The sequence below is a fragment of the Streptomyces tropicalis genome, assembly GCF_029269835.1.
In the GTDB taxonomy this organism is placed as follows: Bacteria; Actinomycetota; Actinomycetes; order Streptomycetales; family Streptomycetaceae; genus Streptomyces; species Streptomyces tropicalis.
This window is the reverse complement of the sequence record NZ_JARJBB010000020.1, coordinates 1-102,730: the sequence shown is the minus strand read 5'-3', so window position 1 is coordinate 102,730 and position 102,730 is coordinate 1. Positions and strand designations below refer to the sequence as shown.

Annotated in this window: 87 protein-coding genes, 11 tRNA genes, 1 other RNA gene and 1 riboswitch; of the genes, 49 read left to right on the top strand and 50 right to left on the bottom strand. The window is 74.1% G+C overall.

From position 1 onward, the window contains the following. Positions 1-459: 459 nt before the first annotated feature. A complete protein-coding gene (locus P3H78_RS27605; RefSeq protein WP_276111880.1) occupies positions 460-1,011 on the bottom strand; it encodes a MarR family winged helix-turn-helix transcriptional regulator in 552 nt (183 codons plus the stop codon). A 177-nt stretch (positions 1,012-1,188) separates the two neighbouring features. Here P3H78_RS27605 and P3H78_RS27600 point away from each other — a divergent pair, with 177 nt between their 5' ends. Next, on the top strand, positions 1,189-2,451 hold the full coding sequence (locus P3H78_RS27600) for an MFS transporter (protein WP_276111888.1): 1,263 nt from the start codon (positions 1,189-1,191) through the stop codon (positions 2,449-2,451). A 79-nt stretch (positions 2,452-2,530) separates the two neighbouring features. On the opposite strand, the gene P3H78_RS27595 is transcribed toward P3H78_RS27600, so the two are convergent. The 3 genes from P3H78_RS27595 to P3H78_RS27585 all read right to left on the bottom strand — a co-directional run bounded on the left by P3H78_RS27595 (position 2,531) and on the right by P3H78_RS27585 (position 6,720). Continuing rightward, entirely contained in the window at positions 2,531-3,346 is an 816-nt protein-coding gene (locus tag P3H78_RS27595) for a class I SAM-dependent methyltransferase (protein WP_276111879.1), read from the bottom strand. Positions 3,347-3,410: 64 nt separating this feature from the next. After that, positions 3,411-5,108 carry an ATP-binding SpoIIE family protein phosphatase gene (locus tag P3H78_RS27590; RefSeq protein WP_276111878.1) on the bottom strand — a complete coding sequence of 566 codons (1,698 nt, stop codon included), beginning with the start codon at positions 5,106-5,108 and terminating at the stop codon, positions 3,411-3,413. 235 nt (positions 5,109-5,343) lie between these two features. Beyond that, positions 5,344-6,720 (bottom strand): NAD(P)/FAD-dependent oxidoreductase, encoded by a 1,377-nt coding sequence (locus P3H78_RS27585; RefSeq protein WP_276111877.1) that lies wholly within the window; start codon positions 6,718-6,720, stop codon positions 5,344-5,346. Positions 6,721-7,113: 393 nt separating this feature from the next. Here P3H78_RS27585 and P3H78_RS27580 point away from each other — a divergent pair, with 393 nt between their 5' ends. Together P3H78_RS27580 and P3H78_RS27575 are read left to right on the top strand one after the other, a co-directional pair. After that, on the top strand, positions 7,114-7,875 hold the full coding sequence (locus P3H78_RS27580) for a TetR/AcrR family transcriptional regulator (RefSeq protein ID WP_276111876.1): 762 nt from the start codon (positions 7,114-7,116) through the stop codon (positions 7,873-7,875). A gap of 199 nt (positions 7,876-8,074) precedes the next feature. After that, positions 8,075-10,123: a sigma-70 family RNA polymerase sigma factor gene (locus tag P3H78_RS27575; RefSeq protein WP_276111875.1), complete on the top strand. Its 2,049-nt coding sequence runs from the start codon at positions 8,075-8,077 to the stop codon at positions 10,121-10,123. Positions 10,124-10,218: 95 nt separating this feature from the next. Here the strand turns inward: P3H78_RS27575 and P3H78_RS27570 are convergent, their stop codons facing one another. Further along, positions 10,219-12,297 (bottom strand): asparagine synthase-related protein, encoded by a 2,079-nt coding sequence (locus P3H78_RS27570; protein WP_276111874.1) that lies wholly within the window; start codon positions 12,295-12,297, stop codon positions 10,219-10,221. Between the two features lie 681 nt (positions 12,298-12,978). Between P3H78_RS27570 and P3H78_RS27565 the strand changes: the two genes are divergently transcribed. The 4 genes from P3H78_RS27565 (at position 12,979) to P3H78_RS27550 (ending at position 18,199) form a co-directional block, all read left to right on the top strand. Then, positions 12,979-14,403, top strand: a complete 1,425-nt coding sequence (locus P3H78_RS27565; RefSeq protein WP_276111873.1) for an NsdA family TPR-like regulatory protein — start codon at positions 12,979-12,981, stop codon at positions 14,401-14,403. Positions 14,404-14,518: 115 nt separating this feature from the next. Continuing rightward, positions 14,519-15,730 (top strand): L-2-hydroxyglutarate dehydrogenase, encoded by a 1,212-nt coding sequence (gene lhgD / locus P3H78_RS27560; RefSeq protein WP_276111872.1) that lies wholly within the window; start codon positions 14,519-14,521, stop codon positions 15,728-15,730. A 54-nt stretch (positions 15,731-15,784) separates the two neighbouring features. Beyond that, a complete protein-coding gene (trmB, locus tag P3H78_RS27555; RefSeq protein WP_276111871.1) occupies positions 15,785-16,678 on the top strand; it encodes a tRNA (guanosine(46)-N7)-methyltransferase TrmB in 894 nt (297 codons plus the stop codon). Between the two features lie 60 nt (positions 16,679-16,738). After that, positions 16,739-18,199 carry a PrsW family intramembrane metalloprotease gene (locus P3H78_RS27550; protein ID WP_276111870.1) on the top strand — a complete coding sequence of 487 codons (1,461 nt, stop codon included), beginning with the start codon at positions 16,739-16,741 and terminating at the stop codon, positions 18,197-18,199. Positions 18,200-18,685: 486 nt separating this feature from the next. Here P3H78_RS27550 and P3H78_RS27545 read toward each other — a convergent pair whose 3' ends face one another. The 6 genes from P3H78_RS27545 to P3H78_RS27520 form a co-directional block, all read right to left on the bottom strand. Continuing rightward, positions 18,686-19,630, bottom strand: coding sequence for an aldo/keto reductase (locus tag P3H78_RS27545; RefSeq protein ID WP_276111869.1), 945 nt, complete (start codon positions 19,628-19,630; stop codon positions 18,686-18,688). Positions 19,631-19,687: 57 nt separating this feature from the next. Further along, the gene (locus P3H78_RS27540; protein WP_276111887.1) at positions 19,688-20,719 is read right to left on the bottom strand and encodes a M23 family metallopeptidase; all 1,032 of its coding nucleotides are present in this window, start codon (positions 20,717-20,719) and stop codon (positions 19,688-19,690) included. 11 nt (positions 20,720-20,730) lie between these two features. Further along, a riboswitch (cyclic di-AMP (ydaO/yuaA leader) is annotated at positions 20,731-20,887 on the bottom strand. 236 nt (positions 20,888-21,123) lie between these two features. After that, positions 21,124-22,359 carry a PP2C family protein-serine/threonine phosphatase gene (locus P3H78_RS27535; protein WP_438828049.1) on the bottom strand — a complete coding sequence of 412 codons (1,236 nt, stop codon included), beginning with the start codon at positions 22,357-22,359 and terminating at the stop codon, positions 21,124-21,126. 207 nt (positions 22,360-22,566) lie between these two features. Further along, positions 22,567-22,640, bottom strand: a tRNA-Met gene (locus tag P3H78_RS27530). A gap of 110 nt (positions 22,641-22,750) precedes the next feature. After that, a complete protein-coding gene (locus P3H78_RS27525; protein WP_276111868.1) occupies positions 22,751-23,881 on the bottom strand; it encodes a dihydrofolate reductase family protein in 1,131 nt (376 codons plus the stop codon). Between the two features lie 172 nt (positions 23,882-24,053). Then, positions 24,054-24,743, bottom strand: coding sequence for a DUF4232 domain-containing protein (locus tag P3H78_RS27520; RefSeq protein ID WP_276111867.1), 690 nt, complete (start codon positions 24,741-24,743; stop codon positions 24,054-24,056). A gap of 705 nt (positions 24,744-25,448) precedes the next feature. Here P3H78_RS27520 and P3H78_RS27515 point away from each other — a divergent pair. Next, the gene (locus P3H78_RS27515; protein ID WP_276111866.1) at positions 25,449-27,377 is read left to right on the top strand and encodes a trypsin-like serine peptidase; all 1,929 of its coding nucleotides are present in this window, start codon (positions 25,449-25,451) and stop codon (positions 27,375-27,377) included. 132 nt (positions 27,378-27,509) lie between these two features. Here the strand turns inward: P3H78_RS27515 and P3H78_RS27510 are convergent. From P3H78_RS27510 to P3H78_RS27500, 3 genes are all read right to left on the bottom strand, one after another. Beyond that, a tRNA-Lys gene (locus P3H78_RS27510) sits at positions 27,510-27,582 on the bottom strand. Between the two features lie 88 nt (positions 27,583-27,670). Next, positions 27,671-29,206, bottom strand: a complete 1,536-nt coding sequence (locus P3H78_RS27505) for an amino acid permease (protein WP_276111865.1) — start codon at positions 29,204-29,206, stop codon at positions 27,671-27,673. 197 nt (positions 29,207-29,403) lie between these two features. Beyond that, positions 29,404-31,620 (bottom strand): DEAD/DEAH box helicase, encoded by a 2,217-nt coding sequence (locus P3H78_RS27500; RefSeq protein WP_276111864.1) that lies wholly within the window; start codon positions 31,618-31,620, stop codon positions 29,404-29,406. A gap of 192 nt (positions 31,621-31,812) precedes the next feature. Here P3H78_RS27500 and P3H78_RS33340 point away from each other — a divergent pair, with 192 nt between their 5' ends. After that, positions 31,813-32,475, top strand: coding sequence for a hypothetical protein (locus P3H78_RS33340; protein ID WP_313884429.1), 663 nt, complete (start codon positions 31,813-31,815; stop codon positions 32,473-32,475). A 1-nt stretch (position 32,476) separates the two neighbouring features. On the opposite strand, the gene P3H78_RS27490 is transcribed toward P3H78_RS33340, so the two are convergent. Further along, entirely contained in the window at positions 32,477-32,827 is a 351-nt protein-coding gene (locus P3H78_RS27490; protein WP_276111862.1) for a metallopeptidase family protein, read from the bottom strand. A gap of 253 nt (positions 32,828-33,080) precedes the next feature. On the opposite strand from P3H78_RS27490, the gene P3H78_RS27485 reads away from it, so the two are divergent. The 8 genes from P3H78_RS27485 (at position 33,081) to P3H78_RS27450 (ending at position 40,413) form a co-directional block, all read left to right on the top strand. Then, the gene (locus tag P3H78_RS27485; protein WP_276111861.1) at positions 33,081-34,700 is read left to right on the top strand and encodes a metallophosphoesterase family protein; all 1,620 of its coding nucleotides are present in this window, start codon (positions 33,081-33,083) and stop codon (positions 34,698-34,700) included. Between the two features lie 81 nt (positions 34,701-34,781). Beyond that, positions 34,782-34,854, top strand: a tRNA-Glu gene (locus tag P3H78_RS27480). A gap of 49 nt (positions 34,855-34,903) precedes the next feature. Beyond that, positions 34,904-34,978: transfer RNA gene (locus tag P3H78_RS27475), tRNA-Asp, on the top strand. 24 nt (positions 34,979-35,002) lie between these two features. Then, positions 35,003-35,076 (top strand) — tRNA-Phe (locus P3H78_RS27470). Positions 35,077-35,254: 178 nt separating this feature from the next. Next, a complete protein-coding gene (locus tag P3H78_RS27465; RefSeq protein ID WP_276111860.1) occupies positions 35,255-35,590 on the top strand; it encodes a hypothetical protein in 336 nt (111 codons plus the stop codon). 118 nt (positions 35,591-35,708) lie between these two features. Then, a complete protein-coding gene (gene hrpA, locus P3H78_RS27460) occupies positions 35,709-39,686 on the top strand; it encodes an ATP-dependent RNA helicase HrpA (RefSeq protein WP_276111859.1) in 3,978 nt (1,325 codons plus the stop codon). 92 nt (positions 39,687-39,778) lie between these two features. After that, positions 39,779-39,853: transfer RNA gene (locus P3H78_RS27455), tRNA-Asp, on the top strand. Positions 39,854-40,209: 356 nt separating this feature from the next. Next, entirely contained in the window at positions 40,210-40,413 is a 204-nt protein-coding gene (locus P3H78_RS27450) for a DUF6274 family protein (protein ID WP_276111858.1), read from the top strand. Between the two features lie 473 nt (positions 40,414-40,886). Here P3H78_RS27450 and bldC read toward each other — a convergent pair whose 3' ends face one another. Then, positions 40,887-41,093, bottom strand: coding sequence for a developmental transcriptional regulator BldC (bldC, locus tag P3H78_RS27445; RefSeq protein WP_003949541.1), 207 nt, complete (start codon positions 41,091-41,093; stop codon positions 40,887-40,889). Between the two features lie 535 nt (positions 41,094-41,628). After that, a complete protein-coding gene (locus P3H78_RS27440; RefSeq protein WP_276111857.1) occupies positions 41,629-42,480 on the bottom strand; it encodes a DUF8083 family protein in 852 nt (283 codons plus the stop codon). 232 nt (positions 42,481-42,712) lie between these two features. On the opposite strand from P3H78_RS27440, the gene P3H78_RS27435 reads away from it, so the two are divergent. Then, complete coding sequence (locus P3H78_RS27435; protein WP_276111856.1) at positions 42,713-43,822, top strand: Leu/Phe/Val dehydrogenase; 1,110 nt, start codon at positions 42,713-42,715, stop codon at positions 43,820-43,822. Between the two features lie 358 nt (positions 43,823-44,180). Beyond that, positions 44,181-44,435 carry a DUF3073 domain-containing protein gene (locus P3H78_RS27430; RefSeq protein ID WP_276111855.1) on the top strand — a complete coding sequence of 85 codons (255 nt, stop codon included), beginning with the start codon at positions 44,181-44,183 and terminating at the stop codon, positions 44,433-44,435. A gap of 65 nt (positions 44,436-44,500) precedes the next feature. Here P3H78_RS27430 and purM read toward each other — a convergent pair whose 3' ends face one another. The 7 genes from purM to purS form a co-directional block, all read right to left on the bottom strand. Then, complete coding sequence (gene purM / locus P3H78_RS27425; RefSeq protein WP_276111854.1) at positions 44,501-45,580, bottom strand: phosphoribosylformylglycinamidine cyclo-ligase; 1,080 nt, start codon at positions 45,578-45,580, stop codon at positions 44,501-44,503. 43 nt (positions 45,581-45,623) lie between these two features. Then, a complete protein-coding gene (gene purF, locus P3H78_RS27420; protein WP_276111853.1) occupies positions 45,624-47,153 on the bottom strand; it encodes an amidophosphoribosyltransferase in 1,530 nt (509 codons plus the stop codon). A 61-nt stretch (positions 47,154-47,214) separates the two neighbouring features. Continuing rightward, positions 47,215-47,733, bottom strand: a complete 519-nt coding sequence (locus tag P3H78_RS27415; RefSeq protein ID WP_276111852.1) for an META domain-containing protein — start codon at positions 47,731-47,733, stop codon at positions 47,215-47,217. 67 nt (positions 47,734-47,800) lie between these two features. Further along, positions 47,801-48,595 (bottom strand): sterol carrier family protein, encoded by a 795-nt coding sequence (locus tag P3H78_RS27410; RefSeq protein WP_276111851.1) that lies wholly within the window; start codon positions 48,593-48,595, stop codon positions 47,801-47,803. A gap of 220 nt (positions 48,596-48,815) precedes the next feature. Further along, positions 48,816-51,074 (bottom strand): phosphoribosylformylglycinamidine synthase subunit PurL, encoded by a 2,259-nt coding sequence (purL, locus tag P3H78_RS27405; RefSeq protein ID WP_276111850.1) that lies wholly within the window; start codon positions 51,072-51,074, stop codon positions 48,816-48,818. Further along, positions 51,071-51,751, bottom strand: a complete 681-nt coding sequence (gene purQ, locus P3H78_RS27400; protein WP_276111849.1) for a phosphoribosylformylglycinamidine synthase subunit PurQ — start codon at positions 51,749-51,751, stop codon at positions 51,071-51,073. Before purQ ends, purL begins: the two co-directional genes overlap by 4 nt. Then, on the bottom strand, positions 51,748-52,011 hold the full coding sequence (gene purS, locus P3H78_RS27395; RefSeq protein WP_276111848.1) for a phosphoribosylformylglycinamidine synthase subunit PurS: 264 nt from the start codon (positions 52,009-52,011) through the stop codon (positions 51,748-51,750). The genes purQ and purS overlap by 4 nt, the downstream gene beginning before the upstream one ends. Positions 52,012-52,364: 353 nt before the next feature. On the opposite strand from purS, the gene P3H78_RS27390 reads away from it, so the two are divergent. From P3H78_RS27390 to P3H78_RS27355, 8 genes are all read left to right on the top strand, one after another. Next, on the top strand, positions 52,365-52,682 hold the full coding sequence (locus tag P3H78_RS27390) for a histone-like nucleoid-structuring protein Lsr2 (RefSeq protein ID WP_276111847.1): 318 nt from the start codon (positions 52,365-52,367) through the stop codon (positions 52,680-52,682). Positions 52,683-52,848: 166 nt separating this feature from the next. Next, positions 52,849-52,920, top strand: a tRNA-Gly gene (locus tag P3H78_RS27385). An 81-nt stretch (positions 52,921-53,001) separates the two neighbouring features. After that, positions 53,002-53,074 (top strand) — tRNA-Gly (locus tag P3H78_RS27380). Positions 53,075-53,223: 149 nt separating this feature from the next. Next, positions 53,224-54,156 (top strand): ABC transporter ATP-binding protein, encoded by a 933-nt coding sequence (locus P3H78_RS27375; RefSeq protein ID WP_276111846.1) that lies wholly within the window; start codon positions 53,224-53,226, stop codon positions 54,154-54,156. Beyond that, the gene (locus tag P3H78_RS27370; RefSeq protein WP_276111845.1) at positions 54,153-54,932 is read left to right on the top strand and encodes an ABC transporter permease; all 780 of its coding nucleotides are present in this window, start codon (positions 54,153-54,155) and stop codon (positions 54,930-54,932) included. Before P3H78_RS27375 ends, P3H78_RS27370 begins: the two co-directional genes overlap by 4 nt. A 14-nt stretch (positions 54,933-54,946) precedes the next feature. Further along, positions 54,947-56,239, top strand: a complete 1,293-nt coding sequence (locus tag P3H78_RS27365; RefSeq protein WP_276111885.1) for a sensor histidine kinase — start codon at positions 54,947-54,949, stop codon at positions 56,237-56,239. Beyond that, complete coding sequence (locus P3H78_RS27360; protein ID WP_276111844.1) at positions 56,236-56,859, top strand: response regulator transcription factor; 624 nt, start codon at positions 56,236-56,238, stop codon at positions 56,857-56,859. Before P3H78_RS27365 ends, P3H78_RS27360 begins: the two co-directional genes overlap by 4 nt. A gap of 23 nt (positions 56,860-56,882) precedes the next feature. After that, positions 56,883-56,958 (top strand) — tRNA-Gly (locus P3H78_RS27355). A gap of 90 nt (positions 56,959-57,048) precedes the next feature. Here the strand turns inward: P3H78_RS27355 and P3H78_RS27350 are convergent. The 6 genes from P3H78_RS27350 to ffs all read right to left on the bottom strand — a co-directional run bounded on the left by P3H78_RS27350 (position 57,049) and on the right by ffs (position 66,182). After that, positions 57,049-57,951, bottom strand: a complete 903-nt coding sequence (locus P3H78_RS27350; protein WP_276111843.1) for a phosphoribosylaminoimidazolesuccinocarboxamide synthase — start codon at positions 57,949-57,951, stop codon at positions 57,049-57,051. Between the two features lie 114 nt (positions 57,952-58,065). Further along, positions 58,066-59,556: a N,N-dimethylformamidase beta subunit family domain-containing protein gene (locus P3H78_RS27345; RefSeq protein ID WP_276111842.1), complete on the bottom strand. Its 1,491-nt coding sequence runs from the start codon at positions 59,554-59,556 to the stop codon at positions 58,066-58,068. 419 nt (positions 59,557-59,975) lie between these two features. Next, positions 59,976-61,910, bottom strand: a complete 1,935-nt coding sequence (locus tag P3H78_RS27340; protein WP_276111841.1) for a hypothetical protein — start codon at positions 61,908-61,910, stop codon at positions 59,976-59,978. 384 nt (positions 61,911-62,294) lie between these two features. Further along, positions 62,295-63,548, bottom strand: coding sequence for a phosphoribosylamine--glycine ligase (gene purD / locus P3H78_RS27335; protein ID WP_276111840.1), 1,254 nt, complete (start codon positions 63,546-63,548; stop codon positions 62,295-62,297). A 141-nt stretch (positions 63,549-63,689) separates the two neighbouring features. Then, complete coding sequence (locus P3H78_RS27330) at positions 63,690-66,038, bottom strand: DNA polymerase III subunit gamma and tau (RefSeq protein ID WP_276111839.1); 2,349 nt, start codon at positions 66,036-66,038, stop codon at positions 63,690-63,692. Positions 66,039-66,087: 49 nt separating this feature from the next. Continuing rightward, positions 66,088-66,182, bottom strand: an RNA gene (ffs, locus tag P3H78_RS27325) — signal recognition particle sRNA small type. Between the two features lie 72 nt (positions 66,183-66,254). Between ffs and P3H78_RS27320 the strand changes: the two genes are divergently transcribed. Next, a tRNA-Ser gene (locus P3H78_RS27320) sits at positions 66,255-66,342 on the top strand. A gap of 351 nt (positions 66,343-66,693) precedes the next feature. Here P3H78_RS27320 and P3H78_RS27315 read toward each other — a convergent pair. Then, positions 66,694-67,710 (bottom strand): DNA-directed RNA polymerase subunit alpha, encoded by a 1,017-nt coding sequence (locus P3H78_RS27315; protein WP_276111838.1) that lies wholly within the window; start codon positions 67,708-67,710, stop codon positions 66,694-66,696. Positions 67,711-67,928: 218 nt separating this feature from the next. On the opposite strand from P3H78_RS27315, the gene P3H78_RS27310 reads away from it, so the two are divergent. Then, complete coding sequence (locus tag P3H78_RS27310; protein ID WP_276111837.1) at positions 67,929-68,150, top strand: hypothetical protein; 222 nt, start codon at positions 67,929-67,931, stop codon at positions 68,148-68,150. 48 nt (positions 68,151-68,198) lie between these two features. Then, on the top strand, positions 68,199-68,366 hold the full coding sequence (locus tag P3H78_RS27305) for a hypothetical protein (RefSeq protein WP_276111836.1): 168 nt from the start codon (positions 68,199-68,201) through the stop codon (positions 68,364-68,366). 169 nt (positions 68,367-68,535) lie between these two features. Here P3H78_RS27305 and P3H78_RS27300 read toward each other — a convergent pair whose 3' ends face one another. The 6 genes from P3H78_RS27300 to P3H78_RS27275 form a co-directional block, all read right to left on the bottom strand. Then, positions 68,536-68,766 carry a hypothetical protein gene (locus P3H78_RS27300; protein ID WP_276111835.1) on the bottom strand — a complete coding sequence of 77 codons (231 nt, stop codon included), beginning with the start codon at positions 68,764-68,766 and terminating at the stop codon, positions 68,536-68,538. Positions 68,767-68,980: 214 nt separating this feature from the next. Continuing rightward, positions 68,981-70,006, bottom strand: a complete 1,026-nt coding sequence (locus P3H78_RS27295) for a DUF2637 domain-containing protein (protein WP_276111834.1) — start codon at positions 70,004-70,006, stop codon at positions 68,981-68,983. Between the two features lie 13 nt (positions 70,007-70,019). Then, positions 70,020-70,373 (bottom strand): hypothetical protein, encoded by a 354-nt coding sequence (locus tag P3H78_RS27290; RefSeq protein ID WP_276111833.1) that lies wholly within the window; start codon positions 70,371-70,373, stop codon positions 70,020-70,022. 109 nt (positions 70,374-70,482) lie between these two features. After that, entirely contained in the window at positions 70,483-72,426 is a 1,944-nt protein-coding gene (locus tag P3H78_RS27285; RefSeq protein ID WP_438828050.1) for a copper resistance CopC family protein, read from the bottom strand. Between the two features lie 284 nt (positions 72,427-72,710). After that, entirely contained in the window at positions 72,711-73,487 is a 777-nt protein-coding gene (locus P3H78_RS27280; protein WP_438828048.1) for an SDR family NAD(P)-dependent oxidoreductase, read from the bottom strand. Then, entirely contained in the window at positions 73,484-73,963 is a 480-nt protein-coding gene (locus tag P3H78_RS27275) for a cupin domain-containing protein (protein WP_276111831.1), read from the bottom strand. The genes P3H78_RS27280 and P3H78_RS27275 overlap by 4 nt, the downstream gene beginning before the upstream one ends. Positions 73,964-74,117: 154 nt before the next feature. Between P3H78_RS27275 and P3H78_RS27270 the strand changes: the two genes are divergently transcribed. The 4 genes from P3H78_RS27270 to P3H78_RS27255 all read left to right on the top strand — a co-directional run bounded on the left by P3H78_RS27270 (position 74,118) and on the right by P3H78_RS27255 (position 76,168). Beyond that, entirely contained in the window at positions 74,118-74,720 is a 603-nt protein-coding gene (locus P3H78_RS27270; RefSeq protein WP_276111830.1) for an HhH-GPD-type base excision DNA repair protein, read from the top strand. A gap of 67 nt (positions 74,721-74,787) precedes the next feature. Next, complete coding sequence (locus tag P3H78_RS27265) at positions 74,788-75,456, top strand: HdeD family acid-resistance protein (RefSeq protein ID WP_276111829.1); 669 nt, start codon at positions 74,788-74,790, stop codon at positions 75,454-75,456. A 152-nt stretch (positions 75,457-75,608) separates the two neighbouring features. Then, positions 75,609-75,950: a hypothetical protein gene (locus tag P3H78_RS27260; protein ID WP_276111828.1), complete on the top strand. Its 342-nt coding sequence runs from the start codon at positions 75,609-75,611 to the stop codon at positions 75,948-75,950. A gap of 53 nt (positions 75,951-76,003) precedes the next feature. Then, on the top strand, positions 76,004-76,168 hold the full coding sequence (locus tag P3H78_RS27255) for a hypothetical protein (RefSeq protein WP_276111827.1): 165 nt from the start codon (positions 76,004-76,006) through the stop codon (positions 76,166-76,168). A gap of 31 nt (positions 76,169-76,199) precedes the next feature. Here the strand turns inward: P3H78_RS27255 and P3H78_RS27250 are convergent, their stop codons facing one another. Continuing rightward, on the bottom strand, positions 76,200-77,828 hold the full coding sequence (locus P3H78_RS27250; protein ID WP_276111826.1) for a helicase HerA-like domain-containing protein: 1,629 nt from the start codon (positions 77,826-77,828) through the stop codon (positions 76,200-76,202). 105 nt (positions 77,829-77,933) lie between these two features. Between P3H78_RS27250 and P3H78_RS27245 the strand changes: the two genes are divergently transcribed. Continuing rightward, a complete protein-coding gene (locus P3H78_RS27245; RefSeq protein WP_004943146.1) occupies positions 77,934-78,230 on the top strand; it encodes a type II toxin-antitoxin system VapB family antitoxin in 297 nt (98 codons plus the stop codon). 111 nt (positions 78,231-78,341) lie between these two features. Next, positions 78,342-78,983 (top strand): LytR C-terminal domain-containing protein, encoded by a 642-nt coding sequence (locus tag P3H78_RS27240; RefSeq protein WP_276111825.1) that lies wholly within the window; start codon positions 78,342-78,344, stop codon positions 78,981-78,983. A 93-nt stretch (positions 78,984-79,076) separates the two neighbouring features. Here the strand turns inward: P3H78_RS27240 and upp are convergent, their stop codons facing one another. Next, positions 79,077-79,712: a uracil phosphoribosyltransferase gene (gene upp / locus P3H78_RS27235; RefSeq protein WP_276111824.1), complete on the bottom strand. Its 636-nt coding sequence runs from the start codon at positions 79,710-79,712 to the stop codon at positions 79,077-79,079. Between the two features lie 139 nt (positions 79,713-79,851). Between upp and P3H78_RS27230 the strand changes: the two genes are divergently transcribed. The 8 genes from P3H78_RS27230 to P3H78_RS27195 all read left to right on the top strand — a co-directional run bounded on the left by P3H78_RS27230 (position 79,852) and on the right by P3H78_RS27195 (position 84,416). Beyond that, positions 79,852-80,064, top strand: coding sequence for a hypothetical protein (locus P3H78_RS27230; protein ID WP_276111823.1), 213 nt, complete (start codon positions 79,852-79,854; stop codon positions 80,062-80,064). 303 nt (positions 80,065-80,367) lie between these two features. After that, positions 80,368-80,901 (top strand): tRNA adenosine deaminase-associated protein, encoded by a 534-nt coding sequence (locus P3H78_RS27225; RefSeq protein ID WP_276111883.1) that lies wholly within the window; start codon positions 80,368-80,370, stop codon positions 80,899-80,901. 56 nt (positions 80,902-80,957) lie between these two features. Continuing rightward, a complete protein-coding gene (gene tadA / locus P3H78_RS27220; RefSeq protein ID WP_276111882.1) occupies positions 80,958-81,389 on the top strand; it encodes a tRNA adenosine(34) deaminase TadA in 432 nt (143 codons plus the stop codon). Between the two features lie 78 nt (positions 81,390-81,467). Continuing rightward, positions 81,468-81,552: transfer RNA gene (locus P3H78_RS27215), tRNA-Ser, on the top strand. A gap of 192 nt (positions 81,553-81,744) precedes the next feature. Continuing rightward, complete coding sequence (locus P3H78_RS27210) at positions 81,745-81,921, top strand: hypothetical protein (RefSeq protein ID WP_276111822.1); 177 nt, start codon at positions 81,745-81,747, stop codon at positions 81,919-81,921. Continuing rightward, positions 81,921-82,214, top strand: coding sequence for a Dabb family protein (locus tag P3H78_RS27205; RefSeq protein WP_276111821.1), 294 nt, complete (start codon positions 81,921-81,923; stop codon positions 82,212-82,214). Before P3H78_RS27210 ends, P3H78_RS27205 begins: the two co-directional genes overlap by 1 nt. A 144-nt stretch (positions 82,215-82,358) precedes the next feature. Beyond that, positions 82,359-83,243: an RNA polymerase sigma factor SigF gene (locus P3H78_RS27200; RefSeq protein ID WP_276111820.1), complete on the top strand. Its 885-nt coding sequence runs from the start codon at positions 82,359-82,361 to the stop codon at positions 83,241-83,243. Between the two features lie 246 nt (positions 83,244-83,489). Then, positions 83,490-84,416 carry an RNA polymerase sigma factor SigF gene (locus P3H78_RS27195; protein ID WP_276111819.1) on the top strand — a complete coding sequence of 309 codons (927 nt, stop codon included), beginning with the start codon at positions 83,490-83,492 and terminating at the stop codon, positions 84,414-84,416. A gap of 359 nt (positions 84,417-84,775) precedes the next feature. On the opposite strand, the gene P3H78_RS27190 is transcribed toward P3H78_RS27195, so the two are convergent. Beyond that, positions 84,776-84,967: a hypothetical protein gene (locus P3H78_RS27190; RefSeq protein WP_276111818.1), complete on the bottom strand. Its 192-nt coding sequence runs from the start codon at positions 84,965-84,967 to the stop codon at positions 84,776-84,778. 303 nt (positions 84,968-85,270) lie between these two features. Here P3H78_RS27190 and P3H78_RS27185 point away from each other — a divergent pair, with 303 nt between their 5' ends. The 4 genes from P3H78_RS27185 to P3H78_RS27170 all read left to right on the top strand — a co-directional run bounded on the left by P3H78_RS27185 (position 85,271) and on the right by P3H78_RS27170 (position 89,932). After that, positions 85,271-85,765, top strand: a complete 495-nt coding sequence (locus P3H78_RS27185; RefSeq protein WP_276111817.1) for a MarR family winged helix-turn-helix transcriptional regulator — start codon at positions 85,271-85,273, stop codon at positions 85,763-85,765. An 85-nt stretch (positions 85,766-85,850) separates the two neighbouring features. Next, on the top strand, positions 85,851-88,337 hold the full coding sequence (locus tag P3H78_RS27180; protein ID WP_498073053.1) for an MFS transporter: 2,487 nt from the start codon (positions 85,851-85,853) through the stop codon (positions 88,335-88,337). A gap of 100 nt (positions 88,338-88,437) precedes the next feature. Then, positions 88,438-89,259, top strand: a complete 822-nt coding sequence (locus P3H78_RS27175) for a YceI family protein (protein WP_276111815.1) — start codon at positions 88,438-88,440, stop codon at positions 89,257-89,259. Positions 89,260-89,446: 187 nt separating this feature from the next. Next, positions 89,447-89,932 (top strand): PPOX class F420-dependent oxidoreductase, encoded by a 486-nt coding sequence (locus P3H78_RS27170; protein WP_276111814.1) that lies wholly within the window; start codon positions 89,447-89,449, stop codon positions 89,930-89,932. On the opposite strand, the gene P3H78_RS27165 is transcribed toward P3H78_RS27170, so the two are convergent. The 9 genes from P3H78_RS27165 to arsM all read right to left on the bottom strand — a co-directional run bounded on the left by P3H78_RS27165 (position 89,905) and on the right by arsM (position 100,699). Next, entirely contained in the window at positions 89,905-90,705 is an 801-nt protein-coding gene (locus tag P3H78_RS27165) for a TetR/AcrR family transcriptional regulator (RefSeq protein ID WP_276111813.1), read from the bottom strand. The genes P3H78_RS27170 and P3H78_RS27165 overlap by 28 nt on opposite strands. Positions 90,706-90,891: 186 nt before the next feature. Beyond that, positions 90,892-93,234, bottom strand: a complete 2,343-nt coding sequence (locus tag P3H78_RS27160) for a glycosyltransferase family 39 protein (protein ID WP_276111812.1) — start codon at positions 93,232-93,234, stop codon at positions 90,892-90,894. Continuing rightward, a complete protein-coding gene (locus tag P3H78_RS27155) occupies positions 93,224-94,537 on the bottom strand; it encodes a bifunctional glycosyltransferase family 2/GtrA family protein (protein ID WP_276111811.1) in 1,314 nt (437 codons plus the stop codon). Before P3H78_RS27155 ends, P3H78_RS27160 begins: the two co-directional genes overlap by 11 nt. A 14-nt stretch (positions 94,538-94,551) precedes the next feature. Then, on the bottom strand, positions 94,552-96,195 hold the full coding sequence (locus P3H78_RS27150) for a sensor histidine kinase (RefSeq protein ID WP_276111810.1): 1,644 nt from the start codon (positions 96,193-96,195) through the stop codon (positions 94,552-94,554). Continuing rightward, a complete protein-coding gene (locus P3H78_RS27145; protein WP_276111809.1) occupies positions 96,192-96,935 on the bottom strand; it encodes a response regulator transcription factor in 744 nt (247 codons plus the stop codon). Before P3H78_RS27145 ends, P3H78_RS27150 begins: the two co-directional genes overlap by 4 nt. Before the next feature lie 84 nt (positions 96,936-97,019). Beyond that, positions 97,020-97,928 (bottom strand): amidohydrolase family protein, encoded by a 909-nt coding sequence (locus P3H78_RS27140; RefSeq protein WP_276111808.1) that lies wholly within the window; start codon positions 97,926-97,928, stop codon positions 97,020-97,022. A gap of 101 nt (positions 97,929-98,029) precedes the next feature. Then, positions 98,030-98,902: a DUF2797 domain-containing protein gene (locus P3H78_RS27135; protein WP_276111881.1), complete on the bottom strand. Its 873-nt coding sequence runs from the start codon at positions 98,900-98,902 to the stop codon at positions 98,030-98,032. Positions 98,903-99,367: 465 nt separating this feature from the next. Then, positions 99,368-99,685 (bottom strand): hypothetical protein, encoded by a 318-nt coding sequence (locus tag P3H78_RS27130; RefSeq protein ID WP_276111807.1) that lies wholly within the window; start codon positions 99,683-99,685, stop codon positions 99,368-99,370. Positions 99,686-99,814: 129 nt separating this feature from the next. Beyond that, on the bottom strand, positions 99,815-100,699 hold the full coding sequence (arsM, locus tag P3H78_RS27125; protein WP_276111806.1) for an arsenite methyltransferase: 885 nt from the start codon (positions 100,697-100,699) through the stop codon (positions 99,815-99,817). Between the two features lie 104 nt (positions 100,700-100,803). Here arsM and P3H78_RS27120 point away from each other — a divergent pair, with 104 nt between their 5' ends. Next, positions 100,804-101,175 (top strand): ArsR/SmtB family transcription factor, encoded by a 372-nt coding sequence (locus P3H78_RS27120; RefSeq protein ID WP_276111805.1) that lies wholly within the window; start codon positions 100,804-100,806, stop codon positions 101,173-101,175. A gap of 666 nt (positions 101,176-101,841) precedes the next feature. Here the strand turns inward: P3H78_RS27120 and P3H78_RS27115 are convergent. Further along, positions 101,842-102,730: COG1361 family protein (locus P3H78_RS27115; RefSeq protein ID WP_498073052.1), on the bottom strand; the 889-nt coding region annotated here is incomplete at its 5' end.

Here is a 102,730-nt window from a genome sequence, read left to right as displayed (position 1 = left end):
TTGTACTCACCCTCTCGGGCTTTCCTCCGGGCGCTTCCCTTCGGTCTTGCGTTTCCGACTCTATCAGATCTTTCCGATCCGATTTCCTCGGTGCTTTCCAGGTTCCCGCTTCCGCGTTTCCCTTTCCAGCGGTTCCGACTCTATCAGATCTTTTCTCGACCTGACCCCCGGTCAGCGGGGTCCGTCTTCCCGGCTGTTGGGCCGTTCCGACGTCTCAAACCTTAGCGGATCCTCGCGGCGATTCCCAATCGGCCCTTGCGGATCCGGACCGGGATCGACGAGTCCTATTCGAATTGAATTCGGGCACGCCGAATTCGACCCGAGGAGGGTGATCGTGCGGATGGTGTGAGTGCCGCTGGTGCGGCGGGAGTGCTGACGGAGAACATGTCGTCCTCGCGGCAACCCGGAGGACTCTACGGATCCGGGAGAGTGGTGTCAAGCGCCTGCTGTCAAGATCTTTTAGTCGAGATCGCTGAGCCGCCCGCCGGCGTCCGGCTGTGCGTGCTCCACGCGGCGCAGCAGCCGGGTCAGGACCTCCCCCAGCACGGAGCGCTCGTCCGGGGACAGGTCCTGGAGGAGGTCCTCCTCGAAGACCGAGGCCAGGCGCATGGCCTCCAGCCACTTCTCGCGGCCCTCCGGCGTCAGCTCCACGATCACGCGCACCCGGTTGGACTCGTCCCGCTCCCGGGTGACCAGGCCCTCCGCGACCATGCGGTCGATGCGGTGGGTCATGGCGGCCGGAGTGAGGCCGAGGCGCTTGGCTAGATCGCTCGGTCCCAGGCGGTAGGGGGCGCCGGAGAGGACGAGGGCCTTGAGGACCTCCCACTCCGCGTTGCTGATCCCGAGCTCGGCCGTCTGGCGGCCGTAGGCGACGTTCATCCGCCGGTTCAGGCGGGACAGCGCCGAGACGATCTTCTCGACCTGGGGATCGAGTCCCTGGAACTCGCGCTGGTAGGCGGCGATCTGCTCTTCGAGTGTCGGCTCGCCGAGGCCGCCGGAGGTGTCGCCCATGCCCCGCAGTATGGCACGGGGTCGCTTGGCGTTGAAGTCCTTCGCCGTGTACTCTTTAGCTTCGAAGTTTAGATTCGAAGTCTTCAGTCCTAACGACTGGAGCGCTCCAGACGGACTCCCGCGACTCCTCGCGGCGACTCGAGAGAGGTGAACGTGACCAGGGCGATGGGCGCAGCGATGCGCCGGATCCACGTGGGCAACGCACTCAGCGCGTTCGGGCTCGGCTTCACCGTCCCCTACCTGTACGTCTATGTGGCGCAGGTGCGGGGACTGGGGGCCATGACGGCGGGGCTGGTCCTCGCCGTGTTCGCCGTGGCCGCGCTGATCGTGCTGCCGTTCGCCGGCCGGGCGATCGTGCGGCGCGGCCCCCTGCCGGTCCTGCTCGCCGCCCTGGTCACCGCCGCCCTGGGTGCCCTGAGCCTCGGCCTCGCGAGCGGCGCGGCGAGCGTGCTGCTGTCGGCGGCGGCGCTGGGCGCGGGGCAGGCCGTGATGCAGCCGGCGCTGGCCACGGTGATCGTGGACTGCTCCGCGTCGGAGACCCGCTCCCGGGCCTTCGCGATGCAGTTCTTCCTGCAGAACCTCGGTCTCGGCGTGGGCGGGCTCATCGGGGGTCACCTCGTCGACACCACGCGGGTCTCCTCGTTCACCCTGCTGTTCGCGATCGAGGCGGCGGTGTTCCTGCTGCTGGTGGTCGTGATGGCCACGGTGCGGACGCCGCACGCGCCGCGCATCGAGGAGACCCCGGGCGGTGGCGCGCGGGGCGCCTGGCGGCAGCTGGCGGGCAACCGGGCCATGGTGCAGCTGTGCGTGCTGGGGTTCGTGCTCTTCTTCGCCTGCTACGGGCAGTTCGAGTCGGGGCTGAGCGCCTACGGCGTGGAGGCCGCCGGGATCTCCACGTCCGCACTGGGGACCGCGCTGGCCGCGAACACGCTGATGATCGTGGTCGCCCAGTTCGCGGTGCTGCGGTTCGTCGAGCGGCGCCGGCGGACCCGGGTGATCGCGGCCGTGGGCCTGGTCTGGGCGGTGGCGTGGGCCGCGGCGGCCTACGCGGGCCTCGGGCACGGCAGCCGGACCATGGCGACGGCCGCGTTCGTCTCCACCTACGCCCTGTTCGGCCTGGGGGAGGCGATGCTGTCGCCGACGGTCGCGCCGCTGGTCGCGGACCTGGCTCCGACCGGGCTGGCCGGGCAGTACAACTCCGCCTTCGCGCTGGTGAAGCAGCTCGCGCTGGCGATCGGACCTGCGGTGGGCGGCCCGATGGGTGCCGCGCTGCACGGCCCGTACGTCATGACGTTCCTGCTGTTCTCGCTGGGGATCTCGGTGCTCGCGCTGCGGCTCGGGCGGCGGCTGACCGCGGAGCAGGACCATCCGTGGGCCGCGCGGAGCCGGGTGGTCGCCCGGGGCGGGGCGGCCACGGAGCCGGTGTCCGCACAGGCCTGAGGGGGCCGGGTCCGGGGCGGCCGTCACCTGCGGGTGGCGGCCGCCCCGGCCCGTTCCGGGACGGCCGGTGCCCGGTCCGTCAGCGGACGGCCGTGGTGAGGATCGCGCTGAAGGGCAGGGTCGCCGTGCCGTCCGGGGCGGTGCGGTCGGCGAGCCGGGCGGCGAGGGCGCGGCCCGCCTCGGCCAAGGCCTCCTCGCCCCGGGTCTCGACGATCCCCTGGCCCCAGGGCACCACCGACAGCCGGCCGCGGGAGAACCCCTCCAGCGGGGGAAGCGTGATGCCGAAGGTGATCTCGCGGCTCACGGTGTCGTGGAAGCCGGCGGCGGTGAGGGCACCGGTGAGGTGTTCCGCGGTGCGGGCCAGGGTCCGCGCGAAGTCCTCGGCGACGTCCGGGCCGCCGTACTCCCGGAGCACCTCGTACTGCGCCTCGAAGTAGGGGGACCTCGAGCGGTCGGCCCAGACCGTGGCGGCGAAGCGGCCGCCGGGGCGGGTGACCCGGGCGGCCTCCGCGAGGGCCGCGTCGAGGCCGGGGAACAGCTGGGCGCCCTGCAGGCAGAGCACCGCGTCGAATCCGGCGTCCGGGTAGGGCAGGCCGTCCGCGGGGGCGACGGTGAACTCGATGTCGGGGTACAGGCGAGGGTGGAGGGCCTCGGCCACCTTGAGCCTGCCCGCGTCGGGGTCCGTGCCGAAGACCCGGCCGGAGGGGCCGACCCGGGCGGCGGCCGCGCGGGCGGCGAAGCCGGTGCCGCAGGCGAGGTCGAGCACCGCGGCACCGGGGTAGAGGTCGACGGCGTCCACGAGTGCGGTGACGAAGGGCGCCACGATCGGCGCGACGTACTGCTCGTAGCGCTCGGGGGCGCTGCCCCCGAGAGGGAATCCGGATGCGTCAGCCATGCTGAGCTACTAGCACCGCCGGGCCGCTTCGCCTAGCCGCCGCGCTGCCCGCCGCGGCGGAGCGTCACCCCGTGGCGCGGGGCAGGGCGAACTCGCACCAGACCGCCTTTCCGCCGCCCGGGGTGCGGCGCGAGCCCCAGTTCGACGCGATGGAGGCGATGATCGCGATGCCGCGGCCGGACTCGTCGCCCGGTTCCGCGCGGCGGCGGCGCGGGAGGTGGTCGTCGCCGTCGGTGACCTCCACGATCAGACGGCGGTCGGTGCGCCGCAGGCGCAGGCGCATCGGCGGGGTGCCGTGCTGCAGGGAGTTGGCGACGAGCTCGCTCGCCGCGAGGACGCCCAGGTCGTGCAGGTCGGGGGCGAAGCGCCAGCTGGTGAGGACGCCGGAGGCGAAGGCCCGCGCGCGGGGGGCCGCCTCGACTCCGCCGAGCAGTTCGAGGGCGGCGTTGCGGAACAGCTCGCCGTCCTGGCCGGTGCGGGCCGGGTGCTGGAGGACGAGGACCGCCACGTCGTCGTCGTGGTCCGCCTGGACCCCGGCCGAGCGGACCAGGCGGTCGCACACCACCTGGGGGGTGCCGGTGGCGCCGGCGAGGGCGCGCTCCAGGGCGGCGATGCCCTCGTCGAGGTCCTCGTCGCGGCGCTCCACCAGGCCGTCGGTGTAGAGGACGGCGGTGGAACCGGGGCCGAGCGGGACCGAGCCGGAGGTGTGGATCCAGCCGCCGGTGCCGAGCGGCGGGCCGGTGGGCTCGTCGGTGCGCAGCACGGCGCCGGCGGCGTCGCGGACCAGGATCGGCAGGTGCCCGGCGGAGGCGTACACCAGCCGCCCCTCGTTCGGGTCGTGGATGGCGTAGACGCAGGTGGCGATCTGGTTGGCGTCGATCTCGGTGGCGAGGCCGTCGAGGAGCTGGAGGACCTCGTGCGGGGGCAGGTCGAGGCGGGCGTAGGCGCGGACGGCGGTGCGCAGCTGGCCCATGACGGCGGCCGCGCGGACCCCGCGGCCCATCACGTCGCCGATGACGAGGGCCGTGCGGCCGCCGCCGAGTGTGATCACGTCGTACCAGTCGCCGCCGACCGCGGCCTCGGTGCCGCCGGGCTGGTAGGTCGCGGCGATGCGCAGGTCGTCCGGCTGCTCCAGGACCTGCGGCAGCAGCGAGCGCTGGAGGGTGACGGCGGTCTCGCGCTGCCGCCGCTCGCTGGCGCGCAGCCGCTCGGCGGCCTCGGCGTGGTCGGTGACGTCGGTGGCGAAGACCAGCACGCCGGAGCCCTCGCGGCCGTCCGGGGCGGGGGTGCCGTCGGGCGGCGGGGCACCGTGGTGGCCGGAGCCGGCGACGGGGGTGCAGGTGAAGGTGTACGAGCGGCCGTCCGGTGCGCGGCGGGACTTCAGGGTGCGGGGCCGGCCGCTGCGCAGGACCTGGTCGAGCAGCGGGAGCAGGCCCAGCTCGCGCAGCTCGGGCAGGGCGTCGCGGGCCGGTTCGCCGACGGGGCGGGCGCCGAACGCCGTCGCGTAGGCGTCGTTGACGTAGGCGATGCGGTGGTCGGTGCCGTGGACGAGGGCGACGAGGGCGGGGACGCGGTCGAGCACCTCCCGCGCGGGGAGTCCGTCGACGGCGGGAGCGCATCCCGGAGTGCCGGAGGGCGCTTCGGCGCGCGCCGCGGGGACGGCGCCGTCCACGCGCCGGTCCGGGGGGACCGCGAGATCGGTCCGCGCCGCGGCGCGGCGCTGCGTTCCGGGGAGCCGGGCGCTCCAGCGCGTGAAGTTCACGAATCCTTGCCTCGTGTCGTCGTGTCGGGCCGGCTCCGGCCCGGCCGGGGGGTGCCGGGGCCGCGCGGACGGTGGCCGTGCGGTCTTGCTGTCGCGGGGTGCAGCACAGGGGAGAGCGCCGGGTGCTCCAGGACGGATGGTCGACCGCCCACGGTGGTGGACCAGTCTGGCAGTGTGGCGGACCGCACCGACATCCGTCAGACGCCGGGGCGTCCCCAGGAGTTCCTCGGTCCGGTCAGGACGACCCCTTCGGGTTGATGCGGGGGTCGAGAGGATGCTTTCCACCGGCCGCCAGTTCGAACTCCGCGCGGGGATGTTCCAGCGATCCGAGGGAGACGATCTCCCGCTTGAAGAGTCCTGCCAGCGTCCATTCGGCCAGGACCCGGGCCTTCCGGTTGAAGGTCGGCACCCGGCTGAGGTGGTAGGCCCGGTGCATGAACCACGCAGGGTACCCCTTGAGTTTGCGGCCGTAGACCTGCGCGACGCCCTTGTGCAGCCCCAGGGAGGCGACCGAGCCGACGTACCGGTGCGCGTACGTGTCGAGGGGCTCGCCGCGCAGGGCGTGGGCGATGTTGTCGCCGAGCACCTTGGCCTGGCGGACCGCGTGCTGGGCGTTGGGGGCGGTCTCGGTGCCGGGCTCGGCGGCGGTGACGTCGGGGACGGCGGCCGCGTCGCCCGCGGCCCAGGCGTGCTCCACGCCGTCGACGCGCAGTTGGGCGGTGCAGGAGAGCCGGCCCCGCCCGTTGCGCGGGAGGTCGGTGGCGGCGAGCAGCGGGTGCGGCTTGACGCCGGCGGTCCACACCAGGGTGCGGGTGGGGAACCGCTGGCCGTCGCTGAGCACGGCGACGCGGTCGGCGCAGGTGGTGAGGCGGGTGTCGAGGAGGACCTGGATGTTGCGGCGGCGCAGCTCGGTGACCGTGTAGCGGCCCATCTCCTCGCCGACCTCGGGCAGGATGCGGTCCGACGCCTCGACGAGGATCCACTTCATGTCCTCGGGCCGGACGTTGTGGTAGTACCGCGCGGCGTAGCGGGCCATGTCCTCCAGTTCGCCGAGGGCCTCCACCCCCGCGTAGCCGCCGCCGACGAAGACGAAGGTGAGGGCGGCGTCGCGGATCGCGGGGTCGCGGGTGGAGGAGGCGATGTCCATCTGCTCCAGGACGTGGTTGCGCAGGCCGATGGCCTCCTCGACGGTCTTGAAGCCGATGCCGTAGTCGACGAGGCCGGGGATGGGCAGGGTGCGCGAGACCGAACCGGGCGCGAGGACGAGTTCGTCGTAGGCCAGGGTCTCGGTGCCGCCGCCCTCCTCGGTGGCGAGGGTGGTCACGGTCGCGGTGCGGCGCGCGTGGTCGACGGACGTCGCCTCGCCGACGACGATGCGGCAGCGGTCCAGCACCCGGCGCAGCGGGACGACGACGTGGCGCGGCGAGATGGCGCCGGCCGCGGCCTCGGGCAGGAAGGGCTGGTACGTCATGTAGGGGTCGGGCGTGACGACGGTGATCTCGGCCTCGCCCCGCCGCAGCTCCTGCCTCATCCGCTGCTGGAGTCGCAGCGCCGTGAACATCCCGACGTAGCCGCCGCCGACAACGAGAATGCGCGCACGTTCCTTCACCACCCCATGACGCACCCGGCGCAGTCGTTTGTCCACAGGCCCGGCGAATTGTGTGACCGGGAGGGCGGGCCGGGCGGGGTTGGCCGAATCGTCGGGGCGCGGGACAGGCGCGCAGGTCAGCCGGTGTGAGCCGGGGTGCGGAAGGGGGCGCAATCCGGACGTATGCGGCCCGTACTCCGATCGGGGGGCGCTCTGTGCGGAACCTCCCCCTTCTGAATTGACTCCCTCTCAACTATGTTCGTGTGTCGACGGGGTGTAGGGGATGTGGCCGACGGAGCCCGCGGGATGGAACCGGATCTCGTGAGCGGGCTCGGCCGGGCACGGACCCGCTTGGCGCACCCCGGATTCAGTGACGGGGAGTCTCCGGGGGGAGACGTCATGACCGGGGGAAGTTCTATGCATGTTCAGGACACTCAGTGGTCCACCGCGGCCACCGTCGCGCCCATCGGCGGGGCGATGGGCATGACCGCGGGCGGCGGGCGCGGCGAGGGGCCGCGGACGACGCCGCTGCGCGTGGACGCGCAGCGCAACCTCGAGCACGTGCTCCGGGCCGCGCGCGAGGTCTTCGGGGAACTCGGGTACGGGGCCCCGATGGAGGACGTGGCCCGCCGCGCGCGGGTCGGCGTCGGCACGGTGTACCGGCGCTTCCCGAGCAAGGACGTGCTGGTGCGGCGGATCGCCGAGGAGGAGACGGCCCGGCTGACCGACCAGGCGCGGGCCGCGCTCGGCCAGGAGGACGAGCCGTGGTCGGCGCTGTCCCGCTTCCTGCGGACGTCGGTGGCGTCCGGCGCGGGCCGGCTGCTGCCGCCGCAGGTGCTGCGGGTGGGCGTGGCGGACGAGGCCGCGCCCGGGACCGAGCCGCGGGTGCCGCAGCAGCGCACCCAGTCGGCCTCGGCCGAGCTGCGGCTGGTGCCCGACGGGCCCGCGGTGGGCGGGGCCGAGGAGCACGCCGGGGCGGCGGAGCTGCTGGAGGTCGTGGGCCGGCTCGTGGAGCGGGCCCGTGCGGCGGGTGAGCTGCGCCCGGACGTGTCCGTGTCGGACGTGCTGCTGGTGATCGCGACGGCGGCGCCCTCGCTGCCGGACCCGGCGCAGCAGGCGGCGGCGTCGGCGCGGCTGCTGGACATCCTGCTGGAGGGGCTGCGGTCGCGGCCGATGTGATCCGGGGCGGCCGGGGGGTGCCCCGGCCGCCGGGACCGGCCCCTGCCGGCATTCCCCGATCGGGTGAACTCCGGTATCGGGACGCGACAACTCCCCACGGACGAGTGGACGATCCGTACAACCACGTCCCGGCCCGTACCCGTGTGGCACGCTGACCCGATGATCGGGACGGCTGGGCCGGCAGCGGAGGCTTTCCGCGATGGGCGTTGACGGACGCGACGCGTCACGCGGCGACGGCGGGGCGGGCGCGGACGGACTCCGCGCCCCGAAGGTGCCGGAGCAGGGCGGGTCCTCGAAGGTGCCGGAGCAGGGCGGGTCCTCGAAGGTGCCGGAGCAGGGCGGCCCGGCCGCGGTCCCCCGCGACACGGCTCCGGCTCCGGCTCCGGCTCCGGCTCCGGCTCCGGCTCCGGCTCCGAATGAGGGTGAGGTTCCGGTGCGGGGTGGGATTCCCCCGCAGCGCGACCGGTACGAGGAGGGGGTGCCGCCCCCGCCGGCCGGTCTGCCGCCCTCCGACGCCGACCTGATCGCGCGGATGCGTGCGGGCGACGGCACGGCGTACGAGGAGCTGTACCGCCGGCACGCCGCCGCCGTGCGCCGGTACGCCCGTACCTGCTGCCGCGACACGCACACCGCCGACGACCTCACCGCCGAGGTCTTCGCCCGCATGCTCCAGGCGGTGCGCGGCGGGGCCGGCCCCGACCACGCCGTCCGCGCGTACCTCCTCACCACCGTCCGGCGCGTCGCCGCGCACTGGACGGCGACCGCGCGGCGCGAGCATCTGGTGGAGGACTTCGCCGTGTTCGCCGCGCAGGCGGTCCGCGGCTCCGAGGGGCCCGCCGACGCCACGCTCGAACTGGGCGCCGACGTCCGGGCGATGCACGAGGCCGACCAGTCGCTCGCCATGCGGGCCTTCCGTTCGCTGCCCGAGCGGTGGCAGGCGGTGCTGTGGCACACCGAGGTCGAGGACGAGTCCCCGAGCGAGGTCGCCACCCTCTTCGGCCTGGACGCCAACGGCACCCGTGTCCTCGCCAGCCGCGCCCGCGAGGGCCTTAGGCAGGCGTACCTCCAGGCCCACGTCAGTGCCGCCCTCACCGGCGACGAGTCCTGCGCCCGTTACGCCGACCAGCTCGGCGGCTACGCCCGGCGCCGGCTGCGCACCCGTGCCGAGCGGGGACTGCGCAAGCACCTGGAGGAGTGCGCCCGGTGCCGGCTGGCGGCCGGCCAGATCGAGGAGGTCGCCGGCGGCATCCCCGCGGTCGTGCCGGTCGCGGTCATCGGCTGGTTCGGCGCCGCCGGATACGCCAAGGCCGTCGGCCTCGTCGCCGGTGGAGCGGGCGCGGCGGGCGCCGCGGGCGCGGCCGCCGCAGCCGGGGGCGGTTCCTCCGGCGGAGCGGGCGCGGGCGGCGGCGCGGCGGCCGCCGAGGGGCTCGGTGCTCCGGTGAAGGCCGGCATCGCGGCGGGGGTCGTCACCACGGCGGCCGCAGCCGTCGCCCTCGCCCTGGCCGGCCAGGGCGGTCCCGTCCGGACGCCGGCGGCGGTCCCGCCGCCCGCCTCCGCCCCGGTGGTGCGGCCCCAGCCGTCCACGTCCCTGCCGCCGCACCCGCATCCCGCGCCCCGCCCGCCGTCCCGGCCCGCACCGACGCCCTCCCCGGCCCCGGCCCACCGCCCGGCGCCGCCCCGGCCCGCACCGCGGCCCAGCCCGACCCGGACCCCGCCGGCGCCTCGTCCGTCGCCCCCGCCCACCCCCGGCCCCTCACCGACGCCGCCGCCCCCGCCGACGCCCGCGCCGGTGGTGTACGAGTGGAGCGGCCTGCGCTACGACCTCACCGGCGACGGCAGCGCGCCCGAGATGCGGCTCGCCGGAAGCAGCTGGGTGTGGCAGCGGCACGGCCTGTCGGCGGGCGGGAAGCGGTACGCGCACGGGGTCACCGTCCGCGGCGGTTCCTCGGTGACCGTCGACCTCAACCGCCCGTGCACCTCCTACGACGCACGAGCGGGCGTCGACGGCCTGACCCGCGGTCTCGGCCGGGTGGTCTTCTCCGTGTACGCCGACGGCCTCCGGCTGTGGAGCTCGGACACGGTCGCGGGCCGCGACGCCGCCGTCCCCGTCCATGTGGACCTCACCGGCCGCCGTACGGTCCGCCTGGTCGTCGCGCCGCGCAGCGTCTTCGACACGGTCGCCCTCGCCGACTGGGCGGAGTCCACGTTCACCTGCGACGGGGATCCCGTGCCGGGCGACGCGGGCTGAGGCCTGTCCCCCCGGGCGTGCCGCGGAGGTCCCGGGCGCGCCGGACGCTGCGGACGCGGTGCGGGCGGCCTCCCCCGCCGCCCGGCACCGGTTCTCTACCTCCCCGGGGCCAGCGCCCCCCGTTGCGGTGCGATGCCGGCCGGGACCGCGCGGGCCCGGGCGGGGGTGCCGGTCCAGCAGGTGCCGCGGCGGGACAGGAGCCGGCGCAGCCACAGTTCGAGCGACACCAGGTCGGCCAGGCCGTCCAGCGGGAGCGGCTCGCCCGCCACCGCCGCGCGCAGCGCCTTGCGCACCACGCGCGCCTCCACCAGCCCCGCCTCCGCGAGCAGCGGTGTCGCGAACAGGTCCATCAGGGGGTCCACGGCCACCCGCAGACCGGCCCGCGCGGCCACCGCGGCCGGCGCGTGCGAGGGGGCGCCCCAGCCGGGCGGCAGCTCGCCGACCCCGGCGCCCTCCAGGACGGTGCGCAGGATCGCGGCCCGTGCGCCGGGCTGCACCCGCAGCGCCTCCGGCAGGGCCCGGCAGGCGCGCACGACCTGGTTGTCCAGGAAGGGGGTGTGCAGGCGCTGGGAGCGGATCTCGGCGGCCTGCTCGAGGACGCGCAGGTCGGCTGCGTGCCGGGTGAGCGCGGCCCGTGCGCGGTAGTCGCCGGGGCGCTGTCCCGGCCCGCTCCCGGAGCGGTGCGTCGCCCCCTGCAGCCGAACCGATACTTCGGCCAGCGCCTCCCCGGTCAGCCAGCGCGCCGCCGGCCCGGGTCTCCCCCAGGCGAGCGCCGCCAGCGACGCGCCCACCGCACCTCCGGGCTCGTCGAAGTGCCGTTGCAGCAGCCGGTCGGCGAGGGCCTCCAGGCCGGCCCGGTACGGCGTCCGGGCCAGCCGCCGGGCCGCCCCGTAGACGCGCGCGGGGACCATCACCGACCCGTCGGCCCGGGCGAGCGCGGCGACGGGCCGGACCAGGTGGCGCCGCTTGCGGTCCATCAGCAGGTCGGCGAGCCGGGCCGGGTGGGCGTCCAGGACCTGCCGGGCGCCGTGGCCGGTGAAGTGGTCCGCGCTGCCGGAGGCCAGCCGGGCGCGGTGCCGGGCGGCCGCCACCAGCGAGGGTCCCGGCTCGTCGGTGAGCGGGCCCTCCAGGTCGGCGTACGGCAGCACCTCCTCGCCGCCGGTGACCACGACGTGGTGCAGACGGGGGTTGGCCGCGAGGGTCCCGGCGCGCTCCAGTTCGGCGTCGCGTCCGCCCACGGCGAGGTCGTTGAAGGTGACGGCGAGCAGACGTTCGCCGGCTCCGGTGCCGTGGCCCAGGAGAGTGCCCGGCATCCCGGGCAGCCCGGCCGCCAGCAGCGCGAGCGTGCCGGAGGCCGGGCCGCCGGACAGGTCGGCGCCGATCCCCGGCACGGGCATCCCGCGGGCCGCGCGGCGCTCGGCGGGCCCCATGCCGGGCACCGGTCCGGGGTCGATGTCGGGCACGTGGCGGGGCGCCGAGAGCCGGGCCCGGACCGCGTCGACCAGGGCGTCCCGCAGGGCGCCGACGGCGCTGTCCGGGTCGGCGGGCGGAGCCGCGACGGCGAGCGAGGCGACCGGCTCGTACCCGGCGATCTCGCGGGCCCCGGCGCGCAGGATCAGCGCGTGCCCGGGCGGGACGCGGCGGACGCCCTCGTAGGGCGTGGAGTCGTGCAGGGCGGCGGGCACCTCGGGGGCGGCGAGCAGGGCGGCGAGGTGGCCGAAGTCGAGGTTGGCCTCGGTGAGGTCGGCGAGCGGCAGGGCGGCGGTGGCGTAGGCGGTCCCGCCGGCCCACGGGGTGTGGAAGACGGGGCGGGCGCCGGCGAGGTCGCCGCAGACGGTGACGCGGCGGCCGACCTGGACGACGGCCGTGTAGCTGCCGGGCCAGGCGGTGAGGTGGCGCAGCGCTCCGCCGCGCGCGGCGAACAGACCGACCCGCAGCTGCTCGTCGGTGGCGCCGCAGGTGCCGAGGACCGCGAGCCGCGTCTGCGCGTCGGCGCGGATCGTGCGGACCTCGTCGGGCCGCCAGTCGCCGACCGCCCACAGCGGGTCGGGGTCGCCCCACAGCAGCTGGGAGCCGACCGGGTGCACGGTCTCGCCGTCCTGGCCGGTGGCGCCCGCGGAACCGGTCCCGGCGGCGCCCGTGGCGGTGCTGCTCCATCCCACCAACCACCGCATCGACGCCTCCACGGGCTGTGGACACCAGTGCACCCTACGAACCGGGTCACCATGCTGCCACGAAGGAAGCGCGCCGGAGGGGAGGCGGAGCATGCTTCGGCCCGCCGGGTGCGCTCTCGCGCGCCTGCCCGGGTCCGCTCGAACACCGGCACCGGGAGCGGCGGTTACGACGTGAATGCGCCCCCCGGTGCGCTCCCCCCGACCCCCTGAGCGCCGTCAACTCCCGTGGTGGGGACGGGAATCGGCGCCGAAAGACGGGGGGTTGTTTCCAGCCAAATCGAATCGGGTCGGTCGGGCGTGCCCACGCTCCGTACATGTCCGGCACCCGGGATGGGCAACCTGCAGTCCGGGAGGCGGAGTTCGCCTCCCGGACCGTTCCGCCGCCCGCGGGGATGGAGGCGGCGGTATCCCCCAGCCCACTGGATCCAGTCCAGCGGGCCGACCCACGACGACCATGGAACCGCTCCCCCGATGGCCGGAGAAGAGCGCACGGCCGGGCGCACGGCCACACAGCGGGAGCGCGCCGCAACCCTGCGTGCAGGGCCCGTACTTCCGTACGGGCCACAATCCCGCCATCCGGAACAATGCCCCTTAACGCTTGGGATCCGGCGAACTACGCTGGGTTTACGAATGCCGCGCGGTTATGCCAGCACGGCAGCCGTCTGTGTCGAGGGGTGGCGCATGTCCAGGGAGCAACGCGGGCCGAACGAAAAACTCGGCGCCGTTCTCGCCCTCGCGGGAATCAGCAACGCAGGACTCGCCCGCCGGGTCAACGACCTCGGTGCGCAGCGCGGGTTGACCCTTCGCTACGACAAGACGTCGGTGGCGCGCTGGGTGTCGAAGGGGATGGTCCCGCAGGGTGCGGCGCCGCACCTCATCGCGGCCGCGATCGGCCAGAAGCTCGGCCGCCCGGTGCCGCTTCACGAGATCGGCCTGGCGGACGCGGACCCCGCGCCCGAGGTCGGCCTCGCCTTCCCGCGGGACGTCGGGCAGGCGGTCCGGTCGGCGACCGAGCTGTACCGGCTCGACCTCGCCGGGCGGCGGGCCGGCACCGGCGGCATCTGGCAGTCGCTGGCCGGATCGTTCGCGGTGAGCGCCTACGCGACGCCCGCCTCACGCTGGCTGATAACCCCGGCCGACAGCTCGGTGGCGCGCGAGGCCCCCTCCGCGGAGGACTCGGGCGCACCGGTCAAAGTCGGCCACAGCGACGTGCAGAAACTGCGGGAGGCCGCGGAGGACGCCAGGCGCTGGGACTCCAAGTACGGAGGCGGCGACTGGCGTTCGTCGATGGTGCCGGAGTGCCTGCGGGTCGAGGCGGCGCCCCTGCTGCTCGCCTCCTACTCCGACGAGGTCGGCCGGGCCCTGTTCGGCGCCTCCGCGGAGCTGACCCGCCTGGCGGGCTGGATGGCCTTCGACACCGGCCAGCAGGAGGCCGCCCAGCGCTACTACATCCAGGCGCTGCGCCTGGCCCGCGCGGCCGCCGACGTCCCGCTCGGCGGCTACGTCCTGGCGTCGATGTCCCTGCAGGCGACCTACCGCGGCTTCGGCGACGAGGGCGTCGACCTCGCGCAGGCCGCGCTGGAGCGCAACCGCGGCCTGGCCACCGCCCGCACCATGAGCTTCTTCCGGCTCGTCGAGGCCCGCGCGCACGCCCGCGCGGGGGACGCCCAGGCGGCCGGCGCCGCGCTCAAGGCGGCCGAGGGCTGGCTGGAGCGCTCCCGCGAGGGCGACCAGGACCCGTCCTGGCTCGGCTTCTACGGCTACGACCGGTTCGCCGCCGACGCCGCCGAGTGCTACCGCGACCTGAAGGCGCCCCGCCAGGTCCGCCGCTTCACCGAGCAGGCGCTGTCGAAGCCGACGGAGGAGTTCGTGCGCTCGCACGGCCTGCGCCTGGTGGTGTCGGCGGTCGCCGAGCTGGAGTCGGGGAACCTGGACGCCGCCTGCGAGCAGGGCGTCCGGGCCGTGGAGGTCGCCGGGCGGATCTCGTCCGCGCGGACCACGGAGTACGTCAAGGACCTCCTGCACCGGCTGGAGCCGTACGGCGACGAGCCGCGCGTGGTGGAGCTGCGCGAACGCGCCCGGCCGCTGCTGATGACCCCCGCCTGACCCGGCCGCGGCACGGCGGACGGCCCGGCGCGAGGTGCGACGGGCCTCACGTCCCGGGTTTGCGGGCATTGTCAGTGGCGCAGTGCACTATCGAAGCCGGGAGGTGGTGAGGCGGATGCGGCCGGACATCGCGTACGACTGCGACGTGCTGGTGGTCGGGGGCGGGATCGTCGGCCTGTCCACGGCGTTCGCGATCTCGCGCGCCGCGCCGGGCACCCGCGTGACCGTCCTGGAGAAGGAACCCGGCCCCGCCCGGCACCAGACGGGGCGCAACAGCGGCGTGATCCACAGCGGGATCTACTACCGGCCCGGCTCCCTCAAGGCGCGCTTCGCGGTGCGCGGCGCCGCCGAGATGGTCAAGTTCTGCGCCGAGTACGGCATCGCGCACGCCGTCACCGGCAAGCTGATCGTCGCCACCGGCCGGCAGGAGCTGCCCCGCCTGCACGCCCTCGTCCAGCGCGGCCGGGAGAACGGCATTCCCGTCCGCGAGCTCGGCGCCGCCCAGATCGCGGAGTACGAGCCGGAGGTCCGCGGCCTCGCGGCGATCCGGGTGGGCACGACCGGGATCTGCGACTTCGTGGGCGTCGCCCGGCAGCTTGCCGAGGCCTCCGGTGCGGAGATCCGGTACGGGGCGCGGGTCGTCCGCGTGGACCGGCGGCCCGAGCGCGGGGTCGCCGTCGCGACCGCCCGCGGCGACGTCGTCCGCGCCCGCGTCCTGGTGAACTGCGCGGGGCTGTACTGCGACGAGGTGGCCCGCCTCACCGGCGACGACCCCGGGGTCCGGATCGTGCCGTTCCGGGGCGAGTACTACGAGCTGGCCCGTCCCGAGCTGGTGCGCGGCCTGGTCTACCCGGTGCCGGACCCCGCGTTCCCCTTCCTCGGGGTGCACCTGACCCGGGGCGTCGCCGGCGACGTCCACGTCGGGCCGAACGCGGTCCCCGCCCTCGCCCGCGAGGGGTACGGCTGGGGCGTGGTGCGGCCCCGGGAGCTGGCGGGGACGCTGAGCTGGCCCGGCGCCTGGCGGATAGCCCGCCGGCACTGGCGGTACGGTGCGGGCGAGCTGCGGCGGTCGGTGTCGAGGACGGCCTTCACCGAGGCGGTACGCCGGCTGCTGCCCGCGGTCGGCGAGGAGGACCTGGTGCCCACCGCTGCCGGGGTGCGGGCCCAGGCCGTCCTGCGGGACGGCACGCTCCTCGACGACTTCCTGATCCGTGAGAGCGCCCGCGCGGTCCACGTGCTGAACGCACCGAGCCCCGCCGCCACGGCGTCCCTCCCGATCGGGCGGGAGGTGGCACGCCGGGCGCTGACCGCGCTGGCGTCGGCGTGAGCCGTGCCACGGGACGCCCGGCCGCACGCCCGGCCCCGTAAAATCGACTTCACTGTGTCGAACTCCCTGAACACCCCCGAAGCCTCCCGTCCCGCCCCCGGCGAGCAGCACGAGCACGTCGCCGGCGTGTCCGTGCGGCACACCCGGGCCAAGGGGGAGCCGCGCTTCCCCGACGGGCCGCGGGCCGACCCGGCGGGATCGCACTTCGAGCGGCGGATCCGCAGCTTCCAGCCCCGCCGCAGCCGGGTGACCGCGGGGCAGGCGGACGCGCTCCAGCGGCTGTGGCCGCAGTGGGGGCTGGACATCGACGGGCAGCGGGTGATCGACCTGGCCGAGCTGTTCGGGAACCGGCGCCCGGTGGTGCTGGAGATCGGCTTCGGGATGGGCGAGGCCACCGCGCAGATGGCGGCGGCCGACCCGGACACCAACATCCTCGCCGTCGACGTGCACACCCCGGGCCAGGGCAACCTGCTGAACCTGGCGGAACGGCACGGCCTGACCAACGTCCGGGTCGGCAACGGCGACGCGATCATCCTGCTCCGCGAGATGCTCCGCCCCGACGCGCTCGACGGGCTGCGGGTGTACTTCCCCGACCCCTGGCCGAAGAAGCGGCACCACAAGCGGCGGCTGATCCAGCCGGAGTTCCTGACGCTGGCCGCGACCCGGCTCGGGCCCGGCGCGCTCGTGCACTGTGCGACCGACTGGGAGCCGTACGCCGAGCAGATGCTGGAGGTGCTCACCGCGCACCCGGCCTTCGAGAACACCGAGGCCGCCGGCGGTTTCGCCCCCCGGCCCGTCTTCCGGCCGCTGACCCGCTTCGAGGAGCAGGGGCTGGACAAGGGCCACGTGGTGAACGATCTCCTCTTCCGCCGCGTACCGCACGGGGACCGGCGGACGGTCCAGGATCTGCCGGAGCAGCCGCCCGCCGAGCGCCGCGACCGCGACTGACCGCCCTCGGGACCCGAGGCACCGTCGCGTGCGGCGCCCTCCCTCGTTAGGGTCAATGCCGTGGCCATCTGTCCCCCGTATCCGACGTCGTACCCGAGCGGTCCCGCCGGCGGCCGGCCCCGGCACGCGCACTGGTGGCAGAGGCGGTGGGTGCGGTACGGCGCCGCGGCCACGCTGCTCGCGCTGTCCGGTCTGGTCATCCTGGCCCTGGTCCGTCAGCAGACCGGCACCGAGGGCTTCCTGGTCGGGCTCGGGCTCGCGGTGCTTCCTGTGCCGCTGCTCACCGCCGCCTTCCGCTGGCTCGACCGGGTCGAGCCGGCGCCCTGGCGCAACCTGGTGTTCGCGTTCGCCTGGGGGGCGTGCGCGGCGGCGCTGATCGCCATCGTCGCGAACAGTTTCGCGACCCGGTGGATAGCGACGGCGACCGCCGACCCCTCCGGCGCGGACACCCTCGGCGCGACCGTGATAGCGCCGATCGTGGAGGAGTCCGCGAAGGCGACCGCGATCCTGCTGGTCTTCCTCTTCCGCAGACGCGACTTCACCGGCGTCGTGGACGGGGTCGTCATCGCCGGGGTGACCGCGACCGGCTTCGCGTTCACCGAGAACATCCTCTACCTCGGCACCGCTTTCGGCGCCGACCAGCTGAGCGGCGGCCGGGGCATCGCCTCCGTCACCGCGGCGACGTTCTTCGTGCGTATCGTCATGTCGCCGTTCGCGCACCCGCTGTTCACGGTGTTCTCCGGCATCGGCTTCGGCGCCGCCGCCGGCAGCGCGGACCGCCAGCGGCTGCGGCGGATGCTGCTGCCGCCGGCCGGGCTGCTGCTCGCGATGACCATGCACGCCTTGTGGAACGGCTCCTCGACCTTCGGCGCGTTCGGCTTCTTCGCCGTGTACGCGGCGTTCATGCTGCCCGCGTTCGCGCTGCTGACCTGGCTGGTCGTCTGGACCCGGCAGCGGGAGCTGCGGACGGTGCGCGAGGAGCTGCCCGCGTACACCGCGGCCGGGTGGCTGACGCCCGCCGAGCCCTTCGCCCTGGGGTCCATGCGGGCCCGGCGGCTGGCCCGCGACCAGGCCCGGCGGCAGGCGGGGAAGGCCGCGGGACGGGCGGTCGCCCAGTACGAGGCCTACGCGACCTCGCTCGCGTTCCTGCGGCACCGGGCCCGCCGGGGACGCGCGGGGGCGGACTTCGCCGCCCGGGAGCGGGAGCTGCTGGGACAGATGTGGCTGCGCCGGGAGGTGGCCCAGCCCGCGCTGGACCACGCGGCCCGGATGACGGCACGGCCGGTCGCGGTCACCGTGCCGCCCTGGCCGCCCTACGGGTCGCCCGGCCGGCCGACGGGCTGGCTCCACGGCCCGCACGGGCAGCAGGCGGGCTGGGCGTACGGCACGCCGGGTCCGCCCACGGGCTGGGCCCCGGCCGCACCGGCACAGCCGCACGGCCGGGGGTACGGCTTCCCGACGCCCCCCGGCCCGCACGGTCCGGCGACTGCGCACCCGGCCCACAACCCGTACCGGACCTGACCGGGCCGGGCCGGGCCGGGCGGCTCCTGCCCGGCCCCCTGCGTCCGCGGCGCGGGGCCCGGGGCGCACCCGCCCGCGCAGCCCGGTGACGCACCCGCCTGCGCAGTCCGGGGACGCACCGGGCCACGCAGCCCGGGGACGCGTCGGCCCGGCGGCGAGAGCCCGGTGCGGGTCGGCCCGGTGTGCGTGAGCCCGGCGCGGGTCAGCGCAGTGCGGGTCAGCCCGGCGGACGTCAGCCCGGCGCGGGTCAGCGCGGTGCGTGTCAGCCCGGCGCACGTCAGCGCAGTGCGCGTCAGCCCGGTGCGGGTCAGCGCAGTGCGGGTCAGCCCGGCACGGGTCAGCGCGGTGCACGTCAGCCCGGCGCGCGTCGGGCCGGTGCGCGTCAGCGCGGTGCGCGTCAGCCCGGCGCGCGTCGGGCCGGTGCGCGTCAGCGCGGTGCGCGTCAGCCCGGCGCGCGCCGGGCCGTTGGGCGTCAGCGCGGGGAGGTCAGGCGGACGCCTCGGTCAGCCGGGCGAGCTCCTCCGGGGTGAGTTCCAGGTCCGCCACGCCCAGCAGGGCCGGGAGCTGCTCGACGGTCCGGGCGGAGGCGATCGGGGCGGTCACCGTGGGCCGGGCGGCGAGCCAGGCGAGGGCGACCGTGGCGACCGGCGCGCCGTGGGCCCGGGCTACCTCGTCGAGCGCGGTGAGCACCTTCTGCCCGCGCTCGGTCGCCAGGTGCGCCGCGGCGCCCTGCGCCCGCGCGCTGTCCACCTCGGCACCGGGCCGGTACTTGCCGGTCAGGAAGCCCGAGGCCAGCGCGTAGTAGGGGACGGCCGCCAGGCCGGAGCGCTCGGCGAGGTCCTGGAGCCCGCCCTCGTAGGTGTCGCGGGAGACCAGGTTGTAGTGCGGCTGGAGCGCGACGTACCGGGCCAGGCCCTCCTTCTCGGAGAACTCCAGGGAGGCGCGCAGCCGCTCGGCGGAGATGTTGGACGCGGCGATGTGCCGCACCTTGCCCGCCCGCACCAGCTCGTCGAGCGCGCCGATGATCTCCTCGACCGGCACGTCCGGCTGGTCGAAGTGGGTGTAGTAGAGGTCGATGTAGTCGGTGCCCAGGCGGGTGAGCGAGGCGTCGGCCGCGGCCTTGATGGTGGCGGCGTTCAGGCCCCGGAACTCGGGGTGCTGGCTGACCTTGGTGGCGATGACGACGTCGGAGCGGTTGCCCCGCTTGCCGAGCCACCTGCCGAGGATCGTCTCGGACTCGCCGCCCCGGTTGCCCTCGGCCCACGCCGAGTAGGCGTCGGCGGTGTCGACGAAGTTGCCCCCGGCGGCCGTGTAGGCGTCCAGGACGGCGAAGGACTGCGCCTCGTCGGCGGTCCAGCCGAAGACGTTGCCGCCGAGGGCGAGCGGGAAGACCTCGAGGTCGGACGGGCCCAGCTTGCGTAGAGAAGTCATGTACGACATCAACAACCGCAGCGGATCAACGCATTCCGCAGCGCGGGCCCGTACGGGTCAGGGGGTGAGGCCCTTGCTCCGCAGCCAGGGCATCGGGTCGATGCCGGTGGCCTGGCCGTCGGGGTGGACCTCCAGGTGGACGTGCGGTCCGGTGACGTTGCCGGTGGCGCCCACGCGGCCGATGACGTCGCCCGTGGCGACCTTCTGGCCGACCGTGACGCCGATCGAGGACTGGTGGCAGAACCACAGCTCGGTGCCGTCGTCCAGGGTGAGCACGGTGCGGTAGCCGTAGGCACCGGCCCAGCCGGCCTGGGTGATCGTGCCGCTGTGGATGGCCTTGATCAGGGTGCCGGTCGGGGCGGCGAAGTCGAGGCCCGTGTGGTAGCCGGAGGACCACATGGAGCCGGGCTGCCCGAAGGTGCCGGTGATCGTGTACGAGGACGTCGGCAGGGTGTACTGCTTGGCCAGCTCGGCCAGGTGGGCGGCTGCGGCCTTCTGCCTGGCCGCCTCCTCCGCCTTCCGCTTCACGGCGGCCGCCTGGGCCGCGGCCTCCTTCTTCGCCCTGGCGGCCGCCTCGTCGGCCTTCCGCACCGCGGCCTCCTCCGCGGCCGCCTGGGCCTTGGTGTCGACCTGGGCCTGCTGCTGCTCGGCCTGCGCCATGATGCGGCTGCGCAGGGACTCGCCCGCGCCGGTGTCCTGCTGCGCGGTGTCCGCGGTGTCGGTGGCGAGGCTGCTGAGCGCGGTCGCCGAACCCTGGGGCGCTTCGGGGGCGTCGTCGAAGAGGGCGCCCACGGAGGGCAGGTCGGGCATGGAGATCGAGACCGGCGGCTTGCCGGTGTTGGCGCTGGCCATGCCGCCCGCGCCGACGGCGGCGATGACGCCGACGCCGAGGACCGTGGAGCTGCGGGCGAGTCCGCCGCCGCGCTGCTTGGCGACACGGTGCCGGCCGCGTACGGGGCGGAGGGACTCCTCGGTCGGGTTCCACTCCTCCCACGGGCCCTCGTCGGTACGGTGTTCGCCGTAGCCGAAGGTCTCGGTGCGCTGACTCGGCACGAACGGGGCTTCAGAGGCAGGCCGGTTGGACGCCACGCGGGCGCGCTCCTTTCCTTCCGTCACGCCTACCGGGTTAGCTGACGGGTTCGGAGCGGGAAGGTCTCCTACGCGCGTAAACCTCCGTGCGGACACGGCAGTCGACGCCCGATTCACCCCACTGGGTTGGTTCCCCGGTTCCCTCGCGGGATTCGGCGGGCGCGCACGGAGCCGTCGCGGGTGACGGCTGGGACGACCGCGCTGCGTTATCGAACGTTAATAGACCCGGGCCTCCGATTCCAAGCCGTTCGGCTTGATCGTTAAACCTTTCCAGCGGGGACCTAGGGTCCACCGGAGGCGAAAACCGGGCGAGTCGACCGGCCCAGCGCGCCCGGGAGCCGCTGACGGCGCGTCAATCGCGTCATTGCGCTCCAGGCGCACGCTCGGCGCGTGTGGTGGCACTTTCACGGACGCCGGACGGCCAGCAGCGCCATGTCGTCCGTCATGCCGCCTCCGGAGTGACGGCGCACCTCCGCCGCCACTCCGGCGACCAGGGCGGCCGGGTCGCGGAAGGTCCGGCCGGCCAGCCGCCGTTCGGGGTCGTAGAAGGCGCCCCGCTCGTCCCGCGCCTCGGACAGGCCGTCGGTGTGCAGGAGGAGGGTGGCCCCGGAGGGGAAGCGCGTCTCCTCCGCGTGGTCGGGCCAGATCCCCAGGTCGCCCATCCCGAGCGGCAGCGCCGGGTCGCTCGCGAGCAGGGTGCGCAGGGTTCCGTCCGCGTACAGCAGCACCGGCGGGGGATGGCCGCGGTTGACCAGGCGCACCACCGGGGCGTCGTGCGGGACCTCGGCGAGCACGGCGGTGGTGAAGCCCTCGAAGGCGTCGATGCCCTCGCGGCGGGTGCCCTCACGCGCCAGCGCCCGCTCCAGCCGCTGCGCCACCGCCTCCAGCGTCTCCTCCTGTTCGGCGGCCTCGCGGAAGGCCCCGATGACCACGGCCACGGCGGCGACCGCCCCCATGCCCTTGCCCCGCACGTCGCCGACGACGAGGCGGACGCCGTACGGGCTGTCCTGCACCGCGTAGAGGTCCCCGCCGATGAACGCACCGGCCTGCGCCGCCTCGTAGCGGGCGGCGACCTGCAGCCCCCCGATCCGGCCGGAGGGCTCGGGCAGCACGGCGCGCTGGGCGGCCTCGGCGATCTCCCGGGCGGTGGCCAGCCGCTCGTCGCTGCGCCGCACCAGGATGTTGATGAGCACCGCGAGCACGGCGACGGTCGTCACGGTGACCAGTTCGGCGACCCCGCCGACGTGCAGCCCGGCGCCCACCCTGAGGTGCAGGCCGAGCGCCAGCGCGACGGCCGCCGCGCCGGTGAGGACGGTGGCCCGGCGCGACAGCAGCGGCGCGGCGACCAGGGGCGCGGCCGTGAAGAGGGGGGCGGCGGTGAAACGGGTCGGGGCGAAGCGGTCGTAGCAGGCGCCCGCGGCGAGCAGCAGCGCCGGGAGCGTCCGGACGAGGGCGCGGGCGCGGGAGATCCGCCGCTCCTCGCCCTCGTCGTCCGGACCCCGGCCGGTGCCGCCGCCGAGGCCGGGGTCGGGCACGGGGTCGCCGGGCGGCCGCCCGCCCGCCCGGGCGTACGGGTCGAGGTCGTCCTCGAGGGCCTTGAGGTCGTACGGCCCCTCGTCCTCCACCTCACCAGGCCGCACCTGTCGTCTCCCGCCGCGCATGTTCATGCCGATGTGCTCCGCGCGTCCAGGTTTCCCTCAGCGGGTGCGGGGAGCGAGCCGGTGTGCGCCGTCCGGAGGACAGGATGTGACGTGAAACACGTACGGACGGGTGGGGTGACGACGCAGGCCGGCCCCGGAAAACACTCAGGGCCGGAATCCTTGTGGATTCCGGCCCTGAGCCTTCAGTAGCGGGGACAGGATTTGAACCTGCGACCTCTGGGTTATGAGCCCAGCGAGCTACCGAGCTGCTCCACCCCGCGTCGTTGTGTCTCTACTGTACGACATCCGCGGGGCGGAATGCACATCCGTTGACGTCGGCTCCCGTTCACCCGCCGTCCGCGCGGCCGGCGGCGCGGTGCCGGAGCCTGTTTCAGGGCGTCAGATGACGGTTCGGCGCCTTGGCCCGCTCGGCCCACTCCGGCATCAGCACGACCTCGGTCCCGCCCGCCGCGAGCACCCCGGTCCCGTCGGCCTCCACGACGAACGTGTCCGGCTCCCGCCAGGCCGTGACGACCCGCCGCACCCCCGCGTCGAGGATCAGCCGGGCGCACGGGCGCGGCCGGGAGGCGCGGCGCGCGCACGGCTCCAGGCTGCTGTAGACCGTGGCGCCGGCCAGCCGCGGGTCCGTCGGGTCGATCTTCGCCAGGGCCGCCTCCTCGGCGTGCACGGCCGGGTCACCGCCCTCGCGGGAGTGGCCCCGGGCCAGTTCGGTGCCGTCGGCGGCCACCACCACCGCGCCCACGCTGAACGCGGTCCGCGAGGGCGGGCACTGGGCCGCCAGGTCGCAGGCCAGCCGCAGCCAGTGCCGGTCCGCGGGGACGGTGCGGCCGCCGGTGCCGGGGGCCGTCGGCTCGTAGCGCATGAGGACGACGTCCTCGACGGCCCTGCTCTCCACCAGCCGCAGCCGGCCGCCCTGGTAGGTGCCCGGCCCGAACAGGCGCGGCGCGTCCGGGTCCCCCACGAACAGCGGGGCGAGCACGAGCTGCACCTCGTCCGCGAGTTCCTGCTGGAGCAGCTGGGTGTGCACGGTGCCGCCGCCCTCGACCATCAGCCGCCGCACACCGCGCACGTCGTGCAGGTGCTCCAGCAGCAGCCGCCAGTCCAGCTCGGCACCCAGCGGCACCACGTCCGCGGCGACACCGCTCCCGCGCAGCCGCTCGGCGCCCCGGTCGGTGGTGTAGACGACCTTGTCGCCGCCCGTGTGCCAGAACCGCGCCGCGGGATCCAGCTCGCCCCCGGCGCTGACCGTGACCTTCAGGGGGTACTCCGGCTCGCCCGCGGCGACCCTGGCGGCGCGCCGCTCGGGCGAGTTGACCAGCAGGCGCGGGTTGTCGGCGCGCAGGGTCCCGGCGCCGACGAGGATCGCGTCGACGGAGGCCCGCACCTCGTCCACGCGGTCGAAGTCGGCGGGGCCGGACAGCAGGAGGCGCTCGGGACCGGTGTCGTCCAGATAGCCGTCGAGGGAGACGGCGGCGGACAGCAGAACGTACGGACGGGGCATCGCCGCACTTTACTCCCGGCACGGGTGCCGCGACCTCCGGCGGGGGCGTGGCCGCTCCCGGCACGGGCGTCGCGGCACGGCCGCGGCCTGCGCGGCGGAGGAGCCGGGGCCCGTCCGGGCGGGTGTCAGGGCCCCGTCCCGGCGGGGGGTTGCCCTGTCGTGCCGGGGCGTACTACCGGGGCCGGGGTGCGCCGATCGTGATGCCGAACCCGCACACCGCCGCGCGCAGCCTCCTGCCGTGCCCGTCGGTCAGGCGCAGCGGGGCGCCGTAGTCGCCGCGGCCGGGATGCGGCGGCCGCACCTCGATGCGCGGGTTCTCCCGGGCCGGGATGAAGCAGCTCCCGTCGCGGGAGGCGGTCGCCTGGTAGTAGAGGGGGAAGTCCAGGCCCCGGCCGGGGTTCAGCACCTGCCGGACCCGGGCCGCCGTCCGCGGCTTCGACGACACCTGCGGCCCCTTGCCCAGGTGGACGTCGAAGCCCGGGTAGCCGTCGAAGGCGCAGGGGACGGCGCCGCCGTTGGTCGCGCCGAGCACGGCCGCCGGAGCGTTCCCCGTCCGGTCGGCGACGCGGGTCAGCCTCCACCGCAGGCGGCGGGTGCCGCACGCGGCGGGGTGCCGGGACCCGGGCGGGACCGGGACGGAGGTCCTCCGGGGCGGGGCGGACGTCCGCGGGGTGCCGGACGCGGGCGGGGCGGACGCGGGCGGGGCGGACGTCCGCGGAGTGTGCGGGGCGGTCGCCGTCGCGGTCGCACGGGACGGTGCGGTCGCCGGGGGCGCGGCCGCGCGGTCGGACGGACCGCAGGCAGCAACGGTCAGGATCACGGTCAGGCCGAGCGCCGAGAGTGCCGCCGTCCGCTGCGTCATCAGAACATCCCCTGTCGAAGCCGTCCCGTCGAAAGCCCGGGCGTGTCCACTCGCGTGTTCCGGACTGGAAGATGCGGGAATCCGGGGAAAGGTTCTCCGCCCGCCCCCACATTGCCGCCAAATGCCGGGATCGCCGCCTGCTGCCGCATTTCGGTGTACATGCCGACCGTATACATGCGATCATGGCGGCCGCGACCGCCGACCACGGTCGCGGCGGTGCTGCGCACGGCGGCACAAAGGACGCATCGGGGGGTGCGCTGTCATGCGTGAGGGGATGCTCGCCGCGTCCACCGACGCCCACCGGGGGAGAGGCCCGCGCGGTGCCGACCGCGCCGCCGCTCGCCCCACGGCTGCTCCCGGCGCCGGCCGCGCGACGGCCCCGCCCCGGCCGAGGACGGACATCGCCGGCGACGGCACCACGTCGTCCTCGCCGCAGGGCACTTCGCACACCCGTCCCCCGCGGCGCACGGCGCCGCACGCCACCGGGAGCACGGCCCGCCGCCGCTGCGGCGCGCGGCCCGGCTGACACCACACCGACGACCCGTCCGACGGCCCCCGGCGGGGCGCCCCTTCACGGGACGACGCCCCACCGGAGGAAACGTCACCGGCCGGAGCCCGCGTCCGCGCGGGCCCCACCGGTCCACCCACTCCGCACGCCCCGGCGGTCCGCCGCCGTCCGGCGTGCCCGATCCGGAGCAGATCCTCGTGCCCCACAGACGAATACGCCTGGGCCCCGCGGCCGCACTGTGCGCCGCGCTGGTCCTGGGCGACGCGGCCGCGGCCCGGGCCGCCGCACCCGCCCCGGCCCCCGCGGAACGCACCGCCGGGACGACGACCGGCGCCCACACCCCCGGCGGGACCGCCGGAGAGGGCGCCCCGATGCCCACGGCGAAGCCCACGACGAGGGCCTCCACGAAAAGCTCCGCGCAGGGCTCCGCGAGGACTTCCGACGACACATGGTCGGCGCAGGACGCGATCCGGTTCTGGACCCGCGAGCGCATGGCCATGGCGACCGACCCCTCGGGCCGCACCGCCCCGCCCCCCGGCGCGGCGGCACCGCACGCGCAGCGGCGCTCCGGCGCGGCGCAGGCCGGCGGCGCCTTCTTCGGCGGCATGAAGTCCGTCGGCGTCCTCTTCGCCACGGACAAGGGCATGAAGGCCCACTACTGCACGGCGAGCGTGGTGAGCAGCCCGGGACGCGACCTCGTCCTCACCGCCGGTCACTGCCGCGGCGACAGGGCGGCGTTCGTCCCGATGTACGACGCCACCAAGCCGGCGGGGGCGCAGCCGTACGGCATCTGGCCGGTCAAGGAGTGGTTCCGCGACACCCGGTACGCCTCGGACCGCAGCCCCGCCTCCGACCTGGACTTCGCCTTCGCGAGCCTCCAGCCGGGCGGCGGCCGTGAGGTCCAGGACGTGGTCGGCGCCAACACCATCGCCCGCACCCCGGACTTCGTCAACAAGGTCACGGTCGTCGGCTACCCGACGATCGCCCACAACAAGAACGACCAGGCCTTCCGCTGCCGCGACGTCACCACGGCCGCGCTGCCCGCGTACAACCAGATGCGGATCGACTGCGCCGGCATGTGGGGCGGCGTCTCCGGCGGTCCGTGGTTCTCGAAGGTCGACGCCTCGGGGAGCACCGGCGAGATCATCGGCAACGTGGGCGGCTTCCTGGCGGGCGGCCCCGACGTCCCGAGCACGGACCCGCTGTACAACCGGATCACCTACAGCCCGCTGTACGGGGACCGCTTCCTCCAGCTCTACGCCGACGCCCGGCAGGGCCTCCACACCGACCACGGCCCCTACCGGCAACCGCCCCTGCCCTACTCCATGGGCGACGGCACGACCTGGAAGCACGCCCGGCTCCTGGCCTCGGGCGACTTCGGCGGCACCGGGCACAGCGACATGGTCGTGGTGTGGACCGACGGCGAGACCACCCTCTACACGAGTGACGGCGCGGGCCGCTTCGTCTCCGAGCGCCGCCTGCTGGCCGCCAACTCGGCCTGGACGCAGGCGTCGGCCGTCACCGCGGGCAACTTCACCGGCTCGGACCGCTTCGACCTGATGGTCCGCTGGTCCGACGGCAGGGTCACCCTCCACCCGGACGTCGCCGCCCAGGGCCTGAAGGGGCCCGGCACGCGGATGATCGGCCCCAACAAGACCTGGCAGCACGCCACCCAGCTCTCCGCCGGCCGCTTCGACGCGGACCCGGGCGTCGACGACCTGGTGGTCCGCTGGTCCGACGGCGAGCTGTCCCTCTACACCGGCGTGCGTGCGGGCGCCTTCGGCACGGAGCACATGCTCACGGCCCCCAACCCCACCTGGAGCAGGGCCGCCCTGCTGACCGCGGGCGAGTTCTCCGGAAAGGGCACGTGGGACCTCATGGCCCAGTGGCCGAACGGTGAACTCGACACGTACGCCGGCACCTCGACCGCGGGCCTCGGCGCGCGGTCCCGCGTCCGCAACGGCGGACCGTGGACCCGCAACACCGTGATGACCACCGGCAACTTCACCGGCGACCACCGCACCGACGACCTCGTCGTCCGCGCCCCCGACGGCAGCACCACCCTGTACCCCGACACGGCCGGGGACCACCTGGGCCCGGCCAGGACCCTGGTCCCCCACGCCTGACCGACCTTGCCGCCCCGCTCCCACGGAGGGGCGGGGCGACGGGGACGGGAAACACCGCGGCACCCGGCCCGGCCGAAGCCGGATCGGGTGCCGCGCAGCGGGTCGGAGGGGGTGAGACCTCTCCCGCAGCCGTAGGCCCTGTGGGACTCGAACCCACAACCAATGGATTAAAAGTCCACTGCTCTGCCAATTGAGCTAAGGGCCCAGGCGATGTTGCCTACCCGAGCATAGCCGGAGGAAGCCCTGTCGCCGATCGGGTATCGGGGCGGCGGGCCGTGCGGGTGCCGGTCGGGTTACGGATCGACGGGCTCGGGAGCCCCGGCGCGGGCCGCCTCGCGGGCGCGGGTGCGGGCGTGGTCCGGGTTCAGGAACCAGTGGCGGGCCGAGGCGAGCCACCAGGTCGCGGCGAAGCCGAGGACCACCAGCACGGCGACCGGGGCGTAGTTGAACGTCTCCCAGGTGACCGGGGCGACCTGCGGGAGCATGAAGAGGACGGTGATCACGCCGACCCAGGTCACCGACACCACGCCGACCGCCCGCGACCAGCGGCCCAGGTGCCAGGGCCCGCGCTCGAAGTCCTCGCCCCTGCGCAGCCGCAGCAGGGTCGGGACGACGTAGGCGATGTAGAGGCCGATCACCGCGATGGAGGTGACGGCCGCGTACGCCGTGACGTTGATCAGGTACGGCAGTCCCAGGGCCAGGGCGCCGCACGCGGCGAGCCAGACCGCGGCGACCGGGGTGCGGGTGCGCGGGCTGACCGTGTGCCACACGTGCGACAGGGGCAGCGCGCCGTCCCGGGAGAAGGCGTAGATCATGCGGCTGTTGGCCGTCACCGACGCCATCCCGCAGAACAGCTGAGCCCCGATCACCACGAGCAGCAGCAGCTTGCCCGCCGTCGCGCCGAGCGCGTCGAGGAGGATCTGCGCGGGCGGGGCACCGGTCGGCGAGGCCAGCTCCTTGCCGTAGTCCTGGATGGCGAAGGTGAAGCCCAGCAGGAGGACGAAGCCGGCGATCCACGAGGTCCAGATGGAGCGGACGATGCCCCGCGGGCCGGCCGTGGAGGCGTCGTGGGTCTCCTCCGTCATGTGCGCCGAGGCGTCGTAGCCGGTGAAGGTGTACTGCGCCATGAGCAGGCCGAGCAGGACGACGTAGACGCCGCTGCCCCAGCCGGTGTTGTCGACGAAGTGGGTGAACACGTAGGTCGCGGAGCGGTGCTGGTCGGGGACGAGTGCCAGGGCGCCCACGATGACCGCCACGCCCAGCACGTGCCACCACACGCTGACGCTGTTGAGGAAGGCGACGATGCGGACGCCGAAGGTGTTGAGCAGGCCGTGCACCAGCAGGATCGCCGCGAAGAGCAGGATCGTGCGGCCGGGCGTCACATGGAAGCCGAACTGGAGGTTGAGGTAGGCGCCCAGGAAGGACGCGGCACCGAAGTCGACACCCGCGGTCACCGCGACCTGGCCGAGCACGTTGAACCAGCCCGTGAACCAGGCCCAGGCGGCGGCCGACCGCGGCGGCGCCAGCCGGTGGGCCCAGAAGTACAGGCCCGCGGAGGTCGGGTAGGCCGAGCAGATCTCCGCCATGGACAGCCCGACGAACAGGGTCATCAGTCCCACGGCCACCCAGCCCCAGGTGATCACGGCGGGACCGCCGGTGTTCATGCCGAAGAGGTAGAGGGTCAGGCAGCCGGAGAGCACCGAGATGATCGTGAAGGAGACCGCGTAGTTGGAGAACGCCGACATGCGCCGGGCGAGGACCTGGGTGTAGCCGAGTTGGGCCAGCCGCTCTTCGTCGGAGGACCCGCTCGTGCTGACGTGATCTGTCATGCCCCCAGCGATTCCCTCGCCGACGCGATCACATGCGGCGCACGGCAGGTGCTGTGGCCAAGAGTTGCCGGCGGGTGCGGTGTCCCGTGGGGCGCCGCGTGCGGGATCGTGCGGGCCCGTGCCCGGACATGCGGAGGGCCCGCACGACGGGAGTCGTACGGGCCCTCGGAGCGGTGCGCCGGGCGGGCGCCTCCGCGTCAGCCGTTGCGCTTCCAGCGCGGCTTGTCGTCGCGGCGGCCGAAGGAGCCGCCACCGCGGTGGTCGTCACGACGGCCGTACGGGCGGTCGTGGCCGCCGGAGCGGAAGCCGGGGCGGTCGCCCTGGCGGTCGCGGTTGAACGGGCGGTCGCTGCCGCGGTGACCACCGCGCTCGTCGCGCCGGGCGGGACGGTCGTCGCGGCGGAAGCCACCGCGGTCGTCACGGCGCTCGAAGGAGCGGGGCGCACGGTCGCGGTCGAAGGAGCGGCCGCCCCGGTCACCGCGGTCAGCACGGTCACCGCGGTCGTCGCGGCGGAAACCGCCACGGTCACCCCGGTCGCCCCGGTCGTCACGGCGGAAGCCACCGCGGTCGTCACGACGCTCGAAACCCCGCTCACCACGGTCACGGTCGAACGAACGCCCACCGCGGTCAGCACGGTCACCGCGGTCGTCGCGGCGGAAACCGCCACGGTCGCCCCGGTCGTCACGGCGGAAGCCACCGCGGTCGTCACGACGCTCGAAACCCCGCTCACCACGGTCACGGTCGAACGAACGCCCACCGCGGTCAGCACGGTCACCGCGGTCGTCGCGACGGAAACCGCCACGGTCACCCCGGTCGTCACGGCGGAAACCGCCGCGGTCGTCACGACGCTCGTACGACGGCGCCGGGCGCTCCTCGCGGTCCGCGCGCTCGGCGCGGTCGACGTCCTGGGCCGCCGGCTGCTCCGGCACCGACACCTCGGCCGCCTGGACGGCCGCCTGCGCCTCGGCCACCGCGGCCTCGGGGTCCTCGCCGCGCTCGCGGGCGACCCGGGAGACCAGCCGGTCGGCCTCCTCGCGCAGCTCGGTCGCGCGGCGCTGCGCGCGCTCCAGCTGCTTGGTGAGATGGGAGACATCGCGCTCGGCCTGCTGCGCCGCGTTGCCCGCGGACTCGGCCTGCACCTCGGTCATCGAGCGGGCGCCGGTGATGTCGGCGACCTCCGGGTCGAAGGCCGCCCCGCCCTGGATGATGTGGCGCGAGGCGTCGACGCCCGCGTCCTCCATCAGCCGGAAGATCTGGCGCCGCTGGTGCGGCAGGGAGAGGGACACGACCGTGCCGGTGCGGCCGGCCCGGGCGGTGCGGCCGGCCCGGTGCAGGTAGTCCTTGTGGTCGCCGGCCGGGTCGACGTTGAGCACCAGGTCGATGCCGTCGACGTGGATGCCGCGGGCGGCGACGTCGGTGGCGACCAGGACGTTGACGTACCCGTCCTTGAAGTCGGCCAGCGTCCGGGTGCGGGCGCCCTGGGTCATGCCGCCGTGCAGCGCGTCGGCCTTGGCGCCGGCGTCGCGCAGCTGCTCGGCGACGCGGTCGGCGCCGAGCTGGGTGCGCACGAAGATGATGGTGCGGCCCTTGCGGGAGGCGATGGCCGCGGTGACCGGCGCCTTGTCCTTGGGCTTCACGATCAGGATGTGGTGCGACATGGTCGTCACCGCGCCCTGCGCCGCGTCGACCTCGTGGGAGACCGGGTCCTTGAGGTAGCGGTCGACCAGGGTCTGGATCTCGTTCTCCATCGTGGCGGAGAACAGCATCCGCTGACCGCCCGGCGGGACCTGGTCGAGCAGCTCGGTGACCTCGGGCAGGAAGCCCAGGTCGGACATCTGGTCGGCCTCGTCGAGGACGGCGATCTGCACGTCCTCCAGGGAGCAGGCGCCACGGTTGATGATGTCGCGCAGACGGCCCGGGGTGGCGACGAGGATGTCGACGCCCTTCTCCAGGGCGTAGATCTGGTTGCCCATCGAGGTGCCGCCGCAGACGACCTTCATCCGCAGGCCGACCACGTCGCCGTAGGGCTGCAGCGCGTCGGCGACCTGCATCGCCAGTTCACGCGTGGGGGTGAGGATGACGGCGCGCGGCCGCTTCTTCTGGGTGTGGCCGCCGGCCAGCGTGGCCAGGGTCGGCAGACCGAAGGAGAGGGTCTTGCCGGAGCCGGTGCGGCCGCGGCCGAGGATGTCCTTGCCGGCCAGGGCGTCCGGGATGGTCGCGGCCTGGATCGGGAAGGGGGTGGTCACGCCGTTCTGCGCGAGCTTGCGGACGAGGCCCTCGGGCAGGCCGAGGTCGGCGAAGGTGGCCTCGGGGGCCTCCTGCTGCGTCTCGGCGGTGCCGTCCACGAGGGCTGTTTCGTCCGCGCCGTCGGCGTTCTCGGGCACGACGGCGTGATCAGTACTGGCAAGGGACATACGAATGCGAAACCTTCCGGAGTCTCTTCGGCACGCGCCCGTCAACTCCGTGTTTCGCTCACGACCGCCTCGATGCGGTCCGCCACGGCAAGGGAGAGTACGCGCCACACGGCGCGCTCTGTGGGGGCGCCGGGCAAATGGGATCAAACGATCTACCACCATACGCACTCCCTATGCCCGAACGCAAACCGCGTGCATACGAGGCGTGGGGCGCCGCCCGCGCGGGGCGTCCGGCGCTACACCGGCGCGCCCGCCGCCGGCGCCGGCTCCCGGCGCACCAGCTGGGTGCCGGTGCCCTCGTGGGCCGACGACGACGGTTCGGCCGAGGGCTGGGACGTGTCCGGCGGCGGGGGCGGGGACACGGGCGGCGGATCCGATGCCGGAGGGGTGTGGGTGGGCACCGGCTGGCCCTGGGTCGGCGTGGGCTGCCCCGGCGCCGGCGGCTGCCCCGGTTTCGCGGGCGTCCCCGGCTTCCCCGGCGGCACCGCGGACGCGCTGCCGGCGGCCGACGGCGAGGCGGACGACGACGGGCTGCCGTCCTTCCGGCTGCCGCCGTGCCCGTGCGTGCCGTCGCCGGTGTTCGCGTCGCGGCCCCGGCCGCCGCCGGATCCGGCCCGGCCGCCGTCCGGCGCCCCACCGGCCCGCCGGTCCGCGGAGTGCGACGGCCTGGCCCCGCCGCCGGTGTCCTCGCCCACGCTCATGCAGCCGGCGGTGGCCGCGACGGCGGCCACCGCGACGGCGAGACGGACGGGTACGTTCATGGGGCGCACGGGAGCCACCTCCGGGGCGGATGCAGTCGTCGCCGTGCCCAACTCCCCGCCCCCGCGCAAGGACACGCCACTGCCGCCGGTGTGACTCAGCCGTATCCGAGGGCGTGCAGGCGGGCGTCGTCGATCCCGAAGTGGTGGGCGATCTCGTGCACCACCGTGACCTCGGTCTCCGCGACGACGTCGTCCCGGGTCGCGCACATGCGCAGCGTCGGCCCGCGGTAGACGGTGATGCGGTCGGGCAGCACACCGGCGTACCACTCGCCGCGGTCCGTCAGCGGGGTCCCCTCGTACAGCCCGAGCAGCCCGGGCTCCTCGGCGGGCGGCTCGTCCTCGACGAACACCGCCACGTTGTCCATCAGCCGCGTCAGCTCCGGTGGGATCCGGTCGAGGGCCTCGGCCACCAGTTCCTCGAACTCCTCGCGCGTCATCTCCAGCACAGGGCCATTGTCCGGCACGGGGCCCGCCGAGGAGTGGCGCGAACCGTCCGGTGCGCCCCGCGCCTCCACGCGCCCTCGGCGGATACACGTCCCGCCCGTCCCGCGCGCCCCTCGTGCGATGGAGCGGCCCCGGCGCCCGGCGCATCCGGAGTCCCCCGGCGGATGCCCGGGCCGGGGCATCCGCGCCGCGCGGGGTGCCGGTCGCCCGCCGCGGCCGCGCATATCCCGCTGCCCGCTTGGGCATACGCGCCCAATGGGCCGCGTCCCCGTCGCAGACCTGAACCGCGCCGACCGCCCGCGCGGCGTCCGGGCCCGGACGGCGCGCCTGCTCTCCCTCTGCCGCCGAGGCCTCCCCCGGCTCCCCGTCCGTCACCGGGCCCGCCGCGCGGGAGCGACGGGAGCGGTGGAACCCTCGGGCACCGGTCCGGGCACCGGCCCCTGGACCCGCGCCCTCGCCCTGCTCGCGGTGGTGCTCCTGGGCGCCTGGCTGGGCCTGCTGATCGTGGGCAACGTGCGGGTGCCGGTGGGGCCCATGGACACCACGATGACCCTGCGCCCCTCCCTGACCGGCGGCACGAAGATCAACGTCTCTCCGCTGGGCGCGCTGGAGCTGGACAGCCACGTCGCCCCGATCCGCCTGGACGTCAACGTGGACCAGCTCGACCCGGTCCGCTCCCAGGCGCTGGTCGACCATCCCGAGCGCATCTCGGGCCTGCAGGACGAGATCGTGCGGGACCTGGAGCACGGCACTCTCGACCTGGCCGTGCGCTCGTGCGTCGCCGTCGTCTCCGGCGCGACGGCGCTCGGACTCGTCGTGTACCGGCGCCCCCGGCCCGCCCTGGCCGCCGGCGGTCTGGCGCTCACCCTGCTCGCGGCCTGCGGAGCGACCGCCTTCGCCACCTGGAACCCGAAGTCGGTCCTCGAACCGAGGTTCTCGGGGCTGCTGTCCTCCGCACCCTCGGTGGTCGGCAACGCCCGCAACATCGTGACCGAGTTCGACGTGTACCAGAAGGAACTGGCCCGCCTGGTGACGAACGTGACCAAGCTCTACGACGTCACGTCCACGCTGCCCGCCTACGCGCCGGACCCGACGACGATCCGGGTGCTGCACGTCTCGGACATCCACCTCAACCCGGCGAGCTGGAAGATCATCGCCTCGCTGGTGGAGCAGTACAAGGTCGACGTGATCGTCGACTCCGGCGACACCATGGACCACGGCACGGCCGCCGAGAACGGCTTCCTGGACCCGGTGGCGGATCTCGGCGCCCCCTACGTCTGGGTCCGCGGCAACCACGACTCGATGCTCACCCAGCGCCGACTGGAGCACATGAAGAACGTGCACGTGCTGGACGGCGGCCGCGCGGAGACGGTGGCCGGGCTGCGCTTCGCCGGAACCGGGGACCCGCAGTTCACCCCCGACCGCTCCGCCGTACCGGGCGGGGACGCGGCCGAGCGGCTGGCGGGCGACCGCCTGGCGTCGGCGCTGCGCGACCAGCGGACCAGGGGCACCCCCGTGGACATCGCGGTCGCCCACGAGCCGGTGGCCGCGCGGGAGACCGACGGCACCGTGCCGCTGGTGCTGGCCGGGCACCTGCACCACGAGGGCACCGAGGTGCTGGAGTACGGCACACGCCTGCGCATCGAGGGCTCGACGGGCGGCAGCGGACTGCGGGCCGTCGAGGGCAGGTATCCGGACCCGATCGAGGCCTCGATCCTCTACGTCGACCGGGACACCCACCGCCTCCAGGCATGGGACGCGATCAGGCTGGGCGGCCTCGGGCAGACGACCGCCGAGGTCAGCCGCCACCTGCCCGAGGAGAACCAGCCGGGCGCCCGGCACGCCCCGCCGGCGCCCTCCTCCCCGGGCCCCTGAAACCGTTTTGGCGATACCCCGCGCCATCCCATATGCTTCTCACGTCCCCGACGCGCCGAAAGGCGCTCAGGCGGGCCGATAGCCCTCATCGTCTAGCGGCCTAGGACGCCGCCCTTTCAAGGCGGTAGCACGGGTTCGAATCCCGTTGGGGGCACGCAGTACGGTGTGCGAGACTTGCCTCGCTGGTTCGCACACAACCACGAGGTCCTGTGGAGCAGTTTGGAGTGCTCGCCACCCTGTCAAGGTGGAGGCCGCGGGTTCAAATCCCGTCAGGACCGCTGAGGTTTCACGTGAAACCTCGTGGCTGGGTAGCTCAGTTGGTACGAGCGATCGCCTGAAAAGCGATAGGTCGCCGGTTCGACCCCGGCCCCAGCCACCGCCGGAAGGCCCCGTTCGAGAGAACGGGGCCTTCGTCGTGTGCGGGGACGGCAGGCTCCGGAGGGCCGGGCGCCGGGCACCCCTTCCCGGCCATCGGCCGCCGGCCGTCTTGGCAGGCGCCCCGAGCGGCGCTACGTTCTGCCTGGCCGGCGACGTGCCGCAGGATCCGGGGGGCCATGAGCAGGGACGAGGCGCGAGCCGTCCGGGACAGCGAACTGGAGAAGGACCGGGCCCGGTACGGGCTGCTCGCCGTGATCGTCAGCAATCTCGCGATCGCCGGTGTCGCCGTCTTCGGGGTCTGGCGGCTCGACGCGGACCGGGCGGTGATCGTCGGCGTCCTCACGGCGGCGTTCACCGCGGTGAGCGGCACGACCACGGCGTATCTCGGGATCAAGGCCGTCTCCAACACCGCCCGTGCCATCGCCCTGGGCGACGGCACGACCGCGCGCCGCGAACAGGCCCCGCCGGCCCCGGACGCCCCCGCGGCCCCACCGCCTCGGCGCGGCCAGTGACACCCGGCGCGACGACCCGCCGGGAGCACCCCGCTCCCCCAGGCAGGGACGCCCCGCCGCGGCACCCGCGTCAAATGGTTCGCATGTCATTTCCCCGAGGTGAGATCCTGGACCGCGTATGTCTACGCATCCCGCCCCCGCCCTCGGCGCCCTCGCCCCCCGCCTGACCGAGCTGTCGCTGCGCGACGCGCACCGGCTCGGCCGCAGGCTCGACGGCGCGCGCAAGATCCGCAAGCCGGACGCCCTGGCCGCCGTCCTCGCCGAGATCGACGCCGAGATCGGCACGGCGGAGGCCCGGATGCAGGAGCGGCGCGCCCGCGTCCCCGCGGTCGGCTACCCCGAACAGCTCCCGGTCAGCCAGAAGAAGGACGAGATCGCCGCGGCGATCCGCGACCACCAGGTCGTGATCGTGGCCGGTGAGACCGGGTCCGGCAAGACCACGCAGATCCCCAAGATCTGCCTGGAACTCGGCCGCGGCGTGCGCGGCATGATCGGGCACACCCAGCCGCGCCGGATCGCGGCCCGCACCGTCGCCGAACGTGTCGCGGAGGAGCTGGACACCCCGCTCGGCGGGGCCGTCGGCTGGAAGGTCCGCTTCACCGACCAGGTGGACCCGGGCGGCACCTTCGTCAAGCTGATGACGGACGGCATCCTGCTCGCCGAGATCCAGACCGACCGCGAGCTGCGCGCCTACGACACGATCATCATCGACGAGGCCCACGAGCGCTCGCTCAACATCGACTTCCTGCTCGGCTACCTCGCCCAGCTGCTGCCCCGGCGCCCCGATCTCAAGGTCGTCATCACCTCCGCCACCATCGACCCCGAGCGCTTCTCCCGGCACTTCGGGGACGCCCCGATCGTCGAGGTCAGCGGGCGCACGTACCCGGTGGAGGTGCGCTACCGGCCGCTCCTGGAGGAGGACTCCGAGGACGCCGACCGCGACCAGATCACCGCGATCACCGACGCCGTCGAGGAACTGATGGCCGAGGGCAAGGGCGACATCCTGGTCTTCCTGTCCGGCGAGCGGGAGATCCGCGACACCGCGGACGCGCTGACCAGGAAGCAGTACCGCTTCACCGAGGTGCTGCCGCTGTACGCCCGGCTCTCGCACGCCGAGCAGCACCGCGTCTTCCAGCCGCACACCGGCCGCCGGATCGTGCTGGCCACGAACGTCGCCGAGACCTCCCTGACGGTCCCCGGCATCAAGTACGTCATCGACCCGGGCTTCGCGCGCATCTCCCGCTACAGCCACCGCACCAAGGTCCAGCGGCTGCCCATCGAGCCCGTCTCGCAGGCCAGCGCCAACCAGCGCAAGGGCCGCTGCGGCCGTACCAGCGACGGCATCTGCATCCGCCTGTACGCCGAGGACGACTTCGACGCCCGCCCGGAGTTCACCGACGCGGAGATCCTGCGCACCAACCTGGCCTCCGTCATCCTCCAGATGACCGCGGCCGGGCTCGGCGACATCGAGAAGTTCCCCTTCATCGACCCGCCGGACCACCGCAACATCCGCGACGGCGTGCAGCTGCTGCAGGAGCTGGGCGCCCTCGACCCGGCCCAGAAGGACCCCCGCAAGCGGCTGACCGAGACCGGGCGCAAGCTCGCCCAGCTGCCCGTGGACCCCCGGCTGGCCCGCATGGTCCTGGAGGCCGACACCAACGGCTGTGTGCGCGAGGTCATGGTCATCGCCGCCGCGCTGTCCATCCAGGACCCCCGCGAGCGGCCCGCCGACAAGCAGAGCCAGGCCGACCAGCACCACGCCCGCTTCCGCGACGAGACCAGCGACTTCCTCGCCTACCTCAACCTCTGGCGGTACGTGCGCGAGCAGCAGAAGGAGCGCGGCTCGTCCTCGTTCCGCCGGATGTGCAAGCAGGAGTACCTCAACTTCCTGCGCATCCGCGAGTGGCAGGACATCTACACGCAGCTGCGCACGGTCGCCAAGCAGATGGGCATCCACCTCGCCGAGGAGGACGCCGGCGCCGACCGCATCCACGTCTCCCTGCTGGCCGGCCTGCTCTCGCACGTCGGCATGAAGGACGTGAAGGAGTCCAAGGACTCCGGCCCGGGCGCCCGCAAGGACGGCGGCCGCAACGAGTACCTCGGCGCCCGCAACGCCAAGTTCGCGATCTTCCCGGGGTCGGCCCTGTTCAAGAAGCCGCCGCGGTTCGTGATGTCCGCCGAACTCGTGGAGACCTCCCGCCTGTGGGCGCGGGTCAACGCCCGCATCGAGCCCGAGTGGGTCGAGCCGCTCGCCGGGCACCTCCTCAAGCGCACGTACAGCGAGCCGCACTGGGAGAAGGACCAGGCGGCCGTGATGGCCTACGAGAAGGTCACCCTGTACGGCGTCCCGATCGTCGCCCAGCGCAAGGTCAACTACGGCCGCGTCGACGCCGAGGCCAGCCGGGAGCTGTTCCTGCGCCACGCCCTGGTGGAGGGCGACTGGCGCACCCACCACAAGTTCTTCGCCGACAACCGCCGGCTGCTGACCGAGGTCGAGGAGCTGGAGCACCGCGCCCGGCGCCGGAACATCCTGGTCGACGACGAGACCCTCTTCGACTTCTACGACCAGCGGGTGCCCGAACACGTCGTGTCCGGCGCGCACTTCGACTCCTGGTGGAAGCACAAGCGGCAGGAGCAGCCCGACCACCTGGACTTCGAGCGGGAGATGCTCATCCGGGAGTCCGCGGAGGCCGTCACCAAGGCCGACTACCCGGACTCCTGGCGCCAGGGCGGCCTCACGTTCCGGGTGACGTACCAGTTCGAGCCGGGCGCCGACGCGGACGGCGTGACCGTCCACATCCCGCTCCAGGTGCTCAACCAGGTCACCGACGAGGGCTTCGACTGGCAGATCCCCGGCCTGCGCGAGGAGGTCGTCACGGAGCTGATCCGCTCGCTGCCCAAGCCGATCCGCCGGAACTACGTGCCCGCGCCGAACTACGCGAAGGCCTTCCTGGAGCGGGCGGTCCCGCTCCAGGAGCCGCTCACCACGACCATGGCCCGCGAACTGAAGCGGATGGTCGGCGTGCCCTTCGAGGCGGGCGACTTCGACTGGTCAAGGATCCCGGACCACCTGAAGATCACCTTCAGGATCGTCGACGAGCGGCGCCGCAAGCTCGCCGAGGCCAAGGACCTCGAGGCGCTGCGGCTCCAGCTGAAGCCGAAGGCCCGCATGGCCCTCTCCCAGGCCGCGGCCGCCAGCGCGGTGCGGCAGGGCGGCGAGTCCCTGGAGCGGTCCGGACTGACCGACTGGACCATCGGCCCGCTGCCGCGCGTCTTCGAGACCCGCCGGGCCGGCCAGCCGGTGAAGGCGTACCCGGCGCTGGTCGACGACGGCGACACGGTCTCCGTACGCCTCTTCGACACCGAGGCCGAGCAGGCCGAGGCGATGTGGCGGGGCACCCGCCGGCTGATCCTGCGCAACATCCCGGTCAACCCGGCGAAGTTCGCATCCCAGAAGCTCACCAACCAGCAGAAGCTGGCCCTGTCGGCGAACCCGCACGGGTCGATGCAGGCGCTGTTCGACGACTGCGCCACGGCCGCGGCGGACCGGCTGATAGCGGACCTGGGGGGCCCGGTCTGGGACGAGGCGTCGTACCGCACGCTGTACGACAAGGTGCGCGCGGAGATCGTCGACGTGACCGTGCGGACCGTCGGGCAGGTGCAGCAGGTGCTGGCCGCCTGGCAGGCATGCGAGCGCCGTCTGAAGGGCGTGCGCAGCACCGTGCTGCTGCGCAACCTGGCGGACGTACGGGCGCAGCTGGACGCGCTCGTGAAGCCGGGTTTCGTGACGGCGACGGGCCTGCGCCGGCTGCCGGACCTGATGCGCTACCTGATCGCCGCGGACCGCCGGCTCCAGCAGATGCCGACGAACGTGCAGCGGGACACCACGCGGATGGAGAAGGTCCGCGAGATGCAGGACGAGTACGCCTGGCTGCTCGAACAGCTCCCCCAGGGCCGTCCGGTGCCGGCCCCGGTGCGGGACATCCGCTGGATGATCGAGGAGCTCCGGGTGAGCTACTTCGCCCACGCGCTCGGCACGGCGTACCCGGTCTCCGACAAGCGGATCGTGAAGGCGATCGACGCCGCCGCACCGTGACGCCGCCGGCACCCTGAGTGAGTTCGACCAGGCGGCTCGCCGTCCTGTACAGTCCTTCTCGCAGCGCAACGCAGAGAAGCGCAGCGAAACCTGGTCCTGTGGAGCAGTTTGGAGTGCTCGCCACCCTGTCAAGGTGGAGGCCGCGGGTTCAAATCCCGTCAGGACCGCATCGGAAGAAGGCCCGCATCCGGAAACGGACGCGGGCCTTCTTCATGCCCGGGCGACGCCGCCCGCCCGACTCCCGTACCCCGACCGGCCGATCGGCCGGCGCCCCGTGTCCGCGGCGGACCCCGCCCGGGCGCCCGACGGCTCCGCGGAGCCCGGGACGGACCCGCAGGGCCGCCCGGAAGCCCGGACGGCCCGACGCGGCCGCCCAGGGCCCCGACGCGGCCCCGACGGCCCGCCGGCCGGTGCGGAGCGGGCCGCTCCGCACCCGCGGCCCTCGCGCCGTCTTGACGAGGGCACCCTCCGCCGGTACCCAGGGACCAGGGCCTGCTCGCGTACGGCCCGCCGGAGGGGGCGTATGGGGGGACCGGCCACGCACAAGACACGGGCACTGCTCAGGGCGCACCTCGCGGCCGCCTCGTCGTACCGCCACGTCACCCGCCACTGCCCGGTCTGCCACCGCCTGCTGCGCCTGGCGATGGACGGCGCCCCGTCGGAGACGGACTGGGAGACGGAGGCGCCGGAGCTGCCGGCCGAGGACGAGACGCCGTCCCCGGCATGACCTCCACGACCCGAACTCCCGCTGCGCCGTGGGGCGGTGGAACGCGCGCTTCCATTAGCGCACGCGCGCCGGGCGCAACAAGGAGAACAGCATGTGACGGGTGTCACCGCATGACTTTTTGAAACTGCGGTACTTACTCCCGCCCTACAACGGGTCAATTTAATATGTGCAATTGCACTGGCATCCGAGCGCCTCCGCAACGGATCCGACAGCCCTCCCCAGACTCCGACAAGCCCGCTCACCGCGCCGCCGCCCGCCGCCCGCCGCCCGCCGCCACCCTGCGCACAAAAAGATCGCGCTGGACCCGGCGGAGTCCAGCGCGATCGACGACGCACCCTTGTTCACTTGCCTGCGGAGCTCTGATCGGCGTGGGCGTGGGGCCTGTTGGGGCAGGACCCGCGTCGCTTGGAGCTGAGGGTCGGGGCGCTTCGGCGGGTTTGGGGGACCAGCCGGGCGACCCGGTTATGGAGTTGTCAGGCCTCGCTGCGCTGCTGCGGGATGCCCGCGAGCAGTGCGCGGACCTCGGCCTCGCGGTAGCGGCGGTGCCCGCCGAGCGTGCGGATCGACGTGAGCTTGCCGGCCTTCGCCCAGCGCGTGACCGTCTTGGGGTCGACGCGGAACATGGTGGCGACCTCAGCCGGGGTCAGCAGCGGCTCGGCATCAGGGGTGCGAGCGGTCATGAGCGGCCTCCTCGGGAGAACCGAACCTTCTCGGTTCTTTCCTCTAAATTCTGCACCTTGACCCGCGTTGCCCGAAATGGCGGACGCGAGTCGAGTCGGTTATAGGACGAACGGCTTGTCCTCGGCACTACAACTACACCATCTGTCCAGCCGCGTCGGCCAAACCGATGGAATTGCCCTCCCAGGTGTTCATCAGCGACGGAAGCCGATGGACCATGCCATAGCGGACAGTCACGTCACTGTGACGATCAGTCACAGGACGATCAGGAGTCACCAGACCCCCCAAAGCGTGCAATGCTGAGATTTCCGCCCACGAGGGAGCATATGTGGACGAGCAGAGCCCTCCCCGGGCTCCTTGTCCTATTTTGGCATGAGGAGGGGCAAGCGGCGCAAGGGCCGGGTAAGTGCCGTCCGTCACCCTTGGGGGACATAAGCCCGGATCGGGACCTACGTCCCGTCAACTTCCCGAAATGCCCCTGACCGTACGCTGTGCGGGGCCACTTGGTCCGTGACGCAGGTCACGTCGCCCGGGTCGTCAGTTGGCCGCCCGGCGGTCGCCCACCGACCGCCACCGCTCCACCAGCCGGGCGTAGGCCTCGCCCGCGGCGGCGCCGTCGCCCCGCCGCAGCGCCTCGATCCCCTCGGCCACGTCCGCCGCCGAGTGATCGCCCTCCAGCTCCCCCGCCGGCAGCACGTGCACCAGGCCGCCGTAGTCGAGTTCGACCAGCGAGCGGGGATGGAATTCCTCCAGCCATCGCCCGACGTCCACCAGTCCGTCGATCAGCGGCCCCTCGTCCACGGTGTCCTTGAGCGTCCGAAGCGCCCGCGCCACCCGCCGCCGGGCCTGCACCATCGGCGTCCGGTACCGCAGGACCGGCGTCTCGTCCCCGGAGTCCCCGCTGCCCTTCACGTACTCCCGCTCCTCGTCGGAGACCAGCACGAACCAGTTCAGCGGGACCTGCCAGGTCGCGGTGCGGATCCAGGGCCGGGCGTCCGGGTTCCCGGCCAGCCAGCGCTCGTAGTCCTGGGCGGCCTGGCGGCGCACCACCGGCGGCAGCACCGCGTCCAGGACCACCGGGGGAAGCTCCCCGGTCGGCTCGTCCAGCGCCTGCCAGCCGCGCAGCCGGGTGCGCCACGGACAGACGCAGACCACGCCGTCGACGTCGAGGACGAAGGCGTCCGGGCTCTCGTGCACCGGCACCGGCACCGGCGGGGTGGGCAGCAGATCGGCCAGCGAGCGGCGCAGCTCGTCCTGGTAGGAGGGGCGCTCGGGGCGGCGCGCGTAGCGGGCCCAGTGACTGCGCTCCGGCTCGGGGAAGGCGGCCAGCGGCTCGTACACGCGCAGGTACGTCGCGTAGGGGACGACCACCGAGGACACCTTGGGCACGCCTGCTCCCTCCCCATCGGACCAGACCCGAAACCCGCCGCGGCCCCCGCCGGACCGGACGGCGAAACACTGCAAATCGTCCCACGTCCGAGCGGGAACATACTCAGAGGGAGGGTGATCCCGACCACCTCACCCACCGTGGCCGGATCAGGCTCTACCCTCATGCCACGACCCCCGCCACCCGCACGGGGGCCCCGCCCCACCCGCCGCTACTTACCCAGGAGTCACCACCGTGACCGACGTAACCGGCGCACCTGCTGATGTACTGCACACCCTGTTCCACTCGGAGCAGGGCGGCCATGAGCAAGTCGTGCTCTGCCAGGACCGCGCCACCGGCCTCAGGGCCGTGATCGCGCTCCACTCCACCGCCCTCGGCCCCGCGCTCGGCGGCACCCGCTTCTACCCGTACGCGACCGAGGCGGAGGCCGTCGCCGACGCGCTGAACCTCGCGCGCGGCATGTCCTACAAGAACGCCATGGCCGGACTCGACCACGGCGGCGGCAAGGCCGTGATCATCGGGGACCCGGAGCGGGACAAGACCGAGGAACTGCTGCTCGCCTACGGGCGGATGGTCGCCTCCCTCGGCGGCCGGTACGTGACCGCGTGCGACGTCGGCACCTACGTGGCCGACATGGACGTGGTGGCCCGCACCTGCCGCTGGACCACCGGGCGCTCCCCCGAGAACGGCGGCGCGGGCGACTCCTCCGTGCTCACCGCCTTCGGCGTCTACCAGGGCATGCGCGCCTCGGCCCAGCACCTGTGGGGCGACCCCGCGCTGCGCGGCCGCACGGTCGGCGTCGCCGGCGTCGGCAAGGTCGGGCACCACCTCGTGCGGCACCTGCTGGACGAGGGCGCCCGGGTCGTGGTCACGGACGTGCGCGAGGAGGCCGTGGCGCGCATCGTGGCCGAGCACCCGTCCGTCGCGGTGGCCGCCGACACCGAGACGCTGATCCGGACCGAGGGGCTCGACATCTACGCCCCCTGCGCGCTCGGCGGCGCCCTGAACGACGACAGCGTGCCGGTGCTGACCGCCACGGTGGTCTGCGGCGCGGCCAACAACCAGCTCGCCCACCCGGGCGTGGAGAAGGACCTCGCCGACCGCGGGATCCTCTACGCGCCGGACTACGTGGTGAACGCCGGCGGAGTCATCCAGGTCGCCGACGAGCTGCACGGCTTCGACTTCGACCGGTGCCGGGCGAAGGCCGCGAAGATCTTCGACACCACGCTGGCCATCTTCGCGCGTGCGAAGGAGGACGGGATTCCGCCGGCCGCGGCGGCCGACCGGATCGCCGAGCAGCGGATGGCGGAGGCGCGCGGGGCGGGCACCCCGGTGTCCGCGTGACCGTGCGGTGACCCTCCGGGCCGTCCCGTGACCCCCCGGAGACGGACGGGGACGCACCGAAGCGGTCGGGTGTTTCGTGTTTGAGCGGTACCTGTCGGTGGGCAGTTGGAGAGAACTCTCACTTCCACCGGCGGGTCGCCCGTCAACACGTGGTTAAAATTGCCACTGACCAGCGAGGACGGGGCGCCTCGAAGGTTCTGTGCACACGCGCGTCCTACGGGCGACGTACCGTATGGCCGCGGGCTCAGGTACCGTGGGAGCCCTACGGACCGGTCTCTCTGCGGAGAGTCCGTTCCGGATCATGAACGCGTGTCAAGACTCTGGGGCCGTCGAGCCCCGTCGTTGAGGGGGTCGAGCCATGGGGCGCGGCCGGGCCAAGGCCAAGCAGACGAAGGTCGCCCGCCAGCTGAAGTACAACAGCGGTGGGACAGACCTCTCACGCCTGGCCGAGGAGCTGGGCGCATCGACATCGAACGCATCGCCGAACGGCGAACCGTTCGAGGACGATGAGCAGGAGGACGACGAGCTGTACAGCCGGTACGCCGACCTGTACGACGACGACGATGAGGACGAGGACGGCAACTCCTCGCACCAACGTCGTCGCGGCGCTTGACCTTGTACTGATCACGACCCGGTCCGTGGCCTCCACGGACCGGGTTCTGTGCTGTCCGCGCCGGGTCAGCCCGCGTAGTCCCCGACCAGGGCCGCGCCCGTCGGGTGCGCCCCGCGGTCCGTGATCTCGCCGGCCACCCAGGCCTCGACCCCGCGGTCGGCCAAGGTGGTGAGGGCCACGTCCACCGACCCGCCCGGCACGATCGCCATCATGCCAACGCCCATGTTGAGGGTCTTCTCCAGCTCCAGCCGCTCGACGTCGCCGGTCCGGCCGACGAGGTCGAACACCGGGCCCGGCGTCCAGGTGGAGCGGTCGACCACGGCGTGCAGTCCGTCCGGGATCACCCGGGCCAGGTTGGCGGCGAGCCCGCCGCCGGTGATGTGGCTGAAGGCGTGCACCTCGGTGGTGCGGGTCAGCGCCAGGCAGTCCAGCGAGTAGATCTTCGTCGGCTCCAGCAGCTCCTCGCCGAGGGTGCGGCCGAAGTCCTCGATCTGCGCGTCGAGCGACAGCCCCGCCCGCTCCAGCAGCACGTGGCGGACGAGGGAGTACCCGTTGGAGTGAAGGCCGGAGGCGGCCATCGCGATCACCGCGTCACCCGTACGGATGTGATCGGCGCCGAGCAGCCGGTCGGCCTCCACGACGCCGGTGCCGGCGCCGGCGACGTCGAAGTCGTCCTCACCGAGCAGGCCCGGGTGTTCGGCCGTCTCACCGCCGACCAGGGCGCAGCCGGCCAGCACGCAGCCCTCGGCGATGCCCTTCACGATCGCGGCGACCCGCTCGGGGTGGACCTTGCCGACGCAGATGTAGTCGGTCATGAACAGCGGCTCGGCGCCGCACACCACGATGTCGTCCATGACCATGGCGACCAGGTCGTGGCCGATGCTGTCGTAGACGCCCATCCGGCGGGCGATGTCGACCTTGGTGCCGACGCCGTCGGTGGCGGAGGCCAGGAGGGGACGCTCGTAGCGCTTGAGGGCGGAGGCGTCGAAGAGGCCGGCGAAACCGCCGAGGCCGCCGAGGACCTCGGGGCGCTGCGTCTTCTTCACCCACTCCTTCATGAGTTCGACGGCGCGGTCGCCCGCTTCGATGTCGACGCCGGCAGCCGCGTAGGAGGCACCGGCCGCACCGGTGGTGGTCTCAGACATTGCCTGGGATCTTTCGGGTCGGGATTACGGGGCTGACGGGTGCCTACGGGCGACGGATCGCGTCGGCCGCGGCAGTGGCGGCGGGACCCGCGGCCAGCTCGGTCTCCAGCAGCTGCTTGCCGAGGAGCTCCGGGTCCGGCAGCTCCATCGGGTACTCGCCGTCGAAGCAGGCGCGGCACAGGTCCGGCTTGGCGATCGTGGTGGCCTCGATCATGCCGTCGATGGAGATGTACGCCAGCGAGTCGGCGCCGAGGGAGGTGCCGATCTCCTCGATGGTCATGCCGTTGGCGATCAGCTCGGCGCGGGTGGCGAAGTCGATGCCGAAGAAGCAGGGCCACTTCACGGGCGGCGAGGAGATCCGGATGTGGACCTCGGCGGCGCCCGCCTCGCGCAGCATCCGCACCAGGGCCCGCTGGGTGTTGCCGCGGACGATCGAGTCGTCCACGACCACCAGGCGCTTTCCCTTGATGACTTCCTTCAGCGGGTTCAGCTTGAGCCGGATGCCGAGCTGGCGGATGGTCTGCGAGGGCTGGATGAAGGTCCGGCCCACATAGGCGTTCTTGACCAGACCGTTGCCGAAGGGGATGCCGGAGGCCTCGGCGTAACCGACGGCGGCCGGGGTGCCGGACTCCGGGGTCGCTATCACCAGGTCGGCCTCGACGGGGGCCTCCTTGGCGAGACGGCGGCCCATCTCGACGCGGGAGAGGTACACGTTCCGGCCGGCGATGTCGGTGTCCGGGCGGGCCAGGTACACGTACTCGAAGACGCAGCCCTTGGGCTTCGCTTCCGCGAACCGCGAGGTGCGCAGGCCGTTCTCGTCGATCGCCACGAACTCGCCCGGCTCGATCTCGCGGACGAAGCTGGCGCCCGTGATGTCGAGGGCGGCGGTCTCGGAGGCAACCACCCAGCCGCGCTCCAGCCGGCCGAGGACCAGCGGGCGGATGCCCTGCGGGTCACGGGCGGCGTAGAGGGTGTGCTCGTCCATGAAGACGAGCGAGAAGGCGCCCTTGACCTGGGGCAGGACGGTGTGGGCCGCTTCCTCGATGGTCAGCGGCTTGCCGTCGGGGTCGACCTGGGCGGCCAGCAGGGCCGTCAGCAGGTCGGTGTCGTTGGTCGCCGCGACCCGGGCCGTACGGCCGCCCGCGTCCTTCGGCAGCGCGGCGACCATCTCGGCGAGCTGGGCGGTGTTCACCAGGTTGCCGTTGTGGCCGAGCGCGATGGAGCCGTGCGCGGTGGCACGGAACGTCGGCTGGGCGTTCTCCCACACGGAGGCGCCGGTGGTCGAGTAGCGGGCGTGTCCGACCGCGATGTGACCCTGGAGAGAACCGAGCGAGGTCTCGTCGAAGACCTGGGAGACGAGGCCCATGTCCTTGAAGACGAGGATCTGGGAGCCGTTGCTGACCGCGATTCCCGCGGATTCCTGACCCCGATGCTGGAGGGCGTAGAGCCCGAAGTACGTGAGCTTTGCGACCTCTTCGCCCGGAGCCCAGACACCGAAGACGCCACACGCGTCCTGGGGGCCTTTCTCGCCGGGGAGCAGATCGTGATTGAGTCGACCGTCACCACGTGGCACGGCACCGAGTGTAGGCGAGGTCGACCACTGGTCCGAATTGGGGAGGGTCGCCCACGGTGCGTCACCGCGCCGCCCCTGCCGTCACCGTCCCGCCGTTTTCGCTGGTCAGCGTGAGGGTGCGCTGATCGATGCGGTAACTCACCGTGGTGCCGAAGAGGCGCAGGAGGTCCTTCTCCACGGTCATGAGTGAGGCGTCGCACATCATGCGGGTGGTCGCGGCCGGGCCCAGCGCGATACGTCCGTCGCGGACGGTGGCCGCGGCGCTGAAGCCGTTGCAGCCGAGGCTGCCGGTGACCCGGCCCGCGTCGAACACGAGGTGAGCACGGGCCTTCCCCGGCACGGGGACGGCCGTGCCGCCGGCGCCGGTCGCCGTGACGTCCCAGCGGGTGCCCTGCAGCGGCACGTCCGCCTCCGCGGTGGCGTCCGCGGCGCGGTGGTGGGCGCCGGCCGGGGCCGCCGCGGGCACCGGGGCGGCGCTGCCGTCTCCCACGCCCGCGGCCCCGCCCGCGACACCGCTTCCGCAGGCCAGCGTGAGGGGCAGCACGGCCAGGACGGCGAGGGTGAGTCGCTGTGTGTCCATGCCGGTGGGACGGGCGGGCGGGGCGGCCGGTTCCCCTCGGCCGCCCCGCCCGGTCCCGGGGCGCGGATCAGGCCATCAGCGGCAGCAGGGGCCCGAGGTCGGCCCGCTCCCCGCTCGCGCGGACGGCCGTCCCGACGGCCTCCGCCCACTGCGTCCGTCCGGTGGCGAGCCGGATCCAGGTGAGCGGGTCGGTCTCGACCACGTTGGGCGGGGTGCCGCGGGTGTGCCGGGGCCCCTCGACGCACTGCACGACGGCGAACGGCGGGATGCGCACCTCGGTGGACCCGCCGGGCGCCCGCACGGCGAGGGCGTCGGCGAGCAGCCGGGTGGCGGCGGCCAGCGCCTGGCGGTCGTGGGGCACGTCGAGACCGGGCACGGCGGCGTTGAGGTCGTCGGTGTGCACGACGAGCTCGACGGCACGGGTCACCAGGTAGTCGTCGAGCGGCAGCGCGCCCGCGTCGGTCTCCAGGAGCCGGCCGCCGGGCGTGGCGCCGAGCAGGGCGCGCAGGCTCTGCTCGACCTCGGCGAGGTAGGCGTCGAGGTCGGGGTGCTCGGCCGCGAGGTCCCGGGTGAAGGCGGCGATCGCGGCGGAGCTCCCGGAGGTGGCGAAGGGCCAGTCGGTCACCCGGGCGTCCTGCCGCGGCGGGGCCGGCCGGTCCAGGGCCCGGTGCACGGCCGTGACCGCCATCCCGATGTGGGCGACCAGCTCGCGCACCGTCCAGTCCCCGAGCCGGGTGGGCAACGCCCCCTGCTCCGCGGTGAGCCCGCGCACGCCCTCCCGCACACTCCCGAACTGGGCGAGAACCGCCGCCCGGGTCCGGACGGGATCGTAGCTGCGGGCACGCTTCTTGGCCGGGGGCATGGGAGTGACCCTATGCCGCCGGGGGGATCGAGAGGGCCGGGCCCGCGGGCCGACGGAGCTGAGCCCGGTGGCCGACGGGGCCGGGCACGGGGGCCGACGGCCGGGCACGGCGAGGGGCGGGCCGGGACCCGGCGCAGGGCGCGCGCGAGCCGCCCCGTCCCACGCCCCCGCCCCCACCCGCAGGCGGCGGGTGGGGGCGGGGGACGGGGTGGCCGGTGGGTTACGCCAGCAGCGACGGGATCGTCTGCTCGTGGGTCTCGCGGAGTTCGGCCAGGGAGAGGGTGAACTCGCCCTGGACCTCCACCGCGTCGCCGTCCACGACGCCGATGCGGGTGGCGGGCAGGCCCCGGGCACCGCACATGTCGTTGAAGCGCACCTCCTCCGAGCGCGGCACGGCGACGACGGCGCGGCCGGCCGACTCGGAGAGCAGGAAGGTGAACGCGTCGAGACCGTCCGGCACGACCAGGCGGGCGCCCTTGCCGCCGAGGAGCGCCGACTCCACGACCGCCTGGACCAGGCCGCCGTCGGACAGGTCGTGCGCGGAGTCGATCATGCCGTCGCGGGAGGCGGAGATCAGGATCTCGGCCAGCAGCCGCTCGCGCTCCAGGTCGACCTTCGGGGGCATGCCGCCGAGGTGGTCGTGGACCACCTGGGACCAGGCCGAACCGCCGAACTCCTCCCGGGTGTCGCCCAGCAGGTAGAGGAGCTGGCCCTCCTCCTGGAAGGCGACCGGGGTACGGCGGGCCACGTCGTCGATGACGCCGAGGACCGCGACCACCGGGGTCGGGTGGATGGCGGCCTCGCCGGTCTGGTTGTAGAGCGAGACGTTGCCGCCGGTCACCGGGGTGCCGAGCTGCCGGCAGCCGTCCGCCAGGCCGCGCACGGCCTCCGCGAACTGCCACATCACCGCCGAGTCCTCGGGCGAGCCGAAGTTCAGGCAGTCGGAGACGGCGAGCGGCCTGGCGCCGGTCGTCGCCACGTTCCGGTAGGCCTCCGCCAGGGCCAGCTGCGCGCCCGTGTACGGGTCCAGCTTGGCGTACCGGCCGTTGCCGTCCGTCGCGATGGCGACGCCGAGGCCGGACTCCTCGTCGATGCGGATCATGCCCGAGTCCTCGGGCTGCGCGAGGACGGTGTTGCCCTGCACGAAGTGGTCGTACTGCGAGGTGATCCACTTCTTGGAGGCCTGGTTGGGGGAGCCCACCAGCCGCAGGACCTGGTCCTTCAGCTCCTCGCCGGTCGCCGGGCGGGGGAGCTTCCCGGCGTCGTCGGCCTGGAGGACGTCCTGCCAGTCCGGGCGGGCGTAGGGGCGCTCGTAGACCGGGCCGTCGTGGGCGACGGTGCGCGGGTCGACGTCGACGATCTTGCCGCCGTGCCAGAAGATCTCCAGGCGGTCGCCGTCGGTGACCTCGCCGATCACCGTGGCGATGACGTCCCACTTGGCGCAGATCTCCAGGAACCGGTCGACCTTCCCCGGCTCGACCACGGCGCACATGCGTTCCTGCGACTCGCTCATGAGGATCTCCTCGGGCGAGAGCGTGGAGTCGCGCAGCGGCACGTCGTCCAGGGTGACGCGCATGCCGCCGGAGCCGTTGGAGGCAAGCTCCGAGGTGGCGCAGGACAGGCCCGCCGCGCCGAGGTCCTGGATGCCGACGACGAGCTTCTCCCGGAAGGCCTCCAGCGTGCACTCGATGAGGAGCTTCTCCTGGAAGGGGTCGCCGACCTGGACCGCCGGGCGCTTCGACGGCTTGGCGTCGTCGAAGGTCTCGGAGGCGAGGATGGAGGCGCCGCCGATGCCGTCGCCGCCGGTCCGGGCGCCGTAGAGGATGACCTGGTTGCCGGCGCCGGAGGCCTTGGCGAGGTGGATGTCCTCGTGCCGCATCACACCGATGGCACCGGCGTTGACCAGCGGGTTGCCCTGGTAGCAGGCGTCGAAGACGACCTCGCCGCCGATGTTGGGCAGGCCCAGGCAGTTGCCGTAGCCGCCGATGCCGGCGACCACTCCGGGCAGGACGCGCTTGGTGTCGGGGTGGTCGGCCGCGCCGAAGCGCAGCGGGTCGACCACGGCGACCGGGCGGGCGCCCATCGCGATGATGTCGCGGACGATGCCGCCGACGCCCGTGGCCGCGCCCTGGTAGGGCTCGACGTAGGACGGGTGGTTGTGCGACTCGACCTTGAAGGTGACCGCGTAGCCCTGGCCGACGTCGACGACGCCGGCGTTCTCGCCGATGCCGACGAGGAGGGCGTCGCTCTCGGGGGCCTTCTCGCCGAACTGGCGGAGGTGGACCTTGGAGGACTTGTACGAGCAGTGCTCGGACCACATCACCGAGTACATGGCGAGCTCGGCGCCGGTCGGGCGGCGGCCGAGGATCTCCACGACCCGCTCGTACTCGTCCTTCTTCAGGCCGAGTTCGGCCCAGGGCAGCTCGACGTCGGGGGTCGCGGCCGCGTGCTCGACCGTGTCCAGAGGCGTCCTGCTCATGCGGTGACCAGCTTCTTGAGGATCGAGGTGAAGAAGGGCAGGCCGTCGGTGCGGCCGGAGCCGATCAGCGGCTCGACGGCGTGCTCGGGGTGCGGCATGAGACCGACGACGTTCCCGGCCTCGTTGGTGATGCCGGCGATGTCGCGGAGCGAGCCGTTGGGGTTGACGTCGAGGTACCGGAAGACCACGCGGCCCTCCGCCTCCAGCTCGTCGAGCGTGTACGTGTCCGCGACGAACCGGCCGTCCATGTTCTTCAGCGGGATGTGGATCTCCTGCCCGGCGGTGTAGTCGCCGGTCCAGGCGGTCCCCGCGTTCTCCACCCGCAGCTTCTGGTCGCGGCAGATGAAGTGGAGGTGGTCGTTGCCGAGCATGGCGCCCGGGAGGAGGTGGGCCTCGGTCAGGACCTGGAAGCCGTTGCAGATGCCGAGCACCGGCAGCCCGGCCCGCGCCTGCTCGACGACGCTCTCCATCACCGGCGAGAAGCGGGAGATGGCACCGGCGCGCAGGTAGTCGCCGTAGGAGAAACCGCCGGGCAGGACCACGGCGTCGACCTGCTTGAGGTCCTTGTCCTTGTGCCAGAGGGCGACCGGTTCGGCACCCGCCAGGCGGATCGCGCGCTGGGTGTCCCGGTCGTCGAGGCTGCCCGGGAAAGTGACGACGCCAATACGAGCGGTCACTTCGCGGCCTCCGCGACTTCCTCCACCTTGACGGTGAAGTCCTCGATCACGGTGTTGGCGAGGAAGGATTCGGCAAGATCGTGAATGCGGGCGAGCGCGGCCTCGTCGACCGGGCCCTCCACTTCCAGTTCGAATCGCTTTCCCTGACGTACGTCGGAGATGCCGTCGAAACCCAGGCGCGGCAGTGCGCGCTGCACCGCCTGGCCCTGGGGGTCGAGGATCTCCGGCTTGAGCATGACGTCGACTACGACGCGTGCCACTGGCACTCCCGGTGTGTGGTGCTGAGCAGGTCCCTTCAGACTACCCGCACAAAATTTCTACGCGGGTAGAGTCGTAGGAATCTACGTGACGGGCGTCACGATCCGGTATCGGGCGGGGGCGTTCGTGAAGAGTTCTGGGAAAGTTCGCCGTTCAGGACCGGATCCCGTTTTGTGCGGGGACACGCGGGCGGATTTAGCCGGGCTTCCCTTTGCAATGCCCGGCACTGTACAAATGAATTGGCGACAGCCGATACTTTTCCCGATAACAGGCGGACAGTCGACATCTCCGAACGTCTTCGCACGTCACCGCGGAGCACGTGGCAGCAGGTGTCGCACGAAGGGACCGATTATTCGTGGCGCAGCGTGTCGTGGTCACTCTCTTTGACGACATGGACGGCTCGGAAGCGGCGGAGACGGTCGCCTTCGGACTCGACGGCAAGTCCTACGAGATCGACCTGAACCAAACCAATGCCAAGGAACTGCGCAAGGCGCTCGCGCCGTACCTGGAGGCAGGCCGGAAGCGGTCGAAGTCGGGCAGGGCCTACCGGCAGACGGAGGTCGCCCCGGACCCCGCCGCCGTCCGGGCCTGGGCGCAGGCCAACAAGCTGGAGGTGCCGGCCCGCGGGCGGATCCCCAAGCGGGTCTACGAGGCCTTCGCCTCGGCACAGTGACACGGCGGGCCGCGGCCTCCGGCTCCGCCGGGGGCCGCTCCGCCCGGCTCAGCGCCCGTCAGCGGGCCCTGCGGCCAACCGACTTGCGCTACCCCCCTGCTGATCAGCTAATGTCTGGAGCACGCCGAGGGGCGAGGCCGAGACGCCGAAGTCCCGAGGACTACATGCGGGTGTAGTTCAGTAGTAGAACATCCCCCTTCCAGGGGGAAGGCGCAGTGTGCGATTCCTGTCACCCGCTCTGCACCGCCGGTCCGGACCACACATGTGGATCAGGTAGGCTGGTGCTCGCGCCGATCGGTGGGAGCCGGTCGGAGGCAATGCGGACGTAGCTCAGTTGGTAGAGCGCAACCTTGCCAAGGTTGAGGTCGCGAGTTCGAGCCTCGTCGTCCGCTCGGAAAAAAGACCCCGGTCCTGAGATCGGGGTCTTTTCGTTCTCTGTCTCCCGGTCCTCCTTTCGCGTCCCTCCGCACCTGACATGTGTCATGCCGAGCGATGACACCGCGCACTGCTCCCGGCCCTCCGCCGGCAGGACGCTGAAGCCATGGACGCGAACGAACACGTGATGGAGATCACCGACCTGCGCCGGGTCTACGCGGGCGGGTTCGAGGCGGTGCGCGGGATCACGTTCCACGTGAAACGCGGCGAGGTCTTCGCCCTGCTGGGCACCAACGGCGCGGGCAAGACATCGACGGTCGAGGTGATCGAGGGCCTCTCCCCACCGGCCTCGGGACGCGTCCGGGTGCTGGGCCGCGATCCGTACACCGAACGCGCCGCCGTCCGGCCGCGCACCGGCGTCATGCTCCAGGAGGGCGGCTTCCCGGCCGAGCTGACCGTCGCCGAGACCGTGCGGATGTGGGCGGGCTGCGTCAGCGGGGCCCGCCCGGAGGGGGAGGTGCTGCACCTGGTCGGGCTCGGCGGGCGGGCCGGCGTACGGGTCAAACAGCTCTCCGGCGGCGAACGGCGGCGGCTGGACCTGGCCCTCGCCCTGCTCGGCGACCCCGAGGTGCTGTTCCTGGACGAGCCGACGACCGGACTGGACGCCGAAGGCCGCCGGGACACCTGGGACTTGGTGCGCGCCCTGCGCGACGGCGGGACGACCGTGCTGCTCACCACCCACTACCTGGACGAGGCCGAGGGCCTCGCCGACCGGCTCGCGATCCTGCACGACGGACGCATCGCCACCACCGGCACCCCGGCCGAGGTGACCGCCGCCCAGCCCGCCCGGATCTCCTTCCGGCTGCCGGACGGGTACTTCCTGGGGGACCTGCCTCCGCTCGCCGAACTCGGCGTCTGCGGGCACGAGGTCGACGGCGGCGTCGTACGGCTGCGGACCCGGGAGCTGCAGCGCACCGCCACCGGCGTGCTGACGTGGGCCGAGCGGTCCGGGGTCGTGCTCAGTGGTCTCGACGCGCGCTCGGCCTCCCTGGAGGAGGCGTTCCTAGGGATCGCCCGCGAGCAGGAGGTCATGGCATGAGCAGCATCGCCTTGGCACCGGCGGGCCGCCGGATGCGGGCACTGGCCCGGGCCGAACTGGCCCTGCTCGGCCGCAACCGCGGGGTCGTGTTCACCGCGCTGGCCGTCCCCCTGGTCCTGCCCTTCACCGTCCGCCCCGCCCTCGACCGGATGGAGCCGGCGAAGAGCGGCCTGCCGGTCGGCGGGGCGATGGCGACGGCCGCGATCGGCTTCTCCTTCCTCTTCGCCGTGTACACCTCCCTGGTGAACACCTACGTCGCCCGCCGCGAGGAACTCGTCCTCAAACGGCTGCGCACCGGCGAGCTCTCCGACACCGAGATCCTCACCGGCACGGCCCTGCCGGCCGTCGCACTCGGCCTGGCCCAGGCCCTGCTGCTGAGCGTGGCCTGCGGGGTGCTGCTGCACACCGGAGCGCCCCGAGCCCCGTACCTGACCGTGCTCGGGCTGGTGTCGGGGCTCGTCCTGAGCCCCGCGCTGGCCGCGCTCACCGCGGCCGTCACCCGGAGCGTGGAGAGCGGCCAGGTCACGGCGCTGCCGCTGGTGTTCGTCTCCATGGTGGGCTCCGGCATCGCCGTCCCGGCCGGCCTCCTTCCCGACCGGATCGCCTCCGTCTGTGCCCTCCTGCCGCTGTCCGGGCCGATGCGGCTGGTCGGCGCGGGCTGGACCGGCCGGCTGGACTCGTACGAGCTGCTGGGCGCTCTGGTGTCGGCACTGGCCTGGTGCCTCGTCGCCGTGTTTGCTGTACGGCGGTGGTTCCGGTGGGAACCGCGTAGGTGACGGGGGGCGCGGCGATGGGGCGGATCCGGCGGTGGCATCAACGGCACTGGCGTGCCCTCAGCAAGGCCGAGCGGGTCGAGCTGCAGAGCGTGGTCACCTGGCACGCCAGCATCTGGGTGTTCCCGCTCAGCTGGCTGCTGCTGCCCATGGTGGGCGGCCTCGACCGCAGGCCGCTGCCGTTGACGCTCGGCGGGCTCCTCGTCGTGGTGACCGTCCTGCAGTGCGCTGCGGCCGGCCGTGGGCTCCGGCACGCGCTCGACCACTACCTCGGGCGCCGCGCGCTGCCGCCGCGCGCGATGGTCCCTCCCGCCGCCCTGCTCGGCCTGGCGCTCGCCCTGATCGTGGTGCTCGCCTCGGTGCACGGGACGGATCCCGTCACGACCCGGCTCTCGATCGGTGCGGCACTCATGCCGTTCGGCCTGCCGTACGCGCTCGCCGTGCCGGTCCACGTCTTCCTGCGCCGGAGCGCGGCCCTCGCCGTGGCGCTCGTGGCCGCCCTCGCTGTCGTGCGGCCCCTCGGTCCCGGTCTCGTGGCCACGGTGGTGGTGATCGCCTTCGCCGCGGGCTTCTCCCTGTCCGCCGCGCGCTGCGGGGCCTGGACGCTGTCCGTGCTGTGGGAGGCGGAACGGGCCCGCGAGATCGAGGCCCGGCTCGCCGTGGCCGAGGAGCGCCTGCGGTTCGGGCGGGACCTGCACGACGTGTTGGGGCGCAACCTGGCGGTCATCGCGCTGAAGGCCGAGCTGGCCGTGCAGCTCGCGCAGCGGGGACGGCCGGAGGCCGTGGCGCAGATGACCGAGGTGCAGCGGCTGGCCCAGGAGTCGCAGCGCGAGGTGCGCGCCGTCGTCCGCGGCTACCGCGAGGCGGACCTGGGAGCCGAACTGACCGGTGCCCAGGGGGTGCTGGCGGCCGCGGGCATCGCCTGCACGGTGACCGGATCGGCCGCCGGGCTGCCCGCGTCCGTGCAGTCCGCGCTCGGCTGGGTGGTTCGCGAGGCCGCCACCAACGTCCTCCGGCACGGCGCGCCCCGGACGTGCGCCGTCACCCTGCGGGTGGCGGACGGCGGCGCCGAGCTGACCGTGGAGAACGACGGGGTGCCGGAGCGGTGTCCCGGCCCCGAGGCCGGTCGCGGGTCCGGCCTCGCGGGACTGCGGGAGCGCCTGGCCCAGCTCGACGGCACCCTGTGCGCCGGGCCGGCCGGGCCCGGCCGGTTCCGGCTCACCGCCGCGGTGCCCCTGCCGCCGCCCGCGGACGGCGCACCCCCTGTCCCGCCGCCCGCGTCCGCCCCGCTGAGCGAGGTCACCCCATGACTCCGTCCCCCCGCCCGGTCCGGCTGCTGCTCGCCGACGACGAGCACCTCATCCGCGGGGCCCTGGCAGCGCTGCTCGCCCTGGAGGACGACCTCCTCGTCGTCGCGGAGGCGGCGAGCGGGCCCGAGGCGCTGGCGATGGCGATGGCGCACGCACCCGACGTCGCCGTGCTGGACCTCCAGATGCCCGGCGCGGACGGTGTGAAGGTCGCCACATCCCTGCGGACGGACCTGCCGGACTGCCGGGTCCTGATCGTCACCGGGCACGGACGGCCCGGGCACCTGAAGCGGGCGCTGGCGGCCGGGGTGCGAGGATTCGTCCCGAAGACCGTCAGCGCGCAGCGGCTCGCCGAGGTCATCCGGACCGTCCACGCGGGAAACCGCTACGTCGACCCGGAGTTGGCGGCCGACGCGATCTCCGCCGGGGACTCCCCGCTGACCGCGCGCGAGGCGGAGGTGCTGGAACTGGCCGCCGACGGGGCGCCCGTCGCGGAGATCGCCGCACGGGCGGCGCTGTCGCCGGGCACCGTGCGGAACTACCTCTCCTCGGCGGTGACCAAGCTCGGGGCGGAGAACCGCCACGCGGCAGTGCGCCTCGCACGCGGGCGAGGTTGGGTATAGTTGCTCTCGCGCCACGGCGCACTGCGGACGTAGCTCAGTTGGTAGAGCGCAACCTTGCCAAGGTTGAGGTCGCGAGTTCGAGCCTCGTCGTCCGCTCCATGAAGAAGCCCCCGGTTCCACCGGGGGCTTCTCACGTGTGCGGCCCGGGGAGCGCGGGCGGCGCCTCGGAGCGGTCCGGGGCGCGGTGCCTCAGCTCCAGCTCATCCCCGTCAGACGCTCGTACGCCTCCAGGTACTTCGCCCGGGTCGCCTCGACCACCTGCGGCGGCAGCGGCGGCGGGGGCTGCTCGCCGCGGCGGTCCCAGCCGGACTCCGCGGAGGTCAGCCAGTCCCGGACGAACTGCTTGTCGTAGGACGGCTGCGCGCGGCCCGGCTGCCACTGGTCGGCCGGCCAGAAGCGGGAGGAGTCCGGGGTGAGGACCTCGTCGGCGAGGACGAGGCGGTCCTCGGCGTCGAAGCCGAACTCGAACTTGGTGTCCGCGAGGACGATGCCGCGGTCGCGGGCGATGTCCCGGGCGCGTCCGTAGACGTCGAGGGTCGTGCGGCGCAGCCGGGCGGCGGTGTCGGCGCCGACCTGCCGGGCCACCTCCTCGTAGGAGACGTTCTCGTCGTGCTCGCCGACCTCCGCCTTGGTGGCCGGGGTGAAGATCGGGGCGGGCAGCTCGGAGCCGTCCACCAGGCCCTCGGGCAGGGCGAGGCCGCAGACCGTGCGGGTCTGCTCGTACTCCGCCAGGCCGGAGCCGGTGAGGTAGCCGCGGGCCACGCACTCCACCGGGACCATCCGCAGCGAGGAGCAGACCAGGGTGCGGCCGGCCCAGTCGGCGGGGGCGCCCTCGGGCAGGTCGGTGCTCAGGACGTGGTGGGGGACGAGGTCGGCGAGGCGGTCGAACCACCACAGGGAGAGCCGGGTGAGGACGCGGCCCTTGTCGGGGATCTCGGTCGGCAGGACCCAGTCGTAGGCGGACATGCGGTCGCTGGCGACCATCACGAGGTCACCCGCCTCGTTCCGGTACAGGTCGCGCACCTTGCCGGTGTGCAGATGCACCAGACCCGGAACCTCGATCGGCTCGGGCTTTTCGACGAATCCGGACACGGTTCCTCCCCGTGGTTCTGTCCAAGTGCCTCGATTCTCCCGTATGCGGAGGACCGGCCTCGGACAGGGGGTGGGTCAGGGGCCCGGAGCGGCCGGGCGGGGCGGGCGGATCCGTCAGTCCCGTTTGCAGATGCGGTCCAGGAGGTTGGCCGTCGCGCGCTGGACCCGCGGGTCGACGTGGCCGGGCCGGTCCAGTGCCGGGGACCAGGCGAACGTCCCGGACGCGAAGACCAGGGCGCCGGACGGGGCCCGGTACAGCGACGTCTCCTGGTGGCGCAGGACGCCCTCGCCGTCGGTGTACGGCGAGTGGGCGAGCAGGATGCGGTCCTGGTGGTCGGGGAGCGGGGCGCGGGGGAAGTAGCGGTCGGCCTCGCCCGCGACCAGGCCCTCGATGCCGTCGCCCTCCTGCGCCCCGGTCGCCTCCCACAGCCAGTGGCCGGCGTTGCGCACGATCAGCGGGTGCGGCTCGGGGACGCGGCCCGCGTACTGGATGCCGACCAGCTGCTGCTCGGGCCGGTCGATCTCCCGCCACAGCACCGGCCGGCCCGGCCCACGGCGCTTGCGGCAGGTCAGCAGGCGGTCGGGGACACCGGACGGGGAGGGGCCGAGCTCCACCTGCCAGTACATGGTGTTGGCGGAGAGGAACACCAGGGAGGTTCCGTGGTCGCGGGCGTGTTCGGCGTTCCGGCGCATGCCGGCCGACCAGTACTCGTCGTGCCCGGGGAAGACCAGGCCGCGGTAGCGGGTGGGGTCGACGCGGCCGGCGTGCAGGTCGCGGGCGTCGGCGTAGGCGAGGTCGTAGCCGTAGCGCTCGGCCCAGCGGATGAAGTCGTAGGCGTGGCCCACGTGCAGGGGCAGGCCCGCGCCGGCGTAGGGCCGGTCGAAGGAGACCGTGGTCGCGGCGTCCCGCTCGCCGAGCAGCCGGCCCGAGGCGTCCCAGGCGTGGTAGAGGCTGGCGCCGGTGCGGCCGTCCTCGGGGTAGAGGTTGTAGGCCTGCCAGGTGATGTCGGGCAGCAGCAGGAGCAGGTCCGCGGGGCGGTCGTCGCGGACGGTGAAGGGCACGTGGGAGCGGTAGCCGTCGGCCGTGGTGAGGACCGCGACGTAGGCGCCGATGCTCCAGTAGGAGGGGACCTGCAGCCGCCAGGACAGCCACCAGTGGTGGCAGGAGACCGTGCGGTCGGCGGCCAGCGGCGGGTGCTGGACGATGCCGGACAGCCGGGGACTGGTGGTGATCTTGGCTGCGCCGTCGCCGCCGTAGTGCCCGATGCGGTAGACGTCGACGCTGAACTGCTGCGGCGGGTCGACCGTGACGTGGAAGTCGATCGCCTCACCGGGCGCGACGGCACCGGTGGCGGTGAATCCTTTGATCTGGCCGTGGACGTCGTCGGCCGAGCGGGGGTCGCCGGAGGACCGGGGGGCCGGGACGCGGGGACCGCCGGCCGGGGTCTGCGGCGCCGGGTCCACGTACCAGGGGACCACGTGTCCGGTGTCGTCGAAGTACGTCTCGCTGCCGCGCAGCCAGGGGACCGGCCCCTGGCCGAAGGGGTCCGTGACGGCGTGCGCGAGTGCCCCCGACTCCCAGCGGCGGATGTGCTCCGACCCCATGGCCGTCCCCTCCCTCGTGCCCCCGTGGTCAGTCGTGTGCCGGCGTGTGTGCGCCGGCCGGTGCCTGCCCCGTGCGCTGCCCTGTGCTCGTGTCGTGCCGTACGTGGTGCCGTGCGCCGCGGTGCCGTGTGTCCCGGGTCGGCGTCGCGCCGCCTGCCGTGCGTCGTGCAGTGCCGTGCCGTGCCGTGCCGCACGCTACGCGGTGGGTGCCGCCGAGGCCGCGGGGCGCCCGGTGTGCGGTGTGTCGTATGTCGCGCGCGATTGCCACATGGGTGTTCGGTCCCAGCACATCACATAACGCATGCATGCTGTCACTATTCGTTGCGAATTGGCCGAAAGTGGAAGCCGGGGATCCGGTAAACCGACGTTTCGGCCCGCGATCTGCCCAGGGCCCCGACCGGGCCCGCCGGCCGGCCGGGTCAGCCCAGCCGCACCGGCTTCTCCGGGCGTATGCCGAGGTCGGTCAGCCAGGTCCGCAGCGGGACCGGGTCACCGTCCTCGATCAGAGCCAGCACCTTGGAGCCGAGGTCGGCCGCCCGCTCGCCGTGGATCAGCAGCGCGGGGCCGTCCAGCCAGTCCAGGCCCGGGACCGCCCCCGCCGTGTCCATCGCGGCGCAGCACACCATCGCGGTGACGTGGTCGGTGAGCAGCTCGCGGCCGGTGCGCGGCGGCTGGAGGGGGAACAGCGGCAGTGCGCCCTCGTCCCCCAGGAGGCCCCCGGCGGTCGGCCCGGCGGTCCCGGCCGCGGTGGCGCCCGCCGGGACGGCGGCCTCCTCGCGGGCCAGCGCGGCGCTCAGACCGGCCGCGAGGGCGGCGGTCCGCTCGCTGCCGAACTCGGGCGCTTCATCCCCGTCCTCGCCCCCGTACGCGGGGGCGGCCTCCGCCGGTACGTGTCCCCCTTCGGTCCCCGGTGTCCCTCCCGTGCCGGGCGCACCCCCGATTCCGGGCAGCCCCTCGGCACCGGATATGCCGCCGGTCGCGGCCGTGCCGTGCCGTCCGTACGGGGAGCCGGCCGTCAGCGGCCCGGTGCCGGGACCGGAGTCCGCGTCGCCGGAGGCGGACGGGCCCGCCGACAGATGGTCCAGGACCCGGGCCAGGGTCGGCCCGTGCGGGTCCGCCGCCGGGGTGTCCACGGTGCCGCGCACGCCCTGGGCGTCCAGCACCCGGTGCAGCCGGGCCGCGTCGCTGCGCCAGGTGCGGTCGACGACCTCGTCCGGGTACGCCCCCCAGTCCACCGGGGACCAGCCCGGGCCGTGCTCGGCGGGTCCGCCGTGGAAGAGCCGGGCGGCCAGCAGCGAGGCGGCCTCGTCCACCGTGCCGGGCTCCTCCAGCAGGTCGCAGGCGGGGCGCTCGCCGAGCCGCGAGGCGAACCCCTCGGCCAGCCGGTCCCGGCGGGACAGCTCGGTGAGGGCCGCGACCACGCCGGCGTCCAGGCGCGCCGGCCAGCGGCCCATGCGCCAGGCGGGCAGCGCGACCCGGGTCAGCAGCCGGTCCCACCCGGCGTACGCCAGGCCGACCTGCTCCTGGGCGACGATCCGCAGCCCGTAGTCCACGGCCTGGGCGCGCTCGGCGGCCGCCGACGCCACGCCCCGCTCCATCTCCGTGGCGTGATCCCGGCAGGCCCGCAGCATCAGCCGGGCGGCCCGGCCGAGGGACGCGCACACCGACCGGGACACGGGGCAGCGGCCCGAGGTCGAGGCGACCGCGACGGCCGCGTCCAGCCCGCGGACGAAGCGGCGGGCCGCGGCGATGTCGGGGTGCGCCGAGGGCCCCGTGCCGGCGACGACCGGCGCGAGGACCGCACGCAGCTCGCCCACCCGCATCCACCACAGGAACGGGGAGCCGATCACGAGGACGGGAGCGGCGGCGCGCCGCGACCGGGCGGCGGCCGTGCCGCTCACCCCGTCCGGCTCGTCCCGGCCGGTGCGCGGGGGCGGGCCGTGCGCCGGGTGGGTGCGGTCCTCCAGCCAGCTGTCGCAGTCCGGGGTCAGGGCTATGGCGGACGGGGCGGGCACGTCGAGGCGCTCCGCGAGGTCGCGCACCAGCCGGTACAGGTCCGGCGCGGCCGCCTCGGCGATCGGGACCGTCGGCGTGGTCGCGGGCCGGGCGCGGGCGACGACCAGCCCGACCGCTCCGGCGGCGAGCAGCACGACGACCGCGACGGCGCCCACGATCCAGCGGGCCAGGTCCCAGCCCCGGCCCGTCAGATGCCCCGTGCCGCCGCCCGCGAGCAGCACCACGGCGCAGGCCGCGGGCAGCAGGGCGACGGCCAGCGCCCGGCTGCGCACCCGCAGCACGGCCAGGGCACGCGCACGCGCTGCCTGCGCGCCGATCTCCACACCCGTCCCGGTCACGACCGGACGTCACCCCCTCCCGACTGTCCTGGTGTTGCTCACTCCCCCACTGTGGCACCCGCCACCGACATCGCAATGCCGGTGGGCCAAGTGCCGGAATGCTTGCGCCGCACCCTAGTTGGGGTCCAGTCCCCCGTCAGCCGGATAGCAGATCGGTCACTCGATGGAATGGCTCTGGTCAGAGGTGGACGACAGAAAGCAACGGTCGGGCCCCGGATCGCGTCCGGGGCCCGACCGTGGCGGGCGCGCGCGCCTTCAGCCACCGCCGGCCAGCCGGCGGACGAAGGAAAGCGCAGGTGAGGGGCGGCGCGAGGCGAGGCGGGCAGCCGCCTCGGCGGCCGGTGACCGCCGTGGGCGGCGGTGCGGGAACGGCCCGCGGGCGCGTTACGCGTCCGCCGCCGCCCCGGCCGCGATGTCCGAGCGGTGCTGGGAGCCGTCCAGGCGGACCCGGGCCACGGCCGTGTAGGCGCGGTCGCGGGCCTCCGTCAGGTCCTTGCCGGTCGCCGTGACCGACAGCACGCGGCCGCCCGCGCTCAGCACCGTGTCGCCGTCGCGCCGGGTGCCCGCGTGGAGCACGTACGCGTGCGGGGCGTCCAGCTCGGCCACCTCGTCCAGACCGGTGATCGGGTCGCCGGTGCGGGGGGTGTCCGGGTAGTTGTGGGAGGCGACGACGACGGTGACCGCGGCGTCCTCGCTCCAGCGCAGCGGCTCCACGTCGGAGAGGGTACCGGTGGCCGCGGCCAGCAGGACCCCGGCGAGCGGGGTGCGCAGACGGGCCAGGACGACCTGCGTCTCGGGGTCGCCGAAACGGGCGTTGAACTCGATCACGCGGATGCCGCGGCCGGTGATGGCCAGCCCGGCGTAGAGCAGACCGGAGAAGGGCGTGCCCCGGCGGCGCATCTCGTCCACGGTGGGCCGGAGCACGGTCCGCAGGACGTCGTCCACCAGCTTGGGGTCGGCCCAGGGCAGCGGGGAGTACGCGCCCATGCCGCCGGTGTTCGGGCCCTGGTCGCCGTCGAGGGCGCGCTTGAAGTCCTGCGCGGGCTGGAGCGGGACCACGGTCTCGCCGTCGGTGACGGCGAAGAGGGAGACCTCCGGGCCGTCGAGGTACTCCTCGACGACCACCCGCTCGCAGGCCGCCGCGTGGGCGCGGGCCGTGTCGAGGTCGCCGGTGACGACGACGCCCTTGCCGGCGGCCAGTCCGTCGTCCTTGACGACGTACGGGGCGCCGAAGGCGTCCAGGGCCGCGGCGGCCTCCTGCGGGGTGGTGCAGACGTAGGAGCGGGCCGTGGGCACCCCTGCCGAGGCCATCACGTCCTTCGCGAAGGCCTTGGAGCCCTCGAGCTGCGCGGCCTCGCCGGACGGGCCGAACACCGGGATGCCCGCCGCACGCACGGTGTCGGCGACGCCGGCCACCAGCGGGGCCTCGGGGCCGACGACCACGAGGTCGGCACCGAGCTCGCCGGCCAGCGCGGCGACGGCCGCGCCGTCGAGCGCGTCGACCCGGTGCAACTCGGCGACCTCGGCGATCCCGGCGTTGCCGGGGGCGCAGTGCAGCGCCGTCACGTCGGGGTCGAGGGACAGGGAGCGGCACAGGGCGTGTTCGCGGGCACCGCTGCCGATGACGAGGACCTTCACGGGGCCAGCCTAACGGGAGGCCACCGCCCGGGGTTGTGCGGGCCGCCGAAGGGCGGAGGGGCAGGCGTTCGTGGGTTCCTACGAAGGCGGGCACCTGCCCGGGTGGACGGGTGCCTGCCCGGGGGCGGGCCGGCCCGGGGGCTACTCCGTCGGGTACTCGTCGACGACGGTCGCCCCCAGTTCGCGCACGATCAGGTCGTGGCCGGAGAGGGCGGACTCGTCGAGGTCGGGGTCGTCGTCCTCGGGGATGTCGTCCTCGGGGGAGACCGGGGGCGGCTCGGGGGCGGCGGGCCGGGGCGCCGGGGACGAGGGCGCCGGAGCCGCGGCGGGCGGCCCGGCGGACGCCGACGGGGGTGCCGCGGACACGGGCGGCTGCGGAGCCGCCGGGCGGGGCGCCGCCGCGCCGCCGGGACCGGAGCCGCCGAAGCCGCCGGGCGCCGGGGGTGCGGAGCCGCCGCCGGACGGGTCGACGACCGCCTCGATCTTCCACTGGATGTTGAACTGCTCCGCCAGCGCCTGGCGCAGCACGTCCTCGCTGCCGCTGCCCGCGAAGTTGTCGCGGGCGCCCGCGCTGGCGAAGCCGAGCTGGAGGGTGGTGCCGTCGAAGCCGGTGATCTGTGCGTTCTGGCTGAGCAGGATCCAGGTGAAGCGGCGGCGGTTCTTCACCGCCTCCAGGATGTTCGGCCAGAGGGTGCGTGGGTCCAGGCCGCCGGACGGCGGCGGGGCCATGGGCGCGGGAGCGGAGGACGGCGTGCCGCCCGGAGCCGCCGCCGACTGCGCATGCGCCTGCGGCTGCGGCTGCGTCGAGGCGGGTGCGGGGCGCGCCGGAGCGGCCGCGGGGCGGCCCGCGCCCGGAGCGGCCGCGGTGGGCCAGCCGCCGGGGCGTCGCCCGCCGCCCGCCGGGGCCGCGGCGGGCCAGGCTCCCGGAGCGCCTCCGGACGCGGCGGCGGACGGGGCCGAGGACGCGGGGGCCGCCGGCGCCTGCTGTTCGGCGGGCCGCTCGGCGGCAGCGGGAGCGGGGGACTCGTGCCCGGCGGGCTCGTGCGCGGCGGACGCAGGCGTGCCGGGCTCGGCGGCCGGGACGGCGCCGGTTTCCGCGCCGGGCCCCGGAGCGGGAGCGGCGGGGGCGCCGGGCGCGGCCGGAGCGGCTCCGGCGGGCGCGGGGCCGCCCGTGCCGCGGACGGCGGCGCGCGCCGCCGCGGGGCCGCCACCGGGCGGGACCTGGGGGGCCGCGGGGGCCGCCGGGTGCACCGGAGCCGCCGCCGCTCCCCCGTGGGCCTGGGGTCCGGGCACGTAGCCCATGGCGGGCGCGCCGGTCTGGGGGGCGAGGCTCACGCCGCGCTCGATCCGGTCGAGGCGGGCCATCACCGACCGCTCGTCGCCGTACGCGGCGGGCAGCAGCACGCGCGCGCAGATCAGCTCCAGCTGGAGGCGGGGCGAGGTGGCGCCGCGCATCTCCGTGAGCCCCTCGTTGACCAGATCGGCCGCGCGGCTCAGCTCGGCGGCGCCGAAGGAGTGCGCCTGGGCCTGCATCCGCTCCAGGACGTCGGCCGGGGCGTCGATGAGGCCCTTCTCCGCCGCGTCCGGCACGGCGGCCAGGATGACCAGGTCGCGCAACCGCTCCAGCAGGTCGGCGACGAAGCGCCGCGGGTCGTTGCCGCCCTCGATGACGTGGTCGACCACCTCGAACGCGGCCGCCCCGGCCCCCGAGGCGAAGGCCTCGACCACGGAGTCCAGCAGCGAGCCGTCCGTGTAGCCGAGCAGGGAGGTGGCCATGGCGTAGGTGACGCCCTCGTCGCCCGCGCCGGCGAGCAGCTGGTCCATTACGGACATGGAGTCACGCACGGAACCGGCACCCGCGCGCACGACCAGCGGCAGCACGCCGTCCTCGACGGGGATCTGCTCCCTGCCGCACACCTCGCCCAGGTAGTCCCGCAGGGTGCCGGGCGGGACGAGCCGGAAGGGGTAGTGGTGGGTCCGGGACCGGATGGTGCCGATGACCTTCTCGGGCTCGGTGGTGGCGAAGATGAACTTCAGGTGCTCCGGCGGCTCCTCGACGACCTTGAGCAGCGCGTTGAAGCCGGCCGACGTGACCATGTGGGCCTCGTCGATGATGTAGATCTTGTAGCGGCTGGCGGCGGGCCCGAAGAAGGCCTTCTCCCGCAGCTCGCGGGCGTCGTCCACACCGCCGTGCGACGCGGCGTCGATCTCGATGACGTCGATGGAGCCGGGGCCGTTGCGCGCGAGGTCGCGGCAGGAGGTGCACGCGCCGCACGGCGTCGGCGTGGGGCCCTGCTCGCAGTTCAGGCAGCGGGCCAGGATGCGCGCACTGGTCGTCTTTCCGCACCCGCGCGGACCGCTGAACAGGTACGCGTGATTGACCCGGTTGTTCCGCAGGGCCTGCTGCAGGGGGTCGGTGACATGCTCCTGCCCGATGACCTCGGCGAACGACTCCGGGCGATAGCGGCGGTACAGCGCGAGAGACGACACGCCTACGAGGTTATAGGCGCCCACCGACAACGGTCGCGGCCCGCGGAACGCAGACGCCCCCCACGCACCCGCCAGAGCCGACCTACCCTTGCTGCCTTCCGGCCCTGGGGGAGTTCAGTCAGATAGCGCCGCGTGAGGGGCTGCGCACAGACTACCTGATGGCCGACCCGACAACGAGTTCGCGAGCACTCCTCTCGGTCATGTAATGTTTCCGGCGGAGGATTCGCCTAGAGGCCTAGGGCGCACGCTTGGAAAGCGTGTTGGGGGCAACCCCTCACGAGTTCGAATCTCGTATCCTCCGCCAGTGCCTCACCGGGCACGATGTCGAAGGGCCCCACTGTTCGCAGTGGGGCCCTTCGGCGTGTCCGCCCCCGCGACCGCGTCCCGGCCGGACCCGCGGTCGCAGCGACGTGACGAGCGTCACGCAGGCGGCCACCCCGTGGACCCGCGCCCCTGAGACGCCGTTTCCGCCCGGCCTTCGCGTCCGGCCCGCACGGCGACGTCGCGGCCTGAGCCCGTCCCGGGGCACCGAGCCCCCGGAGAACCGCCGTACGAGGCCGTGCGGGGCCATGGGCGATGCGAGGCCCCGGGCATGGAACAGCCTCCCCGGAGTGATCTCCGAGGAGGCTGTCCTGTGGGAGCCCCGGCGCAGCGCTCAGTACTGCTCGGTCTCCACGAAGCCCGTGCCCGCGTCGTCGTCCGCGTCGAAGGCGGCGGCGATCGGGTCGAATCCGGGCGGGCTGTCCTTCAGGGCCAGGCCCATGCCGGCCAGCTTCGCCTTGACCTCGTCGATCGACTTCGCACCGAAGTTGCGGATGTCGAGCAGGTCGGCCTCGGAGCGCGCCAGCAGCTCACCCACCGAGTGGACGCCCTCGCGCTTGAGGCAGTTGTAGGAGCGGACCGTGAGCTCCAGCTCCTCGATCGGCAGGGCCAGGTCGGCGGCCAGGGCGGCGTCCGTCGGGGACGGGCCCATGTCGATGCCCTCGGCGTCGATGTTCAGCTCACGGGCGAGACCGAACAGCTCGACCAGGGTCTTGCCCGCCGACGCCATGGCGTCACGGGGACGCATGGCCTGCTTCGTCTCGACGTCGACGATCAGCTTGTCGAAGTCGGTGCGCTGCTCGACACGGGTGGCCTCGACCTTGTACGTGACCTTCAGCACCGGGCTGTAGATCGAGTCGACCGGGATCCGGCCGATCTCCTGGCCCACCTGCTTGTTCTGCACGGCGGAGACGTAGCCGCGACCGCGCTCGACGGTCAGCTCCATCTCCAGCTTGCCCTTGCCGTTGAGCGTGGCCAGGACCAGGTCGGGGTTGTGGACCTCGACACCGGCCGGGGGCGCGATGTCGGCGGCGGTGACCAGACCCGGGCCCTGCTTGCGCAGGTACATCACGACCGGCTCGTCCTGCTCCGAGGAGACGACCAGCTGCTTGATGTTGAGGATCAGGTCGGTGACGTCCTCCTTGACGCCCGGCACGGTGGTGAACTCGTGCAGGACACCGTCCACGCGGACGCCGGTGACGGCAGCGCCGGGGATCGACGACAGGAGGGTGCGGCGGAGGGAGTTGCCGAGGGTGTAGCCGAAGCCCGGCTCCAGCGGCTCGATCACGAACCGGGAGCGGAACTCGTCGACGACCTCTTCGGTCAGTGACGGACGTTGAGCAATGAGCACGAGGTGTTCCTCCAGTGTGGGGCGCCCGCTATATGACGCCGTAGACACCACGAAGGGTACGGGCGGTTCGGCCTTCCGCGCGCCCGAACCGCCCGGCCCCGCCCGTGGGCCGACCGGTCGGCCCAGCGCTCGCCGACGGAGTCCGGCTCCCGCCGGAGTGAAGTCCGACGAGCAGCGGGGCAGACAGCAGCGCGGTGTGTGGGCGCATACTAGGTGCGATGACAAAGCCTGCTGCACCGAAGCGTCATTTGCCCACCAGCCCCTTCAAGGCCCCGGTCGTGCCGGCTCCCAAGCACTTCGCCGTGGGCGACCAGGTCACCCACGACGTGTACGGCCTCGGCCGGGTGATCGGCATCGAGGACGGAATCGCGGCACTCGTGGATTTCGGCTCGGAGCGCATGCGGATCCTGAGCCCGTACGCCAAGATGACCAAGCTGTAGAACCGCTGTGCCCGGTCACGGCACGCCAGGACCCTCCGGGGACCTGCAATGCAAGGGAGACCTCTCATCGATCTGACGTCGCTGTTCTCCGCGCAGGAAGGACAGCCCCGCTGTCCCGCCGCAGCGTCGCCGCCGCCGACGGCGAACCCTTTCCAGGCCCCGGACTTCGGGGAGGACGAGACCTTCCTGCTCGAGGAGGTACCGGGGCCCGCCTGAGGATGTGTGCGGCGTGACCCGAGGCGCGCGGCCTCTCCGCGTGCGGTGACTTCGGCAGCAGGCCGCGGGCCGTGGAAGGGCCCCCTGTTCGCAGTGGGGCCCTTCGCCGTCGCCCGTCCGCCTGGGCCGACGCGCCGCCGGAGCCGGAGGTCCTCCGTCCGGCGCGCTGTCAGCGCGTCACGGTCACCAGGCCCAGGATCACCAGTGCCCCTCCCATGAACCCGAACTGCAGCCTCATGCGTGCGAGGCTCTTCCAGGGCGTCCCCCACGGGGTCCTGTAGCGCGGCGAGAACGTCGCGTCCGCCCAGTCCCACACCCGCACGTCCACGCCGCGGAAGCCGCCCGCCACCACGATGAAGGCGCTGCCCGCGATCAGCGCGAGCACCCCACGAAGAACCACGCCGTTTCCCTCCCCGTCCCCGCCGCCACGGCCGGCGCCGGCGCCACCGCGCCGCATTGTCGCAGGGGGCGCCGAAGGGACCCGGCAGCGTCCCGCCGCGCACGAGGGGGGAAACGGTTCTTGAGGGCCGGACCGGGAAAGCGGTCCGGCCCTCGGGTGTTCCTCACCGTCCGGTGGACCGGCCGGGGGCGGTCGGCGGTGCCGGAGGCCGTCGTCAGCGGCGGGGCTTCGGGCGGGAGGGTGCCGGTCGGGACGGGCGGGGGGCGTCCGGGGCGGCGGCCGTCCTGACCGCGGCGGGGCGCGCGGGCTCCCGCCTGGGCGGCTGCGGGCGCGGCACGCGCCGTACGCGGTGCCGGCGGGTGGCCCTGCGGGGCGGGCGGGTCAGGGTGATCTGGCGCACCAGCTGCTGGAAGCAGGCCAGGGACGCCAGCCCCGGCAGCGCGGCCGCCGCGACGTCGACGACGGTCTTGGGCGCCTGGAGGACGCACAGGAGCATGCCGATCGCCGAGAACAGCAGGACCACGCACCAGGAGTGGACGGCGCGCCGCTGGTGCAGCGCGGCGCGCAGGACCGACAGCGACGCCACCAGCCACGGTCCGAAGACCAGCAGGGGCCACCAGGATGCGACACCGGCCTGCATGCGGGACACCGCCACGATACGGAGGGGGTCGTAGGCAACCACTCCGCCGAAGAGGCTCACCCCCGAGGCGGTCACCGCGGCGAGCGCGGCGATGAAATGACTGGCGGTCTGGAGCCCGCTCAGCCGCTTGCGGGGACGGACCCTGCGGTGCCCCCTCGGATGGCTGCGCTGCACCCTCCGCAGCAGGGGCAGTTCCGCGGTGATCTCCTGGAGGTTCTCCAGCGGAGTGCCGGGCCCGGTCCCGTCGGCCGGGTCCGCCCGGTCCAGCAGGTCCGCCGGGACCATCGGCCCCATCAGGTCCACCGGCCCCATCAGGTCCACCGGGCCCATCAGGTCCACCGGGCCCGTCAGGTCGACCCGGCCCGTCAGGCCGACCGGGCCCTCGTCCTGGGGCACCGGGTTCCCGGGCCGCTGCTCCGCCATCGCGTCCTGGAGCATGTAGGCCAGTTCCTCGGCCGGGTCCCAGGCCGCGTCCGGGGGCACCAGCGGCGTCTCGAAATAGGGGTCCGGGGCCCGGTGCCGGCCGGTGCCGCCGCCGAGGTGCGCGCGCGGATAATCGGCTGAGCGGCCTTCGTGGTATTCGGTACGTTCGTCGTACATGCGATGTGTCCGGTTATTCCGCAGGAGTAAGGACGGACCTGTTTTTCGAGCGGCCGGTCCAGCGCCGGGCGAGATCCGCCTCCAGCGCGCTCATCGCGTCCAGGAATTCCCGCAGCAGAGGTCCGGTCACGGCGGGGGCGGCCGGTGCGCCGTCTCCGGCCGGCGTGCCGCCCGCCGCCGTGCGGACCGGGGCGGGGCCGGACGTGTCGCGGCCCGTCGCCGCCGCACGGCCTTCGGGCGCGCCCTCCCGCTCGCGGCCCGCGAGCAGACACACGTGCACGTCCCTGGGTGCCTTCGTCATATCCCCACTAACGCCGCCTTGATCGACCGGATGCGCGGCATTCGGGTGAAGGAATTCGCCGGACAAGACGCAAATGTGCCGCAGGGCGTTGCGTTCGGCCGTCCGCATGCGTTGCGGTGCGGCGCGTCGACCTCATGTCCACCGCAGCGCAATGCGACGGTACCGACGTGCCCCGCTATCCGGTGATGCGGACCCGCCGTGTCTCGCTCACCTGGTCCACGTCCGACACCCGCACCGTCGCCTTCATGATCCAGGTGCCGGCGATCGGCAGGGTGAGGGTGTCGGTTCCCCAGTAGCCGCCCTTGTCGGTGAGGTGCGCGTCGACGGGACCGATCCCGCGGGCGGGCAGCGTCAGCGAGAGCCGCAGCTCGGGGACCGTGGCTAGGCCGCCGTCGGGTCCGTAGACCACGGCCTCCACCGAGTTCTGGCCGACGCGGCCCGGTTCCAGGGTGACCTGCACCGTGCCGTGGCCGCCGGGGGTGCCCACGGTGAAGGGGATCATCGTGACCGACGCCGTGGGGCCGCCCGCTGCCGCGGGGGCGGAGCGGGCCGCCTCGGTGGCCGCGCGGCCGGGCAGGGTGCCGGTCAGCACGGTGGTGACCACCAGCACGAGGACGCCCACGGCCACCTCGGCGAGCACGGAGCGGCGCAGGCCGCGGAGCCGGGGGTCGGGGAGCGGCTCGGGCGCGGGAGGCCCGGCGGGCGGCAGGGCGGGGCCGCCCGCCGGGGCCGGGACCCGCTCCCGCGCCCTGGCGCGCTCCCGGACGGCGGCGTCCGCACCGGTCCTGGCGCCGACTTCCGCCGCCGACCGTGCCGTCCAGTGCCGCGACCGGCTCGCCACCGCCAGCAGCAGCACCACGGCCGCGGTCTTGAGCAGCAGGAGCCGGCCGTAGGTGGTGCCGGTGAGGGCGCTCCAGGAGCCGAGGCCGCGCCAGGACTGGTAGACGCCGGTGACCACGAGCACGGCGACGGCGGCAAAGGCGGTACGCGAGAAACGGGCGGCCACGGCACCGAGCGCGGCGGGTGAGCCGGACGGGGCGGGACCGCCCGTCGTGGCCCGGACGCCGGACGCGGCCGGAGCATCCGGCACGGCCCGGTCCTCCGGGTCAGCCGCATCGTCCGCGTCAGCCGGCGCGTCCGACGTGACAGGGGTGTCCGGCACCGTGCGGGCGTCCGTCGGCGTGGCGTGGTTCAGAGTGGTCAGGAGGGCCGTCAGGCCGCCCAGCCACACCGCCATCGCCAGCAGGTGCAGCACCGTCGAGGCCATCGCCGCCGGCACCTGGACCCCGGCCGACGCGTGATCGGCCGCGGCCCAGGTCAGGGCCAGCGCGAGGGCCAGCGCGGCGCCCGTGGCCAGGGCCGTACGGGTCGGGCGGGCGGCACGGCCGTTCCGGGACAGGCGGACGAGGTGGAGGGCGACGAGCGGCAGCAGCGCCAGGCGGGCCAGCAGCACCAGCCCCGGCCTGCCGGTCAGGGTGCGGGACAGGCCCGACGGGTCGAGCGCCGACTCCGGGCCCCCGCCGGTCTCGTACGGGGCACGCAGCACCAGCAGGACGAGGGTGGAGACGAGCAGCGCCCACCAGCCCGCCACCAGCGGCCGGCGCAGCGGGCCGAGTTCCGGCGGGCGGCAGACCAGCACGAAGGCGGCCGTGCCGACGAGCAGGGCCACGGCACCGTAGGCGGCGTAGCGGGCGAGGTCGTAGAGGCTGCCGGTGACCGGGTCCTCGTCCGGGCCGGTGTCGACGGCGGGGGGCGCGGCGGTCGGCCTGCCCACCGAGAAGGTGAAGGCGCCGGAGACCGGGTGACTGTCCGCCGACACCACCCGCCAGGCCACGATGAACGTGCCCTCGCCGAGCCCGGCGGGGAAGCCGACCCGGGCGGTGTCGCCGCGGCCCGGGGCGTGCCGGGCCCCCTGGGTGGGCACGCGCCGGCCGTCGGGGGAGAACAGCCGGAAGGAGTCGTCGAGCAGGCCGACGGACTCGGTGAAGGTGAGGGTGACGCTGTGCGGTGCCGACTTCAGGACGCTGCCGTCGGCGGGATCGGCGGACCGCAGGGCCGCGTGCGCGGCGGCGGGGCCGGCGCCGCCGAGGACGAGCAGGGCCAGCAGCGCGCCCAGCAGCGCCGCGCCCGGCAGCAGCCGCGGGCGGCCGATCCGCGGGCCGCGTGCCGCGGCCCCGACCCGGTGTTCCGGCCGGCCGCCGCGCGCGCCGGCCCCTCCCTCGCTGCGCCGTCGGGTCACGTCGTCTCTCCGTTGTGGGACTTGCGGCTTCACGAGGGGTACGGACGCCGCGGCCGGATCGCTCACCGCGCCGGGCACCGGACCGTGCGCGGCGCCGTCCGCCGGGACGAGTGCCGGGCCCGCGGCGCCCGGCCTCCGGGGCGGCCGCGTGCGCGCCCGGGGCGTCACCACGTGGGCCGCGCCGACACCCCGCCGTCCACGACCAGGTCGTGGCCCGTGATCCAGGAGGCCAGGGACGAGGCCAGGAAGACGCAGGCGTCCCCCACGTCCTCGGGGCGGCCCAGACGGCCGGTGGCCGTCGCCTCACGCCAGCGGCGCACCCCCTCCGGCCAGTCCTGCGCCAGCCCCTGACGGTCGATCAGCCCCGGGGAGACCGTGTTGACGCGGATGCCGTGCGGGCCGTACTCCAGGGCCGCGGCCCGCGCGTGCATCACCACGGCCGCCTTGGCGGCGCAGTAGTGCGCGTGGCCGGGGGCCGGCCGGTCCGCCTCGACGGAGGCGATGTGGGTGACCGTGCCGCCGTCGTCGTCCCGCATGACCTCCGCGGCGGCCTGGGTGCAGGCGAAGACGCCCGACAGGTTGGTGTCGACGACCTCCCGCCACTGGGCCAGGGCCATTCCGGGCAGCGGCTGCACCGGCTGCACGCCCGCGTTGTTGACCAGGGCCGTCAGCCGCCCGCCGCCCCACTCGGCCGCCTCGCGCACCAGGCGCCGGCATGCGTCCTCCTGCGTGAGTTCGGCCCGCAGCACCACCGCCCGCCCGCCGGCGTCGCGGATCCGTCCGGCCACCTCGTGCGCGCCCCGGACCGCCGTACGGCAGTGCACCGCGACCGCCGCGCCCTCCTCGGCGAACCGCAGCGCGATGCCCCGGCCGATGCCGCCGCCCGCGCCGGTGACGAGGGCGACCTGGCCGGTGAGCAGTCCGTCCCGGGCCGCCGTCACGGGCGGCACAGGTCCGCGATGCGGGCCGCCTGTTCGGGGTAGCGGTCCGCGAGGACCGCCGCGTCCCCGTGCTCGTACCCGTCCGGGGTGAAGCCGGGTGCCATGGTGCAGCCGAAGAGCGTCCAGGCGCCGCCCGCGGCGACCCCCGCGCCCATCCAGGTGCCCGCGGGCACGGTGAACTGCGGGTGCTGGCCGCCGAGTACGTCCGGACCGAGCACGGCCGTGGCCGCGGTGCCGTCGGGCGCGAGGAGCAGCAGCTCCAGCGGGTCGCCCAGGTAGAAGTGCCAGACCTCGTCCGTCGGGAGGCGGTGCAGCGCGGAGAAGTCGCCCGGCTCGGCGGTCAGCAGGGCGACGATCGCGGTGCCCTCCGGGCGTCCGTCGGACCGCGCGGGCCCCGCCCAGGTCTGCCGGAACCGCCCGCCCTCGCGCGGGATCGGCTCCATCCCGTAGTGCGCCACCAGGTCCTCAGGAGTCACCGGGGAAGGCTAACCCCGGGCCCGCGCGGCGGCCCGCCGGAGCGGGCGTCCGGGCCGGGGGTCGCTCCCCCCGGGCCGAGTGCCGTCCCGCCCTGCGGGCGGTTGCGGGGCGTGCCCGGCTGCGCGCGGCCGCGGCCCGGGCGATCATCGGGCCATGGACGTCACTCTGCACCTCGCCCAGGATCCCGAGGCCGACGCGCTCCTCGGGCGCAGTCCGCTCGCCGCACTGATCGGGATGCTGCTGGACCAGCAGATCCCGATGGAGTGGGCGTTCAAGGGGCCGGCGACGATCGCGCGGCGGATGGGCACGGACGACCTCGACGCGCACGAGGTCGTGGCGTTCGAGCCGGAGACCTTCGCGTCCCTGCTGTCGGAGAAGCCCGCGGTGCACCGCTACCCGGGGTCGATGGCCAAGCGGATCCAGCAGTTGTGCCAGTACCTCGTCGAGCACTACGACGGCGACGCGGAGGCGGTCTGGCGGGGCGTCGGGGACGGGCGGGAGCTGCTGCGGCGGCTGGAGGACCTGCCCGGGTTCGGGAAGCAGAAGGCGCAGATCTTCCTCGCGCTGCTCGGCAAGCAGCTCGGGGTGCGGCCCGCGGGCTGGCAGGAGGCGGCGGGGTCCTACGGCGAGCCGGAGTCCTTCCGGTCCGTCGCCGACATCACCGGGCCCGATTCGCTGGCCCGGGTGCGGGCGCACAAGCAGGAGGCGAAGGCCGCGGCCAGGGCGGCGAAGGCGGGCGGGAAGCCCGCGACGTAGGCGGGGCCGTCAGCCGGGTGGCCCCGTCCCGGTGGCGGCGGGCACGCGCCCGTTCGGAGCATGGACCATGACCGAGCCACCGAGCGGCGGCCCCCGGGGCCAGGACTTCGACGACCGCCGCGTCCACGCCGGACGGGCCGCGCGCAGTCCGGCGCCGCGTCCCGACGAGATGCTGGAGGGGCCGCTGCACCAGCTGTCCCGGGCCGCCTGGCAGGCCGTCCTCGCGGCCGGCGCCGCCGCGCTCGTCCTCGGCGTCCTGGTGCTGCTCTGGCCGGGGCCGTCCCTGGTCGTCGCCGGGGTGCTGTTCGGCCTCTATCTGCTCGTCGGCGGGGTGCTGCAGCTCGCGGCCGCGTTCGGCACCCACCGGGCCACCTCGCTGCGGGTGCTGGCCTTCGCCAGCGGCGCCGTGTCGATCCTGCTGGGCCTGTTCTGCTTCCGCGGGGCGATGCAGTCGATCCTGCTGCTCGGGCTGTGGATCGGCATCGGCTGGCTGATCCGCGGCATCACCCAGACCATCGCCGCGATCCACGACCCGTCGGTGCCCGCGCGCGGCTGGCAGATCCTCCTCGGCGTCCTGTCCTTCCTCGCGGGCGTCGTGCTCGTCGTGGCGCCGGTGCCGTCGGTGGCGGTGCTGACCGTGCTGGCCGGCTGGTGGCTGGTCGTGGTCGGCGTCCTGGAGATCGTCACCGCCTTCCGCGTCCGCCGCCACACCTCCGTGATCCCGCAGACGCTGTGAGGCCCCCGCCACACCTCCGCGATCCCGCCGACGCCGCGAGCGCCACACCGCGTGTCCCCGGCACCGCCGCACGCCCCGTCCCGTACGCCGAGTGGGCGGTTCCCCCGGCCGGGACGATGAACGGCACATGCGGTGCGGGGAGATGACGGGGCGTGAGCACCGCACCGCCCGCCCGCCGCGCCGCGCGCCGGCACGCCTGGCTGCGGATGCTCGTCCTGCTGCTCGCCCTGCTCGTACCGGGTGTGCACGCCGGGGCGCACCCGGCCGGCGTCGCCGCGGTGGCCGGCCAGGCCGGCGACGGGACCGCCGAGCAGGACGTCCTGGACGCCGTGCTGCGGCCCGCCGTCCGCACGGCCGAACGGTCCGCGGGGCCGTTGCGGCCCGCGCCGCTGCCCGATGCCGCCCCGCCCGCCGGGGCGGACCCGCGCGCCGCCGGGCCCTCGCGTCCCGCGTGCGTCCCGCACGCCCTGCGCCGCGTGGTGCTGCGCTGCTGACGGACCGGCTCGCCCCCGGTCCACCCGTCCGTACGACGCGAGGAAGCACCGTCATGCCCGGCGACCCCTACGCGGTCCTGCGCGCCCTGCTGCGCGCCGAGGCCGCCCGTACCGACCGTGCCGCAGCCGGCACCCCGACACCGCCTCCGGAGGCCCTCCGGCCGGCCGGGGGGCGCGACCCGCGACCGCCCGCCGCGTCCGAACCGGACCGCGGCTGACCGGGAGCCGGGCGCCCCCGCGGCGTCCGGCTCACCGCCCCCTGCGGGCGGTGCCGAACAGGGACCGGGTGATCTCCCGGCCGAGCTGGGTGCCCACCGAGCGGGCCAGGGAGCGGAACGCGCCGGAGTCGACCACCTGTTCCACCAAGGACGGCCGGCCGGCCTCCTCCCGGCCGCTGCGCTCCCCGGCCGCCGTGCCGCCCGCGCGCTCCGGGCCGCCCGCCCGTGCGGCCTCCCGGTCCTGCGCCGTCCGCCCGGCCTCCGCGGCGGCGAGCCTCTCGTACGCCGACTCCCGGTCCACAGCCTGTGCATAACGTGCGTACAGCGGCGAGGAGCGCACCGCGCGGTCCAGGTCCGCGCCGTCCACCGGGCCCATCAGGGACTCCGGTGCCCGCAGCCGGGTCGCCGCGACCGGGGTCGGGGCGCCGGTCTCGCTCAGCACCGTCACCACGGCCTCCCCGGTGCCGAGACCGGTGAGCAGCTCCTCCAGGTCGTACGCCGAGTTCGGGAAGGTCTTCACGGTGGCCTTCAGGGCCTTCTGGTCGTCCGGGGTGAAGGCGCGCAGGGCGTGCTGGACCCGGTTGCCGAGCTGGCCGAGGACGTCGGCGGGCACGTCCTTCGGGGTCTGGGTCACGAAGAAGACGCCGACGCCCTTCGAGCGGATGAGGCGCACCGTCCGGGTGATGGAGTCCAGGAACGCCCTGGACGCGTCGGTGAACAGCAGGTGGGCCTCGTCGAAGAAGAAGACCAGCTTCGGCTTGTCGGCGTCGCCGATCTCGGGCAGGTCGTGGAAGAGGTCGGCCAGCAGCCACATCAGGAAGGTCGAGAAGAGCTGCGGCTTGTCCTGCACGGCGGGCAGCTCGAGCACGGAGACCACACCGCGCCCGTCGGGGCCGGTGCGCAGGAACTCGGAGGTGTCGAACTCCGGTTCGCCGAAGAAGTCCGTCATACCCTGCGCCTCGAAGGCGGTGAGGGACCGCAGGATCACGCCCGCGGTCGCCGGGGAGAGGCCGCCGATGCTCTTCAGTTCGGACTTGCCCTCGTCGGAGGTGAGGAAGGTGACGACCGCCCGCAGGTCCTTGAGGTCGATCAGCTCCAGCCCCTTGGTGTCGGCGTAGTGGAAGATCAGGCCGAGGGACTGCTCCTGGGTCTGGTTGAGCCGCAGCACCTTCGACAGCAGCACCGGGCCGAAGCTGGTGACGGTGGCCCGCACCGGGATGCCGTGGCCCTGGCCGCCGAGCGCGTAGAACTCGGTGGGGAACCCCTCGGCCGTCCAGTCCTGGCGGACCTCGGCCGCTCGCGACCCGACCCGGTCGCCCGCGGCTCCGGGCGCGGAGATGCCGGACAGGTCTCCCTTGACGTCGGCGAGGAAGACCGGGACGCCCTGCGCCGACAGCTGCTCGGCCATCAGCTGCAGGGTCTTGGTCTTGCCGGTGCCGGTGGCGCCCGCGACCAGGCCGTGCCGGTTGAGCATGGGCAGCGGCACGCGGATCTGCGCGTCGGGCAGGCAGTGGCCGTCCCACACCAGGGCGCCGAGGTCCAGGGCGGGCCCGGTGAAGGCGTATCCGGCGGCGATCGGGGCCGCCTCCGCCGGGAGCGCCGGCCCCGTGCCCGGCGCTCCCGAGGCGGCGCGGTCGGGCGCGCCCTGACTGTCGCTCATCTGAGGCCCCTGTTCCTGGTCTGCCCCGGTTTGCTCCTGCTTTTCCAGCGTCGCACTCCGCCGCCATGGCTGCGCCCGGAACGTCTGGGCCGGTAGGCTTTCCGTGTGATCTTCAAGCGCATCGGAAACGGCCGGCCGTACCCCGACCACGGCCGGGAAAGCACCCGGCAGTGGGCGGACGTCGCGCCGCGCCCGGTCCGCCTCGATCAGCTCGTGACCACCAAGCAGCAACTCGACCTGGAGACGCTCCTCGCCGAGGACTCCACCTTCTACGGCGACCTCTTCGCGCACGTCGTGAAGTGGCAGGGCGACCTCTATCTGGAGGACGGCCTCCACCGCGCGGTGAGGGCGGCGCTCCAGCAGCGCCAGGTGCTCCACGCGCGCGTGCTCGAGCTGGACTGAGCCCGCGCGGACCGGACGGTTCCGCATCAGCTTGGACCTTTCGGGTTCTGCTGCGCGGCGTCCAATGATCATCTAGTAGGAATCGTCGCTCCGGCGCACTACGCTGCGCCCATGAGCATGCTGACTCCCCCCGGCATGGGCGGGCAGTACCGGATCACCGGGAACAAGTACCCGCGGATGCGCAAGCCCCGGCAGCGCGGCAGGCTCGCGTTCCTGGCCGTCGCCTGCGTCGCCGCGCTCGGCCTGCTCGGCTGGGGCACGCTGCAGCTCATCGACGTGTTCACCGGCGGGAGCCAGGCGTCCGCGGCCGGTGGCGGGGCGGACTGCGCGAAGCCGAAGTCGAGCCCCGCGCCGGCGGCCGCGGCCCGGTCGCTGCCCCGGCCCGGGCAGATCACCGTCAACGTCTACAACGCCACGCCCCGCGGGGGCCTGGCCAAGCAGACCGCGGACGAGCTGAAGAAGCGCGGCTTCCGGATCGGCCAGGTGGGCAACGCCGCCAAGGAGTTCGACAAGAAGGTCAAGGGCACCGCGCTGCTCCTCGGACCGCCGTCGGCCATGAACACCTCGCTGCCCGTGCTCGCCACCCAGCTGGCCGGCACCGACCGCCGCGCCGACGGCCGCAGCGGCACCGACGTCGACCTGATCATCGGCGACGGCTTCACGTCCCTGACGAAGCAGCCGGACGCCGCCCGGGCGCTGACCGCCCTGAGCGCCCCGCAGCACGCGGCCGCCACGCCGAAGAAGGGGTGCTGAGGGGCACCGCCACCGCCGGGGGACGGCGAACGGCGGGCCACCGGTCCACGAGGAACCGGCGACCCGCCGTGAGGTGTCGGTGCGCGGAGCCCGCTACTCGGCCGCGCCGTACATCCGGTCGCCCGCGTCGCCGAGGCCCGGGACGATGTAGCCGTGCTCGTTGAGCCGCTCGTCGACGGACGCCGTCACGACCGTGACGGGCGTGCCGGCCAGGTCCCGCTCCATGACCTCCACGCCCTCGGGCGCGGCCAGCAGCACGACCGCGGTCACGTCGTCCGCACCGCGCTTGATCAGCTCCTGGATCGCGGCGACCAGCGTGCCGCCGGTGGCCAGCATCGGGTCCAGGACGTACACCTGGCGCCCCGAGAGGTCCTCCGGCATGCGCGTGGCGTACGTGGAGGCCTCGAGCGTCTCCTCGTTGCGGATCATGCCCAGGAAGCCCACCTCGGCGGTCGGCAGCAGCCGGACCATGCCGTCCAGCATGCCGAGACCGGCCCGCAGGATCGGGACCACCAGCGGGCGCGGGTGGGAGAGCTTGACGCCGGTGGTCCGCGCGACCGGCGTGTGGATGTCGACCTGCTCGGTCCGCACGTCCCGCGTGGCCTCGTAGGCGAGCAGGGTGACCAGTTCGTCGGCGAGCCGGCGGAAGGTCGCGGAATCCGTGCGCCGGTCGCGCAGCGTGGTGAGCTTGTGGGCGACCAGGGGGTGGTCGACGACGTGGAGACGCATGTGCCAACAGTAACCGGGGCCGCCGGCCGGCCGCCCGCCTCCCACCGTCCGGGCGTCCGCGGGGCCCGTGGCACGTTCCCACGGCATCAAACCGTTCGTTCGGGGGAATGCGACAGGCACGGACTGGGGTGGTGAGCCAATGCGTGACCGGGAGTTCCGCGAGGATCCGTCACCGCGCGAGGAGCGCCGGCGGCCGGACGGCAGGGAGACCGAGGGCGAGCGACGACGACGGCGGGCCCAGTTCCTGCGCGACCTCGCCGAGGCCCGCGAGCTGCGGGACCGCGTCCAGCCGCGCCGCGTCAAGGCGGCCCGGCTGCGCCACGCGATGCGCATGCGCACCTTCCGCTGGTAGCGGCACCCGGGGCACGGACGCGGGAGCGGGGCGACACCCCCGGGCGCGCGATCCGGCCGTGGAGGTACCGGGCCGCCGGGCAAAGCCGCGTACGATCCGCAGGTGGCGGCAACGGGTGCCTGGTGGGTCCATGACGGCGATGTGGTCAAAACTGCCAGACACAGGGAGCGGAAGACGTCCCCTCGACGCCCTGTTTCTGCCACGATTCCGAGTGGGTGGGGCTCGGAGCCCAGCTCTCCCCGCCCAGAACCTCCGCCGGGGGGACCCCCAACCGGCACGTCTATGACCAGTGGGAGAGTCACGGTGTACTTCGCCGCACTGCTCGCGCGCACCGAAGACGGGTGGGAAGCGAGCGACACGGAGCTCGACGACGTGGAGACGCTGGCCGACCTGGCCGAGCTCGCCCGGGAGGCCTCGCCCGAGGACGACACGGTGCTCGTCCTGATCGAGCAGGAGGACGCGTGGTTCGGCGTCGTCCGCATCGACGGCGAGGACGACCCGCGCATCTACGTCTCGGACGCCGCCGCCGCCGCCCGCAGTTCCTACGGCGAGATCCTGCTCACCGACGAACTGCTCGGCAGGGAGCCCGGCGACGACGGCGCCGACCTGGACTCCCTCGACCTCGACGGCACGGAGGACGGCGAGCCCGCGTCCGACGACGACGAGGACGACGACGGGTCCGCCGAGGCCATCACGCACAGCCCGCTCGGCGACGGCGAGATCCTCGACGACCTCGGCGTCGGCCCGAAGGAGCTGCGCGCCCTGGACGCCGACGACGCGCTCAACGCGATCGCCGAGGCCCTGGGGGCCTCGGAGGTCCTGGAGACCGTCCGCTGACCGCTGTGGAGAACGCAGGGCCGGCGGACCCCGTCCGCGACCGCTGGCGGGCCGCCATGCGCCTCGCCCTGGGCGAGGCCGAGCAGGCCGCCCGCGGCGGCGACGTACCGGTCGGCGCCGTCGTGCTGTCCGCCGACGGCACGACCGTGCTCGCGGCCGGGCACAACGAGCGGGAGGCCACCGGCGATCCGACCGCGCACGCCGAGGTCCTCGCACTGCGCCGGGCCGCCGCCGCGGTGGGCGAGTGGCGGCTGTCCGGCTGCACGCTCGTCGTCACCCTGGAGCCGTGCACGATGTGCGCGGGCGCGCTCGTCCAGTCCCGGGTGGACCGGGTGGTCTACGGCGCCCGGGACGAGAAGGCCGGAGCCGCCGGATCCCTGTGGGACGTGCTGCGGGACCGGCGGCTCAACCACCGGCCCGAGGTCGTCGAGGGCGTGCTCGCCGAGGACTGCGCCCGGGTGCTGACCGACTTCTTCCGCACCCGCTGAGCCGGCTCCCGGCCCCCGCTGCGGGGGTCCGGGAAACGGATTTCGGACCATGCCCCACCGTGCTGTAAGGTCTCCCTCGGTAGCGTGTCCGAGCGGCCGAAGGAGCTCGCCTCGAAAGCGAGTGTGGCGCAAGTCACCGAGGGTTCAAATCCCTCCGCTACCGCCGATGAAGGGCCCCGTCCGACGGACGGGGCCCTTCGTGCACCCCTGGTTCCGGTGCCGGCACGCAGGGTCACCCGGGAGCGCAAAAACGCCCTGGACCGTGACGCACCGGATGATCCGCTGAAACGGTCCGGCGGTTACACTCACGGCCGGCGACAGGGCCTGGATCACAGCAGTCACAGGGAGGGCCGCGATGGCGGTGAACGCAAAGAGGATCGCCGTCTACGCGCTCGTGGTCTTCGCGCTGTACGTGATCATCACCGACCCGGCCAAGGCCGCGGACTACGTGCAGATAGGCTTCGAGGGCATATCGGACGCCGCCAAGGCCATCGGTGACTTCATGACCTGGGCCGCCAACGGAGGAAAGTGATGATCCGCCACCTGGTCCTCTTCAAGCTCGACGAGGGCGTCGAGCGCGACGACCCGCGCGTCGTCGAGGGCGTCGAGGCCTTCCGCTCGCTGGAGGGCCGGATTCCCGAGATCCGGTTCTGGGAGTGCGCCTGGAACCTCAGCGACCGCCCCATCGCCTACGACTTCGCCATCAACTCGGCCTTCGAGGACCTGGACGCGCTGCGCCGCTACGTCGAGCACCCGGAGCACCAGGCGGGCGTCGCCCTGTGGCACGAGTTCGCCACGTGGGTGATCGCGGACTACCCGTTCTGAGACGCCCGGCGGCCCGGCCGCACCCCTTGCCCCGCACCGCCACGGTGCGGGGTTTCGCCATGTCTCGGATGTATTTCATCCCTCAACACGTGCATATGCGGTGCTTGAACACGATGGACCTGTCTTGTGATGCTATGACCGCTTTTGACGGATGAGTTGATCGACGAAGAGGTGGCGTTGACCGTGTCGGCCAGTACTGCGCCACCCCAGGAAGAGGCTGCCGTCCAGCCCCAGGCCCCCGCGCAGCCCCCCGCCCCGGAGAAGCGCCGCGGCGCCGACACCCGGGCGCTCACCCAGGTGCTCTTCGCCGAGCTGAAGGAGCTCGACCCCGGCACGACGGAGCACACCCGCGTGCGCGGGGCGCTCATCGAGGCGAACCTCCCGCTCGTGCGCTACGCGGCCGCCCGCTTCCGCTCCCGCAACGAGCCGATGGAGGACGTCGTCCAGGTCGGCACCATCGGCCTGATCAACGCCATCGACCGCTTCGACCCCGAGCGGGGGGTGCAGTTCCCGACGTTCGCGATGCCGACGGTCATCGGCGAGATCAAGCGGTACTTCCGCGACAACGTCCGCACCGTCCACGTACCGCGCCGGCTGCACGAGCTGTGGGTGCAGGTGAACAGCGCGACCGAGGACCTGACGACGTCCTTCGGGCGCACCCCGACCACGGCCGAGATCGCCGAGCGGCTGCGCATCACCGAGGAGGAGGTGCTCTCCTGCATCGAGGCCGGGCGGTCGTACCACGCGACCTCCCTGGAGGCCGCGCAGGAGGGCGACGGGCTGCCCGGCCTGCTCGACCGCCTCGGCTACGAGGACCCGGCCCTGGACGGCGTGGAGCACCGCGACCTGGTCCGCCACCTCCTCGTCCAGCTCCCCGAGCGGGAGCAGCGGATCCTGCTGCTGCGCTACTACAGCAATCTGACCCAGTCCCAGATCAGCGCGGAACTCGGCGTCTCGCAGATGCACGTGTCCCGGTTGCTGGCCCGCAGTTTCCAGCGGCTGAGATCCGCAAACAGGATCGAGGCGTAACCGCCAGGAGCGAATCCGCTCCGGGGCAGATCCCGACATCCCGGGCCCGACACACCGTCAGACGCCGTGTGTGCAGGGCCTATTCGCGTCTCGGATGTCGACATGTCACTACAGCGTGTTGCCGACATGTGACATTCTGCCGGAAGCGCGTTTGCCGGGGCTTCGGCGCCGGTATTCAGGTGAGGGCCGGTGTTCTTCTCCGGGAGGGCCCCGGCCGCGACCGTCCCGCGACCCAGAGGGGGTGGCATGTCCGCAGATCAGGGCAGCTCCAAGGTGCTCACGCTCATGAAGAGCGAGGGCACGCCCGAGGCGCTCGGCGCCCTCGGCGGCCTCAACGACGCAGTGGCCCTCCCGGCCGCCGCGGCCCCGGACCTTCCGGCCGAGCCCGCTCCGGTCCCGCCGGCCGCGGAGGACATCGACACCCGCACCCTGTCCCGCTCCCTCTTCCTGCGGCTCGCCACGCTCTCCGAGGACAGTCCCGAACGCGCCTACGTCCGGGACACCCTGATCGAGCTGAACCTCCCGCTGGTGCGCTACGCGGCGGCCCGCTTCCGCTCGCGCAACGAGCCGATGGAGGACATCGTCCAGGTCGGCACCATCGGCCTGATCAAGGCCATCGACCGCTTCGACTGCGAACGGGGCGTCGAGTTCCCGACGTTCGCGATGCCGACGGTCGTCGGCGAGATCAAGCGCTTCTTCCGCGACACCTCGTGGTCGGTCCGGGTGCCCCGGCGCCTGCAGGAGCTGCGGCTCGCGCTGACCAAGGCCGGCGACGAGCTCTCGCAGAAGCTCGACCGCTCGCCGACGGTCGCCGAACTCGCCGCCGTGCTGGGGGTGTCGGAGGAGGACGTCGTCGACGGCCTGGCCGTGGGCAACGCCTACACCGCGTCCTCGCTGGACTCTCCGGCCCCCGAGGACGACGGCGGCGAGGGCTCGCTGGCGGACCGTCTGGGCTACGAGGACACGGCATTGGAGGGCGTCGAGTACCGCGAGTCGCTCAAGCCCCTGCTCGCCAAGCTCCCGCCCCGCGAACGGCAGATCATCATGCTGCGGTTCTTCGCCAACATGACCCAGTCGCAGATCGGCGAGGAGGTCGGCATCTCGCAGATGCACGTCTCCCGGCTGCTGACCCGGACGCTGGCGCAGCTCCGCGAGGGACTCATCTCCGACTGAGCCGCGAGGAGCTCGTCGCCGGCCGAGCCGTCCCCGCATCCGCTGCGGGGACGCGCAGGCGGGGAGCGTCGGCCGCGGGGCGCGGCGCCCCGGGCGCCGCCGTGGAGCACGGGGAGGCCCCCTTCGGACCCCGGCCGCCGAGGCGTCGTGACGGCCGCCCCGGCGGCCGTCGTCGTGTGCGCGGGGCCGCGTATGCGGGGCCGCGCGCCGGCGTACACGCGGGCGGACCCGCGCACGGCCGGCCGGCGACGGCATCCCGGAGCGCGTGGGAGCGGGCGGCCCGGGCCGGATGAGGCGCCGGGGCACGCCCGACGGACCCCGCGCGAACGCGGGGTCCGTGAAGGAGTGGGAGGTCCGCCCTACTTCAGCGCGAGCCAGGCCACCGCGGCGACGACGAGCACGGCCACCACGATGCCGACGATCAGGCCGACGCGCGGACCGGCGGAGGCCTGCTGCGGCGCGGCCGGGGGAGCCTCGTCGACGAACGCGCGGAACATCTGCGTGCTGCCGGCGGAGTCAAAGTTGCCCTGGGGGCCCTGCGTGTTAGCCATGGCCCGAGACCCTAGCGAAAACGCGGGGGCGGCCCAACCCGGGGTCCGGTCGAGGTTTTGTGCAGAGGTCGCGGGCGCCGTGGGCGCTTCCCCCGGGGCCGCCTTCCGGACCACGGGCACGGAGGGCGGCCCTCGCCCGCGGCACCACTCGCCGCCCCGACCCTGACACCCGCGGTTCACCTGCGAATTTACACACGCAATACACATCTTTGCCGATTCTTTGCTGCCCTCTCGACCCACTTGTTTGCCTGCAGCAACCAACCTCCTCTATGGTTGCCCTAAGCAACGAATACGGGAGGTGTGATGGCCGGGCAGGCGCAGTACGAAGAACTGGCGCGTCAGCTCAGCGCCGTCGGGGCCGTGAAACGGGACATGGGACGGATCCTGCCGCCCGACTGCCCGGCCGGATCGGCCGCCGTGCTGACCCTGCTCGGCCGCCACGGCGACATGCGCATGAGCAAGCTCGCGGAGCTGCTCTCCGTGGACATGTCGGTCACCAGCCGGCATGTCGCGCACGTCGCCGACCGCGGCTGGATCGAGCGGTTCCCCGACCCGGCGGACAGGCGCTCGCGCATCCTGCGCCTGACGCCCACCGGTATGGAGCAGCTCGACGAGCTGTCCCGGCGGACCAGCCATCTGCTGGCGGAGCGGCTGAGCGACTGGACCGACGACGAGGTCGGCCAGCTCATCCGGCTGATGACCCGGCTGCGCGCCAGCTTCGGCGACTGCCGGTCCGCCCCGGTCCGGATCCCCGCCCCCGTAGTCGAAGAGACCACCCGTACACCCGCAAGCACGTAAGAAAAGGAAGCCCATGGCAACGACCACACCAGCCGGTGTGCGGGCTCACGCCAAGCACGGGGGAGGCTCCTCCGACGGCGCTCCGATGACGCACCGGCAGATCATGGAGGCGCTCTCCGGGCTGCTGCTCGGCATGTTCGTGGCGATCCTGTCGTCCACGATCGTCTCCAACGCGCTGCCGCACATCATCAACGACCTCGGGGGCGGCCAGTCCGCCTACACCTGGGTCGTCACCGCCGCCCTGCTGTCGATGACCGCGGCCACCCCGCTGTGGGGCAAGCTCGCCGACCTGTACAGCAAGAAGGCGCTCGTCCAGATAGCCCTGATCATCTACGTCGTCGCCTCGGCGGCGGCCGGTCTGTCGCAGAACCCGGGCATGCTGATCGCCTGCCGCGTGGTCCAGGGCATCGGCGTCGGCGGCCTGTCCGCCCTGGCGCAGATCGTCATGGCGGCGATGATCTCCCCGCGCGAGCGCGGCCGTTACTCCGGCTACCTCGGCGCCACCTTCGCCGTCGCCACCGTCGGCGGCCCGCTGCTCGGCGGTGTCATCACCGACACCTCGTGGCTGGGCTGGCGCTGGTGCTTCTACGTCGGCGTCCCCTTCGCCGTCATCGCGCTGATCGTGCTGCAGAAGACCCTGCACCTGCCCGTCGTGAAGCGGGACGTGAAGGTCGACTGGGGCGGCGCGTTCTTCATCTCCGCCGCGGTGTCGCTGCTGCTGGTCTGGGTCACCTTCGCCGGTGACAAGTTCGACTGGGTGTCGTGGCAGACCTACGCGATGGTCGGCGGCGCGATCGTCCTCGGCGCGCTGTTCGTCCTCGTCGAGTCGAAGGCGAGCGAGCCGATCATCCCGCTGCGGCTGTTCCGCAACCGCACCATCACGCTCGCCTCGCTCGCCTCGCTCTTCGTCGGCATCGCGATGTTCACCGGCACCGTGTTCTTCAGCCAGTACTTCCAGCTCGCCCGGGACAAGTCCCCGACGATGTCGGGTGTCATGACGATCCCGATGATCGGCGGCCTGTTCGTCTCCTCCACCGTCTCCGGCCAGTTCATCACCCGCACCGGCCGCTGGAAGGCGTGGCTGGTCAGCGGTGGCGTGCTCGTGACCGCCGGTCTGGGCCTGCTCGGCACCATCCGGTACGACACGGCCTACTGGAAGATGGCCGTCTTCATGGCCCTGCTGGGTCTCGGCATCGGCATGATGATGCAGAACCTGGTGCTCTGCACGCAGAACCAGGTCGAGCCGAGCGACCTCGGCTCGGCCAGCTCCACGGTCACCTTCTTCCGGTCCCTCGGCGGTGCGGTCGGCGTCTCCGCGCTCGGCGCGGTGATGGCCCACCGGATCACCGACTACGTCAAGGACGGCCTGGCCGCACTCGACCCGCGGTACGCCGCCGCCCTGGCCGGATCCAAGTCCAGCGACACCATCCCGGACATGGACGCGCTGCCGAAGCCGCTGCGCACGGTCATGGAGAGCGCCTACGGCCACGGCATCGCCGACGTCTTCTTCATCGCCGGCTGCCTCGCCGCGCTGGCCTTCCTCATCACCCTGTTCATCAAGGAGGTCCCCCTGCGTACCAAGGGCGGTATGGCCCAGGCCGCCGAGGGCGAGCCCGCCCCCGTCGACCCGGCCGCGACGCCGACCGTCGCCGAGGCCCAGGACCCGGCCGTCGTCGAGTCCGCGGTCGCGGCCGAGGAGAAGGTGCCCAGCTGGGCCGCGGCCGCGGCCCCCGAGGCGGGCCCCGCGGGCACGCAGCGGCTCGCCGCCGTCGCCACCGCGGCCGCCGCCGAGCCTGCGCCGGCCGCCGGCGGCGGGATCCCGGTGCGCGGCTTCGTCCGCGGCGCCGAGAGCGCGCCGGTGCCGCGGGCCGCCGTCACGCTGATCTCGCTGGCGGGCCGCCAGCTGGGCCGGTCGGTCGCGCAGGCCGACGGCGCCTACGCGGTGGACGCCCCGGGCGCCGGCTCCTACGTCCTGATCGCCTCCGCCGACGGCTTCCAGCCGCAGGCCTCCACCGTCGTCGTCAACGACGAGCCGGTCGCGTACGACATCCTGCTCAGCGGCACCAGCGGCCTGAGCGGTGTGGTGCGGGCCGCGGAGGGCGCACTGCCGGTCAAGGACGCGATGGTGATCGTCACCGACGTGCGCGGCGACCTGCTGGCCACCGGCACCACCGGCGAGCAGGGCGAGTTCTCCTTCGCCGAGCTGGTCCCCGGCGCGGTGACCGTCGCGGTCAACGCCGCCGGCTACCGGCCGCGGGCCCTGCCCGTCGAGGTGAGCGGCACCGGCGTCACCCGCGTCGAGGTCGAGCTGGACTCCGGAGCCCAGCTCCAGGGCGTCGTCCGGGCCCCGCACGGGCCCCTCGCCGACGCCCGTGTGACCCTGGTCGACGCGGCGGGCAACGTGGTCGGCACCGCCACCACCGGCACCGACGGGGCGTACGCCTTCACCGACCTCAACAGCGGCGAGTACACCGTCATCGCGACGGGCTACCCGCCGGTGGCGACGGCCCTGACGGTCTCCGGCCGCGGTACCGACGACCACGACATCGCGCTCGCCCACCCCGGCGAGTGACGGAACCCGGCCCGCGGCCGGCGCGCCCCGCATCGGGAGCGCCCGCCGCGGGCCGGCTTTCTTACGACCATTTTGTACTGCTTTTCAGGGAGAAAACGGGATGGGACTGACCGCGAGGATCCGCACCCGGGACGGATGGGCCGTGTCGCACGCGGTCGTCACGGTGACCGACATGACGGGCACGCAGGTGCTGCGCGCCGGGACCGACCACGAGGGAACCGTCCGGGACACGACCGAGCTGGCGCCCGGCGCCTACACCGTCATCGTCACGGCCGTCGGGTACGCGCCCGCCGCCTCCAGCGCGATCGTCACGGCGAGCGGCCGTGCCGAGGTCGGCACGGTGACCCTGGCCCGGCAGGGCGGCACGGAGCTGCCGCCGCCCGGCCCGTGGACCATCGACCCGGTCCACTCCTCGGTGGCCGCCGTCGCCCAGCACCTGGGCATCTCCAGCGTGCACGGCCGGTTCACCGACTTCGGGGGCACCATCGAGATCGCCCCCGACGACGTCACCACGTCCCGGGTGGAGGCGGTCATCCGCGCCGACTCCGTGGACACCGGCAACGGCATGCGTGACGGGCACTTGAAGTCCCCGGACTTCCTGGACGTCGGGACGTACCCGGAGATCACCTTCCGCTCGACCGGGGTGAGCGCCGCCGGCCCGGACCGCTGGACCGTCCACGGCGAGCTGGGCATGCACGGCGTGCTCCGCCCGGTCGACCTGGACCTGGCCTACCTCGGCACCGGCGCCGACCCCTGGGGCGGCACCCGGGCCGCCTTCCGCGCGACCACGGAGCTGCGCCGGGAGGACTTCGCCATGAACTACAACCAGGTCCTCCAGGCCGGCATCGCGGCCATCGGGACGACCCTGAAGGTGGAACTCGACATCCAGGCCGTGCAGGGCGACTCCCTGCCGGCCGTCTGACGGGCGGACCACCGCGGCCGGCGGGCCGGCCGACGCGGCGGTGCGCACCCCCGGGTGCGCGCCGCGCCGCTCGCGCACGCGCCCCGAGGGGCCGGCCGGGTGCGTCGGGGTGATCCTCGCGGTGGTAGGCACGGCAGGGTCGGCCGCGGACGGCCCGGCGCGGGTGATCACCCCCTAGGGTGCAGGCATGGCACCGAACATCGCGACCAACACCCGGGTGTCGCTGGACGGACTGCTCGACTTCGTGCGTCCCCGGCACCGCGCCCTGCTGCTGACCCGCCGCGCCGACGGCGGCCCCCAGGCCTCGCCGCTGACCTGCGGTGTGGACGACTCCGGACGGATCGTGCTCTCCACCTATCCGGACCGGGCCAAGACCCGCAACTCCAGGCGGGACCCGCGGGTGAGCCTCGTGGTGCTCAGCGACGAGTGGAACGGCCCGTGGGTGCAGATCGACGGCTCGGCCGAGGTGATCGACGCCCCGGACTCGGTGGAGCCGCTGGTGGAGTACTACCGGAACATCGCCGGTGAGCACCCGGACTGGGACGAGTACCGCCGGGCCATGCTCAAGCAGGGGAAGTCGATCATCCGGATCGCTCCGGAGCGCTGGGGCCCGGTGGCCACCGGCGGCTTCCCCGCCCGCCTCGTTCAGGACGAGGAGTCCGGCGGGACCTGATCCGCGGCCGTCCGGCGCACCATCGCCTCGATCCCCGCCACCAGCAGCTCCAGGGCGAAGTCGAAGTCCCGGTCCAGCATCTCCCGGACGGTGTCGCCGCCGCGGGCGGCCATCAGGTTCGCCGACTCCCGGAGCACCTCGGCCGCGTCCGGGACCGCGGTCGCCGCGCTCATCGCATGCCGGAAGTACTCGTCCGGCGCCATGCCCGCGTCGGCGCAGCGGGCGACGAAGTGGCCCTCGATCGTGCCGTACCCGTACACGAAGCGGAACACGGCCGAGATCGCCCCGGCCAGCCCCTGCTCGGGCAGCCCCGTCCGGCGGACGACCCGCTGCACGCTGCCCGAGAAGGCGAGGGCGTTCGGGCCGATGTTGAGGAACGTCCCGGCGAGCGGGGACAGCCAGGGGTGGCGCACCAGCAGCGCGCGGTACTCGGCGGCGAGTGCGCGCAGCTGGTCGCGCCAGTCCCCGCCGGAGTCCGCGCCGGGCAGCCGCAGCTCGCCGAAGGCGGCGTCCAGGGCGAGTTCGAGCAGGTCGTCCTTGGTGTCGACGTACCAGTACACGGACATCGCCGTCACGTTCAGCTCGGCGGCGAGCCGGCGCATGGAGAACCCGGCCGGCCCCTCGGCGTCCAGCAGGCGGACCGCGACCTCGGTGATCCGCTCCCGGTCCAGCCCGGAGGGCTGCCCGCTCCCCCGGCCGCCGCGGCGCTCCCTGCCCTCCAGCCAGACGCTGGTGCGCGCCGCGCCCTTGGCCCCCTGGGCTGCCCTCACCATGGCGCACCTTTCTCCGCAGTCGACCGCCGGTCCTGCCGCCGCCCCGGCGGGACGCTCGGGCGGCTTCCACCACGGAGTGTGCCCGCTGCGCCCGGTGCGGCAACGCGGCGGCCGGCCCGCCGGAACGGGCGGTGCCCGGGACTCCCCCGCCCCGGGCACCCCCCCTGCTCCGCTCCGCGCCCCGGGTCAGCCCGTCCTGGTGGTGAGGTCGTAGAAGGTGGCCGAACCGGCCGTGACCTTGGGGAAGTTCCTCTCGACCCAGGCGGTGATCTGCGCGGCGGTGCCGGACCCGGAGGAGCCGCGCGGGCCGCCGCCCATGCCCCCGCCGGCGATGAACCAGTGGATCCGCCCGGCGGCCGCGTCCTTCTGGAACTGCGCGAGGGTCGGCGAGGGGTCGGTGCCGTTGAAGCCTCCGATCGCCATGACCGGGTCACCGGTGGCGAGCTGGTAACTCGCGGCGTTCTGGGAGCCGATGGAGGCGGCGACCCAGGTGTAGCGGGAGGCGTTCCGGGTGAGGAGCGTCCGCGCGGCGGAGCCGACCCGGGCGCCGTCCAGCGGCCCGCCGGGTCCTCCGGCCCCCGTGCGGCCGCCCTCGGCCGTGCGCCCGCCGCCGGGGAGACCGTTGCCCGTCCCGGCTCCCCCTCCCGGCGCCCCGCCGGGATTCCACCCCTGCCCCTGCCCCTGGCCCGGACCGCCCGGGCCCTGGTTCCCGGGGGCGCCGGGGAAGCCGCCTGCGCCGCCGCCCGGGAAGCCGTTGCGGCCCTGACCCTGCCCCTGGCCGCCGCGGCGCGGCAGGCCGCCGGGACCGGGGCCGCCGCCCCGGCCGCCTCCGAAGCCCATCGTGCTCGCGCCCGCGGGGCCGGCCGTCGGGATGGACCCGGTGTGCGCGGTGGTCACCGTGCTCAGGGTGTACGCCGCCGGGCCGGCCAGCGCGGCCGCGAGGCCCACCGCCGCCACGGCGAGGGCGGCCCGACGGCCCAGCCGGCCCGCGAAGAGCAGGCCGAGCGCCGCGGCCGACCCGCCGACCAGGACCAGCCACCGCAGCGCGGGCGCGTAGTCGGGGGTGCGCGCGAGGAGCACGTAGCCCCAGGCCGCGGTCGCCGTCATGGCGGCGGCCAGGGCGAAGGCGGCCGGGGCCCGCCGCCGTTCGCGCCACAGCAGCACCGCGCCCATGCCGACCACGGCGCCGATGCCGGGGGCGAGGGCGACCGTGTAGTACTGGTGGAAGATGCCCGCCATCCAGCTGAAGACGGCCGCGGTCGTCAGCAGCGAGCCGCCCCAGGCGAGGAGGGCGCCGCGGGCGGGGTCGGTGCGTCCGGCACCGGGGGTCCCCTCGCCGGAGCGGTAGCGGGGGAGGGTCAGCACGAGGCCCGCCACCAGCAGGATCAGCGCGGCCGGAAGCAGCCAGGAGACCTGTCCGCCGACCTCGGAGCCGAACATCCGGCCCCAGCCCGTCTCCCCCCACTGGCCGGACCCGTTGCCGCCGCCTCCGCCGCCGACGCTTCCGGTCTCGTCGCCGTTGAGGCGGCCGAGGCCGTTGTAGCCGAAGGTGAGCTCCAGGAAGCTGTTGTGCTGCGATCCGCCGATGTACGGCCGGGAGGACGCGGGCCACAGCTCGACGACGGCGACCCACCAGCCGCCGGAGACCACCAGCGCGGCAGCCGCGAGCGCCAGGTGGGCCAGCCGGCGCCGCAGCCGCACCGGCGCGCGGACCCCGTACAGGACGGCCAGCGGGGGCAGGACCAGGAATGCCTGGAGCGTCTTGGTCAGGAAGGCGAAGCCGGTGGCGACACCCGCCCACAGCAGCCACCGGGCGCGGCCGTCCTCCAGGCCCCGCACGACGAGGTGCACGGTGAGCGCCGTGAGCAGCGTCAGCAGCGCGTCCGGGTTGTTGAAGCGGAACATCAGCGCGGCGACGGGGGTCAGGGCCGTCACCGCGCCCGCGATCAGCCCGGCCGCGGGGCCGAACCGGCGGCGGGCGGAGGCGTGGACGACGGCGACCGTGAGGACGCCCATCACCGCCTCGGGCCCCAGGACCGCCCAGGAGCCGAGGCCGAGGACGCGCACCGCGAGCGCCATCGGCCACAGCGCGGCCGGGGGCTTGTCGACGGTGATGGCGTTGCCCGCGTCCAGCGAACCGAAGAAGAACGCCTTCCAGGAGACGCTGCCCGCCTGCGCGGCCGCCGAGTAGAAGGAGTTGGCGTATCCGGAGGCGCCCAGGTCCCAGAGGTGGAGCAGCCCGGTGGCGAGCAGCAGCGCGAGGAGCGCGGGGCGGGCCCAGCGGGGCTCCTCGGGGCGGCCGCGCCACAGCCGGCGCACGAGCGGCGGCTTCGGCAGTCCGGTTCCGGGCCCGCCGGTGCCGGGTCCGCCGATGCCGGGCCCGCCGGTCCCGGCGGCGACGCCGCCCGGTGCGCCGGTGCCGGTGCCGGAGGGTGCGGAGCGGGCGCCCGGGGGAGTGGTGCCGGGCGGTCCCCAGGAGGACGGCCGGGTGCCGCCGGGTCCGCCCGTGCGGTCGTGGTCAGTGGTCATCGCGCAGTCCTCGGATCGCAGGGGCGTGGTCGGCGACCGGGCCGGTGACGCCGCCGACCGGGTCGGGGCGGTCCGGGAAGACCCAGGCGCGGAAGAGCAGGAAGCGCAGCACCGTCGCCGCGAGGTTCGCGGCCACCAGGACGGCCAGTTCGGTGGAGTGCGCGGGACGGCTGGTCGCGGCGCCCAGGGCCGCCAGCGAGCCGCTGGTCAGCGCGAGGCCGATGGCGAACACCACCAGGCCCTGCGCCTGGTGGCGGACGGCGCCGCCCCGGCCGCGCACCCCGAACGTCAGCCGCCGGTTGGCGGCGGTGTTGGCGACCGCGGACGCCAGCAGGGCGAGCGCGTTGGCGGCCTGCGCGCCGGAGAACTCCCGGAAGACGCCGTAGAGCAGCAGGTAGAAGAGGGTGGACAGGCCGCCGACGACGCAGAAGCCGACGAGCTGGCGGGCCAGCCCGAGCGGAACGTCGGGCAGGTCCCGGTCGCGCGGGTCGTCCCCGAAGGGGCGGCCGAGCCGGTCCAGCGGCAGCGAGCCGGTGGCCAGCGCCCGGCCCACCCGCCACACGCCCCGGAGGTCCTCGGCCGCCGTCCGCACGAGGTGCACCGACGAGTCGGGGTCGTCGACCCAGTCGACCGGCACCTCGTGGATGCGCAGGCCCGCCCGCTCGGCGAGCACGAGCAGCTCGGTGTCGAAGAACCAGCCGCTGTCCTCCACCAGTGGAAGCAGCACCCCGGCGACGTCGCGCCGGATCGCCTTGAAGCCGCACTGCGCGTCCGAGAAGCGGGCCTGGAGCGAGCCGCGCAGGATCAGGTTGTACGAGCGGGAGACGAACTCCCGCTTCGGGCCGCGCACCACCCGCGAACTGCGCGCGAGCCGCGACCCGATGGCCAGGTCGGAGTGGCCGGAGATGAGCGGCGCGACCAGCGGCAGCAGCGCGTTGAGGTCGGTGGACAGATCCACGTCCATGTAGGCGAGGACCGGGGCGTCGGAGGCCGCCCAGACGGTCCGCAGCGCCCGGCCGCGGCCCTTCTGCTCCAGCCGGACCCACCCCACCGCGCCGAACTCCGCCGCCAGCAGGGACGCCACCTGCGCGGTGGTGTCCGTGGACGCGTTGTCGGCGACGGTGATGCGGAACGGGTACGGGAAGGTGCGCTCCAGGTGCTCGTGCAGGCGGAGCACGCACGGCCGGAGGTCCTTCTCCTCGTTGTGGACGGGGATCACCACGTCCAGGACAGGGGTGCCGGCGTCCGCGGCCGGGAGGTGCTCCCGCGCCGGCAGGGTGCCGGGAGAAGAGTCGGTTCGCATGGAACCGACTCTTCTCAACCGGCCTGTCCCACCCGTGTGGTGAGGCTGTGCCGTGCCTGTGGGAGCGGGTCGCGGTCCGCACCGGAGGCCGTGCCGGACGCGGGCAGGCGCACGGTGAACACGGTCCGGCCGGGGACGCTGTCCACGGTCACCGCACCGCCGTGCGCGGCCGTCACGGCCTGCACGATGGCCAGCCCCAGGCCGGTGGACCCGGTGGCCCGCGAACGCGCCGAGTCGCCGCGCGCGAACCGTTCGAAGACGTGCGGCAGCAGCGCCCGCGGGATGCCCGGCCCGTCGTCCTCGACCTCGGCGCGCACCCACGGCCCCCCGTGCCGCACCCGTACGGTCACCGTGGTGCCGGGCGGGGTGTGGGTGCGCGCGTTCGCCAGCAGGTTGACGAGGACCTGCTGGAGCCGGGGAGCGTCCGCGGACACCGGGGCCGGATCGCCGGGCAGGTCGAGCCGCCAGACGTGGTCCGGGCCCGCGGCCCGCGCGTCGCCGGTGGTGTCCACGACCAGCGGGACGAGGTCGGTCCGCTCGAACCGCAGCGGACGTCCCGCGTCCAGCCGGGCGAGCAGCAGCAGGTCCTCGACGAGCAGGGTCATCCGCCCGGCCTCGGACTCGATCCGGCCGAGGGCGTGCCGCGTGTCGGGCCCGACCTCCTCCCGTCCGCGCCGGGTCAGCTCGGCGTACCCGCGGATGGAGGCCAGGGGGGTGCGCAGTTCGTGGCTGGCGTCCGCGACGAACTGCCGTACCCGCGTCTCGCTCTGCTGGCGGGCGTGCAGGGCGCCGTGGACGTGGTCCAGCATGCGGTTGAGGGCGGCGCCGACCCGGCCGACCTCGGTGTGCGGATCCGTCTCCGCCGCGGACACCCGCTCGCTGAGGTTCACCTCCCCGGTGTGCAGGGGGAGTTCGGAGACCCGGGTGGCGGTGGCGGCGACCCGGCGCAGCGGGCGGAGCGCGACCCCGACGATGGCGGCACCGGCGAGCGAGGCGGCGATCAGCCCGGCCGCGGTGACGCTGACCTCGACGAGGACGAGGGTGGTGAGGGTGCCGGTGACGTCCGCGGTCGGCAGCGCGACGTAGTAGCCGGCGCCGCCGGCCCGGTCGCCGACGTACACGGCGCGGTACGCCTCCAGACCGGGCAGGTCCACCGAGTGCGCGGAGCCGTCCCTGGGCACCCGGGCGAGGGCCGCCCGCTGGGCGGCGGTCAGGGACACGGCCTCCATCCGCCGGAACGAGCCGTCGCTGCGGTCGCTCTGCCGGGCGACGGACGCCGCGGTGACCGTGCCGTCCTGCACGGCGGCCGCCACCGTCCTCGGCTGCGCGGGCCCCTGGGTGAGCAGGCCCTTCACCCGGTCGTCCGGCGGGACCGTACCGTCCGCGCCGGCGCCCGGTCCCCCGGCCGGCTGCCCGGGGACGGCGGTGCCGGGGTCCCCCGGGCGGTGCATCATCCGCCCGGCCACCGCCCGCCCGGTCTCCCGCAGCTTGCCGTCGAGCTGCCCGTACAGGTAATCCCGCAGCGCCAGCGTCGTCACGGCACCGATCACGGTGCACACGACGGCGATCAGGGTCACCGCGGAGACGACGAGCCGGGTCCGCAGGGTGCGCGGCCGCCCGGCGCCGCGCCGGTACGGACGCGGCCGCCGGGGCCTCATGACACCGCGGGCTTGATCAGGTAGCCGGCGCCGCGCCGGGTGTGGATCATGGGCTCGCGGCCGGCGTCGATCTTCCGTCGCAGGTAGGAGATGTACAGCTCGACCACGTTGGCCTGGCCGCCGAAGTCGTAGGACCACACGCGGTCCAGGATCTGCGCCTTGCTCAGCACCCGCCGCGGGTTGCGCATCAGGAAGCGCAGCAGCTCGAACTCGGTGGCGGTCAGGTGGATGTGGTCCCCGCCCCGCGCCACCTCGTGGCAGTCCTCGTCGAGGGTGAGGTCGCCGACCACGAGCACCGGCTCGGAACGGCGGTCGGCGGCGCCGGAGCGGCGGATCAGCCCGCGCAGCCGGGCGACGACCTCCTCCAGGCTGAAGGGCTTGGTGACGTAGTCGTCCCCGCCCGCGGTGAGTCCGGCGATCCGGTCCTCCACGGCGTCCTTCGCCGTGAGGAACAGCACCGGCACGTCCGGCAGTTCACGGCGCAGCCGGCCGAGGACGGCGAGCCCGTCCATGTCCGGCAGCATCATGTCGAGGACGACGGCGTCGGGCCGGAACTCCCGCGCGGCCCGGACGGCGCCCTGCCCGTCCCCCGCGCTGCGGATCCGCCAGCCCTCGTACCGCAGGGCCATGGACAGCAGTTCGGTGATCGACTGCTCGTCGTCCACCACCAGCACCCGGACGGGACTCCCGTCCGGCCTCAGCAGTTCGGTGCGCCCCTGGGGCGAGGTCGTCGTCGTCATGGGGGACACCCTGTCGGCGCCCTCTGAGAGCGTGCTTGCGCAAGTCTGTGAATTCCCTGAGAAACGCGCCGTCCCCGCGCGGGCTCAGGGCAGGTCGAACAGCCGCGCCCCGTTGTCGTGGCACACCGCCCGCAGCCAGCCGTCGCCGAGGCCGAGCCGCTCCAGGGCGTGCAGCTGATGGGCGTACGGATAGGGGATGTTGGGGAAGTCCGAGCCGAGCAGGATCCGGTCCCCGAGGTCCGCCAGCCGGGGCAGGGCGCGCCGCGGGAAAGGGGCGAGCCGCTCGCTGAAGTCGGTGAGGGCCATCGTGGTGTCCAGCCGCACCTGCCCGTACCGCTCGGCCAGGCCGAGGAAGTCCTCGTACTCCGGCATGCCCAGGTGCGCGACCACCAGGCGCAGCCGCGGATGCCGGGCGAGCACCCGTCCGACCGGTGCGGGGCCGGTGTGCTTGCCCGGCGCCGGACCCGACCCGCAGTGGATCACCACCGGGGCGCCCGCCTCGGCCAGCAACCCCCAGACCGGATCGAGGAGTTCGTCGGCCGGGTCGTACGCCCCGACCTGGACGTGCGCCTTGAAGACACGGGCGCCGGCGTCCAGGGCCGTGCGGACGCATGCCTCGGCGCCCTCCTCCGGGAACAGGGTCGCGGTGTGCAGGCAGTCGGGCGTGCGGCGGGCGAAGTCGGCCGCCCAGCCGTTCAGCCAGGCGGCCATGCCCGGCTTGTGGGGGTAGAGCAGGGCGGTGAAGGCGCGGACGCCGAACCCGCGCAGCCGCGCGATCCGCCGGTCCTCCTCCTCGCGGTAGGCGATGGGCCACTCGATCCCGCCGGTGAGGGGGCCGAGCCCGTCGAAGTAGGCCCACACCTTGTGCAGCACCCGCTCGGGCATGAAGTGCGTGTGCACGTCGACGAGACCGGGGATCCCGAGCCGCTCGCGGAACCGGCGGACCTCGTCCTCCTCCGCCGCGGGGTCCGCGGGCCGTGGCTGATCGTTCATGCCGCCCACGATCACCCCCGGGGGCGCACGGCGTCCAGCCCTCCGGGAGGGAGCCGTCCGGCCCGCTCCCTCCCGGAGGAGGCCGGAGCCGTCCGGCCCGCTCAGAACAGGCCGTCCTGCACGCCCGGCGGCCGCTCGAACGCCCGCACCGGCACGGTGACTCCCCCGCCGCCGCCCGGCCCGAGCCGCCAGCCGGGCAGCAGCCGGGTGTCGAGCACGATCACCCCGGCGCCGGTCGCGAGATGCAGGTCGGGGCCGGCGGCCGCCACCAGCTCGCCGCGGACCTCGCCCCCGGCGATCAGCTCCCGCACCTCGCCGGCCGCGTCGGGCAGACCCGCCAGCCCGAAGGTCTCCCCGTGGTCGACGGGCCGGAACGGCTCCCGCGCCAGCGACTCCGGCCAGGCGTCCAGCACCGCGGCCCGGCCGTGCAGGTCCGCCAGTTCGGCCGCCCGCCCGGCCTCCGTCGCCGGCAGCGCCGACCGGACGGCACGCTTCACGGCGTACGGAACGCGGTCGGGGACACCGAGCGCGGCCCGCAGCAGTTCCTCGGTGCGGCGGGCCGCCATCAGCGGGCCGGTGCCGAGCCAGGTGAAGCAGACCGCGCCCTGCTCCAGCAGCCGCGCCGGGCCGCGGGCGACGGCGGTGATCCCGACCTTGGTCAGGCCCGGCCCGAACCAGGCCAGATAGACGCGGTACGGCCGCGGGTCGTCGGCCAGGGTGTCGGCGGCCACGGAATGGGCCCGGTCCAGCCGCGCGCACTCCTCGCAGCGTGCGCCGGTGCTCCGCCCCGGCACCACCGCATGCACCGGACAGGCGTGCCCCCGGGCGCCGACGCAGGTCCGCGCGCCGTCCGCGGCGACCCGGAAGGCGATGCTCCGCCCCCGGGCCAGGGCGCTGGCCCGACCGCCCCGCCAGGCCAGGACGGGCCCGTCCGCCGACCACCGCAGCCCCGCGCACTCCCACACCCGCGCCATCCCCGTCCACGTCCCGGCCGCCTCGGAAGAGCCCGATGCTACTGACTGCACGTCGGCGCGGGGTCCCGGCGAACCCCACGGAGCGGGCGCGCCGGGGCGGCAGCGGCCCCGTCCTCGGCGGGCATACACCCCCGCCCGGCAGCGAACATCCGGACCGCGCCGCCGGGAAGCACCGGAGTCCCGCCGGGCGGACCGGCGGGGCCTGCGGCCTGAGCGCACACGGCGGGAGGCGCACCTGCGGCGCCCGGCTCCGCCGCGGACGCCGCTGCTGGTGCTGTGGCCGGAAGGGTGTGTCGGGATGCTCGCGGCGTCCGGTGCCGGCGGCACCTCCCACGCCGTTCAGGCTGTGGGGGGAGCATCGCAGGGCGGAGCGTCGCCCGCGTACGGGAGGTACTCGGGTGAGGCGGCAACGCGGCGAGGTGCCGTGCCGGGCGCCGCGAGCCGGTGACCCTTGCGGTCACAGCACTAGCGCCGGCCCGCTCCGGCCGCGCCGCGGCAGCCGTCCCCCGGTGACGTCCTCCTGGCGGACCTTCCGCCCCGGACCAGAAGCACCCCACCGAGCACGACGAGTCCCAGGGCAACGGTGGAAAGAAGCATGGCGGCTCCGGACGGGAAGCCGAGAAGCCTCGGGCCTCCGTCCAGGATGAAGCCGCCTCCCACGGCGATCCACCCCCAACCGGCCACGGGCGACGGCCCGTACGCCGCGGTGCCCCGGCCGTTCAGGGCCAGCACGCCCAGCACCACGACCAAACAGCCCGAACCCACCATGATCCACGCGGACATGACACCCCTCCCGGAAACGGCCAGGGCGCCGAGTCAACCCCTTCGACCTGGGGCCTGGCAATGCCGTCGGGCGCCTGCTCGCAAGATCGCGCACCCGGTTGCCGCACGCCGCTGCCGCCGAGGTCGCCGTCAGCCCCGGCAGCCGCTCGCGGCCTTGCCCTCGGCGACGGTCGTCGACGGATCGGCGGCCTGTTCGCCGGACGTGCGGCAGGCTGGTGCGCCGCAGCAAGCGGCGGTTGCGGAGGCGCCGTTCGCCTCCGTCGCGCCGGCGGGCTTGACGGCGCGGACGATGGCGGAGTGCATGCCGTCGGCAACCGCGCGGGTGGGAGTGATCTCGACGTCCGTGAAGCCGGCCGCCTCTAGCCCCTGGCGGTATTCGGCGAACGACAGGGCACCGGCGATGCACCCGACGTGGTCGCCGCGCTCGGCGCGCTGCTCGGGCGTGAGGGTGTCGTCGGCGACGATGTCGGAGACACCGATGCGACCGCCGGGCTTCAGGACGCGGAAGGTCTCGGCGAACACGGCGGGCTTGTCGACGGACAGGTTGATCACGCAGTTCGAGATCACCACGTCGACGGTGTTCGAAGGCAGCGGGACGGACTCGATGGTGCCCTTCAGGAACTCGACGTTGGTCGCGCCGGCCTCCTCGGCGTTGGCCAGGGCCAAGGCCAGCATCTCGTCAGTCATGTCCACCCCGTACGCCTTGCCGGTGGGGCCGACGCGTCGGGCGGAGAGCAGGACGTCGATGCCGCCACCCGACCCCAGGTCGAGGACGCGTTCCCCCTCACGCAGTTCTGCGACGGCGGTCGGGTTGCCGCAGCCGAGCGACGCGGCGACGGCCTCAGCGGGCAGGGCGTCGCGCTCGTCGGCGGCGTACAGGGCCGAGCCGAAGTTCTCGCCGGCCTCGACCGGCTGCGGCCCGCAGCACGTGGGGCCGCCTTCGGTCACCTTCACGGCCGCCGCGGCGTAGCGCTTGCGGACGGTTTCACGCAGGTCAGTGGACTGCTCACTCATGAGTCACTCCCAGGTGACGGGGCACGGCGTGCCCCGGAACGGCTTGCATCGACGTTCATTGACACAACCGTGCGCCTTGGATCGAAAGACGTCAACATAGAGGCATGTCGAATCAAGAGGGGGAGGTGATCGGACGGGAGGCCGCCTGCTGCGCGGGGCTGTCCGCGCCGCTGGACGAGGCGGAGGCGGCCGAGCCGGCGAAGGCGTTCAGGGCTCTGGGCGCCCCGGTCCGCCTCCGGCTGATGTCGATGATCGCCTCGCGCGGCGAGGACGGCGAGCTCTGCGCGTGCGCGCCGACACCGGCCTTCGAGCTGTCCCGGCCGACGATCTCCCACCACCTCAAGTCGCTCCGGCAGGCCGGGCTCATCGACCGCGAGCGGCGCGGGACCTGGGTGTACCACTGGGTGCAGCCCGGTGTCCTGGACCGGCTCGCCGCATTCCCGACCACGCCGCGGGCCACCGGAGCCGGCGCGTGACCGCGCCCCCGGGCCGACGGCTCGCCGCTGAAGCCGTGGGAACCGGGCTGCTGGTGGCCGTGGATGCGTACGCCGGGCTTGCTGGATGATGTCCACCTCGCTCGCCATCACCCTGACCGGGCAACCGCCACGACATCACCCGGCTGCTGCCCCTGCTCGACGCGATGGGCGGCACCGGCTGACACGGTTGCTGCACTTCGCTGCTGTACGGCGCAACGCAAGAGGCCCCCGGATCTCTCCGGGGGCCTCTCACCTGTGTGCACTCGGCAGGATTCGAACCTGCAACCTTCTGATCCGTAGGCGCGTGCAGCACCATCACGGACCGTTCGCCTGCTGGGATCTGTTGGTCCGTCCGCCGCTTACGGGCCCGCCGCCGTGCGTGGTTGTACGCCTCTGTTGATGTCAGCTATTGATGTCACGCAACAGGCCCCGGACCTGCGGCTTCGCTCGTGAAGGTCCTGAAAACGGTCGTGCGCGAGCCGCCCTGGGTTCAAATCCCACACCCACCGCGCCGGTGAATGGCCCCTGACCGGACGAGACGGTCAGGGGGCCGTGTTGTTGCGTCATATCCGCTCGCCACTGTGGTCCCCCCGGTTTCCGGCACGGATGGGGCACGGGCAGCTTCTGATCCGTAGCTCTAGCCGGATCTCGTCAAGGAGAGTCGCCCTACCAGTGGTCGTGGTGATCGCAGTGCTTGTGGCGCTGGTGACGCTTGATCTTGGTGGGGTCGGTGGCGGTGTGGGTGGTGGTGTCGCCGCCTCCGGTGACGGTGGCGGTGTTGGTGACGGTGCCGGGGGCCTTGCAGGAGACGTCCACCTTGAGGGTGACGGGTGGGTAGCTGCTCCCTGAGGGGAGGACGTCGCTGCGGGTGCAGGTGAGGGTGGATCGGCTGCAGGCCCATCCAGTACCGCTAAGCGAGACGGGGGTGAGTCCCTTGGGCAAGGTTTCGGTCAGAGTGACGGTGGTGCCGTCGGTCGGGCCGGTGCCACTGTTGGTGACCGTGATGTTGTAGGTGCCCCTCTTGCCCTGCCCGAACGAGCCGCTGTGGGTCTTGCTGATCGCCAGCGTGGGCGGGCAGGCGCCGGTGATGGTCGTGGGATCGGTCGCGGTGTGAGTGTCGGTGTCCCCGCCGCCAGTGGCCGAGGCGGTGTTGGTGACCTGACCGGAGGCCGTACAGGCGACGCTGACCGTGAGCGTGACCGCCGGATAGCTGCCACCGGACGCGAGGACGTCACTGCGGGTACAGGTCAGCGTGGCCAGCGTGCACGTCCACCCGGTACCACCCAACGACGTCGCGGTAAGCCCAGCCGGGAGAGTGTCGGTCACGGTGACGACAGTGCCGTCCGTCGCGCCGGTCCCGTCGTTGCCGACCGTGAGCGTGTAGGAGCCTGACTGACCCCGCCCGAACGAGCCGCTGTGGGTCTTGCCGATCGCCAGCGTGGGCGGGCAGGCGCCGGTGATGGTCGTGGGATCGGTCGCGGTGTGAGTGTCGGTGTCCCCGCCGCCAGTGGCCGAGGCGGTGTTGGTGACCTGACCGGAGGCCGTACAGGCGACG

Excerpts from the sequence above, each read along its gene's own strand:
- P3H78_RS27605 (WP_276111880.1), bottom strand. The coding sequence starts at position 1,011 with ATGGGCGACACCTCCGGCGGCCTCGGCGAGCCGACACTCGAAGAGCAG.
- P3H78_RS27600 (WP_276111888.1), top strand. The coding sequence starts at position 1,189 with ATGCGCCGGATCCACGTGGGCAACGCACTCAGCGCGTTCGGGCTCGGC.
- P3H78_RS27595 (WP_276111879.1), bottom strand. The coding sequence starts at position 3,346 with ATGGCTGACGCATCCGGATTCCCTCTCGGGGGCAGCGCCCCCGAGCGC.
- P3H78_RS27580 (WP_276111876.1), top strand. The coding sequence starts at position 7,114 with ATGCATGTTCAGGACACTCAGTGGTCCACCGCGGCCACCGTCGCGCCC.
- P3H78_RS27575 (WP_276111875.1), top strand. The coding sequence starts at position 8,075 with ATGGGCGTTGACGGACGCGACGCGTCACGCGGCGACGGCGGGGCGGGC.
- P3H78_RS27570 (WP_276111874.1), bottom strand. The coding sequence starts at position 12,297 with ATGCGGTGGTTGGTGGGATGGAGCAGCACCGCCACGGGCGCCGCCGGG.
- P3H78_RS27565 (WP_276111873.1), top strand. The coding sequence starts at position 12,979 with ATGTCCAGGGAGCAACGCGGGCCGAACGAAAAACTCGGCGCCGTTCTC.
- lhgD (WP_276111872.1), top strand. The coding sequence starts at position 14,519 with ATGCGGCCGGACATCGCGTACGACTGCGACGTGCTGGTGGTCGGGGGC.
- P3H78_RS27545 (WP_276111869.1), bottom strand. The coding sequence starts at position 19,630 with ATGACTTCTCTACGCAAGCTGGGCCCGTCCGACCTCGAGGTCTTCCCG.
- P3H78_RS27525 (WP_276111868.1), bottom strand. The coding sequence starts at position 23,881 with ATGCCCCGTCCGTACGTTCTGCTGTCCGCCGCCGTCTCCCTCGACGGC.
- P3H78_RS27520 (WP_276111867.1), bottom strand. The coding sequence starts at position 24,743 with ATGACGCAGCGGACGGCGGCACTCTCGGCGCTCGGCCTGACCGTGATC.
- P3H78_RS27505 (WP_276111865.1), bottom strand. The coding sequence starts at position 29,206 with ATGACAGATCACGTCAGCACGAGCGGGTCCTCCGACGAAGAGCGGCTG.
- P3H78_RS27500 (WP_276111864.1), bottom strand. The coding sequence starts at position 31,620 with ATGTCCCTTGCCAGTACTGATCACGCCGTCGTGCCCGAGAACGCCGAC.
- P3H78_RS27485 (WP_276111861.1), top strand. The coding sequence starts at position 33,081 with ATGGGCCGCGTCCCCGTCGCAGACCTGAACCGCGCCGACCGCCCGCGC.
- P3H78_RS27465 (WP_276111860.1), top strand. The coding sequence starts at position 35,255 with ATGAGCAGGGACGAGGCGCGAGCCGTCCGGGACAGCGAACTGGAGAAG.
- hrpA (WP_276111859.1), top strand. The coding sequence starts at position 35,709 with ATGTCTACGCATCCCGCCCCCGCCCTCGGCGCCCTCGCCCCCCGCCTG.
- P3H78_RS27450 (WP_276111858.1), top strand. The coding sequence starts at position 40,210 with ATGGGGGGACCGGCCACGCACAAGACACGGGCACTGCTCAGGGCGCAC.
- bldC (WP_003949541.1), bottom strand. The coding sequence starts at position 41,093 with ATGACCGCTCGCACCCCTGATGCCGAGCCGCTGCTGACCCCGGCTGAG.
- P3H78_RS27430 (WP_276111855.1), top strand. The coding sequence starts at position 44,181 with ATGGGGCGCGGCCGGGCCAAGGCCAAGCAGACGAAGGTCGCCCGCCAG.
- purM (WP_276111854.1), bottom strand. The coding sequence starts at position 45,580 with ATGTCTGAGACCACCACCGGTGCGGCCGGTGCCTCCTACGCGGCTGCC.
- P3H78_RS27415 (WP_276111852.1), bottom strand. The coding sequence starts at position 47,733 with ATGGACACACAGCGACTCACCCTCGCCGTCCTGGCCGTGCTGCCCCTC.
- P3H78_RS27410 (WP_276111851.1), bottom strand. The coding sequence starts at position 48,595 with ATGCCCCCGGCCAAGAAGCGTGCCCGCAGCTACGATCCCGTCCGGACC.
- purL (WP_276111850.1), bottom strand. The coding sequence starts at position 51,074 with ATGAGCAGGACGCCTCTGGACACGGTCGAGCACGCGGCCGCGACCCCC.
- P3H78_RS27375 (WP_276111846.1), top strand. The coding sequence starts at position 53,224 with ATGGACGCGAACGAACACGTGATGGAGATCACCGACCTGCGCCGGGTC.
- P3H78_RS27370 (WP_276111845.1), top strand. The coding sequence starts at position 54,153 with ATGAGCAGCATCGCCTTGGCACCGGCGGGCCGCCGGATGCGGGCACTG.
- P3H78_RS27365 (WP_276111885.1), top strand. The coding sequence starts at position 54,947 with ATGGGGCGGATCCGGCGGTGGCATCAACGGCACTGGCGTGCCCTCAGC.
- P3H78_RS27360 (WP_276111844.1), top strand. The coding sequence starts at position 56,236 with ATGACTCCGTCCCCCCGCCCGGTCCGGCTGCTGCTCGCCGACGACGAG.
- P3H78_RS27345 (WP_276111842.1), bottom strand. The coding sequence starts at position 59,556 with ATGGGGTCGGAGCACATCCGCCGCTGGGAGTCGGGGGCACTCGCGCAC.
- P3H78_RS27310 (WP_276111837.1), top strand. The coding sequence starts at position 67,929 with ATGACAAAGCCTGCTGCACCGAAGCGTCATTTGCCCACCAGCCCCTTC.
- P3H78_RS27305 (WP_276111836.1), top strand. The coding sequence starts at position 68,199 with ATGCAAGGGAGACCTCTCATCGATCTGACGTCGCTGTTCTCCGCGCAG.
- P3H78_RS27295 (WP_276111834.1), bottom strand. The coding sequence starts at position 70,006 with ATGTACGACGAACGTACCGAATACCACGAAGGCCGCTCAGCCGATTAT.
- P3H78_RS27270 (WP_276111830.1), top strand. The coding sequence starts at position 74,118 with ATGGACGTCACTCTGCACCTCGCCCAGGATCCCGAGGCCGACGCGCTC.
- P3H78_RS27265 (WP_276111829.1), top strand. The coding sequence starts at position 74,788 with ATGACCGAGCCACCGAGCGGCGGCCCCCGGGGCCAGGACTTCGACGAC.
- P3H78_RS27255 (WP_276111827.1), top strand. The coding sequence starts at position 76,004 with ATGCCCGGCGACCCCTACGCGGTCCTGCGCGCCCTGCTGCGCGCCGAG.
- P3H78_RS27250 (WP_276111826.1), bottom strand. The coding sequence starts at position 77,828 with ATGAGCGACAGTCAGGGCGCGCCCGACCGCGCCGCCTCGGGAGCGCCG.
- P3H78_RS27240 (WP_276111825.1), top strand. The coding sequence starts at position 78,342 with ATGAGCATGCTGACTCCCCCCGGCATGGGCGGGCAGTACCGGATCACC.
- upp (WP_276111824.1), bottom strand. The coding sequence starts at position 79,712 with ATGCGTCTCCACGTCGTCGACCACCCCCTGGTCGCCCACAAGCTCACC.
- P3H78_RS27230 (WP_276111823.1), top strand. The coding sequence starts at position 79,852 with ATGCGTGACCGGGAGTTCCGCGAGGATCCGTCACCGCGCGAGGAGCGC.
- tadA (WP_276111882.1), top strand. The coding sequence starts at position 80,958 with ATGCGCCTCGCCCTGGGCGAGGCCGAGCAGGCCGCCCGCGGCGGCGAC.
- P3H78_RS27210 (WP_276111822.1), top strand. The coding sequence starts at position 81,745 with ATGGCGGTGAACGCAAAGAGGATCGCCGTCTACGCGCTCGTGGTCTTC.
- P3H78_RS27205 (WP_276111821.1), top strand. The coding sequence starts at position 81,921 with ATGATCCGCCACCTGGTCCTCTTCAAGCTCGACGAGGGCGTCGAGCGC.
- P3H78_RS27195 (WP_276111819.1), top strand. The coding sequence starts at position 83,490 with ATGTCCGCAGATCAGGGCAGCTCCAAGGTGCTCACGCTCATGAAGAGC.
- P3H78_RS27190 (WP_276111818.1), bottom strand. The coding sequence starts at position 84,967 with ATGGCTAACACGCAGGGCCCCCAGGGCAACTTTGACTCCGCCGGCAGC.
- P3H78_RS27185 (WP_276111817.1), top strand. The coding sequence starts at position 85,271 with ATGGCCGGGCAGGCGCAGTACGAAGAACTGGCGCGTCAGCTCAGCGCC.
- P3H78_RS27180 (WP_498073053.1), top strand. The coding sequence starts at position 85,851 with ATGACGCACCGGCAGATCATGGAGGCGCTCTCCGGGCTGCTGCTCGGC.
- P3H78_RS27175 (WP_276111815.1), top strand. The coding sequence starts at position 88,438 with ATGGGACTGACCGCGAGGATCCGCACCCGGGACGGATGGGCCGTGTCG.
- P3H78_RS27170 (WP_276111814.1), top strand. The coding sequence starts at position 89,447 with ATGGCACCGAACATCGCGACCAACACCCGGGTGTCGCTGGACGGACTG.
- P3H78_RS27165 (WP_276111813.1), bottom strand. The coding sequence starts at position 90,705 with ATGGTGAGGGCAGCCCAGGGGGCCAAGGGCGCGGCGCGCACCAGCGTC.
- P3H78_RS27160 (WP_276111812.1), bottom strand. The coding sequence starts at position 93,234 with ATGACCACTGACCACGACCGCACGGGCGGACCCGGCGGCACCCGGCCG.
- P3H78_RS27155 (WP_276111811.1), bottom strand. The coding sequence starts at position 94,537 with ATGCGAACCGACTCTTCTCCCGGCACCCTGCCGGCGCGGGAGCACCTC.
- P3H78_RS27150 (WP_276111810.1), bottom strand. The coding sequence starts at position 96,195 with ATGAGGCCCCGGCGGCCGCGTCCGTACCGGCGCGGCGCCGGGCGGCCG.
- P3H78_RS27145 (WP_276111809.1), bottom strand. The coding sequence starts at position 96,935 with ATGACGACGACGACCTCGCCCCAGGGGCGCACCGAACTGCTGAGGCCG.
- P3H78_RS27140 (WP_276111808.1), bottom strand. The coding sequence starts at position 97,928 with ATGAACGATCAGCCACGGCCCGCGGACCCCGCGGCGGAGGAGGACGAG.
- P3H78_RS27135 (WP_276111881.1), bottom strand. The coding sequence starts at position 98,902 with ATGGCGCGGGTGTGGGAGTGCGCGGGGCTGCGGTGGTCGGCGGACGGG.
- P3H78_RS27130 (WP_276111807.1), bottom strand. The coding sequence starts at position 99,685 with ATGTCCGCGTGGATCATGGTGGGTTCGGGCTGTTTGGTCGTGGTGCTG.
- arsM (WP_276111806.1), bottom strand. The coding sequence starts at position 100,699 with ATGAGTGAGCAGTCCACTGACCTGCGTGAAACCGTCCGCAAGCGCTAC.
- P3H78_RS27120 (WP_276111805.1), top strand. The coding sequence starts at position 100,804 with ATGTCGAATCAAGAGGGGGAGGTGATCGGACGGGAGGCCGCCTGCTGC.